The sequence below is a fragment of the Pseudomonas simiae genome (assembly GCF_900111895.1).
Classification (GTDB): Bacteria; Pseudomonadota; Gammaproteobacteria; order Pseudomonadales; family Pseudomonadaceae; genus Aquipseudomonas; species Aquipseudomonas simiae.
In genome coordinates, this window is sequence record NZ_FOKB01000001.1 from 1 (window position 1) to 113,978 (window position 113,978).

Annotated in this window: 104 protein-coding genes, 4 tRNA genes, 1 pseudogene and 1 riboswitch (1 of these 110 running past the window's edge); of the genes and pseudogenes, 86 read left to right on the forward strand and 23 right to left on the reverse strand. The window is 60.3% G+C overall.

The genetic code is table 11. The annotated features are described in order from the left end of the window. Positions 1–263 (reverse strand): annotated as a pseudogene (locus tag BMZ57_RS00005) (ribonucleotide-diphosphate reductase subunit beta); the annotation flags it as partial. Positions 264–747: 484 nt separating this feature from the next. Further along, positions 748–1,017 carry a DUF2790 domain-containing protein gene (locus BMZ57_RS00010; protein ID WP_021491461.1) on the reverse strand — a complete coding sequence of 90 codons (270 nt, stop codon included), beginning with the start codon at positions 1,015–1,017 and terminating at the stop codon, positions 748–750. Between the two features lie 396 nt (positions 1,018–1,413). On the opposite strand from BMZ57_RS00010, the gene acs reads away from it, so the two are divergent. From acs to BMZ57_RS00045, 7 genes are all read left to right on the forward strand, one after another. Next, positions 1,414–3,369, forward strand: a complete 1,956-nt coding sequence (gene acs, locus BMZ57_RS00015) for an acetate--CoA ligase (RefSeq protein WP_010208301.1) — start codon at positions 1,414–1,416, stop codon at positions 3,367–3,369. A gap of 695 nt (positions 3,370–4,064) precedes the next feature. Beyond that, positions 4,065–4,850 carry an ABC transporter substrate-binding protein gene (locus BMZ57_RS00020; RefSeq protein WP_010208303.1) on the forward strand — a complete coding sequence of 262 codons (786 nt, stop codon included), beginning with the start codon at positions 4,065–4,067 and terminating at the stop codon, positions 4,848–4,850. Positions 4,851–4,941: 91 nt separating this feature from the next. Next, entirely contained in the window at positions 4,942–5,631 is a 690-nt protein-coding gene (locus BMZ57_RS00025) for an ABC transporter permease (RefSeq protein ID WP_010208305.1), read from the forward strand. Next, positions 5,628–6,326: an ABC transporter permease gene (locus BMZ57_RS00030; RefSeq protein ID WP_010208307.1), complete on the forward strand. Its 699-nt coding sequence runs from the start codon at positions 5,628–5,630 to the stop codon at positions 6,324–6,326. The genes BMZ57_RS00025 and BMZ57_RS00030 overlap by 4 nt, the downstream gene beginning before the upstream one ends. A gap of 1 nt (position 6,327) precedes the next feature. After that, a complete protein-coding gene (locus BMZ57_RS00035) occupies positions 6,328–7,440 on the forward strand; it encodes a succinylglutamate desuccinylase/aspartoacylase family protein (protein ID WP_010208309.1) in 1,113 nt (370 codons plus the stop codon). A gap of 27 nt (positions 7,441–7,467) precedes the next feature. After that, positions 7,468–8,232 carry an ABC transporter ATP-binding protein gene (locus tag BMZ57_RS00040; RefSeq protein WP_069673260.1) on the forward strand — a complete coding sequence of 255 codons (765 nt, stop codon included), beginning with the start codon at positions 7,468–7,470 and terminating at the stop codon, positions 8,230–8,232. A gap of 245 nt (positions 8,233–8,477) precedes the next feature. Beyond that, the gene (locus BMZ57_RS00045) at positions 8,478–9,458 is read left to right on the forward strand and encodes a GlxA family transcriptional regulator (protein WP_010208312.1); all 981 of its coding nucleotides are present in this window, start codon (positions 8,478–8,480) and stop codon (positions 9,456–9,458) included. Between the two features lie 14 nt (positions 9,459–9,472). On the opposite strand, the gene BMZ57_RS00050 is transcribed toward BMZ57_RS00045, so the two are convergent. Beyond that, on the reverse strand, positions 9,473–15,391 hold the full coding sequence (locus BMZ57_RS00050) for a dermonecrotic toxin domain-containing protein (protein ID WP_069673259.1): 5,919 nt from the start codon (positions 15,389–15,391) through the stop codon (positions 9,473–9,475). A gap of 309 nt (positions 15,392–15,700) precedes the next feature. Between BMZ57_RS00050 and BMZ57_RS00055 the strand changes: the two genes are divergently transcribed. The 7 genes from BMZ57_RS00055 to astE all read left to right on the forward strand — a co-directional run bounded on the left by BMZ57_RS00055 (position 15,701) and on the right by astE (position 23,574). Further along, the gene (locus tag BMZ57_RS00055) at positions 15,701–16,921 is read left to right on the forward strand and encodes an aspartate aminotransferase family protein (protein ID WP_021491465.1); all 1,221 of its coding nucleotides are present in this window, start codon (positions 15,701–15,703) and stop codon (positions 16,919–16,921) included. Positions 16,922–17,166: 245 nt separating this feature from the next. Next, entirely contained in the window at positions 17,167–18,186 is a 1,020-nt protein-coding gene (gene aruF / locus BMZ57_RS00060; RefSeq protein ID WP_003175655.1) for an arginine/ornithine succinyltransferase subunit alpha, read from the forward strand. Positions 18,187–18,237: 51 nt separating this feature from the next. Then, positions 18,238–19,263, forward strand: a complete 1,026-nt coding sequence (gene astA, locus BMZ57_RS00065; protein ID WP_010208317.1) for an arginine N-succinyltransferase — start codon at positions 18,238–18,240, stop codon at positions 19,261–19,263. Beyond that, on the forward strand, positions 19,260–20,729 hold the full coding sequence (gene astD / locus BMZ57_RS00070; protein ID WP_162483030.1) for a succinylglutamate-semialdehyde dehydrogenase: 1,470 nt from the start codon (positions 19,260–19,262) through the stop codon (positions 20,727–20,729). The genes astA and astD overlap by 4 nt, the downstream gene beginning before the upstream one ends. Positions 20,730–20,881: 152 nt before the next feature. Then, positions 20,882–22,228: an N-succinylarginine dihydrolase gene (gene astB / locus BMZ57_RS00075; protein ID WP_010208320.1), complete on the forward strand. Its 1,347-nt coding sequence runs from the start codon at positions 20,882–20,884 to the stop codon at positions 22,226–22,228. 39 nt (positions 22,229–22,267) lie between these two features. Beyond that, positions 22,268–22,558, forward strand: a complete 291-nt coding sequence (locus tag BMZ57_RS00080; RefSeq protein ID WP_003214319.1) for a hypothetical protein — start codon at positions 22,268–22,270, stop codon at positions 22,556–22,558. Positions 22,559–22,569: 11 nt separating this feature from the next. Then, the gene (gene astE, locus BMZ57_RS00085; RefSeq protein WP_010208321.1) at positions 22,570–23,574 is read left to right on the forward strand and encodes a succinylglutamate desuccinylase; all 1,005 of its coding nucleotides are present in this window, start codon (positions 22,570–22,572) and stop codon (positions 23,572–23,574) included. Positions 23,575–23,603: 29 nt separating this feature from the next. On the opposite strand, the gene BMZ57_RS00090 is transcribed toward astE, so the two are convergent. Next, entirely contained in the window at positions 23,604–25,148 is a 1,545-nt protein-coding gene (locus tag BMZ57_RS00090) for a M91 family zinc metallopeptidase (protein ID WP_069673258.1), read from the reverse strand. Between the two features lie 171 nt (positions 25,149–25,319). Then, entirely contained in the window at positions 25,320–25,826 is a 507-nt protein-coding gene (locus tag BMZ57_RS00095; RefSeq protein ID WP_010208324.1) for a 6,7-dimethyl-8-ribityllumazine synthase, read from the reverse strand. Between the two features lie 96 nt (positions 25,827–25,922). Then, positions 25,923–26,092, reverse strand: a riboswitch (FMN riboswitch). 189 nt (positions 26,093–26,281) lie between these two features. Here BMZ57_RS00095 and ltaE point away from each other — a divergent pair. The 8 genes from ltaE to mgtE all read left to right on the forward strand — a co-directional run bounded on the left by ltaE (position 26,282) and on the right by mgtE (position 34,020). After that, complete coding sequence (ltaE, locus tag BMZ57_RS00100; protein WP_029529053.1) at positions 26,282–27,286, forward strand: low-specificity L-threonine aldolase; 1,005 nt, start codon at positions 26,282–26,284, stop codon at positions 27,284–27,286. Positions 27,287–27,432: 146 nt separating this feature from the next. Next, positions 27,433–30,051: an alanine--tRNA ligase gene (gene alaS, locus BMZ57_RS00105; protein ID WP_021491469.1), complete on the forward strand. Its 2,619-nt coding sequence runs from the start codon at positions 27,433–27,435 to the stop codon at positions 30,049–30,051. Between the two features lie 95 nt (positions 30,052–30,146). Continuing rightward, a complete protein-coding gene (locus tag BMZ57_RS00110) occupies positions 30,147–31,388 on the forward strand; it encodes an aspartate kinase (protein ID WP_010208327.1) in 1,242 nt (413 codons plus the stop codon). A gap of 174 nt (positions 31,389–31,562) precedes the next feature. Then, positions 31,563–31,751: a carbon storage regulator CsrA gene (csrA, locus tag BMZ57_RS00115; RefSeq protein ID WP_003175645.1), complete on the forward strand. Its 189-nt coding sequence runs from the start codon at positions 31,563–31,565 to the stop codon at positions 31,749–31,751. A gap of 62 nt (positions 31,752–31,813) precedes the next feature. After that, positions 31,814–31,904: transfer RNA gene (locus BMZ57_RS00120), tRNA-Ser, on the forward strand. 108 nt (positions 31,905–32,012) lie between these two features. Continuing rightward, positions 32,013–32,089 (forward strand) — tRNA-Arg (locus BMZ57_RS00125). Positions 32,090–32,160: 71 nt separating this feature from the next. Continuing rightward, a tRNA-Arg gene (locus BMZ57_RS00130) sits at positions 32,161–32,237 on the forward strand. A 340-nt stretch (positions 32,238–32,577) separates the two neighbouring features. After that, the gene (mgtE, locus tag BMZ57_RS00135; RefSeq protein WP_010208332.1) at positions 32,578–34,020 is read left to right on the forward strand and encodes a magnesium transporter; all 1,443 of its coding nucleotides are present in this window, start codon (positions 32,578–32,580) and stop codon (positions 34,018–34,020) included. Positions 34,021–34,122: 102 nt separating this feature from the next. On the opposite strand, the gene BMZ57_RS00140 is transcribed toward mgtE, so the two are convergent. The 3 genes from BMZ57_RS00140 to BMZ57_RS00150 all read right to left on the reverse strand — a co-directional run bounded on the left by BMZ57_RS00140 (position 34,123) and on the right by BMZ57_RS00150 (position 35,253). After that, the gene (locus BMZ57_RS00140) at positions 34,123–34,449 is read right to left on the reverse strand and encodes an Arc family DNA-binding protein (RefSeq protein ID WP_003175643.1); all 327 of its coding nucleotides are present in this window, start codon (positions 34,447–34,449) and stop codon (positions 34,123–34,125) included. 386 nt (positions 34,450–34,835) lie between these two features. Next, a complete protein-coding gene (locus tag BMZ57_RS00145) occupies positions 34,836–35,015 on the reverse strand; it encodes a PA3371 family protein (protein WP_021491470.1) in 180 nt (59 codons plus the stop codon). 10 nt (positions 35,016–35,025) lie between these two features. Continuing rightward, positions 35,026–35,253, reverse strand: a complete 228-nt coding sequence (locus BMZ57_RS00150; protein ID WP_010208335.1) for a hypothetical protein — start codon at positions 35,251–35,253, stop codon at positions 35,026–35,028. A gap of 325 nt (positions 35,254–35,578) precedes the next feature. On the opposite strand from BMZ57_RS00150, the gene BMZ57_RS00155 reads away from it, so the two are divergent. Both BMZ57_RS00155 and BMZ57_RS00160 read left to right on the forward strand, forming a co-directional pair. Further along, positions 35,579–35,655 (forward strand) — tRNA-Arg (locus tag BMZ57_RS00155). Positions 35,656–35,937: 282 nt separating this feature from the next. Then, complete coding sequence (locus BMZ57_RS00160; protein ID WP_069673257.1) at positions 35,938–37,323, forward strand: MFS transporter; 1,386 nt, start codon at positions 35,938–35,940, stop codon at positions 37,321–37,323. A 60-nt stretch (positions 37,324–37,383) separates the two neighbouring features. On the opposite strand, the gene BMZ57_RS00165 is transcribed toward BMZ57_RS00160, so the two are convergent. The 4 genes from BMZ57_RS00165 to flgA form a co-directional block, all read right to left on the reverse strand. Next, positions 37,384–38,133 carry a flagellar brake protein gene (locus tag BMZ57_RS00165; RefSeq protein WP_069673256.1) on the reverse strand — a complete coding sequence of 250 codons (750 nt, stop codon included), beginning with the start codon at positions 38,131–38,133 and terminating at the stop codon, positions 37,384–37,386. 96 nt (positions 38,134–38,229) lie between these two features. Beyond that, the gene (locus tag BMZ57_RS00170; RefSeq protein WP_010208339.1) at positions 38,230–38,700 is read right to left on the reverse strand and encodes a flagella synthesis protein FlgN; all 471 of its coding nucleotides are present in this window, start codon (positions 38,698–38,700) and stop codon (positions 38,230–38,232) included. Between the two features lie 48 nt (positions 38,701–38,748). Further along, entirely contained in the window at positions 38,749–39,072 is a 324-nt protein-coding gene (gene flgM / locus BMZ57_RS00175) for a flagellar biosynthesis anti-sigma factor FlgM (protein ID WP_010208340.1), read from the reverse strand. Between the two features lie 141 nt (positions 39,073–39,213). Continuing rightward, the gene (gene flgA, locus BMZ57_RS00180; RefSeq protein ID WP_069673255.1) at positions 39,214–39,978 is read right to left on the reverse strand and encodes a flagellar basal body P-ring formation chaperone FlgA; all 765 of its coding nucleotides are present in this window, start codon (positions 39,976–39,978) and stop codon (positions 39,214–39,216) included. A gap of 92 nt (positions 39,979–40,070) precedes the next feature. Here flgA and BMZ57_RS00185 point away from each other — a divergent pair, with 92 nt between their 5' ends. From BMZ57_RS00185 to BMZ57_RS00215, 7 genes are all read left to right on the forward strand, one after another. Further along, positions 40,071–41,003 carry a chemotaxis protein CheV gene (locus tag BMZ57_RS00185; protein ID WP_010208344.1) on the forward strand — a complete coding sequence of 311 codons (933 nt, stop codon included), beginning with the start codon at positions 40,071–40,073 and terminating at the stop codon, positions 41,001–41,003. Positions 41,004–41,047: 44 nt separating this feature from the next. Beyond that, the gene (gene cheR / locus BMZ57_RS00190; protein ID WP_010208345.1) at positions 41,048–41,875 is read left to right on the forward strand and encodes a protein-glutamate O-methyltransferase CheR; all 828 of its coding nucleotides are present in this window, start codon (positions 41,048–41,050) and stop codon (positions 41,873–41,875) included. 307 nt (positions 41,876–42,182) lie between these two features. Beyond that, positions 42,183–42,590, forward strand: coding sequence for a flagellar basal body rod protein FlgB (flgB, locus tag BMZ57_RS00195; RefSeq protein ID WP_010208346.1), 408 nt, complete (start codon positions 42,183–42,185; stop codon positions 42,588–42,590). A 3-nt stretch (positions 42,591–42,593) separates the two neighbouring features. Next, on the forward strand, positions 42,594–43,037 hold the full coding sequence (gene flgC / locus BMZ57_RS00200; protein ID WP_010208347.1) for a flagellar basal body rod protein FlgC: 444 nt from the start codon (positions 42,594–42,596) through the stop codon (positions 43,035–43,037). A gap of 16 nt (positions 43,038–43,053) precedes the next feature. Further along, positions 43,054–43,779: a flagellar hook assembly protein FlgD gene (flgD, locus tag BMZ57_RS00205; RefSeq protein WP_010208348.1), complete on the forward strand. Its 726-nt coding sequence runs from the start codon at positions 43,054–43,056 to the stop codon at positions 43,777–43,779. Between the two features lie 31 nt (positions 43,780–43,810). Continuing rightward, positions 43,811–45,121: a flagellar hook protein FlgE gene (flgE, locus tag BMZ57_RS00210; protein WP_010208349.1), complete on the forward strand. Its 1,311-nt coding sequence runs from the start codon at positions 43,811–43,813 to the stop codon at positions 45,119–45,121. 182 nt (positions 45,122–45,303) lie between these two features. Beyond that, on the forward strand, positions 45,304–46,374 hold the full coding sequence (locus BMZ57_RS00215; protein ID WP_069673254.1) for a hypothetical protein: 1,071 nt from the start codon (positions 45,304–45,306) through the stop codon (positions 46,372–46,374). A 110-nt stretch (positions 46,375–46,484) separates the two neighbouring features. Here the strand turns inward: BMZ57_RS00215 and BMZ57_RS00220 are convergent, their stop codons facing one another. Then, on the reverse strand, positions 46,485–49,382 hold the full coding sequence (locus tag BMZ57_RS00220; RefSeq protein ID WP_010208351.1) for a ribonucleoside-diphosphate reductase subunit alpha: 2,898 nt from the start codon (positions 49,380–49,382) through the stop codon (positions 46,485–46,487). A 553-nt stretch (positions 49,383–49,935) separates the two neighbouring features. On the opposite strand from BMZ57_RS00220, the gene BMZ57_RS00225 reads away from it, so the two are divergent. Together BMZ57_RS00225 and BMZ57_RS00230 are read left to right on the forward strand one after the other, a co-directional pair. Continuing rightward, the gene (locus BMZ57_RS00225; RefSeq protein WP_010208352.1) at positions 49,936–50,661 is read left to right on the forward strand and encodes a response regulator; all 726 of its coding nucleotides are present in this window, start codon (positions 49,936–49,938) and stop codon (positions 50,659–50,661) included. Continuing rightward, positions 50,658–52,268, forward strand: coding sequence for an ATP-binding protein (locus BMZ57_RS00230; RefSeq protein WP_069673253.1), 1,611 nt, complete (start codon positions 50,658–50,660; stop codon positions 52,266–52,268). Before BMZ57_RS00225 ends, BMZ57_RS00230 begins: the two co-directional genes overlap by 4 nt. On the opposite strand, the gene BMZ57_RS00235 is transcribed toward BMZ57_RS00230, so the two are convergent. Beyond that, entirely contained in the window at positions 52,265–52,981 is a 717-nt protein-coding gene (locus BMZ57_RS00235; protein WP_021491476.1) for a 4'-phosphopantetheinyl transferase family protein, read from the reverse strand. The genes BMZ57_RS00230 and BMZ57_RS00235 overlap by 4 nt on opposite strands. 146 nt (positions 52,982–53,127) lie before the next feature. On the opposite strand from BMZ57_RS00235, the gene BMZ57_RS00240 reads away from it, so the two are divergent. The 3 genes from BMZ57_RS00240 to BMZ57_RS00250 are packed head-to-tail and all read left to right on the forward strand — an operon-like array spanning position 53,128 to position 55,475. Then, positions 53,128–53,436 (forward strand): hypothetical protein, encoded by a 309-nt coding sequence (locus BMZ57_RS00240; protein WP_045791711.1) that lies wholly within the window; start codon positions 53,128–53,130, stop codon positions 53,434–53,436. 18 nt (positions 53,437–53,454) lie between these two features. Further along, positions 53,455–54,132, forward strand: coding sequence for a response regulator (locus BMZ57_RS00245; protein WP_010208358.1), 678 nt, complete (start codon positions 53,455–53,457; stop codon positions 54,130–54,132). Beyond that, positions 54,129–55,475 (forward strand): ATP-binding protein, encoded by a 1,347-nt coding sequence (locus BMZ57_RS00250; protein WP_010208360.1) that lies wholly within the window; start codon positions 54,129–54,131, stop codon positions 55,473–55,475. The genes BMZ57_RS00245 and BMZ57_RS00250 overlap by 4 nt, the downstream gene beginning before the upstream one ends. Before the next feature lie 136 nt (positions 55,476–55,611). On the opposite strand, the gene BMZ57_RS00255 is transcribed toward BMZ57_RS00250, so the two are convergent. Continuing rightward, a complete protein-coding gene (locus BMZ57_RS00255) occupies positions 55,612–56,610 on the reverse strand; it encodes an AraC family transcriptional regulator (protein WP_010208362.1) in 999 nt (332 codons plus the stop codon). A 339-nt stretch (positions 56,611–56,949) separates the two neighbouring features. Between BMZ57_RS00255 and BMZ57_RS00260 the strand changes: the two genes are divergently transcribed. The 3 genes from BMZ57_RS00260 (at position 56,950) to BMZ57_RS00270 (ending at position 59,995) form a co-directional block, all read left to right on the forward strand. Continuing rightward, the gene (locus tag BMZ57_RS00260; protein WP_010208364.1) at positions 56,950–58,281 is read left to right on the forward strand and encodes a dicarboxylate/amino acid:cation symporter; all 1,332 of its coding nucleotides are present in this window, start codon (positions 56,950–56,952) and stop codon (positions 58,279–58,281) included. Positions 58,282–58,421: 140 nt separating this feature from the next. Further along, a complete protein-coding gene (locus tag BMZ57_RS00265; protein WP_010208365.1) occupies positions 58,422–59,408 on the forward strand; it encodes an XdhC family protein in 987 nt (328 codons plus the stop codon). Beyond that, a complete protein-coding gene (locus BMZ57_RS00270; protein WP_010208366.1) occupies positions 59,405–59,995 on the forward strand; it encodes a nucleotidyltransferase family protein in 591 nt (196 codons plus the stop codon). The genes BMZ57_RS00265 and BMZ57_RS00270 overlap by 4 nt, the downstream gene beginning before the upstream one ends. Before the next feature lie 171 nt (positions 59,996–60,166). Here the strand turns inward: BMZ57_RS00270 and rne are convergent, their stop codons facing one another. Next, positions 60,167–63,322: a ribonuclease E gene (rne, locus tag BMZ57_RS00275; RefSeq protein ID WP_217628732.1), complete on the reverse strand. Its 3,156-nt coding sequence runs from the start codon at positions 63,320–63,322 to the stop codon at positions 60,167–60,169. A 759-nt stretch (positions 63,323–64,081) separates the two neighbouring features. Between rne and rluC the strand changes: the two genes are divergently transcribed. From rluC to BMZ57_RS00295, 3 genes are read left to right on the forward strand one after another with little or no spacing between them, the layout of a single operon-like run. Next, positions 64,082–65,041, forward strand: coding sequence for a 23S rRNA pseudouridine(955/2504/2580) synthase RluC (gene rluC / locus BMZ57_RS00285; protein ID WP_033901273.1), 960 nt, complete (start codon positions 64,082–64,084; stop codon positions 65,039–65,041). Next, positions 65,028–65,690: an HAD-IA family hydrolase gene (locus BMZ57_RS00290; protein WP_010208369.1), complete on the forward strand. Its 663-nt coding sequence runs from the start codon at positions 65,028–65,030 to the stop codon at positions 65,688–65,690. The genes rluC and BMZ57_RS00290 overlap by 14 nt, the downstream gene beginning before the upstream one ends. A 21-nt stretch (positions 65,691–65,711) precedes the next feature. After that, a complete protein-coding gene (locus BMZ57_RS00295) occupies positions 65,712–66,695 on the forward strand; it encodes a S49 family peptidase (RefSeq protein ID WP_069673251.1) in 984 nt (327 codons plus the stop codon). Positions 66,696–66,828: 133 nt separating this feature from the next. Here the strand turns inward: BMZ57_RS00295 and BMZ57_RS00300 are convergent, their stop codons facing one another. After that, positions 66,829–67,407 carry a Maf family protein gene (locus BMZ57_RS00300; RefSeq protein ID WP_010208372.1) on the reverse strand — a complete coding sequence of 193 codons (579 nt, stop codon included), beginning with the start codon at positions 67,405–67,407 and terminating at the stop codon, positions 66,829–66,831. Positions 67,408–67,512: 105 nt separating this feature from the next. On the opposite strand from BMZ57_RS00300, the gene BMZ57_RS00305 reads away from it, so the two are divergent. From BMZ57_RS00305 to BMZ57_RS00400, 20 genes are all read left to right on the forward strand, one after another. Then, the gene (locus BMZ57_RS00305; RefSeq protein WP_010208374.1) at positions 67,513–68,043 is read left to right on the forward strand and encodes a YceD family protein; all 531 of its coding nucleotides are present in this window, start codon (positions 67,513–67,515) and stop codon (positions 68,041–68,043) included. Between the two features lie 13 nt (positions 68,044–68,056). Beyond that, the gene (gene rpmF / locus BMZ57_RS00310; RefSeq protein ID WP_003179396.1) at positions 68,057–68,239 is read left to right on the forward strand and encodes a 50S ribosomal protein L32; all 183 of its coding nucleotides are present in this window, start codon (positions 68,057–68,059) and stop codon (positions 68,237–68,239) included. Positions 68,240–68,243: 4 nt separating this feature from the next. Further along, positions 68,244–69,254, forward strand: a complete 1,011-nt coding sequence (plsX, locus tag BMZ57_RS00315; protein WP_021491482.1) for a phosphate acyltransferase PlsX — start codon at positions 68,244–68,246, stop codon at positions 69,252–69,254. A 126-nt stretch (positions 69,255–69,380) separates the two neighbouring features. Continuing rightward, entirely contained in the window at positions 69,381–70,319 is a 939-nt protein-coding gene (gene fabD, locus BMZ57_RS00320; protein WP_021491483.1) for an ACP S-malonyltransferase, read from the forward strand. 24 nt (positions 70,320–70,343) lie between these two features. Further along, positions 70,344–71,087, forward strand: a complete 744-nt coding sequence (gene fabG / locus BMZ57_RS00325) for a 3-oxoacyl-ACP reductase FabG (protein ID WP_005790544.1) — start codon at positions 70,344–70,346, stop codon at positions 71,085–71,087. Between the two features lie 191 nt (positions 71,088–71,278). Next, the gene (acpP, locus tag BMZ57_RS00330) at positions 71,279–71,515 is read left to right on the forward strand and encodes an acyl carrier protein (RefSeq protein ID WP_003175607.1); all 237 of its coding nucleotides are present in this window, start codon (positions 71,279–71,281) and stop codon (positions 71,513–71,515) included. A gap of 128 nt (positions 71,516–71,643) precedes the next feature. Continuing rightward, positions 71,644–72,888, forward strand: coding sequence for a beta-ketoacyl-ACP synthase II (gene fabF / locus BMZ57_RS00335; RefSeq protein ID WP_010208386.1), 1,245 nt, complete (start codon positions 71,644–71,646; stop codon positions 72,886–72,888). After that, positions 72,888–73,703, forward strand: a complete 816-nt coding sequence (pabC, locus tag BMZ57_RS00340) for an aminodeoxychorismate lyase (protein WP_069673250.1) — start codon at positions 72,888–72,890, stop codon at positions 73,701–73,703. Before fabF ends, pabC begins: the two co-directional genes overlap by 1 nt. A gap of 1 nt (position 73,704) precedes the next feature. Continuing rightward, entirely contained in the window at positions 73,705–74,850 is a 1,146-nt protein-coding gene (gene mltG / locus BMZ57_RS00345) for an endolytic transglycosylase MltG (RefSeq protein ID WP_069673249.1), read from the forward strand. A 19-nt stretch (positions 74,851–74,869) separates the two neighbouring features. Beyond that, complete coding sequence (gene tmk / locus BMZ57_RS00350; protein ID WP_069673248.1) at positions 74,870–75,502, forward strand: dTMP kinase; 633 nt, start codon at positions 74,870–74,872, stop codon at positions 75,500–75,502. Further along, a complete protein-coding gene (locus BMZ57_RS00355; RefSeq protein WP_010208392.1) occupies positions 75,495–76,484 on the forward strand; it encodes a DNA polymerase III subunit delta' in 990 nt (329 codons plus the stop codon). Before tmk ends, BMZ57_RS00355 begins: the two co-directional genes overlap by 8 nt. A gap of 61 nt (positions 76,485–76,545) precedes the next feature. Then, positions 76,546–77,331 carry a TatD family hydrolase gene (locus BMZ57_RS00360; RefSeq protein WP_044287709.1) on the forward strand — a complete coding sequence of 262 codons (786 nt, stop codon included), beginning with the start codon at positions 76,546–76,548 and terminating at the stop codon, positions 77,329–77,331. A gap of 445 nt (positions 77,332–77,776) precedes the next feature. Continuing rightward, a complete protein-coding gene (locus tag BMZ57_RS00365; RefSeq protein WP_010208394.1) occupies positions 77,777–78,430 on the forward strand; it encodes a TetR/AcrR family transcriptional regulator in 654 nt (217 codons plus the stop codon). Positions 78,431–78,545: 115 nt separating this feature from the next. Next, entirely contained in the window at positions 78,546–79,514 is a 969-nt protein-coding gene (locus tag BMZ57_RS00370) for a GTP 3',8-cyclase MoaA (protein ID WP_010208395.1), read from the forward strand. A gap of 75 nt (positions 79,515–79,589) precedes the next feature. Next, the gene (locus tag BMZ57_RS00375; protein ID WP_010208396.1) at positions 79,590–80,195 is read left to right on the forward strand and encodes a DUF4823 domain-containing protein; all 606 of its coding nucleotides are present in this window, start codon (positions 79,590–79,592) and stop codon (positions 80,193–80,195) included. Positions 80,196–80,211: 16 nt separating this feature from the next. Next, on the forward strand, positions 80,212–80,772 hold the full coding sequence (locus BMZ57_RS00380) for a DUF1285 domain-containing protein (protein ID WP_010208397.1): 561 nt from the start codon (positions 80,212–80,214) through the stop codon (positions 80,770–80,772). Positions 80,773–80,842: 70 nt separating this feature from the next. Then, entirely contained in the window at positions 80,843–81,556 is a 714-nt protein-coding gene (locus BMZ57_RS00385) for a GntR family transcriptional regulator (RefSeq protein ID WP_021491488.1), read from the forward strand. Continuing rightward, positions 81,553–82,554 (forward strand): ADP-ribosylglycohydrolase family protein, encoded by a 1,002-nt coding sequence (locus BMZ57_RS00390; RefSeq protein ID WP_010208399.1) that lies wholly within the window; start codon positions 81,553–81,555, stop codon positions 82,552–82,554. Before BMZ57_RS00385 ends, BMZ57_RS00390 begins: the two co-directional genes overlap by 4 nt. A gap of 190 nt (positions 82,555–82,744) precedes the next feature. Then, the gene (locus BMZ57_RS00395) at positions 82,745–84,211 is read left to right on the forward strand and encodes a purine-cytosine permease family protein (RefSeq protein ID WP_069673247.1); all 1,467 of its coding nucleotides are present in this window, start codon (positions 82,745–82,747) and stop codon (positions 84,209–84,211) included. Continuing rightward, on the forward strand, positions 84,204–85,121 hold the full coding sequence (locus BMZ57_RS00400; RefSeq protein WP_069673246.1) for a PfkB family carbohydrate kinase: 918 nt from the start codon (positions 84,204–84,206) through the stop codon (positions 85,119–85,121). Before BMZ57_RS00395 ends, BMZ57_RS00400 begins: the two co-directional genes overlap by 8 nt. Before the next feature lie 51 nt (positions 85,122–85,172). On the opposite strand, the gene BMZ57_RS00405 is transcribed toward BMZ57_RS00400, so the two are convergent. From BMZ57_RS00405 to BMZ57_RS00415, 3 genes are read right to left on the reverse strand one after another with little or no spacing between them, the layout of a single operon-like run. Continuing rightward, complete coding sequence (locus tag BMZ57_RS00405) at positions 85,173–85,553, reverse strand: termination factor Rho (RefSeq protein ID WP_010208403.1); 381 nt, start codon at positions 85,551–85,553, stop codon at positions 85,173–85,175. 51 nt (positions 85,554–85,604) lie between these two features. Next, positions 85,605–85,871: a hypothetical protein gene (locus BMZ57_RS00410; RefSeq protein WP_010208405.1), complete on the reverse strand. Its 267-nt coding sequence runs from the start codon at positions 85,869–85,871 to the stop codon at positions 85,605–85,607. 51 nt (positions 85,872–85,922) lie between these two features. After that, on the reverse strand, positions 85,923–86,255 hold the full coding sequence (locus tag BMZ57_RS00415; RefSeq protein ID WP_010208406.1) for a hypothetical protein: 333 nt from the start codon (positions 86,253–86,255) through the stop codon (positions 85,923–85,925). Between the two features lie 190 nt (positions 86,256–86,445). Here BMZ57_RS00415 and BMZ57_RS00420 point away from each other — a divergent pair, with 190 nt between their 5' ends. From BMZ57_RS00420 to BMZ57_RS00445, 6 genes are all read left to right on the forward strand, one after another. Continuing rightward, complete coding sequence (locus BMZ57_RS00420) at positions 86,446–86,925, forward strand: GNAT family N-acetyltransferase (RefSeq protein WP_010208407.1); 480 nt, start codon at positions 86,446–86,448, stop codon at positions 86,923–86,925. A 269-nt stretch (positions 86,926–87,194) separates the two neighbouring features. Beyond that, positions 87,195–88,016: an SDR family oxidoreductase gene (locus tag BMZ57_RS00425; protein WP_010208408.1), complete on the forward strand. Its 822-nt coding sequence runs from the start codon at positions 87,195–87,197 to the stop codon at positions 88,014–88,016. 32 nt (positions 88,017–88,048) lie between these two features. Then, positions 88,049–89,029, forward strand: coding sequence for a substrate-binding domain-containing protein (locus BMZ57_RS00430; RefSeq protein WP_038453667.1), 981 nt, complete (start codon positions 88,049–88,051; stop codon positions 89,027–89,029). After that, the gene (araG, locus tag BMZ57_RS00435; protein WP_069673245.1) at positions 89,026–90,525 is read left to right on the forward strand and encodes an L-arabinose ABC transporter ATP-binding protein AraG; all 1,500 of its coding nucleotides are present in this window, start codon (positions 89,026–89,028) and stop codon (positions 90,523–90,525) included. Before BMZ57_RS00430 ends, araG begins: the two co-directional genes overlap by 4 nt. A gap of 17 nt (positions 90,526–90,542) precedes the next feature. Continuing rightward, positions 90,543–91,508, forward strand: coding sequence for an L-arabinose ABC transporter permease AraH (araH, locus tag BMZ57_RS00440; RefSeq protein ID WP_029529058.1), 966 nt, complete (start codon positions 90,543–90,545; stop codon positions 91,506–91,508). Positions 91,509–91,688: 180 nt separating this feature from the next. Beyond that, positions 91,689–92,492, forward strand: coding sequence for an IclR family transcriptional regulator (locus tag BMZ57_RS00445; protein ID WP_010208412.1), 804 nt, complete (start codon positions 91,689–91,691; stop codon positions 92,490–92,492). On the opposite strand, the gene BMZ57_RS00450 is transcribed toward BMZ57_RS00445, so the two are convergent. Next, complete coding sequence (locus BMZ57_RS00450) at positions 92,493–93,545, reverse strand: NAD(P)-dependent alcohol dehydrogenase (protein ID WP_021491492.1); 1,053 nt, start codon at positions 93,543–93,545, stop codon at positions 92,493–92,495. It lies immediately after the preceding gene. Positions 93,546–93,727: 182 nt separating this feature from the next. On the opposite strand from BMZ57_RS00450, the gene BMZ57_RS00455 reads away from it, so the two are divergent. Continuing rightward, a complete protein-coding gene (locus BMZ57_RS00455) occupies positions 93,728–94,621 on the forward strand; it encodes an AraC family transcriptional regulator (RefSeq protein ID WP_010208414.1) in 894 nt (297 codons plus the stop codon). Between the two features lie 177 nt (positions 94,622–94,798). Here the strand turns inward: BMZ57_RS00455 and BMZ57_RS00460 are convergent, their stop codons facing one another. Beyond that, positions 94,799–96,463, reverse strand: a complete 1,665-nt coding sequence (locus tag BMZ57_RS00460) for an electron transfer flavoprotein-ubiquinone oxidoreductase (RefSeq protein ID WP_010208416.1) — start codon at positions 96,461–96,463, stop codon at positions 94,799–94,801. A gap of 507 nt (positions 96,464–96,970) precedes the next feature. On the opposite strand from BMZ57_RS00460, the gene BMZ57_RS00465 reads away from it, so the two are divergent. The 14 genes from BMZ57_RS00465 (at position 96,971) to BMZ57_RS00530 (ending at position 108,559) form a co-directional block, all read left to right on the forward strand. Next, entirely contained in the window at positions 96,971–97,720 is a 750-nt protein-coding gene (locus BMZ57_RS00465) for an electron transfer flavoprotein subunit beta/FixA family protein (protein ID WP_010208417.1), read from the forward strand. 2 nt (positions 97,721–97,722) lie between these two features. Then, positions 97,723–98,652, forward strand: coding sequence for an electron transfer flavoprotein subunit alpha/FixB family protein (locus BMZ57_RS00470; RefSeq protein ID WP_010208418.1), 930 nt, complete (start codon positions 97,723–97,725; stop codon positions 98,650–98,652). 70 nt (positions 98,653–98,722) lie between these two features. Continuing rightward, the gene (locus BMZ57_RS00475; protein WP_010208420.1) at positions 98,723–99,538 is read left to right on the forward strand and encodes a substrate-binding periplasmic protein; all 816 of its coding nucleotides are present in this window, start codon (positions 98,723–98,725) and stop codon (positions 99,536–99,538) included. A gap of 9 nt (positions 99,539–99,547) precedes the next feature. Continuing rightward, positions 99,548–99,910 (forward strand): DUF4398 domain-containing protein, encoded by a 363-nt coding sequence (locus BMZ57_RS00480; protein WP_010208421.1) that lies wholly within the window; start codon positions 99,548–99,550, stop codon positions 99,908–99,910. Beyond that, on the forward strand, positions 99,907–100,722 hold the full coding sequence (locus BMZ57_RS00485; protein ID WP_069673244.1) for an OmpA family protein: 816 nt from the start codon (positions 99,907–99,909) through the stop codon (positions 100,720–100,722). The genes BMZ57_RS00480 and BMZ57_RS00485 overlap by 4 nt, the downstream gene beginning before the upstream one ends. A 270-nt stretch (positions 100,723–100,992) precedes the next feature. Continuing rightward, entirely contained in the window at positions 100,993–102,432 is a 1,440-nt protein-coding gene (locus BMZ57_RS00490) for an aminotransferase-like domain-containing protein (RefSeq protein ID WP_010208423.1), read from the forward strand. 104 nt (positions 102,433–102,536) lie between these two features. Then, positions 102,537–103,022, forward strand: a complete 486-nt coding sequence (locus BMZ57_RS00495) for a hypothetical protein (protein WP_045791723.1) — start codon at positions 102,537–102,539, stop codon at positions 103,020–103,022. Between the two features lie 162 nt (positions 103,023–103,184). Further along, positions 103,185–103,439 (forward strand): YkgJ family cysteine cluster protein, encoded by a 255-nt coding sequence (locus BMZ57_RS00500; protein WP_010208425.1) that lies wholly within the window; start codon positions 103,185–103,187, stop codon positions 103,437–103,439. Positions 103,440–103,480: 41 nt separating this feature from the next. After that, positions 103,481–104,086, forward strand: a complete 606-nt coding sequence (locus tag BMZ57_RS00505; protein WP_010208426.1) for an START domain-containing protein — start codon at positions 103,481–103,483, stop codon at positions 104,084–104,086. 103 nt (positions 104,087–104,189) lie between these two features. Further along, positions 104,190–104,426: a hypothetical protein gene (locus BMZ57_RS00510; RefSeq protein WP_010208428.1), complete on the forward strand. Its 237-nt coding sequence runs from the start codon at positions 104,190–104,192 to the stop codon at positions 104,424–104,426. A gap of 213 nt (positions 104,427–104,639) precedes the next feature. Beyond that, positions 104,640–104,981 carry a ribonuclease E inhibitor RraB gene (locus tag BMZ57_RS00515; protein ID WP_010208429.1) on the forward strand — a complete coding sequence of 114 codons (342 nt, stop codon included), beginning with the start codon at positions 104,640–104,642 and terminating at the stop codon, positions 104,979–104,981. A gap of 413 nt (positions 104,982–105,394) precedes the next feature. Then, positions 105,395–106,804 (forward strand): circularly permuted type 2 ATP-grasp protein, encoded by a 1,410-nt coding sequence (locus BMZ57_RS00520; RefSeq protein WP_021491497.1) that lies wholly within the window; start codon positions 105,395–105,397, stop codon positions 106,802–106,804. A 4-nt stretch (positions 106,805–106,808) separates the two neighbouring features. Continuing rightward, positions 106,809–107,759 (forward strand): alpha-E domain-containing protein, encoded by a 951-nt coding sequence (locus tag BMZ57_RS00525; protein ID WP_010208431.1) that lies wholly within the window; start codon positions 106,809–106,811, stop codon positions 107,757–107,759. Beyond that, the gene (locus tag BMZ57_RS00530) at positions 107,756–108,559 is read left to right on the forward strand and encodes a transglutaminase family protein (RefSeq protein ID WP_010208433.1); all 804 of its coding nucleotides are present in this window, start codon (positions 107,756–107,758) and stop codon (positions 108,557–108,559) included. Before BMZ57_RS00525 ends, BMZ57_RS00530 begins: the two co-directional genes overlap by 4 nt. Before the next feature lie 132 nt (positions 108,560–108,691). On the opposite strand, the gene BMZ57_RS00535 is transcribed toward BMZ57_RS00530, so the two are convergent. Further along, positions 108,692–109,495: a c-type cytochrome gene (locus tag BMZ57_RS00535; protein WP_042571970.1), complete on the reverse strand. Its 804-nt coding sequence runs from the start codon at positions 109,493–109,495 to the stop codon at positions 108,692–108,694. 646 nt (positions 109,496–110,141) lie between these two features. Here BMZ57_RS00535 and BMZ57_RS00540 point away from each other — a divergent pair. From BMZ57_RS00540 to BMZ57_RS00550, 3 genes are all read left to right on the forward strand, one after another. Further along, positions 110,142–111,347, forward strand: coding sequence for an acetyl-CoA C-acetyltransferase (locus tag BMZ57_RS00540; protein WP_010208436.1), 1,206 nt, complete (start codon positions 110,142–110,144; stop codon positions 111,345–111,347). A gap of 16 nt (positions 111,348–111,363) precedes the next feature. Continuing rightward, positions 111,364–113,511, forward strand: coding sequence for a 3-hydroxyacyl-CoA dehydrogenase NAD-binding domain-containing protein (locus BMZ57_RS00545; RefSeq protein WP_069673243.1), 2,148 nt, complete (start codon positions 111,364–111,366; stop codon positions 113,509–113,511). An 83-nt stretch (positions 113,512–113,594) separates the two neighbouring features. Further along, positions 113,595–113,978, forward strand: partial view of an amidotransferase gene (locus BMZ57_RS00550; RefSeq protein ID WP_010208438.1) — the 5' portion only. Its footprint extends 342 nt past the window's final position; the window shows 384 of its 726 coding nt (coding positions 1–384); the start codon lies at positions 113,595–113,597; the stop codon falls past the right edge of the window.

Genomic DNA, 113,978 nt, shown 5'->3' on the forward strand with positions numbered 1-113,978 from the left:
ATGCGCTTTTCGTCAACGGCGACGCGGGCGGCGGAGCCTTCCAGCTCGGCGAGGCCTTCGGCGACGTCGAGTTTGTCCAGGGCGGCCTTGGCGCGCACGATGGCGGCGGAGTCACTGGCGGTGACGGCGCGGGCTTCGAGGGCGGCTTTGGCGCCGTCACCGTCGAGGCGGTCCATGTTGGCTTCGGTGGCGTGGCCGGCGTTGGCGCCTTTGGTGGCTACTTCGCCTTCTTCTTCTTTGTCGAATTCGTCCCAGCTCAGCATGACGTGTCGTCTCCTGCGTGAGGGCTCAAAGGTGCCCGTGTGAAACCGGATGGTTGGGTGTTCACACGGCCCTGAGGCCGCGGTGGATCTTAAGGAATCGTTTGTTGCAGCTAGCGCACGCATTAAACGGAATAGGGTTACGGGTGCTCTGCGTGAGGCTTGAGGTGCGGAGCGGTAGGTGCTTGCTCCAGCGGGAGGCCTCAGGTCTGGCTCTTCATCCCAGTGTAAAGGGATATTGCAGGCCCGATTTACCCGCGCATTATAGGGAAAAAATCGGCTTTGTGTTGTGGCGGATGGTCACGGATCGCAGACAAAAAGCCTGCTTTTCAAGCCAAAGCGCGGGTTTGCTGGGGTTGGCCGGAGGGACGAGCGGCAGGATTTTTTTCGAGGGGGCGCAGTGAGGGGAGGAGGGGCCCGGTTCTTTGCCGCAAGAACGATTTCTTGCGGCGAATAAGATCGGATTCAGGTTAACCTAATCAGGTTATTACCCGTTAGAACAACCATTGCCCATCACATGGTAATTAAGAATGTGACGCTGACCTTGTGAGTCTTCATATTCCATCTTCACCGGTACAACTTCACACACTTCCGGAATACTGCTCATGGACACTACTTTGGCAACATCCAAGTGGGTGCTGTAAGTGTAATCCTCAACGATCGGGGTGTTGCGGCTAGCTACGTCAGTCGGGGCTTCGTCGGCTAGGGCGGCGGTGACGCACAAGCTGCTGAGGGCCATAACTACTAAAGCTTTCATTTCTCTATATACCTTATTCAGGGCGAGTGGGGTCACGGGGCCCTTGTGAGGCCACGTGTGTAACTTAGGGTTGGAAAGTTCGGATTAACGTTGCCTTCGTGGGGGCTGTTGCGTTGTTAATCACAGTGTCGTGTTGACGGAGTTGATTTTAGGCCTGCGGGTTATATTCATATACCCGTACTTTTGATAAACACTATTGGCGGTTTTTGTAACAATCCCGTGGTAAAGCTTTTTTCACACAGCTGCGAAGCGCCGCAGCCCGCGGGCTAGAGGTGTAGACGGCGATATCAGGGCAATTTGTAGGGGCTTGTTACTACCATCGTCGAATGGTTCTATAGGTCGGCCCCGGCTACAACAGGGCCATACAACAACAACTATGTCACCGAGGTAAGAAAGATGAGTGCGGCTTCCCTGTACCCCGTCCGCCCCGAAGTAGCAGCCAACACGCTGACCGACGAGGCGACCTACAAGGCCATGTACCAGCAGTCGGTGGTCAACCCCGATGGCTTCTGGCGCGAGCAAGCCAAGCGCCTTGACTGGATCAAGCCTTTCACCACGGTGAAGCAGACCTCGTTCGACGATCACCATGTCGACATCAAGTGGTTCGCCGATGGCACGCTGAACGTTTCCTACAACTGCCTGGACCGTCACCTCGCCGAGCGCGGCGATCAGGCGGCGATCATCTGGGAAGGCGATGACCCTTCCGAAAGCCGCACCATCACCTACCGCGAGCTGCATGAAGAAGTCTGCAAGTTCGCCAACGCCCTGCGCGGTCAGGATGTGCATCGCGGCGACGTGGTGACTATCTATATGCCGATGATCCCCGAAGCCGTGGTCGCCATGCTGGCCTGTACCCGCATCGGTGCGATCCATTCCGTGGTGTTTGGCGGTTTCTCGCCGGAGGCCCTGGCCGGTCGCATCATCGACTGTAAGTCGAAGGTAGTGATCACCGCCGACGAAGGCATCCGCGCGGGTAAGAAGATTCCGCTGAAGGCCAACGTCGACGACGCCCTGACCAACCCGGAAACCAGCAGCATCCAGAAAGTCATCGTGTGCAAGCGCACCAATGGCAACATCAAGTGGAACCAGCATCGCGACATCTGGTACGAAGACCTGATGAAAGTGGCCGGCACTGTGTGCGCGCCGAAAGAGATGGGGGCTGAAGAAGCGCTGTTCATTCTTTATACCTCTGGCTCAACCGGCAAGCCTAAAGGCGTGCAGCACACCACCGGCGGCTACCTGTTGTACGCAGCCCTGACCCATGAGCGCGTGTTCGACTACCGCCCAGGTGAAATCTACTGGTGCACCGCCGACGTCGGCTGGGTCACCGGCCACACCTATATCGTCTACGGCCCGCTGGCCAATGGCGCGACCACGCTGCTGTTCGAAGGCGTGCCGAACTACCCGGATATCACGCGGGTGGCGAAGATCGTCGACAAGCACAAGGTCAACATCCTCTACACCGCACCGACCGCGATCCGCGCGATGATGGCTTCGGGCACCGCTGCCTGTGAAGGCGCCGATGGCAGCAGCCTGCGTTTGCTGGGTTCGGTGGGCGAGCCGATCAACCCGGAAGCCTGGGACTGGTACTACAAGAACGTCGGCCAATCCCGTTGCCCGATTGTCGATACCTGGTGGCAGACCGAAACCGGCGGCAACATGATGAGCCCACTGCCGGGTGCCCATGCGCTTAAGCCGGGTTCGGCGGCGCGTCCGTTCTTCGGCGTGGTGCCGGCGTTGGTGGATAACCTGGGCAACCTGATCGAAGGGGCTGCCGAGGGCAACCTGGTGATCCTCGATTCGTGGCCAGGCCAGGCGCGGACGCTGTTCGGCGACCATGACCGTTTCGTCGACACCTACTTCAAGACCTTCCGTGGCATGTACTTCACCGGTGACGGTGCGCGTCGTGATGAGGATGGCTACTACTGGATCACCGGCCGCGTGGACGACGTGTTGAACGTGTCCGGCCACCGCATGGGTACCGCCGAGATCGAAAGCGCCATGGTTGCCCACCCGAAAGTCGCCGAAGCGGCGGTGGTGGGTGTCCCGCACGACATCAAGGGCCAGGGCATCTACGTGTATGTCACGCTCAAAAATGGCGAAGAGCCGAATGAAGCCCTGCGCCTGGAACTGAAAAACTGGGTGCGCAAGGAAATCGGTCCGATCGCTTCGCCGGACGTGATCCAGTGGGCACCGGGCTTGCCGAAGACGCGTTCGGGGAAAATCATGCGCCGTATCTTGCGCAAGATTGCCACGGGCGAGTACGACGGGTTGGGCGACATTTCCACCTTGGCGGACCCGGGTGTGGTCGCGCATTTGATTGAAACGCACAAGACCATGAACGTCGCGTAAGGCGGGTTGATGGGGCAGAGCCCCATTCGGTGTGAGCCGAGTGGGGCTTTTTTGTGGGATCTGGCAAACGCTTGAAATCCCTGTGGGAGCGGGCTTGCTCGCGAATGCGGTGTATCAGTCAAAGATGTATTGACTGACCCGCCGCATTCGCGAGCAAGCCCGCTCCCACATCGGGAGGGTACTGCGAGCAGGTATCGGTTAGTGATCTGAAAGACCGGTATAACCTGCAACCCAATAAATATCGGTTTCTCGCGTAGGAGGTTTCTGAATGTTACCGTCGAACGCAAATGTGTAACCCCACGCCCAAACCTGAGGCAAAGGGCTACGCCCATGCCCCGAAAAACCGCGTTTTAGACGCTCCAAGAAATAAGATTAAACGCCAGACTTGCCGTGCTAGAAGGGTTTGCGAATAATAGGCCCGCAACTTGCAGCATCTACAGGTTTAATGTCTTTTGTCTCTGCATAAAATTCAGAGGCTGTCAATGAGCTGGAACCGCTTTCTCGGTGCTTCTGTAAATTGTTGTCGCATTGAGGAAATATCGGCTTCCGGCCTGTCGTTAGAATGCCGATCACTCGCTCGTCGTCTCCAGTGTGTCGCTGGTGTGGGACGCAGCACCGCAATTCGGTTTCCCTTACGCCGCATCGTGGGCCATGGCTCATACTGCTGTTTTGCCCTATACCGATGGAGTCCCAAGATGAAGAAACTCGTGCTGTTGGGCGCCCTGGCGCTGTCCGTGCTGTCCATGCAGGCTTTCGCTGAAGGCAAGCCTCTGAAAATTGGTATCGAAGCGGCTTACCCTCCGTTTGCCTCCAAAGCGCCCGATGGCAGTATCGTCGGCTTTGACTACGACATCGGCAACGCCCTGTGCGAAGAGATGAAGGTCAAGTGCACCTGGGTCGAGCAAGAGTTCGACGGCCTGATCCCCGCGCTGAAAGTGCGCAAGATCGACGCGATCCTGTCGTCCATGTCCATCACTGACGACCGCAAGAAGTCCGTGGACTTCACCAACCGCTACTACCTGACCCCAGCGCGCCTGGTATTGAAGGAAGGCACCGCCGTCAGCGACAGCCTGGATGAACTGAAGGGCAAGAAGATCGGCGTACAGCGCGGTTCGATCCACGATCGTTTCGCCAAGGAAGTCCTGGCGCCTAAAGGCGCAACCATTGTGCCTTACAGCTCGCAGAACGAAATCTACCTGGACGTGGAAGCCGGTCGCCTCGACGGCACCGTGGCTGACGCGACCCTGCTGCAGGAAGGTTTCCTCGATACCCCGGCTGGCAAAGGCTACGCGTTCACCGGCCCAGCCTTCACCGACGCCAAATACTTCGGTGACGGCATAGGCATCGCGGTACGCAAGGGCGACAAGGAAAACCTGGACCGTATCAACGCTGCCATCGCCGCGATCCGTGCCAATGGCAAGTACAAAGAAATCGAGAAAAAGTACTTCAACTTCGACATTTACGGCCCTGAAGCCCAGTAAATCGTCGCAGCTGTCTGTCCGAAATGGCGCAAGCAACAGAATTCCTGAGGTTTGCGCCATTTTTTCATCCCCCTTTTCGAGGACCTGAATCATGTTGAAAGGCTACGGGGCCGTCATCCTCGATGGCGCATGGTTGACGCTTCAGCTCGCCTTGTCGTCCATGGCCTTGGCCATTGTTCTGGGTCTGATCGGGGTCGCGTTACGCCTGTCGCCGGTGCGCTGGTTGGCCTGGCTGGGTGACTTGTACTCCACGGTGATCCGCGGGATCCCCGACCTGGTGCTGATCCTGCTGATTTTCTATGGCGGCCAGGACTTGCTCAACCGCGTCGCGCCGATGCTCGGCTACGACGACTATATCGACTTGAACCCCTTGGCCGCCGGTATCGGCACCCTGGGTTTCATCTTTGGCGCCTACCTCTCGGAAACCTTCCGTGGCGCCTTCATGGCCATTCCCAAGGGTCAGGCCGAAGCCGGCCTGGCGTATGGCATGAGCAGTTTCCAGGTGTTTTTCCGGGTGATGGTGCCGCAGATGATCCGTCTGGCGATCCCTGGCTTCACCAACAACTGGCTGGTACTGACCAAGGCCACTGCGCTGATTTCGGTGGTGGGCCTGCAAGACATGATGTTCAAGGCCAAGCAGGCGGCAGACGCCACCCGCGAGCCTTTTACCTTCTTCCTCGCAGTGGCGGCGATGTACCTGGTGATCACCAGCGTGTCGTTGCTGGCCTTGCGTCATCTTGAGAAGCGCTACTCGGTAGGCGTAAGGGCGGCTGATCTATGATCTTCGACTACAACGTCATCTGGGAGGCCATGCCGCTGTACCTTGGCGGCCTGCTGACCACCCTGAAACTGCTCGCCATCTCGCTGTTCTTCGGCTTGCTCGCTGCCTTGCCTTTGGGCTTGATGCGCGTGTCCAAGCAGCCGATTGTCAACGGCGCGGCCTGGCTCTACACCTATGTGATCCGTGGCACGCCGATGCTGGTGCAGTTGTTCCTGATCTATTACGGCCTGGCCCAGTTCGAAGCGGTGCGCGAAAGTTTCCTGTGGCCGCTGTTGTCCAGTGCCACGTTCTGCGCGTGCCTGGCGTTTGCGATCAACACCAGCGCCTACACCGCCGAGATCATTGCCGGCAGCCTCAAGGCCACCCCCAACGGCGAGATCGAAGCGGCCAAGGCGATGGGGATGTCGCGCTATAAGCTGTACCGCCGCATCCTGTTGCCATCGGCCTTGCGTCGGGCGCTGCCGCAGTACAGTAACGAAGTGATCATGATGCTGCAGACCACCAGCCTGGCCTCCATCGTCACCCTGATCGACATCACCGGTGCCGCGCGCACGGTGAACGCCCAGTTCTACCTGCCGTTCGAAGCCTATATCACCGCCGGTGTGTTCTACCTGTGCCTGACCTTCATCCTGGTGCGCCTGTTCAAGTTGGCCGAGCGCCGCTGGCTGAGCTACCTGGCTCCACGGAAGCACTGATATGGAACGTGTCGATCACCTGTTGCCCTGGGGCCACCTGGGGTGCGAGCGCCAACTGAGCGTGTTCCGTTTCGGCCAGGGCGAACGCAAGGCCTATATTCAGGCCAGCTTGCACGCCGATGAGTTGCCGGGGATGCGCGCCGCGTGGGAGCTGAAGAAGCGCCTCACCGAACTGGAACAGCAAGGTGCGCTCAATGGCGTGATCGAGCTGGTGCCGGTCGCCAACCCGATGGGCCTGGGCCAGTTGCTGCAAGGCAGCCACCAGGGCCGTTTCGAAGTGGGCAGCGGCAAGAATTTCAACCGCGATTTCGTTGAGCTGAGCGAGCCGGTGGCCAAGTTGCTCACGGGCAAGCTGGGGGATGATCCTCACGCCAACGTGCGCATGATTCGCCAGGCGATGACCGATGCGCTCAACGCATTGCCCGAGCCGAACAGCCAGTTGCAAGGCATGCAGCGCATCCTGCTCAGCCACGCCTGCACCGCCGATGTCGTGCTCGACCTGCACTGCGACGCCGAAGCCGCGCTGCACATGTACGCATTGCCCCAGCACTGGCCGCAGTGGCGTTCGCTGTCGGCGCACCTGAATGTGAAAGTCGGCCTGCTGGCGGAAGACTCCGGCGGCAGCTCGTTCGATGAAGCCTGTTCGCTGCCGTGGCTGCGTCTGTCCCAGGCATTCCCCGAGGCGCAGATCCCGCTGGCCTGCCTGGCGACTACGCTGGAATTGGGCGGTCAGGCGGATACGGGACGTGACGAGGCGATCTTCCACGCCGAAGGCATTCTCGCGTTCCTCGCCGAGCAGGGGTTGATCAAGGGCGAATGGCCCGCGCCACAATTCGAACCCTGTGAAGGCCTGCCCTTCGAAGGCACCGAATTACTGTTTGCGCCCCACGCCGGTGTGATCAGCTACCTGCGTAAAACGGGTGAGTGGGTCGAAAAAGGCGAACCGATTTTTGAAGTGATTGACCCCTTGGAGGACCGCGTCAGCACCCTTTGCGCGGGCACCTCGGGGGTGTTGTTTGCCGTTGAACGGCTACGTTATGCCCAAGCGGGTTTCTGGCTGGCCAAGGTGGCGGGGCGCGATGCGCTGCGTCACGGGCGCTTGCTCAACGACTGACCACCTGTTTCTGTGAGAACCGACCGCATGTACAAACTTGAAGTCCAAGACCTGCATAAACGCTATGGCAGTCATGAAGTGCTCAAAGGCGTGTCCCTGGCTGCTGCAGCCGGTGATGTGATCAGCATCATCGGTTCCAGCGGTTCAGGCAAAAGTACCTTTTTGCGCTGCATCAACCTGCTGGAGCAACCCCACGCCGGCAAGATTCTGCTCAACAACGAAGAGCTGAAGCTGGTGGCCAACAAGGACGGCGCCATGAAGTCCGCCGACCCCAAGCAACTGCAACGCATGCGTTCGCGCTTGTCCATGGTGTTCCAGCATTTCAACCTGTGGTCGCACATGACCGCGATTGAAAACGTGATGGAAGCGCCCGTGCACGTGCTCGGCGTGTCGAAGAAAGAAGCCCGTGAAAAGGCCGAGCACTACCTGGCCAAGGTCGGCGTGGGCCATCGTAAGGATGCGTTCCCTGGCCACATGTCCGGCGGTGAGCAGCAGCGCGTAGCCATCGCCCGGGCCCTGGCGATGGAACCTGAGGTGATGCTGTTCGACGAACCCACCTCGGCCCTCGACCCGGAACTGGTCGGTGAAGTGCTCAAGGTGATGCAGGACCTGGCCCAGGAAGGCCGCACCATGGTGGTGGTGACCCACGAAATGGGCTTTGCCCGTGAAGTCTCGAACCAACTGGTGTTCCTGCACAAAGGTATCGTCGAAGAGCGCGGCAACCCGCGTGAAGTGCTGGTGAACCCACAATCGGAGCGCTTGCAGCAGTTCCTCTCGGGCAGCCTGAAATAATCAAGACTGCTTTGTGCACTGAAGTAGTGCATGCTCGGCAGTCTTCAGGTTGGCCCAGGCCCCCTGTGGGAGCCGGCTTGCTCGCGAAGCGGAGTGTCAGTCGATACATGTGTAGCTGAAGTACCGCCTTCGCGAGCAAGCCCGCTCCGACATTTGGATATTCATCAGCTTTAAAGATTTGTGTTGGTTTACGGGCTAGCATTAGCCCTTGTCTTCATTACGTTACTCGCTTCGGATAGCACTCCATGACCGCCCATAAAATTGGTTTCCTGATTTGGCCCAGCACAAAAGCCCTGACGCTTGCGCTGGCTGAGGAGGCCTTGCGCGTTGCCCAGCGGGTGCATCCGGACGTGGTCTACGAGCTGTCGTTCCTGCAAGCCGAGCCGTCCACCGAGGGCGCCTGGCAACTGCCGGGCGAGCCGTGGGGCGGTAAGCTGGAGGGCTTCCAGAAGCTGTTCCTGCTGGCGGACGAACCCCCCGCGGTCATCGCCTCCCCATTGAGCACCGCCCTCAAGCAACTGGTTCGCGCCGGGTGCGTGATCGGTGGCTTGTCGGCTGGTGTGTACCCGCTGGCCCAGCTCGGCCTGCTCGACGGCTATCGTGCCGCCGTGCACTGGCGCTGGCAGGACGATTTTGCCGAGCGTTTCCCCAAGGTCATCGCCACCAGCCATTTGTTCGACTGGGACCGCGATCGACTCACCGCCTGCGGTGGCATGTCGGTGCTCGACCTGCTCCTGGCAGTGTTGGCCCGTGATCATGGCGCCGAACTGGCCGGTGCGGTCTCCGAAGAGTTGGTGGTGGAACGCATCCGTGAAGGTGGCGAACGCCAGCGCATTCCGCTGCAAAACCGCCTGGGATCCAGCCATCCCAAGCTGACCCAGGCCGTGCTGCTGATGGAAGCCAACATTGAAGAGCCGCTGACGACCGACGAAATCGCCCAGCATGTGTGCGTGTCGCGACGACAACTCGAACGGATCTTCAAGCAGTACCTCAATCGCGTCCCCAGCCAGTACTACCTGGAGCTGCGCCTGAACAAGGCCCGCCAGATGTTGATGCAAACCAGCAAGTCGATCATCCAGATCGGCCTGTCGTGCGGTTTTTCCTCAGGGCCGCACTTCTCCAGCGCCTACCGTAATTTTTTCGGCGCCACCCCTCGTGAAGACCGCAACCAGCGCCGTAGCAGCAGCCCGTTTGAGTTGTCGTCGGTACCGTCCGAGCGCGGTTGATCGACAGCGGGGTCTTATTCCTCCATCGGCTCTGGTGAACGGGGCCTGACCAAAGGACTGCCGTTCTCATCCAGCCCGGCTGCGGCCACCGCTAAGTCGTCACCGGTCAGCAGGTAGTAGTGCCTGAGCGTATCCAGGCTCGATGCCGACAAGGGGTTGCCGCTGATGTCTGAGTCGGTGTCGAGCTGCGTGGCCAGCTGCAGAAAGTCTGCAGGAATCTCTTCGATCAAATTGTCGCTCAAGTCCAGGCTGCGCAACTCGTGCAAGGCGAACAGCCCTTGTGGGAGGTGGGTAATGTCGGTGTCTGGCAGGTACAGCGTTTCCAGTTCGGTCAGTTGACTGACGTCAGGCGTGAGGCCCAGCCGGTTGCCACCCAGGTCCAGGTACTCCAGTCTGCTCATCCATGACAGGGCGTGGACACTGGTGGGTGTCAAGCGGATAGCTGACTCGGTCAGGCTCAGGGCGTTGAGCGCTGGCAGGCTGAGTGCGGTGAGGGGAATTTCGCCCAGACTGAATCGTGTGATGACCAGGCTCCTGAGTTTTGGGAAGCATTTGAGCAGTCCGTCGATGCGGGTGGTGGTGCCATTGCCTTCTAGGTCGAGTGTCGTCACATGGTCGAACCGGGCGCTCAGTTCGGGCAGCTCGCCCAGTATCGGCATTTCAAAAGTCAGCTTATGGGTCGGCCGAACGTCGTCGTTGTTGTCGTCCAGTTCGCTTTCGCGGCGCCAGGCTGCTTCAAGCAGCGTTTTGAATGCACGGCGATTAAGCTGATCCTGTGCCCGCGTTTGTTCATCCAATGGTGTGTCCACGACGGGGTGCCGTTCTGGGACATTCACCACCCACTCTTCTAGGTCAGTGCGCAGTTGTGCGTATTCGGTTTCAAGTTGTTCGATGGCAGGCTCTGCCGCGTCCAGGTCACCGGGCAGCTCAAAAAAGAAGCGGCTGGCTTCGTGTTCGGTGAAGGTGGGGTACAGCGCTTTGATCCTTTCTCGCGACGTCGTTGGGGCATCGACGCGCCAATGCTCGCCAGTGCGTTGGCAATGGCGTTTGATCTGCATCAGTCCCGAGCGGTTCAGCGGGTTGCGGGAGAGGTCGAAGACGGCGGTTACTGAGTCGGGGAGCCTGAACGCGCTGTCGGGAATCTGGGTGATCAGGTTGTTGCTCAGGTTGACGCGTTGGCGCTCCACGGCCTTCAGCAGGCCGTCGGGGATCGCCGTCAAGCCGGTGTCTTCAAGTTCGATGCTGGTAAGTCTGGGGAGCGCGCTGAAATCCGGCAGTTGCCCCAGAGCGGTGTTATGGCTCAAGTCCAGTGTTGCCAGCTCGCTCAGCGTGGTGAGTGAGGCGGTACTCTCGGTTGATAAGGTGAGCGCGCAACGGGGCAGGCGCAAGGATGACAGTTGCGGCAGGTCCCATACCGAAGCAGGGATATCGCCCATCACATACCCCTCGATGAATAAGTGGTTAAGGGTCGGGAATCCTCTGAAAAAAAGCGGCGACTGCAACGGGAATGGACCCTGCGCGCCCTTCAGGTGCAATGAAGACACGTGCCTGAATACGCCGCTGTCGAGTGACGGGAAGGTGCCAGTCACAGGCTGCGGGCTTTCCACGGTGAACGTGGAAATGGCCTGTGGGCCGCTCGTATCCAATGCACCTTCTCGGCGCCAGCACGCTTGGAGTTCCTCTTTGAAATCCACTCGCCGGGCTTGCTCCTCCGGTGCGGGGACCTGTCGTGCCCATGTATCAAGCCCGTCGGACAGGTTGGCATATTCGACTTCCAGCCGTGCCAGTTCGATCTGACCTATTTCAATCGTGCCGGGCAGGCCAAAGAGAAAGCGGTTGACTTCGTTCACGCTAAAGTCGGGGAAGAGCGTGTTGACGCGCTGAATATCGATTGCCAGGGCATCGACTTCCCAATAGCGGCCTGTTCGTTGGTAATAACTTTTTACCTGCTCCAAGGTCGCTCGCGACAGGGGATTGCCCGAGAGGTCGAAGGTGGCCGAGGTGTCGGCGGGCAGGTCGAACAGCGCGGAAGGCAACTGTGTGATCCGGTTTCTGGACAGCACCGCCAGCTCCAGCGATGCTCGACTGAGCAGCCCGGCAGGGAGGTTGGAAATACCGGTCTCGGACAGGTCCAGAGCGCGCAGATCAATCATGCGTTCAACGCTCGGGGACAATCCCAGCGGGTTGCTGTACAGGTCCAGGGTCCGAAGTCTATTCATGGCTGTCAGCGTATTCAGGCTATCGGGTGTCAGGGTGATACCGCAGTTGCTGAGGATCAATGTGTTGAGGCGCGGCATTGCGCTGAGAGTGGCTGGCAGCTGACCCAGTTGGGCATGGGTGATACTGAGGTGGCGAATGTTCGGAAAGCTGCGCAAAAAAACATCGATATTAGTCAGTGCAGACTGGTTGCCACTGAGTTCAAGGTAGGAAATATGCTCGAAATTGGCCGGCAGCGCCGGTAGCTCTCCATACAAAATGGCGTGCGATTTGAGTGTTTGACCGTTTTGGCTGGGATGCTCGAAGTAGGTGTCTGTCTCGGTTTCCCGGCGCCAGGCGCGTAAGAGTTCACGCCAGAAAAGGATGCGGTTTTGCCGCATGTCACTGTATTCCTGACGGCCCATGCTCACCTCGGTGCCCGGATAGCTGTGCGGGGGGCGGGCGGCCCAGTCGGCCAGGGCACGATTCAGATGCTGAAACTCCTGGCGCAGGGCCGTTAATGTCGCAAAGGCTCCGCCCGGACGGCGCTCCAACGTTTGGATCATCTCGCCGATCTGTTCATCGGTGTGGGCTGGATACAGTTCCCGTGCCAGCGCCTGCAGGTCGGGCTGTTCGGCCGGTGCCGGCGGGTAGTTGTCCATGCCCAGCAGGCGCAGGTGGGTGCGGGTGTCGGTGGGCGCGCGTGCGGGTTCGGCGGTGATCAGCGTACGCAACGGCGCGCGTTTCAGGGCATGGGTGCGCAGGGCCAGCCTTAAAGCGGGGCCTTGGCCGATGTGCAAGCCCAGGGCGTTGCGCTCGGCATCGGGGAGGGCCTGCAGCACCGCGTTGTACAGGTCGGTCGCGCCGGACAGTTCGCCGCTGTCGTCTTGCGGGGTGTAACGCCCGTCGGGCGAACGGACCAGGGTTCGTTTGATGCGTGCCTTCGGTTTGCCGATGGCATCCAGGAGGGCGGCCTCGGGCGTGGGGCTTCTGATCTCAATGCGCAGCTTTTTTCCTGCCCAGCCAGGCAATTTCTCCAGGGAGTGCAAGGCCAGTCGGTGGGTGTCGAGGGTCTCCGTCGAGTCGAGGTACAAACCGTCGTAGGCATGGTTCACCCTGGCTTCGTCCCGCAGCGATTGGGCCAACTCGCTCAAGCGCGCGGGGATCTTGCCTTCGTCAACGGCCTTGAGTTCCTGGCTGTTGGCGGTGTCCAGCAGGGCGTCGGCTGCGGTGAGCGGCAATCCGGGTGTGTTGTCTATCATGGCCTGTTGGCGAGGGGTGATAGGGCGCTCCAGCTGTTGGTAGCGGGTGTTGAACAATTCAGCTCGATGCAATTGGGCCCGCCCGGCCAGTTTTTTTCTGAGTTTAAGCGCGCGATTTTTCAGGGAGGTGACCGGGTCGCCGAATGCTTCCCCCAGCAAGGTTTTGCGTTGGGGCTCATCCAGGGCCTCCAGCAGCGTTTCCAGCACGACATCTTGTTTCAGCTGGGCTTCGTGTATCTGCACCACACTGGCGTTTTTTTCGCCGGGCAGCTCCCAGGCGGTTCTGCCGTTTGAGTCAAGGAAACGCAGGGTCTTGGCTTTTGGCCAAAGCTCCAGGTTGGCCAGCAGGTGCAGTTGGGACTGCGCATCGGCCCGTCGGTAAATCGCCGGATCATCGCTGTTCATTTGATCGATGAAGTCCTGCAACGCCTGGTCGATCCGGAAGCGATCAACGGTGTCGGTCAGCAAGGGGGGCGGCTGATGCTGGTTGACGTACATCTTGCGCAGCGCACCTTCGCGGGTGCCGCTGATACGACGAGCAGCGACCAACTGCTCATCACTGAGCCCGGCGGTTCTAGGGCCTTGGCGTTTCATGAGGGTGGTGCTGTCCCAGCTCAGCGGCGTATCCAGCTCGTTTAGCCAGGCGCCCTTGTCGTTGCTCAGCAGGGGTGGGCGGTAGGCATTGCTCCGGGTGGGATGTTGCAGGTAGCGCTGCTGGGTGATGGGATCGGTCTCGACCATGAAAGGTTTGTCCGCGAGCAGCAGGATGTTTTTACCGTTGTAGGCATGCAGCCCTTGGGCGTTTGGGTAGGAGTGGCTCGCCAGTCGGAGGTCGTGGGCGTAGGGCGCGAGGTCGGGTTTCCAGAGCCGCGTCTTGCCATCGGGTAGAGCGACAGGCTTGAAACTGTCGAAAAACTTTATGGCATCCGCGGGCAACAGCGTGCGCAGGGCGCTCGCGGCAATGGGCGCACCCGCGATGAACAGGCCCAGTTGTATCCCTTGCTCTACGAATGACAGCAAATGTGCGAACGCCTCGGTCACGTCGCCCACCGCCCAGTCGATGACCCATTCGAAGGCCTCGTCCAGCATTTGGTAGGCGCTGTAGCCAAGCATCAGCAAACCCACGGGCGGCACAAACGGGGCGACGATGAGCGCCGCGATTTGCAGGATCGCCGAGGCGACTTTCTGCACGATGGCCCAGCGCTCCCAGCGTACTCGCTGGTCGACGCTGGCGGTGGACACCGCGATGGCGCGGGCATCGCTGAACACCTTGCTGAGTTTTGTCTGAAACAAGTGGGTGAACAGATCCCCACTGATCGCAGTGGCGCGGAATGCCAGGTGTGGCTGGTCGATGGGTGTCTCGCGCCAGGACGGCAGTGGATCGCCGCGGGTGTGCGGGTGCCAGGTGACCTTGGACAGCCTGCGGTTGAGGTCGGCGAAGAAGAGGCCGCGTTCTTCGTGGCTGATGAAACGGCTGAAGAATTGTTGATACTCGGCGCTGCGCAGGTTGTTGCCCAGGGCGGTCATGAAGTCGACAAGAGTGGGGTACTGCTTGAGCGGTGCGTAAGGGTCGTCGGGGATATAGGCGATAACGCCTACGGGATGCCGGCTGCCGATGTTCTCGGCAAACAGCACGATGCCGGTGAGCGCCGTCGACATGATGCTCAGGTTGTAGCACTGCAGTGGGTAGCAGGTGCTTGGGTTGTCGTCGGTGTTGAGCAGGCGCTGCAACCGTGTGACGGACTGATCATCGTGCAGATCGCCTTTCATCCAGGCCATTTTCAGCGCGACGTTCAAGTCTGCTGCCTGGCTGTGCTTGAGCTTCAGTTGCAGGCTGGCCATGGCCAGCGGGTTGTTGAAGTCAAAGAACTGCTCAAGGTAGCGTTGGTACTTGGCGCCGATGTCCAGCTCGCGGCACAAAGCGGTGAACTGCGCCACCGTGATGCGTGTGTCGAGCGCAGGCAGCGTGTCGAATTGGCCGGTGCTGGTGGGCTTGGTGATGAAGCCGGATGACGCTTCAAATACCTCGCCGGCTTCGAAGTTGTGCAGGGCCGCGTCCAGCAATGACACGGTCCAGGTTCTTGCCGCGCCTGAGCGCACCGAGAACCATGGGATCGTCAGGGGAATATAAAGGCGCAAATACGTGGTCTCGACGTCACGTTCGATGCCAAAGCGCCGTTTGAGTAACTGCGCGAGCAGGGGCGCCCCGAATGCCTGCGGCGATTTCAGGGTGCCCATGGCCTGATCCACCTTGGATTGTGCCTCCCAGGCACGACTCACTCGGTTTTTCAGGGTGTCATGAGCGTCGGGGGACGCGGTTTTGTACCACTGCGGAATGCTTGGCTTAACGTTGTTCAGCGCTGTGCGCTTGGCCGGGGAAAGGGTGGGCAGCCACGCGGGCACGGCTTGCATGAGGATATCCTGGTGCAGGTCGCGATATGCCGACACGTCCGGGAGCTGAATGGGTGAGGTCACTGGAATACGCCTTTGCGTGATGAACAGGCGCAGTAGCAGAACAATTTCGGCCAGTCGGCCGGAGGTAGATAGATAGCCGGCTGCCGATTACATTGCCGCTATCCTGCCCGACCACCTGCCGCTGGGACACGCGAGCGTTTAAACTGCGCCATTGCGACGCTATTTGTCGCATTGGCGTAAACCCGCCAAAATCGCGGGTTGGCGCTATAAGAAGTTGTCGCTTGGCGGCAAGGCCGCGCTGAAAACTGTCCTTACAATCCCTGCATCGCCCGCCAGTTCCAGGCAGGCGTTCCTCTTCAGGAGACTCCGATGTCCGTTGAGCAAGCCCCGGTGCAACGTGCCGATTTCGACCAGGTCATGGTGCCTAACTACGCACCGGCTGCATTCATCCCTGTGCGTGGCGAAGGTTCGCGCGTATGGGACCAGGCGGGTCGCGAGCTGATCGACTTTGCCGGCGGCATCGCGGTCAACGTATTGGGCCATGCCCATCCGGCGCTGGTCGGTGCGCTGACCGAACAGGCCCACAAGCTGTGGCACGTCTCCAACGTCTTCACCAATGAGCCGGCCCTGCGCCTGGCCCACAAGCTGATCGACGCCACCTTCGCCGAGCGTGTGTTCTTCTGCAACTCCGGCGCCGAGGCCAACGAGGCCGCGTTCAAGCTGGCCCGTCGCGTGGCGTTCGACCGTTTCGGCAGCGAGAAATACGAGATCATCGCGGCGCTCAACAGCTTCCATGGCCGTACCCTGTTCACCGTCAACGTCGGTGGGCAGTCCAAGTACTCCGATGGTTTCGGTCCTAAAATCACCGGTATCACCCACGTTCCTTATAACGACCTGGACGCGCTGAAAGCCGCCGTGTCGGATAAGACCTGCGCCGTTGTATTGGAACCGATCCAGGGCGAAGGCGGCGTGCTGCCGGCCGAACTGGCTTACCTGCAAGGCGCCCGCGACTTGTGCGACGCGAACAACGCGCTGCTGGTGTTCGACGAAGTGCAGACCGGCATGGGCCGCAGTGGCCACCTGTTCGCTTACCAGCACTACGGCGTGACCCCGGACATCCTCACCAGCGCCAAGAGCCTGGGCGGTGGTTTCCCGATCGCGGCAATGCTCACCACCGAAGCGTTGGCCAAGCACCTGGTGGTCGGCACCCACGGCACCACCTACGGCGGCAACCCGCTGGCGTGTGCGGTGGCCGAGGCGGTGATCGACGTGATCAACACCCCTGAAGTGCTGGCCGGCGTGAATGCCAAGCACGACCTGTTCAAGGCGCGCCTGGAGCAGATCGGCAAGCAGTACGGTATCTTCACCGAAGTGCGCGGCATGGGCCTGCTGCTCGGTTGCGTGCTGAGCGACGCGTTCAAGGGCAAGGCCAAGGACGTGTTCAACGCGGCCGAGAAAGAAAACCTGATGATCCTGCAAGCCGGCCCCGACGTGGTGCGTTTCGCGCCGAGCCTGGTGGTGGAAGACGCGGACATCAAGGAAGGCCTGGACCGTTTTGAACGTGCTGTGAAGACGTTGACGCAAGCCTGATGGACCGATCGGCGCCTGGTAATCCCGGTGCCGAACACAAATTTTGTATGCCGGATCCCTTGGTTGGAACGGTGGAGATCAAATGTGGGAGCGGGCTTGCTCGCGAATGCAGTGGTTCAGTCACCTCAAATGTTGAATGACACAGCGCTTTCGCGAGCAAGCCCGCTCCCACACTTGACCTCACCGTTTTCAAGATCGTGTCCGGCATTTTTTCCTGTGAGTTTTTCGAGTTAAGGAGTGACACCATGCTGGTGATGCGCCCCGCGCAAATGGCTGATCTGGGCGAGGTACAGCGTCTGGCTGCGGACAGCCCGATTGGTGTCACCTCCTTGCCGGACGATGTGGAACGACTGAGCGACAAGATCGCCGCCAGCGAAGCATCCTTCGCCGCAGAGGTCAGTTTCAACGGCGAAGAGAGTTATTTCTTCGTGCTCGAAGACACCGAGACCGGCAAGCTCGCCGGCTGCTCGGCCATCGTCGCCTCGGCTGGCTACTCGGAACCCTTCTACAGCTTCCGTAACGAGACCTTCGTGCACGCCTCCCGCGAGCTGAAGATCCACAACAAGATCCACGTGCTTTCCCAGTGCCACGACCTTACCGGCAACAGCCTGCTCACCAGTTTCTACGTGGTGCCGGAGCTGGTGGGGTCGCCGTGGTCGGAACTCAATTCCCGTGGCCGCCTGCTGTTCGTCGCCAGCCATCCCGAGCGCTTTGCCGACTCTGTGGTGACCGAGATCGTCGGCTACAGCGACGAGAACGGTGACTCGCCGTTCTGGGACGCCATCGGCCGCAACTTCTTCGACCTCAATTACGCCGCCGCCGAGCGCCTGTGCGGGCTGAAAAGCCGCACCTTCCTCGCCGAATTGATGCCGCATTACCCGATCTATGTGCCGCTGCTGCCGGACGAAGCCCAGGAAGCCATGGGCCAGGTACACCCGCGTGCGCAGATCACCTTCGACATCCTCATGCGTGAAGGCTTCGAGACCGATCACTACATCGACATCTTCGACGGTGGCCCGACGCTGCATGCACGGGTCTCGGGCATTCGCTCGATTGCCCAGAGCCGCGTGGTGCCGGTGAAGATCGGTGAGATGGTCAAGGGTGTCGGCCGCCAGTATCTGGTGAGCAACGCACAGTTGCAGGATTACCGCGCGGTGATGCTGGAGCTGGACTATGCGCCCGGCAAGCCGGTGACGTTGGACCTCGCAGCGGCCGAAGCCCTGGGTGTTGGCGAAGGCGCGAGCGTGCGCCTGGTAGCGGTTTAAAAAGAGAGTTTCGCGGGTGGCTGACAACAGCGGCCCGTCTGAGGAGATAGCATGATCGTTCGTCCCGTACGCAGCAGCGATTTACCGGCCCTGATTGATCTGGCGCGCAGCACCGGCACTGGCCTCACCACCTTGCCGGCCAACGAGGAGCGCCTGACCCATCGGGTAGGCTGGGCCGAGAAAACCTTTCGCGGCGACGCCGGGCGTGGTGATGCCGACTACCTGTTCGTGCTGGAAAACGACGAAGGTCGCGTGGTGGGGATTTCCGCCATCGCCGGCGCCGTTGGCCTGCGTGAACCCTGGTACAACTTCCGGGTCGGCCTGACGGTCAGCGCCTCCCAGGAGCTGAATATCTACCGCGAGATCCCGACGCTGTTCCTGGCCAACGACCTCACCGGCAATTCCGAGCTGTGTTCGTTGTTCCTGCACGCAGATTACCGCACCGGCCTCAACGGCCGCATGCTGGCCAAGGCACGTCTGCTGTTTATCGCCGAATTCCCGCACCTGTTTGGCAACAAGATCATCGCCGAGATGCGCGGTGTGTCTAACGACGCCGGGCGTTCGCCGTTCTGGGAAAGCCTGGGTCGGCACTTCTTCAAGATGGAATTCAGCCAGGCCGATTACCTCACCGGTGTGGGCAACAAGGCGTTTATCGCCGAGCTGATGCCAAAGTTTCCCCTGTACAGCTGCTTCCTGTCTGAAGACGCGCGCAATGTGATCGGCAAGGTCCACCCGGACACTGAGCCCGCCTTGAGCATGCTCAAGAGCGAAGGCTTCAGCTACCAGGGCTATGTCGACATCTTCGACGCGGGACCTGCGGTGGAGTGTGAAACCACCAAGATCCGCGCCGTGCGTGACAGCCAGTCGCTGGTGTTGGCCATCGGTACGCCGGGGGACGATGCCACGCCGTTCCTGATCCATAACCGCAAGCGTGAAGAGTGCCGCATTACCGCCGCACCGGCCCGTCTGGCGGCAGGCACGCTGGTGGTCGATCCACAGACCGCCAAGCGCCTGCAACTGGTGGTGGGTGATCAAGTGCGTGCCGTTCCGTTGTCCGCTGCTCGGGAGTCGAAATAATGAATTCGTTGTATATCGCAGGGAGCTGGCTGGCCGGCCAGGGTGAACTGTTTGAATCGCGCAACCCGGTGACCCAGCAGGTGCTGTGGGCCGGCAATGGCGCCACCGCCGAGCAGGTCGAATCCGCTGTGCAGGCGGCACGCCAGGCGTTCCCTGCGTGGGCCAAGCGTCCGCTGGAAGAGCGCATCAGTGTGCTGGAGGCCTTCGCTGCCACCCTGAAAAGCCGTGCCGACGATATCGCCCGTTGCATCGGGGAAGAAACCGGCAAGCCGCTGTGGGAGTCGGCCACCGAAGTCACCAGCATGGCGAACAAGATCGCGATCTCGGTGCAAAGCTACCGTGAGCGTACCGGCGAGAAGAGCGGCCCCCTGGGCGACGCCACTGCGGTGTTGCGCCACAAGCCGCACGGTGTGGTGGCAGTGTTTGGCCCGTACAACTTCCCTGGCCACTTGCCGAACGGGCATATCGTCCCGGCCTTGCTGGCGGGCAATACCGTGCTGTTCAAGCCGAGCGAGCTGACCCCCAAGGTTGCCGAGCTGACCGTGCAGTGCTGGATCGAAGCCGGATTGCCGGCAGGCGTATTGAACCTGCTGCAAGGCGCGCGGGAAACCGGCATCGCGTTGGCGGCCAACCCAGGTATCGACGGGTTGTTCTTCACCGGTTCCAGCCGTACCGGCAATCATCTGCATCAGCAATTCTCCGGGCGTCCGGACAAGATCCTGGCCCTGGAAATGGGCGGCAACAACCCGCTCGTGGTCGACGAAGTGGCCGACGTGGATGCAGCGGTCTACACCATCATCCAGTCGGCGTTTATCTCTGCCGGCCAGCGCTGCACCTGTGCGCGCCGCTTGCTGGTGCCGGAAGGCGCCTGGGGCGACGCATTGCTGGCGCGCCTGGTGGCGGTCAGCTCGACCATCGAGGTGGGCGCATTTGATCAGCAACCCGCGCCGTTCATGGGCTCGGTGATCTCCCTCGCAGCGGCCAAGGCCTTGATGGACGCTCAGGAACTGATGTTGGCCAATGGCGCCGTGGCGCTGCTGGAGATGACCCAGCCCCAGGACCAGGCCGCGTTGCTGACCCCTGGCATCATCGACGTGACCGGCGTCACCGAGCGCGAAGACGAGGAGCTGTTCGGCCCGTTGTTGCAGGTGATCCGCTACGCTGATTTTGAAGCGGCGATTGCCGAGGCCAACAACACCCAGTACGGCCTGGCCGCTGGTTTGTTGTCGGACTCCGAAGCGCGCTACCAGCAGTTCTGGCTGGAAAGCCGCGCCGGTATCGTCAACTGGAACAAACAGCTGACCGGCGCCGCCAGTACCGCGCCGTTCGGTGGGGTGGGGGCGTCGGGCAACCATCGCGCCAGTGCGTATTACGCCGCGGATTACTGCGCGTACCCGGTGGCCTCGCTTGAGACCCCGAGCCTGGTATTGCCAGCCACGCTGACCCCGGGCATAACACTGGTCTAAAAATGTGGGAGCGGGCTTGCTCGCGAATGCGGTCTGTCAGTTGATGTATGAGGTGACTGGTGCACCGCTTTCGCGAGCAAGCCCGCTCCCGCATTGGATCTGTGGTGTGCTGAAGATTGCCTATAAAAACAGATGTTCGTGGAGCCTCGCCGATGAAATCCTATGAAGTCAATTTTGACGGTCTAGTGGGGCCGACCCATAACTACGGCGGCTTGTCCTTCGGCAACGTCGCGTCCCAGAGCAACAGCCAACAGCATTCCAACCCCAAGGAAGCGGCGTTGCAGGGCCTGCAAAAGATGAAAGCCCTGATGGACATGGGCTTTGTCCAAGGTGTGTTGGCGCCTCAGGAACGTCCTGATGTGGCTGCCTTGCGCAACCTGGGTTTCAGCGGCAGCGACGCCCAAGTGATCCAGCAGGCGGCCAAGGATGCGATGCCGTTGCTGGTCGCGAGCTGCTCGGCGTCGAGCATGTGGGTGGCCAACGCCGCCACCGTCAGCCCAAGTGCCGACACCTTTGACGGACGCGTGCATTTCACCGCCGCCAACCTCAACTGCAAGTACCACCGCAGCATCGAACACCCGACCACCAGTCGCGTGCTGGGGGCGATGTTTGCCGATGATAAACACTTCGCCCACCACGCCGCGTTGCCGGCCGTGGCGCAATTCGGTGATGAAGGCGCGGCCAACCACACACGCTTCTGCCGTGAATATGGCGAGGCGGGCGTCGAATTCTTCGTGTTTGGTCGCAGCGCGTTCGATCCCCGTTACCCGGCGCCGCAGAAATACCCTGCTCGCCAGACGCTTGAGGCGTCTCAAGCCGTCGCACGTTTGCATGGCCTGAAAGATGACGGCGTGGTGTACGCCCAGCAGAACCCGGCGGTGATCGATGCCGGTGTGTTCCATAACGACGTGATCGCAGTGGGTAACGGTGAAGTGCTGTTCTATCATGAGGATGCCTTTCTCAATACCGAACAGATGCTCGCCGAACTGCAAGGCAAACTGGGCAAGTTGGGCGGTAACTTCCAGTCCGTCTGCGTACCCCGCGCTCAGGTCAGTGTCGAAGACGCGGTACGTTCCTACCTGTTCAACAGCCAGTTGCTGAGCCGCGCCGACGGCTCGATGCTGCTGATCGTGCCGGAAGAATGCCGCGCCAACGAGCGCGTCTGGCAGTACTTGCAAAGCCTGACCGCGACCGGTGGCCTGATCCGTGAAGTGAAGGTGTTCGACCTCAAGCAAAGCATGCAGAACGGCGGTGGCCCGGCGTGCCTGCGTTTACGTGTGGCGTTGAATGAAACGGAACTGGCGGCGGTGAATCCAGGCGTTATCATGACCGCGCCGTTGTACGACACGCTCACCCAGTGGGTCGACAAGCACTACCGCGACAGCCTGCGCGAAACCGACCTGGCAGACCCGCAATTGCTGTTGGAGTGCCGGACGGCATTGGATGAACTGACGCAAATCCTTAAACTGGGCTCGGTTTATCCTTTCCAGATCAATTAACGCCACCTTCTTTTACGACCTATGGCTGAGAGCTAATTTATGACCACCGACACCCTGAAACTGATTCTTGAAGACACCGACGGCACCCAGCTGGAAACCTCCTGCACCCGCGTCGCCGTGGTCTGGCAGGGCAAGGAAATCTGGATCCAGCACGATGGCCGTGGCCAACTGCTGATCGGCGTGGACGTGGAAGAAGGCGATGCCGAGTACGCCAACCTGCTGATGCGTCCACTGGCCACCAACCTGATGAGCCTGCAACTGGAAATGGAACCGGCCGACGTTGAAGGTGATGACGACGATCACGTCCACGGCCCAGGCTGCAACCACTAAGGAAGCTGCGTATGCTCGCCCTTGGCAAACTGCTTGAACTGACCCTCGCCGGTCGCGAACCGGCGCAAAAAATTCAACTGACTGTCGACGGCGTGCAGATGCGCTGGCTCAGCGAGGGCGCGCTTGAAGTGCGCCCGCCTGAGGCGAAGGACAACGGCAGCGACCTGCTGCTGTCGTCCGGCATCCATGGCAACGAAACCGCGCCGATCGAGCTGCTCGACCGCCTGTTGCATGGCATTGCCCGAGGGGAGATCAAGCCCCGCACCCGTATTCTGTTCCTGTTCGGCAACCCTGAGGCCATGCGCCGCGGCGAGCGTTACCTCGAACTGGACGTCAACCGGCTGTTCAACGGCCGTCATGAAAAAAACATCGGTCCCGAAGCCATGCGCGCCGCCGAGCTGGAGCAATTGGCCCGCAGCTTCTTCAGCCTGCCTGGCCGTTCGCGCCTGCATTACGACCTGCACACCGCCATCCGTGGCTCGAAGATCGAACAGTTCGCCCTGTACCCCTGGAAGGACGGTCGCCAGCATTCTCGCCACCAGTTGGCACGCCTGAACGCTGCCGGCATGCAAGCGGTGCTGCTGCAGAACAAGACCTCGATCACCTTCACTGCGTTTACCTATGAGCAACTCGACGCTGAGGCCTTTACCCTGGAACTGGGCAAGGCGCGGCCGTTCGGGCAGAACCAGGGCGTGGACGTCTCTCGCCTGGAAACCCGCCTGAAGCAGCTCATCGAAGGCACCGAGCCCGAAACCGAGAGTCTGGATGGCCTGCAACTGTTTGCCGTCTCCCGTGAAGTCATCAAGCACAGCGATGCCTTCCTGATGCACCTGCCCGCCGATGTCGAAAACTTCTCGCCGTTGGCCCAGGGCTACCTGTTGGCCGAAGACGTGGCCAAGACCCGCTGGGTGATCGAGGAGGAGGGTGCGCGCATTATCTTCCCCAACCCGAAGGTGAAGAATGGCTTGCGCGCGGGCATCCTGATTGTGCCGACCACCGAGGCAGGCCTGGCTTAAAGCGCATGCCTGGACGATGAGCGCAGGTTTCAGAGGGTGTAGTGCTCACTCAGCAAGCGCGGCGGCAAGCCCAACTCCCTGCGCAAGCCGTTCTCGCTGAACGGTTCGGGGTTGGTCGTGGTTGGGGCGGTGGCCGGGTCGTTATCGAAGTCGAACGGTTCGGCGGACGTTGGCAGGCCCAGGGCTTGAAGTTCTTCGTTGGAAACCTGAATACGTGCTAGGTTGCCGTCCGCGGCCGCCTCACTGAACCCGTGCAGTCGCGTGCCGGTAATGTGGTTATACGCGTGGCATAGCTGGTGGAACAGTGCGATGATGCTGGGTTGATGGGAGCGGGTGTCAGTGGTGTTCAACCCTATTTGCCCTCCATAAGAGGGCGTGCCTGGATGGCCATTCTCTATAAACGCACCGTCGCGGGTCGCGGGGTCAGCGCTGAACCTGGTGGATGGCGTGTCACTGAGCTCATTGATCGCAACCGGGATACCACTCTCGAGCGCCGCCCTCTGCGGCACGGCCAGCAGTTGTCGGCCGGTCGGGGAAGTGTTCAGCAGCCGCAGGTCATCGTTGATGCGCTCAACGAACTGCGGGCTACCTACGACCGTCACTCCGCTCTCCTGGATATTCCCGGGCTCGACCTGAAGGTTGCCCGTCGCCGGTTCGCCAGGGGCAAACGCGTTCAGTCTGTCCCACTCCTCTGATGAGGTCGGGAACTTGATGGACAGCTCGGTCAGGAGGCTGTGGTACGTCATGTCATCAGGCTTGAGCAAGGTGACTTCATTCCTTCCTTCACCGGCAAAAATGACGTTGGTAGCGTCGCCGGCTTCGATGTGGTCGTCGCCTGGGCCGCCACTGAGAATGCTGTGGCCGTGGCCGCCGATGATGAAGTCATTGCCGTCGCCACCATCGATGAAGGAGGCGCCGGCGGCGACTATTTCATCGTCCCCTGGACCACCATACGCAGTGATGTTGGCATCAAACTTCGCCAGGATCATATCGTCGCCGGGCCCGGTTTCGATATGGCTCGACCCTTGGAAGACCGTCACGCTGTCATGACCCGGTCCGGTAGAAATGTTGGCAAGGGGAGCAGTGCTGATCACAAAGTCGTTGCCTTCGCCGGTGTCAACGATGACGGGGTTTTCGATCCTGTCATCGATCTGCACAACGTCTGAGCCGCCCTGAGTGATGACCACCAACGCCTGATCCCGGCTGGCGGGGATGATGCAGTACTTTGCGTCGTTGACCTCAAGCGTGACGGTCGTGGACGGCAGCGCGGCGTGTGACCGGTTGACGGCAATCGTGTGAATCGCCCCCGATTCGGGCACATACTTTCGCAGAACAATGACGTCATCGTGGTCCTGCGTGGTGACTATCAGTTGATCCGCATCTGCGCTCACCCTGCGTTCGATCGTCAGTTGGTTGCTCGAATGCAGCAGCACCTCAATGCTCCCCTGTGCGTCAGGATGCTCGTTATTGCTGGGGGGGACAGGTCTCTGCCCCCAGGCTGCCCCATGAATGATCTGGAATCCCTGGGCGGTTATCTGGTTTATTTCCAGTTCGTATTGGCCTGCAATGGTCATGCGAAGATCTCCCTATCTAACAAGTAATGTCGCCGGTACGGCGCGTCAGCGTTACTAAATAGAAAGGCGCAGGGGGCAGGGGGGTAATTAATTAGTGCGAAGCCAGACCCCAATAAAAAAACGCCCCGGCAAGAGCACTTGCCGGGGCGTTTCTTTGACGGGCTGAGGGGGTCAGACGGCCAGTTTTTGCTCACTGCGACGGATCGCGCGCACCTTGTGCAGCGTGTCGGCGCAGGTACGTGCAGCTTCCTGGCCTTTGTGCACAAAGTGCTCGTAGAAGAAGGTCTGGTGTTCGCTGCCGGCGTGGAAGTGATGCGGGGTCAGGGACACCGAGAACACCGGCACTTCGGTTTCCAGCTGAACCTGCATCAGGCCGCTCACCACCGATTGGGCAACGAATTCGTGGCGGTAGATGCCACCGTCGACCACCAGTGCGGCAGCAACGATGCCGGCGTAGCGACCGGTCTTGGCAAGCAGCTTGGCGTGCAGGGGCATTTCAAAGGCGCCGCCGACTTCGAAGAAATCGATGTCCGATTCCTGGTAGCCCTGGGCGATCATTTCGGCGAGGAAGCCTTTGCGCGATTGGTCGACAATATCCTTGTGCCAGCAGGCCTGGATAAACGCGACGCGCTCGCCGTGGTGGTTTTTGCTTTTGCTATCGATTGCGGTAGGTTGCATGTTCTGACTCCTGTTTAAGAAAAAAACAGGGCGTTATGAATCGAATGGGATTTAAGGGTACGCGAACACAATAGGTGCGCGGCCCTTAGGTGCCAATCCCGTTCTCTCTTCATCCGGACTATGACCGTCGGCCCCGGGATCACACCGGGTCTGCTGACCTTGCCGCCGTCCTGCAAGAGCAGTTCGAGGCGCCAAGCGCTCGCGGGCTATACACATTGCGTGTAATTACCGCCGGTGGGGAATTGCACCCCGCCCTGAGAACGTTGCCGCCAGAACCCTGGCGGCGGAGAGTTTTTAACATGGTTTTTCAAAAACTGCACGATCGCTGTATCGATAAGCTATATCGGTTTGTTTGGTTGGTATTCGATTGAGCAACGATGGGGCTTGATATTCCGAGGCTTTGCCCGCAGTAATCATCGATACAAGAAATTTAATACTTCTCAGAGGCTTGTTTCATGTCTGTGATCGACCTGCGCAGCGACACCGTGACCCAACCCACCCCCGGCATGCGGGACGCGATGGCCACCGCCGTCAGCGGCGATGACGTGTATGGCGAGGACCCCAGCGTCAATCGCCTCGAAGCCGAACTGGCCAAGCGCCTGGGCTTTGCCGCCGCCTTGTTCGTGCCGACGGGCACCATGAGCAACCTGTTGGCGTTGATGGCCCACTGTGAGCGCGGCGAGGAGTACATCGTCGGTCAGCAGGCCCATACCTACAAATACGAAGGCGGTGGCGCGGCGGTGCTCGGTTCGATCCAGCCGCAACCACTGGAAGTGCAGGCCGATGGTTCGCTGGACCTGGACCAGGTGCTCGCGGCGATCAAGCCCGACGACTTCCATTTCGCCCGCACCCGTTTGCTGGCGCTGGAAAACACCATGCAAGGCAAGGTATTGCCGCTGGATTACCTGGCAAAGGCGCGGGCGTTCACCCGTGAGCATGACCTGGCCCTGCATCTGGATGGCGCGCGGCTCTACAACGCGGCGGTCAAGCTGGGGGTGGATGCGCGCGAGATCGCCCAACATTTCGATTCGGTGTCGGTGTGCCTGTCCAAAGGCCTGGGCGCACCGATTGGCTCGGTGTTGTGCGGTTCCACGGCGTTGATCGCCAAGGCCCGGCGCCTGCGCAAGATGGTGGGCGGTGGCATGCGCCAGGCCGGTTCACTGGCGGCGGCCGGGTTGTACGCCTTGGATCATCAGGTTCAGCGTCTTGCGGAGGATCACGCCAATGCCCACTGGCTGGGCGACGCCTTGCGCCAGGCCGGTTATGAGGTGGAGCCCGTGCAGACCAACATGGTCTATGTGCAGATCGGTGACCAGGCCCAGGCCTTGAAGGCGTTTGCCGCCGAACGCGGTATCACGTTGAGCGCCGCCCCGCGCCTGCGCATGGTCACGCATTTGGATGTCAGTCGGGCGCAGATCGAGCGCGTCGCGCAGACATTCGTCGAATTTTCGCGGAAATGACAGTGCAGACCGTCTAATTGAACGTTTCAATCGTATAAACACGCTGTACCACCGGCAAAGGGCCGATATAATGCGGCCCTTTGCCGTCGCTCCGTCTGATGATGTTGCGCACTGGCCTTTGGCCGCAGCCTCCGTGGAAGAACCTAATGAAAAGCGCAGAAATCCGTGAAGCCTTCCTTCGCTTCTTCGAAGAGCAAGGTCACACCCGTGTCGCCTCCAGCTCCTTGATCCCAGGCAATGACCCAACCCTGCTGTTCACCAACGCGGGGATGAACCAGTTCAAGGACTGCTTCCTGGGCCAGGAAAAGCGCGCGTACACCCGCGCCGTCAGCAGCCAGAAATGCGTCCGCGCCGGTGGCAAGCACAACGACCTGGAAAACGTCGGCTACACCGCCCGTCACCACACTTTTTTCGAAATGCTCGGCAACTTCAGCTTTGGCGATTATTTCAAGCAAGACGCGATCAACTTCGCCTGGACCTTCCTCACCGGCGTGCTGAAGCTGCCCAAGGAAAAACTCTGGGTTACCGTCTACGCCAGCGATGACGAGGCCTACGACATTTGGACCAAAGAAGTCGGCGTGCCGGCTGAGCGCATGGTGCGCATCGGTGACAACAAAGGCGCTCCATACGCCTCCGACAACTTCTGGACCATGGGCGATACCGGCCCGTGCGGCCCTTGCACCGAGATCTTCTACGACCACGGCGCCGACATCTGGGGCGGCCCACCGGGCTCGCCAGAGGAGGACGGCGACCGTTACATCGAGATCTGGAACAACGTGTTCATGCAGTTCAACCGCACCGCCGACGGCGTGTTGCATCCGTTGCCAGCGCCGTCGGTGGATACCGGTATGGGCCTGGAGCGGATCAGTGCGGTGATGCAGCACGTGCATTCCAACTACGAGATCGACCTGTTCCAAAGCCTGCTGGCCGCGGCGGCCAAGGCCATTGGTTGCACCAATGAAGACCAGGCCTCGCTGAAAGTCGTGGCTGACCATATCCGGTCCTGCGGCTTCCTGATTGCCGACGGCGTGCTGCCGTCCAACGAAGGCCGTGGCTATGTGCTGCGTCGCATCATCCGTCGTGCTTGCCGTCACGGTAACAAGCTGGGTGCCAACGGCAGCTTCTTCTATCAGATCGTCGCGGCCCTGGTGGCCGAGATGGGCGAAGCCTTCCCGGAACTCAAGCAGAACCAGGCGCATATCGAGCGCGTGCTCAAAGCTGAAGAAGAGCAGTTCGCCAAGACCCTGGAACAGGGCCTGAAGATCCTTGAGCAGGACCTTGCCAACCTGCAAGGCTCCGTCGTGCCGGGCGACGTAGTGTTCAAGCTCTACGACACCTACGGTTTCCCGATGGACTTGACCGGCGACATCGCCCGTGAGCGCAACCTGACCCTCGACGAGGAAGGTTTCGAACGCGAGATGGAAGCCCAGCGTGTGCGCGCACGTTCGGCCAGCTCGTTCGGCATGGACTACAACAGCCTGGTCAAGGTTGACGTGGCCACCGAATTCACCGGCTACAAGGCCACCCGTGGTGCGGCCAAAGTGGTTGCTCTCTATAAGGAAGGCCAGTCGGTCGACGTATTGAACGAAGGGGATGACGGCGTGGTGGTTCTGGACCAGACGCCGTTCTACGCCGAGTCCGGTGGCCAGATCGGCGACTGCGGTTTCCTTGAAGCCTCGTCCGGACGTTTTGACGTACGCGACACCACCAAGACGGGCGGCGCGTTCCTGCACCACGGTGTGTTGGCGTCGGGCAGCCTGACCGTCGGTTCGCCGGTCGAGGCGCAAGTGGACGCCGATGTGCGCCACGCCACCTCGCTGAACCATTCGGCCACGCACTTGCTGCACGCCGCGCTGCGCCAGGTACTGGGCGAGCACGTCCAGCAGAAAGGGTCGTTGGTCGACAGCCAGCGCCTGCGCTTCGACTTCAGCCACTTTGAAGCGATCAAGCCGGAGCAGATCAAGGCCCTGGAAGACATCGTCAACGCCGAGATTCGCAAGAACACTGCAGTCGAAACCGAAGAAACCGATATCGAGACCGCCAAGGCCAAGGGCGCCATGGCGCTGTTCGGCGAGAAGTACGGCGACAGCGTGCGCGTATTGAGCATGGGCGGCGATTTCTCGGTAGAACTGTGTGGCGGTATCCACGCCAACCGTACCGGCGACATCGCCCTGCTGAAGATCATCAGCGAAGGTGGCGTGGCGTCCGGTGTGCGTCGTATCGAGGCAGTCACCGGCGCTGCGGCCCTGGCCTACCTCAATGCGGCTGAAGAACAACTCAAGGAAGCGGCCAGCCTGGTCAAGGGCAGCCGCGACAACCTGATCGACAAACTGTCCGCTGTGCTGGAGCGCAACCGCGCGCTGGAGAAACAGCTGGAGCAGTTGCAAGCCAAGGCGGCCAGCGCGGCAGGCGACGATCTGTCGGCTTCTGCGGTGGACGTCAAGGATGTGAAAGTCCTGGCTGCACGCCTGGACGGTCAGGACGGCAAGGCGCTGTTGGCTTTGGTCGATCAGTTGAAGAACAAGCTCGGCCGCGCAGTGATCCTGCTCGGCGGTGTCCATGAGGATAAGGTCGTTCTGGTTGCCGGCGTAACCAAGGACCTGACTGGCCAACTCAAGGCCGGTGATTTGATGAAGCAAGCCGCCGCGGCAGTGGGCGGGAAGGGCGGTGGTCGTCCGGACATGGCGCAAGGCGGTGGTGTCGACGCCGGTGCCCTGGACGCAGCCCTGGCCCTGACCGTGCCATTTGTCGAGGCAGGTATTTAAGGCATTGTTAACCGGCCCGTGATCTAGTCACGGGCCTGTTCGGTGCTGGTTGATTGAATATTAGGCGCCCCTTTACGGGCTGAGGCGGCTTAGAAATGGCTTTGATCGTACAGAAATTTGGAGGCACCTCGGTCGGCTCTGTCGAAAGAATCGAGCAGGTGGCCGACAAGGTTAAGAAATTCCGCGATGCCGGCGACGACCTGGTGGTGGTGCTGTCGGCGATGAGCGGCGAGACCAATCGCCTGATCGATCTGGCCAAGGCAATCAGTGGTGATCAACAGCCGCTCCCGCGTGAGCTGGACGTGATCGTGTCCACCGGCGAGCAGGTGACCATCGCCTTGCTGGCCATGGCGCTGAACAAGCGCGGTGTGCCGGCGGTGTCCTACACTGGCAGCCAGGTACGCATCCTTACCGACAGCGCGCATACCAAGGCGCGCATTCTGCAGATCGACGATCAGAAAATCCGTACGGATCTGAAAGCCGGTCGCGTGGTAGTGGTAGCGGGCTTCCAGGGTGTGGACGAGCAGGGCAACATCACCACCCTCGGCCGTGGCGGTTCGGACACCACCGGCGTGGCGCTGGCAGCGGCGCTCAAGGCCGATGAATGCCAGATCTACACCGATGTGGACGGTGTCTACACCACTGACCCGCGTGTGGTGTCCGTGGCTCAGCGCCTGGACAAGATCACCTTTGAAGAGATGCTGGAAATGGCCAGCCTCGGTTCCAAGGTTTTGCAGATCCGTGCGGTGGAATTCGCCGGCAAGTACAACGTTCCGCTGCGCGTATTGCACAGCTTCAAAGAGGGTCCGGGCACCCTCATTACTATTGATGAAGAGGAATCCATGGAACAGCCGATCATTTCCGGTATCGCTTTCAACCGTGATGAAGCCAAGCTGACTATCCGTGGCGTGCCGGACACCCCGGGCGTGGCGTTCAAGATCCTGGGCCCGATCAGCGGCGCGAACATTGAAGTCGACATGATCGTGCAGAACGTTTCGCACGATAACACCACCGATTTCACCTTCACCGTGCACCGCAACGAGTACGATGCGGCGGAGCGGATCCTGCAGAACACGGCGAAGGAAATCGGCGCCCGTGAAGTGGTCGGCGATACCAAGATTGCCAAGGTGTCGATCGTGGGTGTGGGCATGCGTTCCCATGCCGGCGTTGCCAGCCGTATGTTCGAAGCCCTGGCCAAGGAAAGCATCAACATCCAGATGATCTCCACTTCGGAAATCAAGGTCTCGGTGGTGATTGAAGAGAAGTACCTGGAACTGGCTGTACGCGCGCTGCATACCGCTTTTGAGCTGGACGCTCCGGCCCGACAGGGCGAGTGACGAAGTGCCAGAAAGGCGCGGTTTACCGCGCCTTTCCTTTTTTTGTAGGGCGCATGTTCTTTTGCGTGCGCTCGACAATACTTAGGCGGTAGGACTATGGCCTTTGGGTTGTAGGTCGAAGGCCTTTTTTTTGCAGACTGTTGTTCCTGAACTGAAATGCGTGAGGAGAAAGGTATGCTGATTCTGACTCGTCGTTGCGCAGAAAGCCTGATTATCGGTGATGGCGAAATCACCGTGACCGTGCTCGGCGTCAAAGGCAATCAAGTGCGTATCGGGGTTAACGCTCCGAAAGAGGTGGCGGTACACCGCGAGGAAATCTACCTGCGGATCAAGAAAGAGAAGGACGAAGAACCAAGCCTTTAATTTTTATCGTTTTTTATGTTTGCAAACGGGGATGAACGTGGTTAATATACGCCCCGTGTTGCGGAGAGCTGGCCGAGTGGCCGAAGGCGCTCCCCTGCTAAGGGAGTACACCTCAAAAGGGTGTCGGGGGTTCGAATCCCCCGTTCTCCGCCATTATTTGCTTAGTACGTTGCAATCTGGTTTTTTCGGTAAGTTGTTGAAACTAAACGAAAAAATAGCTTTACATAGAGATTGAACGGCCTATAATGCGCGGCAACAAATGCACTCGTAGCTCAGCTGGATAGAGTACTCGGCTACGAACCGAGCGGTCACAGGTTCGAATCCTGTCGAGTGCACCATTTAAGAGTCAGTTGCAGCATGCAGGTGATTCGGTTACAACCAGTTGTGATCTGGTCTAAAAACACAATCTGCACTCGTAGCTCAGCTGGATAGAGTACTCGGCTACGAACCGAGCGGTCACAGGTTCGAATCCTGTCGAGTGCACCATACAAACAAAAAGCCCGCCTAGTGCGGGCTTTTTGCCGTCTGGGGTTTGTGTAGGATTTTTCGTTTTTCTCTCGCCTCCATGTGTTTTCCTTCCGCACTGCGTCGTCGCAGTTCATAGATGCAGCCAATGCTCAGCTTTGGCTCGCAAGCGCTTGTTCTTTCCAGTTTTTTGACGTTTAAAGTGGCCGGGCGGTGTATCATTGCGCCCGTCAGCCCCGCCGGGGCTTGTGGAATGCCTCCATGGACTTACCCAGTAGTTACTCAGTACCCCGTTTTACCAATCATGAATTGACTGATTGATCCTTCCGGCGTGCCCCGCTGCTGGGAGTGGAGTTCGCCTATGACCGAAGTAGAAGTAAAGAAAACACAAGAAAGCCTGCAGGATCGCCTGGCTCAAGTCATCGAGCTGCTGCAGCGCCAGCGTGTGGTCGAAGACCTTACGCATCGCCAGGATGGCCCGAACAACAACCTGGTCGAAAACCTGGTTCACCGGCAAAACCTCGTTGAGCTGCAACGCAAGCTCGACGACCTGCACTCCGCCGACGTCGCCTACATTCTCGAAGCCTTGCCGCTGGACGATCGACTGACCCTCTGGCAGTTGGTCAAGGCCGACCGCGACGGCGACATCCTGCTCGAAGTATCCGACTCGGTCCGTGAAACCCTGATCGCCGACATGGACGATCACGAGCTCTTGGCGGCGGCCAGGGAGATGGACGCCGACGAACTGGCTGACCTGGCCCCCGAACTGCCCCGTGATGTTGTCCATGAGCTGATGGAAGCCCTCGATGGCCAGCAGCGTGAGCGTGTGCGCTCCGCGTTGTCCTACGACGAGGACCAGGTCGGCGCCCTGATGGACTTCGAGATGGTCACCATCCGCGAAGACGTCAGTTTGGAAGTGGTCTTGCGTTACCTGCGTCGTCTCAAAGAGTTGCCGGGTCATACCGACAAGCTGTTCGTGGTCGATTACGAAGGCATTCTCAAAGGCGTGTTGCCGATCAAGCGCCTGCTGGTCAACGACCCTGAGAAGAAAGTGGCCGACGTCATGGCCAGCGACCCGGTGAGTTTCCATCCGGATGAAGACGCGTACGAGGCTGCTCAGGCGTTTGAGCGTTATGACTTGATCTCGGCGCCGGTGGTGGACAAGAACGGCAAGCTGATCGGTCGTTTGACCATCGATGAAATGGTCGACCTGATTCGTGAAGAGAGTGAGACCGAAGTCCTCAACATGGCAGGTTTGCGTGAAGAGGAAGATATTTTTGCCTCGGTTTGGCGTTCCCTGCATAACCGTTGGGCGTGGCTGGCCATTAACCTGATCACTGCCTTCATCGCGTCGCGGGTTATTGGACTGTTCGAAGGTTCGATCGAGAAGCTGGTGGCGCTCGCAGCGCTCATGCCGATTGTGGCCGGGATCGGCGGCAACTCGGGTAACCAGACGATTACCATGATTGTGCGTGCCATGGCGCTGGACCAAGTGAGTACGGCGAACTCGTCGCGCCTGCTGCGCAAAGAGTTGGCGGTCGGCCTGATCAACGGCCTGGTGTGGGGTGGCGTGATCGGTGTGGTGGCCTACTTGCTGTATGGCAGTTGGTCGCTCGGCGTGGTGATGACCGCCGCCATGACCCTCAACCTGCTGTTGGCCGCGCTGATGGGGGTGTTAATCCCGATGACCCTGGCCCGCCTTGGACGCGACCCGGCAATGGGCGCCAGTGTGATGATCACGGCCATGACCGACAGTGGTGGCTTCTTCATCTTCCTCGGCTTGGCAACGATCTTCCTGCTCTGATTCCATCCAGCGGGGGCAAATCTGCCCCCGCTTCACACCCTTTTCCCGAATGGCATGCAAAAAAAAGCCAGCACATGGCTGGCTTCGGCTTTCAGTTGCAAATCAATTGGCTTCTGCGGCCGCCTCAACGTCGTGCGCGATAAGCGAGACGAGAGCATTTTGCTGGCGGTGGGAGAGCTGACGAAAACGCTGCAGCAGTTCGCGTTCGTGCAGCGACAGCTCGGGGCTGTCCAGGCGCATGCTCAACTCGTCGCCCAGCGCACCTTCCTGAATGAGGCTTTGTTCCAGGCGCGCGATGATTTCGGAGTTCATGCTGCGGTGATGATTGCGAGCCACCTCGGCAATGCGTTCCCGCATTCCGTCTGGCAGACGTACGACGAACTTGTCAGCCGTACGGCTGGAATAAATTGCCTGTTTCAATGGGCGCATATATTTAACCGGTTAGTTCAGGGGAGCGGTTTTTGGAATTGGCCGCAAGATGAGTGTTAAGACAAGGCTCACGACCAAAGTTCAACCTGAATTGCAAAGAGGCCGCATCATGCCTCAGATTTGACATTTCCTTGGCGTCAATTCTGTGACAAATATTGAACTGCCTAAAGGCTTTATGCCAGCACTCATTTGCATTTTTGCGGACTGGTTGGAAAACTTTGCCACCCGTGAAGCTTCACGGGAACTTCCCGTAAGTCCATGCCACCACAGGGTTTGAGGCCGCACATCCTATAGCAAAGTGGCCTTTTGCCCTTAACTTTAAGACTAGTGGCAATTTGCCGATTAGCGAGGCTGAGGCGACATAAGGTAGGGGGAGGGGCAGGGCGTTAGCGCAGGACTGGATCGAATTTGATGCGTCGACCCATGATCAAGGTGAGCAGCGATAGGCTGGCGAACACGCCGCTGGCAATGAAGGCCGTCGTTTGGCTGTCTGAGGGTTCGGCGTTCAAGCCCAGAATGCCTGTTACGGCGGTCAGGCACAAAAACAGCCAGGCAAATTTGTTCATCAGAGGTTCCTCAGAAAACCCAGTGTTCAGAAGCGGGTGCGGACTGAGTGTCTTGGGTCAGGCGTACAGGCGATTGCGCAGTCGGTGTCATCACCGCCAGTTGCGGGCGTTGTTGCAAGTGATGGGGCACTGCCTGGCTGATCTGTGCGGGATCGTTGCTGCCTGTCGATTGAAAATGAAACATCAGCAATGCAGCCAAGGCTACGGTGTTGAGGGCTAACAGAAGGGCACTGTTCATGGTCATGTTCTCCGCTTAACGCCGTGGCTTATTGGGTTTGTAGGAGAACTGTTGCAGGTGTCGTGCCAATCTAATAACTCAATAAAATCAGATAGTTGAGTCTACTTTAAAGCCCTGAAAGGTTGCAATTTGCAATGGTGGCGTTTTGGTGGAGTGCATTTTGCACGATAGGTTCAAGGGCCCGTGTTTCCGGGGCCGATTCACGATTAATCAGGCAGTTATCGGCCTACACTCAAAAAGCCCACGGACGACATGACAAAACCCACCTCGGCCGTTAACATGCACGCCGTCCGTCGCCACACTCACAGCACGACGGCTGTCATTTGTCCCAGTAGCTCAATTGGATAGAGCATCCCCCTCCTAAGGGGAAGGTTGGCCGTTCGAACCGGCCCTGGGACACCACATTGGGACACCAGATACAAGGCCCCGCACAGTTCCTTCTGGCGGGGCTTTTTTGTGGGCGCTTTCCGAAGATGAGTCGAACCTTGCCTGGGTTCTGGGTTCACACCACTGGCATCGTGTATTTATAGCAATCTGTGTATCCCGCGAGCAGCCGGACAGCGTCTGAGTCTTTAAGCAAAATAATCCCCGGAAACAGCGCCTACCGCCTGTCCGGACCCAGTCACCCCGGACTATCATGCCGATAGCCCTGTCTCTCACCGCAAGGAGCCGCTCGGAACGCCGATGCGCCAGATCTGGAAATCTTTTCGAGCCCTTTATTTCGCCTCCTTGATGATGCTGATCGGCTCCGGCCTGCTCAGTACTTATCTGGCATTGCGCCTGGCGGCCGACCACGTCGACAGCCTGTGGGTCGGTGCGCTGATGGCGGCCAACTATTTTGGCCTGGTCCTGGGCGGCAAGATCGGGCACCGCCTGATTGCCCGGGTCGGGCATATTCGTGCTTACGCCACCTGTGCCGGGATCGTCGGCGCGGCGGTGTTGGGCCACGGCCTGGTCGACTGGCTGCCGGCCTGGATCGTGCTGCGGATAATCGTGGGCCTGGGCATGATGTGCCAGTACATGGTCATCGAGAGCTGGCTCAATGAGCAGGCCGACGCCAAGCAGCGTGGTGTGGTGTTCAGCGGCTATATGATCGCGTCCTACTTGGGCCTGGTGCTCGGCCAACTGATCCTGGTCATGCACCCTCAGCTCGGTCTTGAATTGCTGATGCTGGTCGCGCTGTGCTTTGCCCTGTGCCTGGTGCCGGTGGCCATGACGCGACGGATTCACCCGGCGCCTCTGCATCCTGCGCCGATGGAGCCGCGCTTCTTTATCAAGCGCGTGCCGCAGTCGCTGAGTACTGTGCTTGGGGCGGGGTTGATCGTCGGTTCGTTCTACGGTCTGGCGCCGCTGTACGCTTCTCAACAGGGCTTGACCACCGAGCAAGTGGGCCTGTTCATGGGTAGCTGCATTTTTGCCGGGCTGGTGGTGCAGTGGCCATTGGGCTGGCTGTCGGACCGCTATGATCGCGCGCTGCTGATCCGCTGCTTTGCCCTGTGCCTTGCAGTGGCGGCGTTGCCGCTGGCGATATTGACCCAGGTGCCGCTGGAAGTGCTGTTTGTCGCGGGCTTCGTCTGCTCCCTGGTGCAGTTCTGTCTTTATCCGCTGGCGGTAGCGTTCTCCAACGACCATGTGGAAGGTGATCGCCGTGTATCGCTCACGGCCATGCTGCTGGTGACCTACGGCGTCGGCGCCAGTATCGGGCCGTTGCTCGCCGGTGTGGTGATGAAGCTGTTCGGCAGCCAGATGCTGTATGCGTTTTTCAGCCTGTGTGCGTTGATCCTGGTGTGGCGTATTCGGCCCAAAGCGGTGACCAACCTGCATCAGGTGGACGATGCACCGTTGCACCACGTGGCGATGCCCGACAGCATGTCCAGCTCGCCGTTGGTAGCGGCACTTGATCCGCGGGTGGATGAGGCGGTGGTGCAGGAGCAAATGCAAACTCCGGTCCCGGAACCTGAGCCGGAAGCCGAGCCGGCCCCAGAAGTGGAGGAGCCACCCTTTGTCGGGCCGCCTGAGCCTGTGGGGCCAGACGAGCATCCTCACGACTTGAGCAGGGCGCGCCCCTGAATGCAAAACGGGCAGATCCCATCAGGATCTGCCCGTTTTTTTTGCCGCGATCGTTAAGTGTTAAAAATCGTCGTCTTTGTCGAAGCGACGTGCTTCGCGTTGCAGTTGGTACACGAACCGCTCGACTTGGCGCTGCACCAAGCCGCTCATGTTGTGGAAGCGCACGCCGGCGAAGGTCGTGTTGATCTTCTCTTCGAAATGCAGGTAACGCAGTTCGACAGCGGTGGTCATGCTGCCAAAGGGCAGGGCGGCGATAAAACGGTCATAGACCTGGCCCAGTTGCAGTCGCTCGGAGATATCCCCTTCAAAGCGCAATTTGCAGCCAGTGGCGGAAATATCCAGCAGCTTGCCGCTGATAGGCGCCTTGAGCTTCTCGCCACCCAGCTCGATGTTGACCAGTTGTGCCAGCTTCAAGGCGGCGCGGAAGGCATTGCGGCGCTGATGGTAGACCACTTCGTCGGGCAGGCTGCCGGTGTAGATGCGGTGGCCGTCCTTTTCGCTGATGCTCAGGCTGCCGTTGCTTTCCCAGGCAACGCGTACACCCTCGTGGAAGCCTTCGATGCGGAAGGGTTCACCGTTTTCCAGGTAGCGTTCGCCGTCACGGGGGATCATTTCATCCAAGGCCAGGGTGCCGCTGTCCCGATTGACGTCCACCAGGTAGCTCTGGAAGCGCTGGCTGCGTTCATGGAAGGTGATGATCAGCGGGTCATGGCTGTCTTGCAGCATCCGCAAAGTGCTGGCGATTTCCAGAGGGGTGGTGAGGACCTTGGGTGGCTGCGGAGCATCTTCCGCATTAAGGGCGTTGAACACGGTTCTTCCATCTCCAGACAAAATACGACTACACGCAAGAGCGGGCATTTTGCCAGTATGTGGCGCGCCTTGGATAGGTCGCGCTGTAATCCGGCGTCAGGCTTGGCTGCGGGTGCTTGGCTTGACCAGACGCGAGGTGGAGCCTTGAGCGTTGTAAAGCGCCGGGGGCTCGCCGCCGTGAAGTATGCGCAACTGGTTGGCGGTCGTGGCTTGCTGAAGCTGGATCGACTGACCGTTGAGCAGGTTGGCTTCCTGGCACTGGGTGAGCAATTGATTGAGTTCTTTGCTCTGGGCCAGCAATTGATCGCCAACCGTGGAGTGGCTGGCCAACTGTGCCAGGCCGTCATGGTCTGCCGGCAGGCCCAGGCTGGTCAGGATCTGGCTGCGTTTCTTGCCGTGCTGTTCCAGCAGGACAATCAGCGATTGCTTGCGCGCCAGGATTTCTTCCAACAGGGGCATGTCTCGGCCGTAGAGGGCCAGGGATTCCTCCCTGAGCAGCTCGAGCAGCTGTTGTGTCGGCGCTAGATCATCAATGATCAGTTGAAGCAGATTTTCGTCGTGATGCATGGCTGGCCTTGGGGTTTAAGCGTCCAAAAGCCCGGCGCAGGCCTTTGCCTAGCGCTCGGCTTCGAAATTAAGCAGCTTGCTGGCTACACGGTTGCTGTCGACTTGATAGCTGCCATCGGCGATTGCCTGTTTCAATTCGGCCACACGGGCTTTATTGACCACCGGTTGATCGCGCAGCGAGTCAGTGACCTTCTGCAACTGTTGAGCCTCATTGCTCAGGTGTACGGATTCCCCGCTCTGGCTGGCGCTGGCCTGTTCCGCCTTGGCAGGCAGTGGCTGGGCCTTGGCTTCTACGCTGTCCTTGGTGCCAGTAGCTCGCGTAGGAGCCGACGTGGTCGGGGTGTTATTTAAACGACTGAAATCGATGACCATGATCAAAAAACCTCTGGGTATTTGGACGCTTGCCATGTTTTCGGCCATACCCGGACAAACTTTAGGCGCGAATGACAATAAATCTCCGCACGGCACTTCTCATGCACAGTGTAGGAAAACCCAGCGTCCTGTACCAGTAATCTATAACGCGACCTCGACTTGCCCTGGGGCTGTCACCCGCGCTTTGATCACGCGGTTGGAGTTGAGGTTCTTGACGCGAATCTGTTCGCTCATGCCGCCGTTGGACAGCGCTTCCCCCGGCATCTTCACTTGAAGCGTACCGCTGCTGGCGGAAATCACCACTTGGTCGCCCTTGCGAATCACCTCGGCTTGCTCAAGATGCACCAGAGTGATGACTTGGTCAGTGACCACTGGTCGGGTCAATTTTTGCCCGATGGCCTGGTCGAGGGACGTCAGGTAGCCCTGGCTGATCATGCTGATGTCGCGTTCGCGTAGTACAACGTCCTCAAGATCGATGATCCCGGTGCGCTTGAGTGGGCGAGCCACCACCACTACATCACGGAACAGCTTCACCTGGGCCGGCACGAACACCGTCCAGGGCGAGGCGCCGTCGCAGCGCACCTTGACCGTCACCCGGCCAATCGGCTGAGCGGGGCTTTCCAGGGTGGCTGTCAATTCCTTGTCGCACTTTGGCATGCGCAAGCGCGGGTCCAGTTGGTTGACCTGGATTTCATAACGCCCCGGTGTCTGGGTGGTCGCCAGATAATCTTCTACAGTGAACTCAAGAAAGCCTTGGGTGACGCCGATAAGTAGATCAGGCAAGGTGACGTTGTCCGCACGGGCCGTAGTGCCCAGGCCTAGGGCAAGCAACACCAGCGGTGCGCAGAGCAATCTGCGAAACCGTGTCAGGATGGGGCGTCGGGAAACTGTCGTTTTAATATCCATGACCAATAAATAGCAAAGGCCGTGCCGTTTAGCGTTGGTGCGCGTCACTGCCCTTATAGGTATGGCCAAAGGTTCAGCGTGGGAGTCAAGGCATGGCAGGAGTAATGGATTCAGTAAACCAGCGCACACAGCTGGTAGGGCAGAATCGCCTGGAGTTGTTGCTTTTTCGCCTGGATGGCAAGCAGCTGTATGGCATCAACGTGTTCAAGGTGCGGGAAGTGCTGCAATGCCCCAAGTTGACGATCATGCCCAAGTCCAGCCCGGTGGTGTGTGGCGTTGCCAACATCCGTGGTGCGACGATCCCGATTCTTGACCTGGCCCTGGCCACGGGTTCGGCAGGATTGCAGGACCGTGAGAGCCCGTTCGTTATCATTACCGAGTACAACACCAAGACCCAGGGTTTTCTGGTGCGCTCGGTGGAGCGCATCGTCAACATGAACTGGGAAGAGATCCATCCGCCGCCCAAGGGCACCGGTCGCGATCACTACCTCACGGCGGTGACACGGGTGGATAACCAGTTGGTGGAAATCATCGACGTGGAGAAGATCCTCGCCGAAGTGGCGCCGACCTCGGAAACGATTTCCGTGGGGGTGGTGGACGCCGAAACCGCGCACAAGGCCGTTTCCCTGCGGGTGCTGACGGTGGACGACTCCTCGGTGGCGCGTAAACAGGTGACCCGTTGCCTGCAGACCGTCGGCGTGGAGGTAGTGGCCCTCAACGACGGTCGCCAAGCGTTGGATTACCTGCGCAAGCTGGTGGACGACGGCAAGAAGCCGGAAGAAGAATTCTTGATGATGATCTCCGACATCGAGATGCCGGAAATGGACGGCTACACCCTCACGGCCGAGATACGCAACGATCCACGCATGCAAAAATTGCACATCATCCTGCATACTTCGTTGTCGGGGGTATTCAACCAGGCGATGGTCAAGAAGGTCGGTGCCGATGACTTCCTGGCCAAATTCCGTCCTGATGACCTGGCATCCCGGGTAGTCGACCGGATCAAGGCAGCAGATCACGGCTAGGGGGCATTTCCCCTGGCGGTCACACGATTTAAGAGGCGGTATCATTGTCTACGGGTAATTTGGATTTCGAGCAGTTCCGGGTCTTCCTGGAAAAAGCCTGTGGCATATTGCTCGGTGAAAACAAGCAGTACCTGGTATCCAGCCGTCTCAACAAACTGATGGAGCAGCAGGGCATCAAGTCGTTGGGTGAGCTGGTTCAGCGCATCCAGGGGCAGCCGCGCAGCGGGCTCAAGGAGATGGTGGTCGATGCCATGACCACCAACGAAACCCTGTGGTTTCGTGACACCTACCCCTTTGAAGTGCTCAAGAACAAAGTGCTGCCGGAGGCTATCAAGGCCAGCCCGGGCCAGCGCCTGCGGATCTGGTCGGCCGCCTGCTCTTCGGGGCAGGAGCCCTACTCGATTTCGATGTCCATCGATGAGTTCGAGCGGACTAACATGGGCCAGTTGAAGGCCGGAGCGCAAATCGTCGCCACCGACCTCTCCGGCACCATGCTCACCAATTGCAAGACCGGCGAGTACGACAGCCTGGCCCTGGGCCGTGGTTTGTCCCAGGAACGCCTGCAACGTTACTTCGACCCGAAAGGGGCTGGGCGTTGGGCGGTCAAGGCGCCGATCAAGAACCGTGTGGAGTTTCGCTCGTTCAACCTGCTCGACAGCTACGCCAGCCTGGGCAAGTTCGACATGGTGTTCTGCCGCAACGTGCTGATCTACTTCTCGGCCGAAGTGAAGAAAGACATCCTGCTGCGCATCCATGGCACGCTCAAGCGCGGCGGCTATCTGTTCCTCGGCGCTTCGGAAGCGCTAAATGGTCTGCCGGACCATTATCAGATGGTGCAGTGCAGCCCTGGGATCATTTACCAGGCCAAATAGTACGCAAACCTAAATGTGGGAGCGGGCTTGCTCGCGAATAAGGTCTGTCAGTCATAGATAAGTTGACTGCTCCACCGCATTCGCGAGCAAGCCCGCTCCCACATTTGTTTTGCGGCAACCCTCCCAATAGCGGCAACCCCCCATTGCCGCTTTACTGGCGCCACGCGGAAAGCGTTTGCCGCTTTTCTGGCATTGCCACCCGGCAATCTCCCCTCAAGCCCTTGATTTACTGGCCTTCAGTAGATTGGCATGCACCTTGCTATAACCCAGTTAACGAACAGCAGGTCAGCCCTTAAAGGTTTCCACCATGAGCATCAGCTTCGATAAAGCGCTCGGTATCCACGAACAAGCCCTGGGCTTCCGCGCCCAGCGTGCCGAAGTCCTGGCCAACAACATTGCCAACGCCGACACCCCGAACTACAAGGCTCGGGATTTGGACTTCTCCGCCGTGCTCGCTGCACAGCAGGACAAGACCAAGAACGGCACCTTCGCCTTGAACATGACCAACAGCCGTCATATCGAAGCGCAAGGCCTGAGCAATGGTGACGAGTCGCTGCTGTATCGCACGCCGATGCAGCCGTCGATCGACCAGAACACCGTCGACGCGCAGCTGGAGCAATCGGCCTACGCCGAGAACTCGGTGAACTTCCAGGCCAGCTTCACCCTGCTTAACAGCAAATTCAAAGGGCTGATGTCAGCCCTGCGTGGAGAGTAAGCCATGTCCCTGTCCAGTGTTTTCAATATTGCCGGCAGTGGCATGAGCGCGCAGACCACGCGCTTGAACACCGTCGCCAGTAACATCGCCAACGCCGAGACCGTGTCTTCGAGCATTGACCAGACTTACCGCGCCCGTCACCCGGTGTTCGCCACCATGTTCCAGGGCGGCCAGGCAGGTGGCAGTGATTCGTTGTTCCAGGACCAGGGGGCCGCAGGCTCCGGCGTGCAAGTGCTGGGTGTGGTCGAAGACCAGAGCAACCTTGAAGCCCGCTACGAACCCAACCATCCCGCCGCGAACGAAAAGGGTTATGTCTATTACCCGAACGTCAACGTGGTCGAGGAAATGGCCGACATGATTTCCGCCAGCCGCTCGTTCCAGACCAATGCGGAAATGATGAACACTGCCAAAACCATGATGCAGAAGGTCCTGACCCTGGGTCAGTGATAAGGGGCGCCAAATAATGGCCATCGTTGATACGAGTAACAACACGCCAGTCCAGGACCTTTTCAATTCCAAGGTCAAAACTGCCCAGGACAACAGCAGCGTCACTGATGCTGCCAATAAGGCCACGGGCAAACAATCGCTGGGCAAGGATGCATTCTTGCAGCTGTTGGTCACCCAACTGAAAAACCAGAACCCGCTGTCGCCGCAAGACAACGGCGCGTTCGTGGCCCAGCTGGCGCAGTTCAGCAGCCTGGAAGGCATCAACACCCTGAATGATTCGGTGAATGCGATCTCCAGCAACTTCAGCTCGTCGCAAGCGCTGCAGGCGTCGTCGCTGGTCGGGCGCTCGATCATCATCCAGACCGACAAGGCCATGGTTGATACCAGCAAGAGCATGACCGGATCGGTGGATGTCACAGCGGCGACCGGCAATGTCTCCGTCAAGATCACTGACAAAGACGGCAATGTGGTGCGCACCATCGAAATGGGGGCCCAGAGCGCCGGTACCCAGAGCTTTATCTGGGATGGCAAAAACGACAAGGGTGAGGTCGCTCCTGCGGGCACCTACACCTTCAATGCCACCACCAAGAACGACAAGGGTGATGCCGTCGCCCTGAGCACTTCGCTGCCGGCAACGGTAACGAGCGTGACCTTGAGCAAGACCGGCGGCGAAATGCTGCTGAACCTGGCAGGCGGCATGGGCAGCGTCAAGCTGTCGCAAATTCAGACTATCGGTACATAGAGCCGGCTAAATACGGCAGAGGGAGAGAAACATGTCTTTTAATATCGGCCTTAGCGGGCTCTATGCGGCCAACAAACAACTGGACGTGACCGGCAACAACATCGCCAACGTGGCGACCACGGGCTTCAAGTCGTCCCGTGCGGAGTTCGCGGACATTTACGCCGCCTCCAAACTGGGCACCGGCCAGAACAGCATCGGCAACGGTGTGAACCTGGCGGCCGTGTCCCAGCAGTTCACCCAGGGCGACGTCAATGGTAGCGGCGGTATCCTGGACATGGCGATCCAGGGCGGCGGCTTCTTCGTGCAGAAGGGCAGCGACGGTTCGCTGGAATACACCCGTAGCGGTGCCTTCCGTGCCGACAAAGACGGCTACATCACCAACAACACCGGGACTTCGCGCCTGCAAGGTTATGCGGCGGATGCGGACGGCAAGATCATCAAAGGCGGCCTGACCGACCTGCAACTGAACCTGTCGAACCTGCCGCCCAAGGCGTCCACCAAGGTAGATTCCACCAGTAACCTGAACTCCTCGGAGCCGGTGATCGACCAGACGGCCAAGCCGTTCAACCCGAACGACACCAGCACCTTTACCACCCAGTACAGCACCACGTTGTACGACTCCCAGGGTAACGCGCACCCGATGGTGCAGTACCTGGTGAAAACCGACGGTAACAAGTGGAACGCCTACACCCTGATCGATGGCCGCAACCCTAACGGTTCGGCGCCAACCGGCACTCCGTCGACCCCGCCAGTACCGTCGGCACTGACCTTTGATGGCAATGGCAAGCTGACCAGTGTCGTGACCGGCGGTGTGTCCGACAAGACCCTGACCATCACCGGTTGGGTCCCTGGAACTGTGACTGATGGTGTGTGGAAGGCCAACGGCGCCAATGCCAACCCGACCGGTATCGCGGTCAACATGGCCAACATCACCCAGTACAACTCGGCCACCTACCGCAACCCACCGGTCACCGATGGCTATGCCACCGGCCAGATCACCGGCCTGAAAATCGACGGCAACGGCGTACTGTTCGCAACGTTCAGCAACCAGCAGAGCAAGGCCATCGGCCAGATCTCCCTGGCCAGCTTCAACAACGAACAAGGCCTGCAGCCTGCCGGCGGTACCTCCTGGAGAGAGACCTTCGCTTCGGGCCAGCCAGGTTACGACACCCCGCAAGCGGGCACCCTGGGTTCGATCGTGGCCAACTCCCTGGAGAACTCCAACGTCAACCTGACCAACGAGCTGGTAGACCTGATCAAGGCCCAGAGCAACTATCAGGCGAACGCCAAGACCATCTCCACCCAGAGCACCATCATGCAGACCATCATTCAGATGACGTGATGCGGTAGCGCTCTATAGAAAGCCCCTCGAAAGAGGGGCTTTTTTTTGCGTGTCATTTGGCCTTAGGACCTTTCCCACCGTTGCTGTAGTCAGGGGATGACGCGCGACTACCGGAACGTATCACATCGCTCCTTCCACTCATTCAGGCGTAGGTCGTTTGGATCATATGGGGAGGGTTTGGTATGTGGAGTTCGTCAGCATCCGCCCAAGAGGCTGGAGGTGCACGTCGCAACGTTGCCTGGGGTGGGAGTTACCCGCTAGATGCACGTCGTTCGGACACTACAACGCAGGACGTAGGGTCCAATAAACAAGCTATCAGTCAGTTGCTCAAAGAAATTGAAGATGCCGAGAAAACGTCAAAGAGCCAGGTCGTACGGGATCTGCGTGACAAGCTGAATAAAGTACGAGGGGAACTGGGTGACGAGAAATTCAAGGAGGTCCTTGAGGAGCTGAAGAAAGATAAGGCTGATGCCTGGTGGGCGTGGCTGAAGGCCCTGTTTCCGGATCTATTTCCAGATGATTCGCCTTTGGAGCCCCCCTCTCCAGCACCCTCTCCACGTGGAGGCGGAGGGGGGGGAGGAGGCGGCAATAGAGTCAACCCGCAAGGCTTTGGGCCCGCCGACGTCATGAGCAACAAGCCCATTACCGAGGGTGCTAAATATTTCAACTACAAACCTGACAACAGTAACCCAGGTAAAAAGCCAGACAATATCTGGAGCGGATTCAGCCAGGGGCCTGATGGAAACTGCGTGACTGTTTCGTCAATCAAGGCCGCGATGATGCAGTTCGGGCAGAAACCCACCGACGTGTTCAAAGAGGTGAGGGAGACGGGCAGTGGCTATGACGTGACCATGCGAGATGGGGTCAAGGTTTCTTTTACTAAAGATGAATTGAGGCAGGCTGCCACTCAAGCTCGTTTCAAGGGAGATGATCCGCAGATGATCACGGACGCCAACTTCATGTATGCAGCGAGCGCGAAGCGGGCACAGATGGAAAACAACGATGGCACGGCGGGGCGAAGCTTCCAGGCTGCAATGAACAGCCTCAACGATGGTGAGGGCTCGCGCGAGGGGCTAAACCGCTTGGGTCTCAAGGGGCACTACAGGCCGGCGACGGACTCTGATTTGAGAAGCAGCAAGGTGGGGACGGTGGAGTACGGAGGCCATTCGATGGCGGTGATCGATGGTCGAATTGAGTTGTGGGGTCGACGCGGTGGGGTGCCCCAGTCGGGTATGGCGACCGTGTTGTTCTGAGGTTCCGGTCTTTCGTCCTGGCCAATAAAAACCCCCGATAAACCCCAGTGAATCCGGGGTATATCGGGGGTTTTTCAGTTCCGGGTGATTAAACCCGGAACTGCCTCAGCTTATTGGCAAGCTTCGCAATCCGGCTCGTCAATCGCGCAGGCCTTTGGCACTGGCGCCGGGCCGGCTGGCGCTGCAAGCACCGAATCATCACCGTGGTTGCCACCGCTGGAAACAGCGTTCAGCTTACCGGTGTTGATGGTCGACTTCTCGGTGCTGGTCGCGGCCAGGGCGCGGAGGTAGTAAGTGGTTTTCAGGCCACGGTACCACGCCATGCGGTAGGTCACGTCCAGCTTCTTGCCCGAAGCGCCGGCGATGTAGAGGTTCAGGGACTGGGCCTGGTCGATCCACTTCTGGCGACGGCTGGCGGCGTCAACGATCCACTTGGTGTCCACTTCGAAGGCCGTCGCGTAGAGCTCTTTGAGTTCTTGCGGGATGCGCTCGATCTGCTGCACGGAACCGTCGTAGTACTTCAGGTCGTTGATCATGACCGAGTCCCACAGGCCGCGGGCTTTCAGGTCGCGAACCAGGTACGGGTTGATCACGGTGAATTCGCCCGACAGGTTCGATTTCACATACAGGTTCTGGTAGGTCGGTTCGATCGACTGCGATACGCCGGTGATGTTGGCGATGGTGGCGGTCGGTGCGATGGCCATGATGTTGGAGTTGCGAATACCTTTCTGCACGCGGGCACGTACCGGCGCCCAGTCCAGGGTTTCGTTCAGATCAACGTCGATGTACTTCTGGCCACGGGCTTCGATCAGGATCTGTTGCGAATCCAGCGGCAGGATGCCCTTGGACCACAGCGAACCCTGGAACGTCTCGTAGGCGCCGCGCTCGTCGGCCAGGTCGCAGGAAGCCTGGATCGCGTAGTAGCTGACCGCTTCCATGGACTTGTCGGCGAACTCGACCGCAGCATCCGAACCGTAAGGAATGTGCTGCAGGTACAGCGCGTCCTGGAAGCCCATGATGCCCAGGCCCACTGGACGGTGCTTGAAGTTGGAGTTCTGCGCCTGTGGCACCGAGTAGTAGTTGATGTCGATCACGTTATCGAGCATGCGTACTGCGGTGTTGACGGTGCGCTCCAGCTTGGCGGTGTCCAGCTTGCCGTTGACGATGTGGTTCGGCAGGTTGATCGAGCCCAGGTTGCAAACGGCGATCTCGTCCTTGTTGGTGTTCAAGGTGATCTCGGTGCACAGATTCGAACTGTGGACCACGCCCACGTGCTGCTGCGGGCTGCGCAGGTTGCACGGGTCTTTGAAGGTCAGCCATGGGTGGCCGGTTTCAAACAGCATGGACAGCATTTTGCGCCACAGGTCTTTGGCCTGGATGGTCTTGAACAGCTTGACCTTGCCTGGGTATTCGGTGAGGGCTTCGTAGTACTCGTAGCGCTCTTCGAAGGCTTTACCGGTCAGGTCGTGCAGGTCCGGGACTTCGGATGGCGAGAACAGGGTCCATTTGCCGTCATCGAAGACACGCTTCATGAACAGGTCAGGGATCCAGTTGGCGGTGTTCATGTCGTGGGTGCGACGACGATCATCACCGGTGTTCTTGCGCAGCTCGATGAACTCTTCGATGTCCATGTGCCAGGTTTCCAGGTAGGCACATACAGCGCCTTTGCGCTTGCCGCCCTGGTTGACCGCAACGGCGGTGTCGTTCACGACTTTCAGGAAGGGCACAACGCCCTGGGACTTGCCGTTGGTGCCCTTGATGTACGAACCCAGTGCACGCACCGGGGTCCAGTCGTTGCCCAGGCCGCCGGCGAATTTGGACAACATGGCGTTGTCGTGGATCGCGTGGTAGATGCCCGACAGGTCATCCGGCACGGTGGTCAGGTAGCAGCTGGACAGCTGTGGACGCAGGGTGCCGGCGTTGAACAGGGTTGGGGTCGACGACATGTAGTCGAAGGACGACAACAAGTTGTAGAACTCGATGGCACGGTCTTCTTTCTGCTTCTCTTCAATCGCCAGGCCCATGGCCACGCGCATGAAGAACACTTGCGGCAGTTCGAAGCGGATACCGTCCTTGTGGATGAAGTAACGGTCGTACAGGGTCTGCAGGCCCAGGTAGGTGAACTGCTGGTCACGCTCGTGGTTGATCGCCTTGCCGAGTTTTTCCAGGTCGAAGGTGGCCAGGATCGGGTTCAGCAATTCGAATTCGATACCCTTGGCGATGTAGGCAGGCAGGGCCTTGGCGTACAGGTCGGCCATTTCGTGGTGGGTGGCGCTGTCGGCGACTTTCAGGAAGCCCAGGCCTTCGGCACGCAGGGTGTCCATCAGCAGGCGCGCGGTCACGAACGAGTAGTTCGGCTCGCGTTCAACCAGGGTACGGGCGGTCATCACCAGGGCGGTGTTGACGTCGGTCAGGGCCACGCCGTCGTACAGGTTCTTCAGGGTTTCGCGCTGGATCAGGTCACCGTCGACTTCTTCCAGGCCTTCGCAGGCCTCGGTGATGATGGTGTTCAGGCGACCCAGGTCCAGCGGCGCAAAAGTGCCGTCGGCCAGGGTGATGCGGATCGATGGGTGAGCCTGTACGGCGGCTTCTTCAGCCGGGGCACGTACAGCGCGCTCCTTGGAGCGGGCATCACGGTAGATCACGTAGTCGCGGGCAACTTTCTGCTCGCCGGCACGCATCAGGGCCAGTTCGACCTGGTCCTGGATTTCTTCGATGTGGATGGTGCCGCCCGAAGGCATGCGACGCTTGAAGGTCGCGGTGACTTGTTCGGTCAGGCGGGCAACGGTGTCGTGGATGCGCGACGAGGCAGCAGCGGTGCCGCCCTCAACTGCAAGAAACGCTTTGGTGATGGCGACGGTGATTTTGTCATCGGTGTAAGGGACGACAGTGCCGTTACGCTTGATCACACGCAATTGGCCGGGTGCGGTGGCTGACAGATCCAGGTTCGAATCGGCGGCCTGCTGCACGGAGCCTTGCGGGTTCTCGCGAGTTGTGTCGGTTTGCATGGGGGGTTGTCTCCACGTTCTATATTTGATTGCGAGTGCCAGGCTCTTCCTGCAACACCCGTACCGTTTTCCATATCGGGGATGGGAAACAGCTGCCATCCGCGTGAGCGGTTTGGTCTACTGAAAATCGGTTGGTTCCATGCTGCGGTAGCAATAAAACGCTTGAATTTCTTGCCACTTGTGTGGTTGGGCGCTTTCTTGAAAAACCCCACATGTAGGGTCTTATTCAGTGCCGAGGTACAAGATAATGCGTTTTTGAGGGGTTAGCAACGCAGTAACCTGTGGATAACGCTGTGGGTAAAATGTGTAAGAAAGGTTGAATGGGCGTGTAGGCCGCATTGCTGCTGGATTACGCCGTTTGTCATTAATTGTTTCGGGCTTAAAACAACCTGCCCATTTTCGAAGGGCGCGAACCCTATCACAAAAAAACGCGATCACCGAATGGATTTCCCGGCTTGTGTTTGAGGGCTGGCCCGTGGCTACAATCGACCGTATCGGGCTACGCAGTTACCCAGATCATGCCCGCCTTTTATGACAGACATTGAGGTCACCCGTGGAGCAAGAAGCCTGGCAGGTATTGATAGTCGAAGACGACCAGCGACTGGCCGAATTGACCCGTGAGTATCTGGAGAGCAATGGCCTGCAGGTGTCCGTGGAAGGCGATGGCGCCCTGGCAGCGGCGCGCATCATCGCCGAACAGCCGGACCTGGTGATCCTCGACCTGATGCTGCCCGGCGAAGACGGCTTGAGCATCTGCCGCAAGGTGCGCCAGCGCTATGACGGGGTGATCCTGATGCTCACCGCGCGTACCGATGACATGGACCAGGTGCTGGGCCTGGACATGGGAGCCGACGATTACGTGTGCAAACCCGTGCGCCCGCGCCTGTTGCTGGCACGCATCCAGGCCCTGCTGCGGCGCAGCGAACCGACCGAACCGGTTGCCGTGGAGAACCAGCGCCGCCTGCAATTCGGCCCCTTGGTGGTGGACAACGCCCTGCGTGAAGCCTGGCTGAACAATGACGGCATCGAGCTGACCAGCGCCGAGTTCGACCTGTTGTGGCTGCTGGTGGCCAATGCCGGGCGCATTTTGTCCCGCGAAGAACTCTTCATCGCCCTGCGCGGCATCGGCTATGACGGTCAGGACCGCTCCATTGACGTGCGTATCTCGCGCATACGCCCCAAGATAGGTGACGACCCGATCCACCCGCGCCTGATCAAGACCATCCGCAGCAAAGGCTATCTGTTCGTCCCCGAAGCCGCCGCCGACATGCCGCTGTGAACTCGATCTTCCTGCGCATCTACGGTGGCATGTGCGCGGCGCTGATCCTGGTGGCCCTGCTCGGCGTGCTGGCCCTGCACCTGCTCAACGAGGTGCGCAGCGGCCAATACCGCGAGCGCCTGGCCCACGGCACCTTCGCCTTGATGGGCGATAACCTGCAACCCATGAGCCCCATCGAGCGGCAACGGGCCCTGGCGGTGTGGGAGCGTTTGCTCGGTATCCCGCTGGAACTGCGCCCCCTGGCCGATGCGCAACTGGATTTGAGCCAACGCAATCGCCTGCAACGCGGCCAGGTGCTGGTGGAGCAGACCGGGCCCCACGCCGCGCGAGTGCTGCGTTTGGTCAATGATCAGGCGCAGCTTGTGCTCATGGGGGAAGTGCAGCAGATCAGCGAACAGCTGGCGCGTGCGACGATCTACCTGCTCGCCGACGAGCTGGTGCGCTTCCCCGTGGCTGAACAGCCGCAGCGCCTGGCGGATATAAAAGAAGCCAAGGGGTTTGGCTTCGATATGCATTTGATGACCCTCGACCAGGCCGACATGGACGAAGACCAGCGCCGCCGCGTCTCGGAAGGCGACACGGTGATGGCCCTGGGCAAGGGCGGCGACTCGATCCGCGTGTTTGCCGGCATGGTCGGTACGCCGTGGGTGCTGGAACTCGGGCCGCTGTATCAAATGAACCCTTACCCGGCGCAATGGTTGATCCTGATTACGTTGATCGGCCTGACCCTGATCGGTTTGATCGTCTATCTGTTGGTGCGCCAGCTTGAACGGCGGCTGCGCGGCCTGGAAGCCGCCGCCACCCGCATCGCCAAGGGCAACCTGGAAGTCCGCGTACCGGCCCGTGGTGCTGACTCGGTGGGGCGCCTGGCCGCCGCCTTCAATGGCATGGCCGAGCACTTACAGCAGTTGCTGGCGATCCAGCGTGAACTGGTGCGCGCGGTGTCCCACGAATTGCGCACGCCGGTGGCGCGCTTGCGTTTCGGCCTGGAGATGGTTGGTGATGCCACCACGGCCGAGGCGCGGCGCAAATACCTGGAAGGCATGGACAGCGATATCCAGGTCCTCGATGGCCTAGTCGATGAAATGCTCACTTACGCGCGGCTGGAACAAGGCTCGCCAGAGTTGAATTTCCAGCGGGTCGACCTCGATGCGCTGCTCGATCAGGTCATAGGCGAATTATCGCCACTGCGTCCGCAGGTCAGTGTAAGCCGGGGCATTTGCCTGTCTTCGGCCCATTGGGATGATGCCTGGGTGGATGCTGAGCCACGTTACCTGCACCGTGCGTTGCAGAACCTGGTGAGCAATGCCATGCGTCATGCCCAGGGCCACGTGTTGATCAGTTATCAGGTGGGCCAGGTGCGCTGCCGCATCGATGTCGAAGATGATGGGCCCGGTGTGCCTGAGAGTGCCTGGGAGCGCATCTTCACGCCATTCCTGCGCCTGGACGACAGCCGCACCCGTGCCTCCGGCGGGCATGGGTTAGGGCTGTCGATCGTGCGACGGATTATCTATTGGCACGGCGGGCGGGCGTTGATCAGCAAGAGCAACAATTTGGGTGGGGCGTGCTTCAGTCTGAGTTGGCCGAGGGATCAGGAGAAAACCTAAGCCTGGATGGCGACCAGGCTCAGCAACTGCCCATCATTCACCGAAAACTGCGCGTGCAGCTCTTTGCCGTGGCACCACTCGCTGGACAGGTCTGTCAGCAACCGCAGCCGTAACTGGCCCGCGTCGGACCACTCCAGCATTTCGGCATGCTCAAAATAGAAGCGCTTTTGCACGATCGGGTACAGCGCCTTGAACAGGCTCTCTTTGGCCGAAAACGTCAATGTCACCAGCTGTGCGATCTGTTCTCGCGGCAGCGTCGCCATCCGTTGCAGTTCATCGGCCGTGAGGATCTCCCCAGCCAAGCGCTCCGCCCGCTCCAGTGTCAGCACATTCTCCAGGTCCATCCCCAGCCCGCGCCATTGCGCCGTGTGCGCGACAATCGCGGCGGCATGCCCGGTGCTGTGGGTGATGGAGCCACAGATATGCGCAGGCCACACCGGCGCACGGTCTTCACCGATGGCGGGGATATAGTTGAGGTGATCGAGCTGTTTCAGCGCGGCGCGGGCGCACAGTCGGCCGGCCAGGAACTCGGCCTGACGCTTGGCCACCGAGCGCTGGATGCTGGCCGGAGGCGGCACGGCGCTGCGCTGGAAATCGCCGGCCGTCAATAAAGCCGGATCAAAGCGGGTGCTGAGAAACACCGTACCCGGCAAGGGGACGGGCAGCGGCCAATGGGCGTCGAGTGGGGTGCAGCAAGCGGGTAGGGAATTCATGGGCGGTATTTTGCCGAGTTGATGGGCAACAGGATAGCCCGCTGCGGTTCAGGTGAGGTTCAGAGCCTGTTCAGGGGGAGTTCAGGGGCGCCTGCGTAGTCTGGGACTCACACAAAGGCAACAGCCAAACGCATAGAGGTATCACCATGACTGCGATCAAACAGCTGATGTTGGCGTTAACCATGCTCAGTGCCACCGCCGGGGTCCAGGCCGCCGACGGTGCCTTCGCCGCGTTCGGCGGTGAGAAAACCAAGAAATCCAGCACCTTGCTCCAGCGTGTCAGCTTCGAAGAAGTGGGCAGCCAACCCGCGCCCTGGGGCCAGTCCCTGGGCCTTGCAATCCCTCAGCCGGGCTACCGCGCCGGTTATGAACACCTGACGGGTCAGTTCAATGGCACTAAACTGCGCCCGCAAGACCTGCAGGGCCGCTATGATATCCCTCTGTCGGACAGTTGATTTGCCTTGGAGAGCTTTATGAAATTGCTGGTGGTGGAAGATGAGGCGCTGCTGCGTCATCACCTGTTTACCCGCCTGACCGACAGCGGGCATGTGGTCGAGGCTGTGGCCAATGCCGAAGAGGCCCTGTACCAGACCGGGCAGTTCAACCATGACCTGGCGATCATCGACCTGGGCCTGCCCGGCATGGGGGGGCTGGACCTGATCCGCCAACTGCGTACCCAGGCCAAGACCTTCCCGATCCTGATCCTCACCGCGCGTGGCAACTGGCAGGACAAGGTCGAAGGCCTGGCAGCCGGTGCTGATGACTATGTGGTCAAGCCGTTCCAGTTCGAAGAACTGGAGGCGCGGATGAACGCCTTGCTGCGCCGCTCCAGCGGGTTTACCCAGTCGACGATTGTTGCGGGCCCGTTGCTGCTGGACCTCAATCGCAAGCAGGCGTCCCTTGACGAACAGCCCCTGGCGCTGACGGCCTACGAATATCGGATCCTTGAGTACCTGATGCGCCATCACCAGCAGGTGGTCGCCAAGGACCGCTTGATGGAACAGCTCTACCCGGATGACGACGAGCGTGATCCGAATGTCATCGAAGTGTTGGTCGGCCGCCTGCGTCGCAAGCTGGAAGGCCCGGCCGGGTTCAAGCCGATCGACACCGTGCGTGGCCTCGGCTACCTGTTCAACGAGCGCTGCCGTTGATTCGCTCGCTTCGCGTGCGCTTGATGCTGGCGGCCGCCACCCTGGCCGTGCTGTTCATGCTGGGCTTGTTGCCCGCCATGCAAGGGGCGTTCAGCCTGGCGTTGCAGGATTCCATCGAGCAGCGCCTGGCGTCGGACGTCACGACGCTGATCTCTGCCGCACGGGTTGAAAACAACCGCCTGCTGATGCCGGCGCAATTGCCGGACGAGCGCTTCAACCTCACCGACAGCCGCCTGCTCGGCTATATCTACGATCGCGAAGGCCATCTGGTGTGGCGTTCGCGGGCGACCAAGGAAGAAAACATCAACTACAAGCCGCGCTACGACGGGCGCGGTAACGAATTCGCGCGGATCCGTGAGGCCAACGGCCAGGAATTCTTCGTCTATGACGTCGAGGTCCGGCTGCTGGGCGGCAAGAGCGCGGCGTTCAGTATTGTCGCCCTGCAACCGGTGCGCGAATACCAGTTGACCCTCGAAGGCCTGCGCGAAAACCTCTACCTGGGCTTCGGCGCAGCGTTGCTGGTGCTGTTGACCTTGCTGTGGCTGGGCCTGACTTGGGGCCTGCAGGCCCTGCGGCGCCTGAGCCAGGAACTTGACCAGATCGAAGGTGGCACCCGCGAAAGCCTATCCGAACAACACCCCCGTGAATTGTTGCGCCTTACCGGTTCCCTCAACCGCTTGCTGCACAGCGAACGTGAGCAACGGGCGCGTTACCGCGACTCCCTCGACGACCTGGCCCACAGCCTGAAAACCCCGCTCGCGGTACTTCAAGGTGTGAGCGAAGACATGGCCCAGCGCCCGGAAGACCGCGACCAGGCCTGGGTGCTGCAATCGCAGATCGAGCGCATGAGCCAGCAGATCAGCTACCAACTGCAACGCGCCAGCCTGCGCAAGAGCGGCCTGGTGCGTCACCAGGTGCGCCTGGAGCCGGTGTTGCAAAGCCTGTGCGATACGCTGGACAAGGTCTACCGCGACAAACGTGTCACGGTGTCCTTTGAGCTGCCGGAAGAGTGCGACGTGCCGATTGAGAAGGGCGCTTTGCTGGAGTTGCTCGGCAACCTGCTGGAAAACGCCTACCGCTTATGTTTGAGCGAGGTGCGCATCAGCTTCGCGGAAAACCTCGAAGGCAGCGAGTTGTGCATCGAGGATGATGGGCCAGGTGTGCCGCCGGATCAGCGCGCCCGGATTCTGCAGCGGGGCGAGCGGCTGGACCGCCAGCATCCGGGGCAGGGGATCGGCTTGGCGGTGGTCAAGGACATCATTGAAAGCTACGGTGCACGGCTGACCTTGGGCGATTCGCCTTTGGGCGGGGCGGCGTTCAAGATTCATTTTCCGGCCTTGTGATCGTTACTGGCCGTGCGGGCCTCCTCGCAGGCAAGCCAGCTCCCACAGTGGATGGGGTTCGAATCACAATGTGTAAACCCTATCCACTGTGGGAACCGGGCTTGCCCGCGATGGGGGTCTTCCAGGCCATACAGCTCTAACTCTCTTGGGCCCGGTAAGCCCCCGGTGTCAGCCCCGTCCACTTCTTGAACGCCCGATGAAACGCCGACGGTTCGGAAAAGCCCAGCTGCTCGGCAATCTCCTGCAGCGACAAGTCTGCGCGGCCCAAATGATAGATGGCGATGTCCCGCCGCAGCTCATCCTTGAGTGCCTGAAAGCTGGTGCCTTCTTCACGCAAATGCCTGCGCAGGGTCTGGGGGCTGATGTGCAAGTGCTGGGCGACGGCTTCCAGGTCCGGCCAGGGACTGCGGTCGCGGCTGAGCAAGCGGCGTAGCTGGCTGCTCAAGCTGTCGCCTTCGTCCGGCCGCGACAGCAGATCGGCGGGGGAGCGTTCCAGGAAGTGCTTGAGCGTGCGTTCATCCTGCAACAGCGGCAGGTTCAGGTAACGCGCGGGAAACACCAGGCTGCTGTTCGGTGCACCGAATACCTGGGCACAGGGAAACAGCAGGTCATATTCGCTGGCGTGAGCCGGCTGCGGGTAGCTGAAGGTGGCCTGGTGCAGCCGGATGCGTTGGCCGATCAGCCAACTGCCCAGGCGATGCCAAATCACCAGCAGGCACTCACTCAAGAAATGCTCCGGGTCCCATAGCTGCGAGTCGTCCAGGCTCAAGCGGGCCATTTCGCCTTCGCGTGTCAGCTGCCAGCGCGGGCCTTGTGGGAATAGGCTATAAAATAATAAGCCGCGTTCCAGAGCCTTCTCCAGCGTGCGGCAATGGATCAGCGCGTGGCACATCATGGCGAAAGTGCCGCGTTTACTCGGACCGTCGGCGAACCCCAGGTATTCGTCGTCCAGCGCCAGCCAGAGCATTTGCAGCAAACGAGTGAACTGCTCCGGCGCGATGCGGGCGCGGGGTTCGGTCAGCAGTTCCGGGGTGATGCCCACTTGTTGCAGCAGGCCCGAGTAGTCATAGCCGGCCCGACGCGCCCCGCCGAGGGCCGCACGGGCGTAATGGCTGGCGATGGTACGTTCACGCATGCGGAGGCCTCGTCCATGGAGGGGCCGATGGTAGCCAGCCCCGGCTGCGGTCACAAGGCGGATATCCGCCAAATTGTAGGACGGGATGGGTCGAGTGGGCGGAAATCCGCCACTTGTTTCGCTGCCTGGGAGGGCGTCTCAAAACGCCAGGCCCTGATGTCTAAGGGCCTTCAGAGCTTTTCAGCAAAGTGGCACGGCGTTTGCGATAGGGATTACAGCGCAGCCTTGTTCCTACAGGGCTCGCAAACAACAAATCCCTCCAGTGCAGGAGGGTTCGCAATTCAAGTGTCGTGGGCAATGGCGGATATTTGCCACACGGGACGATTGAGGAACTTTGCAATGACGACTCGTCAGCCAATCTACAAATCCCTGTACTTCCAGGTGATCGTTGCAATCGTTATCGGTATTTTGCTCGGTCACTTCTACCCGCAGACCGGTGTGGCCCTCAAGCCGCTGGGTGACGGGTTCATCAAACTGATCAAAATGGTCATCGCCCCGATCATCTTCTGCACCGTTGTCAGTGGCATCGCTGGCATGCAAAGCATGAAATCGGTGGGCAAGACCGGCGGCTACGCGCTGCTGTACTTCGAGATCGTGTCTACCGTTGCGCTGCTGATTGGCCTGATCGTGGTAAACGTCGTGCAACCGGGTAACGGCATGCACATCGACGTAGCGACCCTGGACGCCTCCAAAGTGGCGGCCTACGTCACCGCCGGTAAAGACCAGAGCATCGTCGGCTTTATCCTCAATGTGATCCCTAACACCATCGTCGGCGCCTTCGCCAACGGCGACATCCTGCAAGTGCTGATGTTCTCGGTGATCTTCGGTTTCGCCCTGCACCGCCTGGGTGCCTACGGCAAGCCGGTGCTGGACTTCATCGATCGCTTCGCCCACGTGATGTTCAACATCATCAACATGATCATGAAGCTCGCGCCAATCGGTGCCCTGGGCGCCATGGCGTTCACCATCGGTGCCTACGGCGTAGGTTCCCTGGTGCAGCTGGGCCAGCTGATGATCTGCTTCTACATCACCTGCCTGCTGTTCGTGCTGGTGGTACTGGGTGGTATCTGCCGCGCCCACGGTTTCAGCGTGATCAAACTGATCCGCTACATCCGTGAAGAGCTGTTGATCGTTCTGGGTACTTCGTCTTCCGAGTCCGCACTGCCGCGCATGCTGATCAAGATGGAGCGTCTGGGCGCGAAGAAATCCGTAGTAGGCCTGGTGATTCCAACCGGCTACTCCTTCAACCTCGACGGTACTTCGATCTACCTGACCATGGCTGCCGTGTTCATCGCCCAGGCGACTGACACCCACATGGACATTACCCACCAGATCACGCTGCTGCTGGTGCTGCTGCTGTCCTCCAAAGGCGCTGCAGGCGTGACCGGTTCGGGCTTCATCGTACTGGCTGCCACCCTGTCGGCCGTAGGCCACCTGCCGGTTGCCGGCCTGGCGCTGATCCTGGGTATCGACCGCTTCATGTCCGAAGCCCGCGCACTGACCAACCTTGTCGGTAACGCCGTTGCCACCATCGTTGTGGCCAAGTGGGTCAAGGAACTGGACACCGACAAGCTGCAAAGCGAGCTGGCGTCCGGCGGTACCGGTATCTCGGAAACCCGCGAACTGGATGACCTGGGCGTGGCCGAAGGCCCTGCACCTGTCGTCAAGTAAGCCGCTGCTGGCGTGAACTAACGCCGACAGCAACGTACAAACGCCCCGACTGGTTCGGGGCGTTTGCGTTTCTGGCGCATTACTTTGGCAGCTTTTGTTTTACAGTAAGTGAATAGGTTGTAACGCTTGCAGGAGGTTATGTGGACAGTGTGGATTTGAACGTCCTGCGCAGCGTGCTCGAATGGCGCCGTGCCGGGCAGCGAGTGGTGTTGTACAGCGTTGTCCAGACCTGGGGCAGTGCCCCGCGTCCACCGGGCGCCATGCTGGCGCTGAGGGGGGACGGGGTGGTGATCGGCTCGGTGTCGGGCGGCTGCATCGAGGACGACTTGATTGCACGCCTGCAGGATGGCCGGTTGCCTGCAGACGGGCCGCCGGTCCAGTTGGTGACCTACGGCGTTACCCGCGATGAGGCCGCGCGTTTTGGCCTGCCCTGTGGGGGCACCTTGCGCCTGACCGAAGAGCGTGTGCGCGACTGGGCGTGGGTGTCGGAACTGCTGGCGCGCTGTGAAGATCATCAGATCGTCGCACGTGAGCTGGACCTGGCCAGTGGTGACGTCACCTTGAGCAGTGCAAGCAAGACCGATGTGGTCACCTTCGACGGCGAACGCCTGCGTGCCATCTACGGCCCGCGCTGGCGCCTGCTGTTGATCGGTGCCGGGCAACTGTCACGCTACGTGGCGGAGATGGCGCGCTTGCTGGATTTCGAGGTGTTGATCTGCGACCCGCGTGATGAGTTCGTCTACGGTTGGGAAGAACAGCACGGCCGCTTTGTGCCGGGCATGCCCGACGAGGCTGTGCTCAACATCCAGACCGATGAGCGCACGGCCATTGTGTGCCTTACCCATGATCCGCGCCTGGATGATATGGCTTTGCTGACGGCGCTGAACTCCTCGGCGTTCTACATCGGCGCCCTGGGGTCGCGGGTCAACAGTCAGAAGCGTCGGGAAAACCTCGCCGCGCTGGGGTTATCGGCGGAAGCGATCACCCGCCTGCATGGGCCGATCGGCTTGCATATCGGCAGCCACACCCCGTCGGAGATCGCGTTGTCACTGATGGCGGAAATTGTCGCGATCAAGAACGGTGTGGCCCCGATGCAGAAGAAGCCATTGCCGGTGGTGGCTGAGTGACAGTCACTGCGATTGTGCTCGCGGCGGGGCAGGGCAGTCGCTTCCGCGCCGTGGCGGGTGCTGGCCAGGATAAGTTGCTGGCTGATTGTGTAGGCCTGGATGGCATGACGCGGCCGGTGATCGAGCAGGTGCTGGTGAATCTGCCGGCTACTGTGGTTGAGCGTTGGGTGGTGACGTCGCCGGACCGTCATGAAGTGATTCGTTTGGCCGAGGCCTGCGGTTGCAAGGTCCTGCTGCTGCGCTCAGCCGGCATGGGCGACAGTATTGCGGCGGCGGTTGCAGCCAGTGCTGCGGCGGACGGCTGGCTGGTGGTGTTGGGGGATATGCCGTTTATTCGGTCGTCGAGCATTGAGCAGGTGATCGATGGGCTGGAGGAGGGCGGCATCAGTGTGCCGATGCAGGATGGGCAATATGGGCATCCTGTGGCATTTAGCCAGGCATTTGGGCCGGGGCTGATGGCGTTGACCGGTGATCGTGGGGCCAAGCCGTTGTTTGCGCACGCTGCAGTGAGGCAGGTGCAGGTAAATGACCCCGGCGTGTTATGGGATGTCGACCTGCCGCACTCCCTGAGTTTCACCTCGGGCTAAATGTGGGAGCGGGCTTGCTCGCGAATGCGCTGGGTCAGTCACTGCAGCTCTGCCTGACCCGGCGCATTCTTGAGCAAGCCCGCTCCCACCGTGAATCTACGATAGCTTTCAGATTGTTATAAAAAAGCCCCGCCTGATCACTCAGGCGGGGCTTTTTAGTCGCTGCTGGAATCAGGCGAGAGGTTTGCTCTCGTGCTCTGCTTCCTGTGCCGCGGCAGCTGCTGCGGCTTCAGCTTCCTTGCGACGACGACGCACTTCACGTGGGTCGTTCGGGGCACGGCCGTTTTCGGTCAGTGCACTGACCGGGGCTGCTTCAACCACCGGTGCTGCCACTTCGGCAACTACCGGAGCTTCAACCACGGGCGCAGGTTCTACGACCGGAGCAGGCTCAACCACTGGGGTTGGCTCGGCGACCACGACTTCGGCAACCGGCGCTGGCGCTTCTTCTACCACAGGGGCAGGTTCTGGCGCTTCAACCGGTGCGGCAGGCTCGGCAGTCCATTGGAAGGCGGTCTGTTCTTCACGAACTTCGCGTACTTCTGGGGCTGCTTCGACAACCGCTGCTTCGACCACTGGCTGAGGCTCAACCACTGGCGCTTGTTCAACCGCTGCCACTTCAATTTCTGGCTGGGCTTCTTGAACCGGGGCAACTTCCACTTCCGGAACAGCCGGCGCTTCGATTGGGGTGGTGGCTTCGACAACCGGTGCTTCGACAGCCGACGCTTCTACGACTGGCGTTTCAGCAACCGGCGCTTCAACAGCAGGTGCTTCAACGGCTGGCGTCTCGGCAACCGGTGCTTCCACGGTGACGGTGTCTTCGACCGCTGCGGTAGCGCGTTCAGCCTGCTCGTGAGCCTGGGCTTCAGCCGGTGCGCTGATGACCGAGCTGGCAACGGCAGCGGTAACGGCCAAGCCGGCAGCCAGTTCGGCGCCAGTCGGTTCGCTGGTAGCGGCTTCTGTGTTTTCGCCGGTCTCTTCCGAGCCTTCGATCACGTTGCCGTTGGCATCACGTTGACGCTCACGACGGTTGCTGCGACGACGCTGACCACGGGAGCGGCGGCGTGGACGATCGCCTTCGGCGCCTTCCTGACCGTCTTCCTGCAGTTGCTCTTCGCCGGTCAGTACCTCTTCATCGCTGGCAGCAGCCGCTTGTTCGGCACGTGGTTGACGCTCTTCACGCGGGGCGCGAGGTTGGCGTTCTTCGCGTGGCGCACGCTCTTCACGCGGCTGGCGGGCCGGGCGTTCTTCAGCAGCAACGGCAACACCGGCAGCGGCTGGCGCGGTGTCAAGCGGCTCGCGCAGTTCACGCACGCGTTCTTCGCGCTCGCCACGTGGCTTGCGATCTTCGCGTGGGGCACGTGGAGTGCGCGGTGTGCGTTCTTCACGCGGTGCACGTTCTACGGTCGGGGTTTCTTCACGGGGTTCGCGAGGTGCACGCTCTTCGCGTGGGGCGCGTTCTTCACGCGGCGCACGTTCTTCGCGCGGCTTGCGCTCTTCGTCACGGCGGCCGTTGCGGTTACGGCTCTGCTGACGACCGTTGCGACGCTCTTCGTTGCGCGCAGGACGCTCGGTAGCCGGTTTTTCGACCACAACCGGAGCAACAGGCTCTTCCTTGGTGGCGAACAGGCTGACCAGCGACTTCACCAGGCCTTTGAACAGGCTTGGTTCAGGCAGGGCGGCCGGTGCGGCAACCGGAGCGGCGACTTCGGTCGGCACCGGAGCGTTGGCGCGAGCCGGCGCGGTCTTGACCGCGGCTTCCTGGCGAACCAGGGTGCGGGTCGCGGCGGCTGGCTGGACTTCTTCCACTTCGGCTGCGGCAGCGGCGATTTCGTAGCTGGACTGGCCGCTGTGGGCTTCCGGGCTGTCGTCACGCAGACGCTGCACTTCGAAGTGCGGGGTTTCGAGGTGATCGTTCGGCAGGATGACGATACGGGCACGGGTGCGCAGTTCGATCTTGGTGATCGAGTTGCGTTTTTCGTTGAGCAGGAAGGCGGCAACCGGGATCGGCACTTGCGCGCGGACTTCAGCGGTGCGGTCTTTCAGGGCTTCTTCTTCGATCAGGCGCAGGATCGCCAGGGACAGCGATTCAACGTCACGGATGATGCCGGTGCCGTTGCAACGCGGGCAGACGATGCCGCTGCTCTCGCCCAGGGAAGGACGCAGGCGCTGACGGGACATTTCCAGCAGGCCAAAGCGCGAAATGCGGCCGACCTGTACGCGGGCACGGTCAGCTTCCAGGCATTCGCGGACTTTCTCTTCCACGGCGCGCTGGTTCTTGGCAGGGGTCATGTCGATGAAGTCGATCACGATCAGGCCGCCGATGTCACGCAGGCGCAGCTGGCGGGCGATTTCTTCAGCCGCTTCCAGGTTGGTCTGCAGGGCGGTTTCTTCGATGTCGCTGCCTTTGGTCGCACGCGCCGAGTTGATGTCGATGGACACCAGGGCTTCGGTCGGGTCGATCACAATGGAGCCACCGGAAGGCAGTTCGACCACGCGCTGGAAGGCGGTCTCGATCTGGCTTTCGATCTGGAAACGGTTGAACAGCGGGACGCTGTCTTCGTACAGCTTGATCTTGCTGGCGTACTGCGGCATGACCTGGCGGATGAAGGTCAGGGCTTCGTCCTGGGCTTCGACGCTGTCGATCAGCACTTCGCCGATGTCCTGGCGCAGGTAATCGCGGATGGCGCGGATGATCACGTTGCTTTCCTGGTAGATCAGGAACGGCGCGGAACGATCCAGGGACGCTTCTTTGATGGCGGTCCACAGTTGCAGCAGGTAGTCGAGGTCCCACTGCATTTCTTCGCTGCTGCGGCCCAGGCCGGCAGTGCGAACGATCAGGCCCATGTCGGCTGGTGCAATCAGGCCGTTCAGCGCTTCACGCAGTTCGTTGCGCTCTTCGCCTTCGATGCGGCGGGAAATGCCGCCGGCACGTGGGTTGTTCGGCATCAGGACCAGGTAACGGCCGGCCAGGCTGATGAAAGTGGTCAGGGCAGCGCCCTTGTTGCCACGTTCTTCTTTTTCTACCTGGACAATGACTTCCTGGCCTTCGCTCAGGACGTCCTTGATATTCACGCGGCCTTCAGGGGCTTTCTTGAAGTATTCGCGGGAGATTTCTTTGAGGGGCAGGAAGCCGTGGCGCTCGGAGCCGAAATCGACAAAGGCAGCCTCAAGGCTTGGTTCGATGCGAGTAATACGGCCTTTATAGATGTTGGCCTTCTTTTGCTCGCGTGCACCGGATTCGATGTCCAGGTCGTAGAGGCGTTGGCCATCTACCAGTGCAACACGCAACTCTTCGGGTTGAGTTGCGTTAATCAGCATTCTTTTCATGTTGTACCGTCGGTTTCCGGGCTGCCGGAAACGGCGTTCGGCACACACGACTTCTCACGGTCGGTGTCAGGTGCGTCAAGAGTGGTTGGCCACTCCAGTGTCCAGCAAAAACCAGCCAATTGGGCCGGTATCGCGACGGACGCGTCCTGCTTGTTAGCGGTGGTGACAAAGGCACCACTTCAACAAAAGCTAAGGTCAGGAGGAGGAATCAACCGGCGACTGTGGACGAGATGAAGCGTCTAAATATAAGCCTAGTGCTACACGGTCCGACGGTTGTGCATCTCCACCCTACACGTATCCCTGATAATTCGGGTGCTGCCGCGCGCAGAATCCGCAGCGGGTTGGCATTTACCGTGTTCTCCAATGGGGAGTCCACGCTCATGGCTAAACAAGACTAGGTGTGGGCGGTTGCGCTCTCACTCAGCTCTTAACAGGCGTTGTTTCCGAAGTATTCGCCGTGGTCTGGTTCAAGACTGACTGCACTTTGTGAACTGGCCGTAAATATCGGCGCGGAACGCGAGTATTCACTCTGCTTTCTGCACTCGCTTCAGGCCTCATGTCACCTGCGCTTGTTACAATCTTGAGCCTTCCAGGGTGGCGAAAGCCCCGTAGGACGGCCTCGCGTCCTGATGAATTGCGATGGTCAGGGCCGGCAGTTTGCCGCATGTCCTCTGTCCAGGCCGCTTTTGGCGGCGTTCGCGACTATAGCAGCAATGATTAAGTGCTTCAATTCCATAAAAAATTGTTATCATCGCCGCCATGACGACTACCGCCCCCCAGACCCCCAGCGTCCAGCTGCTCGAGGTCTCGCCGGAATATGCCGGCCAACGCATCGACAATTTTCTCCTGGCCAGGCTCAAAGGCGTGCCCAAGACCTTGATTTACCGCATCTTGCGTAAAGGTGAAGTGCGGGTGAACAAAGGCCGGATCAAGCCCGAGTACAAGTTGCAGGCGGGCGATATCGTCCGTGTGCCGCCGGTTCGCGTGCCTGAGCGTGATGAGCCCGTGCCATTGGCCCAAGGCTTGTTGCAGCGCCTTGAAGCGTCGATCGTCTTTGAAGACAACAAGCTGATCGTGATCAACAAGCCCTGTGGCATTGCGGTTCACGGCGGCAGCGGCCTGAATTTCGGCGTGATCGAAGCCTTTCGTCAGTTGCGTCCGGACGCCAAGGAGCTGGAGCTGGTCCACCGCCTGGACCGTGACACTTCGGGCCTGCTGATGATTGCCAAGAAGCGCAGCATGTTGCGCCACCTGCACACCGCCCTGCGTGGCGATGGCGTGGACAAGCGCTACATGGCGCTGGTGCGCGGCAACTGGGCCAGCTCCATCAAGAGCGTCCGCGCGCCGTTGCAGAAGAGCAACCTGCGTTCCGGCGAGCGCATGGTGGAAGTGGACGAAGAGGGCAAAGAAGCCCTGACCCTGTTCAAGGTGCTGCGCCGCTTCGGTGACTTCGCCACCATGGTCGAGGCCAAGCCGGTAACCGGCCGTACTCACCAGATTCGCGTGCACACCCTGCATGCGGGCCATTGCATCGCTGGCGATACCAAATACGGTGACGAGGATTTCTCCAAGGAAATCCGTGACCTGGGCGGCAAGCGCCTGTTCCTGCATGCCTACATGCTCACTGTGCCGCTGCCCGATGGTGGCGAGTTGAAGCTGCAGGCGCCGGTCGATGAGATGTGGGCCAAGACCGTGGAGCGTTTGAGTGTCGCACCTTGATTACAAACTGCTGATATTCGACTGGGATGGCACCCTGGCCAACTCCATTGGCCGGATAGTCGAATCGATGCACGCAGCGTCGATTCGCTCGGGCTATGCGCCGTGCACGGATCACGCGGTCAAGGGCATCATTGGTCTGGGCCTGCCTGAGGCGATTCGCACTTTGTATCCCGAGATCAGCGACGCTGAACTGGTCACCTTTCGCGATCACTACGCCGATCACTACATCGCCCTGGAGGCCACGCCTTCTCCATTGTTCGACGGTGTGGTGCAGTCCCTGGAGGCGTTCCGCGCCGAGGGTTATCACCTGGCGGTCGCCACCGGCAAGGCGCGTCGCGGGCTGGACCGGGTGCTCAAGGCTCACGGCTGGGAAGATTATTTCGATATCACCCGCGCCGCCGATGAAACTGCCAGCAAGCCCCACCCTCTGATGTTGGAGCAGATCCTGGCCCATTGCGGCGTCTCGCCACGCCAGGCGCTGATGGTGGGGGATGCTTCCTTCGACCTGATGATGGCGCGCAATGCGGGCATGGACAGTGTGGCGGTCAGCTATGGCGCCCAGGCTGCCGAGGCGTTGCAGCAATACGAGCCGCGCCTGACGATTGATCATTTTTCCGAATTGCAGGCCTGGCTCAGCCGGGCCCAATAAGTCTTTGTTGGGGTTGATGGCATGAGTGACGAGTGGAAAGCGCCCGAAAAGGCTGAAAATAGCGATGATAAAAGCTGGAAGCTACTGGAGAAGACCCTCCTGGCCAGCGTCCAGGAACAGCGTCGTGCACGGCGTTGGGGGATTTTCTTCAAGCTGCTGACGTTTATCTGGCTCATCGCCATGCTGGCGCTGTTCAGCCCGTTGATGGACATGGAAAAAAGCGCTACCAGGGGTGCCAACTACACCGCCCTTATCGAAGTGCGCGGGGTGATTGCCGACAAGGAGCCCGCCAGTGCCGACAATATCGTCAGCAGCCTGCGTGCCGCGTTTGAAGACCCCAAGGTCAAGGGCGTGATCCTGCGCATCAACAGCCCTGGCGGGAGTCCGGTGCAGTCCGGTTATGTGTATGACGAGATTCGTCGCCTGCGTGCTCTGCACCCTGATATCAAGCTGTACGCCGTGATTTCGGACTTGGGTGCTTCGGGGGCCTATTACATCGCCAGTGCCGCTGACCAGATCTACGCCGACAAGGCCAGCCTGGTGGGTTCCATTGGTGTAACGGCGGCCGGTTATGGCTTTGTCGGCACCATGGAGAAGCTGGGGGTGGAGCGTCGTACCTACACCTCGGGTGAGCACAAGGCATTTCTCGACCCGTTCCAACCACAAAAGGCAGATGAAACCCAGTTCTGGCAGGGCGTGCTCGACACCACCCATCGCCAGTTCATCGCCAGCGTGAAGCAGGGGCGCGGCGACCGCCTGAAGGATAAGGACCACCCCGAGCTGTTCTCCGGTCTGGTGTGGTCGGGCGAGCAGGCGTTGCCGCTTGGCTTGATCGACGGGCTGGGCAGTGCCAGTTCGGTGGCGCGGGATGTGATTGGCGAGAAGGATTTGGTGGATTTCACGGTTGAGGAATCGCCGTTTGATCGGTTCTCCAAGAAGCTCGGAGCGAGTGTGGCGGAGAAGCTGGCGCTGTATATGGGCTTCCAGGGTCCGACTCTGCGCTGAAATCCTGAGGCTGGCATCGCTCAAAATGTGGGAGCGGGCTTGCTCGCGAATGCGGTGGTTCAATCAGCACATCAGTGACTGATACACCGCATTCGCGAGCAAGCCCGCTCCCACAATTGGTTTTGTGGTGGGCTTAAGGGATCTGCACGCCTTCGACCAGTAGCATGTCTACTAGGCGGATCAGCGGTAGGCCGATAAGGCTGGTTGCATCCGGCCCTTCGGTACTCTGGAACAGGCTCACACCCAGCCCCTCAGCCTTGAAGCTGCCCGCGCAGTCGTACGGCTGCTCAATCCGCAGGTAGCGCTCAACGCGCTCAGCGTCCAGCTCACGCATGTGCACAGTAAAAGGTACGCAGTCCACCTGGCAGTGCCCTGTCTTGCTGTTGAGCAGCGCCAAGCCGGTGAGGAAGCTGACACGCTTGCCGCTGGCGGCCAACAGTTGTTCGCGCGCGTTCTCGAACGTGTGCGGCTTGCCGATGATCCGGCCGTCGAGCGCAGCCACCTGGTCGGAGCCGATAATCAAATGCCCGGGATGGCTGGCCGCAAGCGCGCGTGCCTTCTCTTCGGCCAGGCGCTTGACCAGCTCAATGGCGGATTCATTCGCACGGTGGCTTTCGTCGATATCCGGCGAGCTGCAGATGAACGGCAGGTGCAGGCGGCTCAGCAATTCCCGGCGATAAACCGAGCTGGATGCGAGTAATAAAGGCAGCATGGGCGTCTCCTCAGGGCAGCCGGGGATTCTAGCGGGGTGACCGGCTGACGCACAGGGCTGAATTTCCTTTGACATGGCTGGTTGCATCCCTATAATGCTGCGCCTATGTTGAATGACCCGATTCCACCTCACGTTGACCCGCGCAAATTGGCTGATCGTGGCACTTCCCTTCAAGGTGAGTTGCTGCTGGCCGATTTGGAGAGACTCTGCGACCCGCTTTCCGACACTGTCGGTAGGGTGCAGGCCAAATTCGTTTTTGAACGAGATGAACGTAAGTCTGTGGTAATCCACAGCTTTATCGACACCGAAGTCAAAATGGTTTGCCAGCGTTGTCTTGAGCTGGTCACCCTGCCGATCCACAGCGAGTGCAGTTATGCTGTGGTGAAGGAGGGTGCGAATACCCAGTCGTTGCCGAAAGGTTATGACGTGCTGGAACTGGGCGAAGATCCTTTGGATCTGCATGCACTGATCGAGGAGGAGCTTCTGCTCGCCTTGCCCATTGTGCCTGCTCATCATCCGGAAGAATGCCAGCAGCCGGCGGGCCTCGATGACGAGCCCGAACCGAGCGAGGACGAGGTAACGCGGTCCAACCCGTTCAGTGTATTGGCGCAGTTAAAGCGTGACCCAAACGTTTAGGAGTTAATCAATTATGGCTGTTCAGCAGAACAAAAAATCCCGCTCCGCCCGTGACATGCGCCGTTCGCACGACGCTCTCGAGGCAAGCACCCTGTCCGTAGAAAAGACCACCGGTGAAGTTCACCTGCGTCACCACGTATCGCCAGAAGGCGTATACCGTGGCCGTAAAGTGATCGACAAGGGCGCTGACGAGTAATCACTTGTCTGCTCTAGTCATCGCGATAGACGCAATGGGCGGGGACTTCGGTCCCCGCAGCATTGTTCAGGCCTGCATTGCCAGCCTGTCCGCTACACCCTCGCTGCACCTGACCCTCGTCGGTCAACCCTCCCTCCTTGAAGAACTGATTGCCAGCCATCCGGCGGTGGATCGCGCGCGCCTGACGATTACGCCGGCCAGCGAAACCATCACCATGGATGACAAGCCGGCGGCGGCCCTGCGTGGCAAACCCGACTCTTCGATGCGGGTGGCGCTTGAGCTGCTGCGTGATGGCAAGGTGCAAGCCTGTGTCAGTGCCGGCAATACCGGGGCTCTGATGGCGCTGTCGCGCTTTGTGCTGAAAACGTTGCCCGGCATTGATCGGCCGGCCATGGTGGCGGCGATTCCGACGCAGAAGGGCTATTGTCAACTGCTGGACCTGGGCGCGAATGTCGATTGCAGTGCCGAGCACCTGTTCCAGTTCGCCGTGATGGGCTCGGTGGCCGCCGAAGCGCTTGGCGTGGCCCGCCCACGGGTGGCCTTGCTGAATATCGGTACCGAAGACATCAAGGGCAATCAGCAGGTCAAGCTCGCCGCTACGTTGTTGCAGGGTGCGCGCGGCTTGAACTACATCGGCTTTGTCGAGGGTGACGGCTTGTATCGCGGTGAGGCGGATGTGGTGGTGTGCGACGGTTTTGTCGGCAATATCCTGCTCAAATCCAGCGAAGGCCTGGCGACCATGATCGCCACGCGCATCGAGGCGTTGTTCAAGCAGAACCTCGCGTCGCGCCTGGTCGGCGCCCTGGCGCTGCCGTTGATGCGCCGCCTGCAGGCCGACCTGGCGCCAGCGCGGCATAATGGTGCGAGTTTTCTGGGCTTGCAGGGCATTGTGGTGAAGAGCCATGGTTCTGCGGGCGTTGAAGGCTTTCAAAGCGCGATTGCGCGGGCCCTGATCGAGATCCAGGAAAACCTGCCGCAACGCTTGCACGGCCGTCTTGAGGACCTGTTGCCTTAGGCGAATCGGCTCGGGAGTGCTTAAATGTGACCGGCCAGTTCAATTGACCATCCAATCTGTCAGTTTCGTGCACTCCCACCGTAGGCGTGCGCATTTTTGACGACCAGATCATTAGGGGCTTGTTACATGTCTACATCCCTCGCATTCGTCTTTCCAGGGCAGGGTTCGCAGTCCCTCGGCATGTTGGCCGAGCTGGGCGCGCAATACCCGCTGATCCTGGACACCTTTAAAGAAGCGTCCGACGCCCTGGGGTACGACCTGTGGGCACTGACCCAGCAAGGGCCGGAAGAGCAGCTCAATCAAACCGATAAAACCCAGCCGGCCATCCTGACCGCTTCGATCGCCCTGTGGCGTTTGTGGCTGGCGGAAGGCGGCGCGCGTCCGGCATTTGTCGCGGGTCACAGCCTGGGCGAATACAGCGCCTTGGTGGCAGCGGGCAGCCTGACCCTCGGTGAGGCGGTCAAGCTGGTCGAGCGCCGTGGCCAACTGATGCAAGAAGCCGTTCCGGCCGGGCAGGGCGGTATGGCCGCTATCCTGGGCCTGGACGATGCCGTGGTGATCGAAGCCTGTGCCGAAGCGGCCCAGGGCGAAGTGGTCAGCGCCGTGAACTTCAACTCCCCTGGCCAGGTGGTCATCGCCGGTGCCAAGGCGGCGGTCGAGCGTGCCATCGAAGGCTGCAAGGCCCGTGGCGCCAAGCGTGCCCTGCCGTTGCCGGTGAGCGTGCCGTCGCACTGTGAGCTGATGCGCCCGGCAGCCGAGCGTTTTGCCGAGTCCATCGCCGCCATCAACTGGCAGGCACCGCAGATCCCGTTGGTGCAGAACGTCAGTGCAGCCGTGGCTGCCGACCTCGACACTCTCAAGCGCGACCTGCTGGAGCAACTCTACAAGCCCGTACGTTGGGTTGAATCGGTCCAGACCCTGGCGGCCAATGGCGCCACCGAGCTGGTCGAGTGCGGTCCGGGCAAAGTCCTGGCCGGCCTGAACAAGCGGTGCGCCGACGGCGTGTCGACTGCCAACCTCAATACCCCGGATGCCTTCGCTGCCGCTCGCGCGGCACTGGCCTAATCCCCGAACTAAGGAGAAGCCTGCATGAGTCTGCAAGGTAAAGTTGCACTGGTTACCGGCGCAAGCCGTGGCATTGGCCAGGCGATCGCCCTGGAACTGGGCCGTCAGGGCGCCGTTGTGATCGGCACCGCTACGTCCGCTTCGGGTGCCGAGCGTATCGCCGCGACCCTGAAGGAAAACGGCGTGCAAGGTACCGGCCTTGAGCTGAACGTGACCAGTGATGAGTCCGTGGCTGCCGTACTGGCCGAGATCACCGCACAGTTCGGTGCGCCGGCGATTCTGGTGAACAACGCCGGTATCACCCGCGACAACCTGATGATGCGCATGAAAGACGACGAGTGGTACGACGTGGTCGACACCAACTTGAACAGTCTGTTTCGCCTGTCCAAGGGCGTTTTGCGCGGCATGACCAAGGCGCGTTGGGGTCGAATTATCAATATTGGCTCCGTAGTGGGTGCCATGGGCAACGCAGGCCAAGTAAACTACGCCTCTGCCAAAGCCGGTCTGGAAGGTTTCAGCCGTGCATTGGCACGTGAAGTCGGCTCGCGGTCGATTACGGTCAACTCGGTGGCCCCAGGGTTCATCGACACCGATATGACCCGCGAACTGCCGGAAGCACAGCGTGAAGCCTTGCTGACGCAGATTCCGCTGGGCCGTTTGGGCCAGGCTCAAGAGATCGCGAATGTGGTCACTTTCCTGGCATCCGACGGTGCGGCATACGTGACTGGGGCTACAATCCCGGTGAACGGCGGGATGTACATGAGTTAAATTGTGACGGATCGCTTCAAAAAAATGTCATACGAGCTGTCTAAAATCCGTTATAAAGCTGCAACTTAATTTATAGGCAGGTGGCCGACCGGGTACAGGGTGAAGCTTTCAGTTGAAAAGCTGAAATGGCTTTCTATACACTTACCCACTGGCCAGCTGCCTGAATTTGTCCATTAGGAGTTAAACAAGGTATGAGCACCATCGAAGAGCGCGTCAAGAAAATCGTCGCCGAGCAACTGGGCGTTAAAGAAGAAGAAGTGGTCAACACTGCTTCCTTCGTAGAAGACCTGGGTGCCGATTCCCTTGACACCGTTGAGCTGGTGATGGCTCTGGAAGAGGAATTCGAGACCGAAATCCCGGACGAAGAAGCTGAAAAAATCACTACTGTTCAAGCTGCTATCGACTACGTTACTAGCCACCAGGCGTAATAGTTTGTAGTCGTCGTTTGCTTTCAGGGAAAAACCGCACTGCTGTAACGGCGTGCGGTTTTTTCTTTAGCCCTGATCAAAAGTAAACGTTGAAGCAAAAGTGTCGTCATTAGAAAAAGGAGAGTGCTGTGTCGCGTAGACGCGTCGTAGTCACCGGTATGGGTATGTTGTCGCCACTGGGCACGGATGTGCCGAGCAGTTGGCAGGGCATTCTGGCTGGCCACAGTGGTATTGGTCTGATCGAACACACGGACCTTTCTGCCTATTCCACCCGTTTTGGCGGCTCGGTAAAGGGTTTCAATGTCGAGGAATACCTCTCGGTCAAAGAATCCCGCAAACTCGACCTGTTCATTCAATACGGCCTGGCAGCCGGTTTTCAGGCAGTGCGTAATGCCGGCCTGGAAGTCACCGACGCCAACCGTGATCGCATCGGCGTGGCGATGGGTTCGGGTATTGGCGGTTTGACCAATATCGAAGAAACCAGCCGCACGTTGCATGATTCCGGCCCTCGTCGAATTTCACCGTTCTTCGTCCCGGGATCGATCATCAATATGATTTCCGGTTTCCTGTCGATCCACCTGGGCGCACAGGGGCCTAACTACGCCATCGCCACGGCGTGTACCACCGGCACGCACTGCATCGGCATGGCGGCGCGCAACATCGCCTATGACGAAGCCGACGTGATGATTGCCGGCGGCGCCGAAATGGCAGCCTGCGGCCTGGGCATGGGCGGCTTCGGCGCCTCCCGGGCGCTGTCGACCCGTAACGACGAGCCGAGCCGTGCCAGCCGTCCATGGGACAAAGGCCGTGACGGTTTCGTACTGTCCGACGGTGCCGGTGCGCTGGTACTGGAAGAGTTGGAGCACGCCAAGGCGCGTGGTGCCACGATTTACGCCGAGCTGATCGGCTTCGGCATGAGCGGCGACGCTTACCACATGACCTCGCCACCGTCCGACGGTGCCGGTGCTGCGCGTTGCATCACCAACGCCCTGCGCGACGCGAAGGTCAATGCGGACCAAGTGCAGTACATCAACGCCCATGGCACGTCGACCCCGACCGGCGACCTGGCTGAAGCCGAAGCCATCAAGTCGGTGTTCGGCGAGCACGCCTACAACCTGGCGGTCAGCTCCACCAAGTCGATGACCGGCCACTTGCTGGGCGCGGCGGGCGCGGTCGAGGCGATCTTCAGCGTCATGGCCATCAAGGATCAGGTCGCTCCGCCGACCATCAACCTGGATGAGCCGGATGAAGGCTGTGACCTGAACTTCGTGCCTCACGAAGCACAGCCGATGCCGATCGACGTGGTGATCTCCAACTCGTTCGGTTTTGGTGGCACCAACGGTTCCCTGGTGTTCCGCCGGTTCGCCGAGTGATGCACAGCTGGGTCGACGGTCAGCCAGCGGACAGCGTGCCCCTGAAAGATCGCGGCCTGGCGTATGGTGATGGGCTGTTCGAGACCATCGCCGTCAGGGCCGGGCAGCCTGTGCTGCTCGACCGCCACCTGCAACGCCTCGATGAGGGGTGCAGGCGCCTCGCCTTGGTTGCGGATCGTGAATTGATCCGCAGCGAAGTGCTGGCCTATGCCGCCGCCCTCGGCGACGGTGTTCTCAAATTGATCATGACCCGCGGCGACAGCCTGCGCGGTTATGGCATCAACCCCGGCGCTCCGGTGCGCCGTATCTTGCAGGGCAGTCCGCCTGCTACCTATCCCAACGCCCATGCAGCCGACGGCATCCGTCTGTTCGCCTGTGCGACCCGCTTGGCCGAACAGCCGTTGCTGGCCGGTCTCAAGCACCTCAATCGCCTCGAACAGGTGATCGCCCGCGCCGAGTGGCAAGACACTGAGCACGCTGAAGGCTTGATGCTGGATGTGTCCGGCCGCGTCATCGAAGGCGTATTCAGCAACCTGTTCCTAGTGCGCAACGGCTTGTTACTAACCGCTGATCTGACCCGTTGCGGCGTTGCCGGTGTGATGCGCGCCGAGATTCTGGTCCAGGCACAAAGCCTGGGCATCCCGGTGGCCGTGGCCGACATCGATCTTGAGCAGGTGCAGCAGGCCGACGAAGTCTTTGTGTGCAACAGCGTTTATGGCATTTGGCCGGTGCGCGGGTACGCTGCGATGAGCTGGCCGGTTGGGCCGCTCACCCGTAAACTGCAGGCCATTGTTCGCGCGCTATTGGAAATTTGAGTTGATACGAAAACTGGTTGTACTGCTGCTGGTCGGTCTGTTCTCGGCGGCTTTGCTGTTGGGCTATGGCGTCTGGAAATTCGACGCTGCCTTGAAGCAGCCCTTGAAACTGACCCAGGAGCAATTGCTCGACGTGCCGGCGGGGGCCACCCCCACCGGCACCTTCAATCGCCTGGAAGCCGACGGCGTGCTGGATGGCGCCTTCTGGTTGCGCCTGTACTGGCGCTTTAACCTCGATGGCCAGCCACTGCACAGCGGCGAATACCGCATGACCCCCGTCATGACGGCGCAGGGCTTGATCGGCCTATGGCAGCGTGGCGAAGTGGTGCAATACAGCCTGACCCTGGTCGAAGGCTGGAACTTCCGCCAGGTGCGCTCGGCCCTGGCCAAGCATGAAAAGATCGTGCAGACCCTCGCAGGCCTGAGCGACACCGAGGTCATGGACAAGCTCGGTCACCCCGGCGTGTTCCCGGAAGGTCGGTTCTTCCCCGATACCTACCGTTTCGTGCGTGGCATGACCGACGTCGAGTTCCTGAAAAAAGCCTACAACCGCCTCGACGATGTACTTGCTCAGGAGTGGAGCAAGCGTGCCGCCGATGCGCCGTACACCGACCCTTATCAAGCGCTGATCATGGCCTCCCTGGTGGAGAAAGAGACTGGCGTGCCTGAAGAGCGTGGGCAGATTGCCGGTGTCTTTGTGCGTCGCCTGAAGGTCGGCATGTTATTGCAGACCGACCCGACGGTGATCTATGGCCTGGGCGAGCGCTACAACGGCAAGTTGACCCGCGCTCACCTCAAGGAAGCCAATCCCTATAACACCTACATGGTGGCCGGCCTGCCGCCGACGCCCATTGCCATGGTCGGGCGCGAGGCGATCCATGCCGCGCTTAACCCGGTGCCGGGCAGCAGCCTGTATTTTGTCGCGCGGGGTGACGGCAGCCATATTTTCTCCGATGACCTGGATGCGCATAATGCCGCCGTGCGGGAGTTCCAGCTCAAGCGCCGGGCCGATTACCGCTCCAGCCCTGCGCCTGCCGTGAAGCCTGAGGAAGACGCAACGCCTGCGGTGGATGTGCCCGCGCAAGCGCCGGTTGAAAAGCCGATCGAGCCTGCGCCGGACACCGCCGCCCCGCAAAGCCCGCAATAATTCTGACTAAGGACTGCCTGTGACTGGCTTGTTTATTACCCTGGAAGGCCCCGAAGGCGCCGGCAAAAGCACCAACCGCGATTACCTGGCCGAGCGTTTGCGCCACGAAGGTATCGAAGTGGTGCTGACCCGCGAGCCCGGCGGCACGCCGCTGGCCGAGCGTATACGCGAGGTGCTGCTGGCGCCGGGTGAAGAGCAGATGAACCCGGATACCGAACTCCTGCTGGTGTTCGCCGCCCGTGCCCAGCACTTGGCCGAAGTGATTCGCCCGGCCCTGGCGCGCGGTGCCGTGGTGATCTGCGACCGATTCACCGATTCCACTTATGCCTACCAGGGCGGTGGCCGAGGCCTGTCCCTGGAGCGCATCGCGACGCTCGAAACCTTCGTCCAAGGCGACCTGCGCCCTGACCTGACCCTGGTCTTCGACCTGCCGGTGGAAGTCGGCCTGGCCCGTGCCAGCGCCCGTGGTCGCCTTGACCGTTTCGAGCTCGAAGGCCAGGCCTTCTTTGATGCGGTACGCACGGCGTTCCTCAAACGGGCTGCGGCCGAACCTGCGCGTTACTACCTGCTGGACGCCGCCCAACCGCTGGCCCAGGTGCAGCACGCCATCGACGGCCTGTTGCCCACACTGCTGGAGCGCGCCCGTGGCTGAAGCCTACCCGTGGCAGGACAGCCTGTGGCAACAACTGGCCGGCCGTGCCCAGCACGCCCACGCCTACCTGTTGCATGGGCCGGTGGGTATCGGTAAACGTGACCTGGCCGAGCGCCTCATGGCTAGCCTGCTGTGCCAGCGCCCGGTCAACCTGGAAGCCTGCGGCGAGTGCAAATCCTGCCTGCTGCTCAAGGCCGGCAGCCACCCGGATAACTACCTGTTGGAACCCGAGGAAGCCGACAAGGCGATCAAGGTCGACCAAGTGCGCGACCTCGTCAGCTTTGTGGTGCAGACCGCGCAGATGGGCGGGCGCAAAGTCGTGTTGATCGAGCCGGTGGAGGCGATGAACATCAACGCCGCCAACGCCTTGCTCAAGAGCCTGGAGGAACCGTCCGGCGACACCGTATTGTTGCTGGTCAGCCACCAGTCCAGCCGCTTGTTGCCGACCATTCGTAGCCGCTGCGTGCAGCAGGCGTGCCCGCTGCCGAGCGAGGCGATGAGCCTCGAATGGCTCGCGCAGGCGTTGCCGGCGTGCAGCCAGGATGAACGGGTCGAGCTGCTTACCCTGGCGGCCGGCTCGCCTCTGGCGGCGGTGAAGCTGCAAGCCCAGGGCGTGCGTGAGCAACGCGCGCTGGTGGTGGATGGCGTGAAGAAACTGATCAAGCAGGAAGTGTCTGCCACTCAACTGGCCGAAAGTGCCTGGAAGGACATTCCCCTGTTGTTGCTGTTCGACTGGTTCTGCGATTGGTCGAGCCTGATCCTGCGCTACCAGCTGACTCAGGATGAAAGTGGCCTGGGCTTGCCGGATATGCGTAAGGTGGTGCAGTACCTGGCGCAGAAAAGTGCCCAGGACAAGGTGCTGACGATCCAGGACTGGATCCTCGCCCAGCGCCAGAAGGTGCTCGGCAAGGCCAACCTCAACCGCGTGCTGTTGCTCGAAGCGCTGCTGGTGCAGTGGGTCGGCTTGCTTGGCCGCCGTTAAATTCCGTGGCCGACAGGTGTATCGTCGGTCAGACTTTTCGTGACTGAAGTTGTAGAGCCTTATGCTAGTAGATTCCCATTGCCACCTCGATCGCCTCGACCTGGCCCAACACGGCGGTTCCCTTGATGCGGCCCTCGACGCTGCGCGCCAGCGTGGGGTAGGGCATTTCCTGTGCATCGGCGTCAGCGCGCAAAACGCGGCTGACGTCAAAGCCCTGGCTGATCGCTATGCCGATGTGGATTGTTCGGTGGGTATACACCCGCTGGACCTCAAGCCCGGTGAAGCGCCTGCGCTGGACTGGCTACTGGCTGAGCTCAATCACCCGCGCGTGGTTGCCATCGGCGAAACCGGCCTGGATTATCACTACGAGCCCGAAGCCGCCGAGTTGCAGCAGGCCTCCTTCCGTTTGCACCTGCAAGCCGCCCAGCAAACCGGCAAACCGGTGATCGTCCACACCCGTGGCGCCCGTGCTGACACCCTGTCCTTGCTGCGCGAAGCCGCGCTGCCCCAGGCCGGCGTGTTGCACTGCTTCACCGAAGACTGGGACATGGCCAAGGCGGCCCTGGACCTGGGGTTCTACATTTCCCTCTCGGGCATCGTCACCTTCCGCAATGCCGACGCCCTGCGTGATGTCGCGCGCCAAGTGCCGGCCGACCGCCTGCTGGTGGAAACCGACTCGCCGTACCTGGCGCCCATTCCTCATCGCGGCAAGCCGAACCTGCCTGAATACGTGCGCGATGTAGCGGATTACCTGGCGATGTTGCGCGGCGAGTCCTACGAGCGCTTTGCCGAACAGACTACCGAGAACTTCAAACGCCTGTTCCCGCTGGCTCATGTAACCGTTTGACGCGGCCACATCGCAGGCAAAAAAAACCCGGCTTCTGGGGGGGGAATCCGGGCTAAGACCATTAGGAGTAAAACAAGGGTACGCGGTCCGTTGGTACCCAGGTCGGCGCTTCACTTGGGGGAGATGTCGCGCCGACAGTTGAAGTATTGATCAGTATCCGATTCAGTCCAGTCGCGGCTGATCGTTTTTTAAACAGATTTGGAATACGCGCGCTTCGCTTGAGTTCTCATCGGACAGGAGCACGGTGGCAGTTTTTGCGTGTTATTTCTGACTGGGATCCATGAAATCGTTGGCGCACTGAAAGTAAAGTGCGTTTCGGGTTCACATAGGCATTGCCCAGCGACCGTTCAGTCGGGATAATCCCTCGTACCGGGTAAATCGTATCGCCGCGTATCCGTGGCCCTGCGTTACCCTCCCTATTTTGACCTTTGCAGACCTCTTCCTCATGCACAAAGAACCCCGTAAGGTCCGTGAGTTTCGCCGCCGTGAGCAGGAAATTCTCGACACCGCACTCAAGCTGTTCCTCGAACAGGGTGAAGACAGCGTCACCGTCGAGATGATCGCGGATGCCGTGGGTATCGGCAAAGGCACGATCTACAAGCACTTTAAATCGAAGGCCGAAATCTACCTTCGCCTGATGCTCGACTACGAGCGCGATTTGAACGAACTGCTGCATTCGGCCGATGTGGACAAGGACAAGGAAGCCTTGTCCCGCGCCTACTTCGAGTTCCGTATGCGTGACCCGCAGCGCTACCGCCTGTTCGACCGCTTGGAAGAGAAGGTGGTCAAGGGCCATCAGGTACCGGAGATGGTCGAGGAACTGCACAAGATCCGTGCTTCGAACTTCGAGCGCCTGACCCTGTTGATCAAGGGCCGCATCAGCGAAGGCAAGCTGGAAGACGTGCCGCCGTATTTCCACTACTGCGCCGCCTGGGCCTTGGTGCACGGTGCCGTGGCGCTGTACCACTCGCCGTTCTGGAGCAATGTGCTGGAAGATCAGGAAGGTTTCTTCCAATTCCTGATGGACATCGGCGTGCGCATGGGCAATAAGCGCAAGCACAGCGCTGAGCAGCCACCGGCTGAAACGCCCGCCACGTAATGATTTGCTGCCACGCGTAGTACCCCAGGAATATACTCAGGCATGGACTCTTGCTAAAAGCTGATTTATCAGTCAGCTTTTAGCGCGCCCGAATCATCCTCTGCCGGAGTGATCCATGATCGTTGATCGTCAAGGCAGGCGTTTTCGCAATTTGCGGATCAGCCTGACCTCAGCCTGCAATTACGCGTGTACCTACTGCGTGCCTAACGGCAAGCGGCTGGTGGCTGCCCAGGACGAACTCTCGGCCGAGGCCATGGCCCGTGGCGTGGCTTACCTGATCGAGGCGGCGGGCATTGAGCGCCTGCGCATCACCGGCGGTGAACCGCTGGTCAGCCCCAAGCTGGAAGCCTTCATGGGCGCCGTCGGGCAGATGGGGCTCAGTGACATCAGCCTGACCACCAACGGCCAACTGCTGGCGCGCAAACTGCCGCTGCTGGTCGAGGCCGGGATCAAGCGCATCAACGTCTCCCTCGATACCCTGGATGCGGACGCCTTCCGCAGCATCGCCCGTGGCGGCGACCTGGCCACCGTACTCGACGGCATGGACCAGGCCCGTGCTGCCGGGATCAAGATCAAGGTCAACATGGTGCCGTTGCGCGGCCAGAACCTCGACCAGGTAATGCCGCTGCTCGAATACTGCCTGGCGCGCGGTTATGAACTGCGCTTTATCGAGCTGATGCGCATGGGCCACCTGGCCAAGGACTCCAACGCGTTCCTGCAGCAATTTGTCAGCTTGCAACAGCTGTTGGGCCTGATCGGCGAACAGCATGAATACTTGCAAGCCAGCGCGCCCATTGACGCGACGGCGGTACGTTATGAAATACCTGGCAAGGGCTACTTCGGGGTGATTGCCAACGAAAGCGTGCCGTTCTGCCGTACCTGTTCGCGGTTGCGGTTGTCGTCCACCGGTTGGCTGCATGGCTGCCTGTCGTCGAGCAATCGTCACTATGTCGGCGACTTGCTGGACAAACCGCGCCACCAAGCGCTGCCAGCGTTGCAGGGCCTGTTGATGAAGGCGTTGGGCGACAAGCAGGAAGTTGCCTTCTCCGGGGGCGCGACCATCATGAAGATCATCGGCGGCTAGTCTTCCAAGCTGGCGCAGAACCTGCATCTCACGCCCATTCGCCGGTTTTCCGTCACCGGCTTCTGGAGGATTAGGATGCGTAGTCTGGTTTTGTTGCTGGCGTCGTTGACGCTGAGTGGTTGCATGACCGTCAGCGATATGGCCGAAGGCACCCGCTATCAGATGAGCGATGCCGGTTTGCTGGATCACAGCGATACCCGTCGCACCGCCTCGGTTCGCATACAGCCGGATTCTTTCGTGTTTATTGCCCAAGGCGCCTTCGTACCGCCGGGTAGCGCTTATCCGCGTCCGAACGTGGTGGCTGAGGAAGCCTTCAACGGTTTCATCGAGTATTTCCCCATGGTGCGTCGTGCCCGTCAGCCAGAAGGTCTTGAGCAGGCAATGTCCGAAGCCCGTGCGGCCGGCGCTCACTATCTGCTGTACTGCCGCTTCGCCAAGGCGGATGACCGTATCGGCAATGCCGATGAGTGGTCCGATCAGGAAGCTCTCGACCGTGTCGGGCTGGACAGCGGCGTCATTCAGATCATGTTGATCGAGACCAGCACCCAGTATTTGATTGATACTGCACGTATTCGCAGTCGTGGCGGTTTACTGACGTTCCACGACAACAAGCCAGAAGATCTGATTGCCCGCCCGCTGAGGCAGTACGCCCGCAGTCTGCTGGGTATGAGTGATCAATAAGCACCAGGAGAACGCTATGACCGATTCCGCCAAGGCCAACGATCTGTTGGCCCAGCTGCCCAAGGGCAAGGGACCGGCGCCGGTACATCTGTGGAACCCGGACTTCTGCGGCAACATCGACATGCGCATCGCCCGCGACGGCACTTGGTTCTACCAGGGCACGCCGATCGGGCGTAAGCCGATGGTCAAGCTGTTCTCCAACATCATTCGCCGCGATGGCGATGACTACTTCCTGGTCACTCCCGTGGAAAAGGTCGGCATCAGCGTCGATGATGCGCCGTTTGTCGCGGTTACGCTGGAGGTCGAAGGGCAGGGCGAAGGCCAGGTACTGCGCTTCACCACCAACGTGGACGATCAGATCGAAGCGGGCCTTGAACATCCCTTGCGGGTGGTGATCGACCCGGTTACCCAGGAACCTGCGCCCTATCTGCGGGTGCGCACCAACCTCGAAGCCCTGGTGCATCGCAATGCCTTTTACCAATTGGTGGAGCTGGCGGTGAGCCGTCCGATCAATGGTCAGAACTGGCTGGGTGTCTGGAGCGGCGGGGAGTTTTTCCGTATCGGCCTGGAACCTTGAGGCCGGTTTTTTTATTTCCCTGAAATAATTCGCTTGCTGGAATCGGGCACTTTCGGTTATCAATTTGTACATGATTAGACATGTCCGATTTGATAAGAAAAAACGCGTCGTCGACGAGCTCATCCGCCGTATCGAAGGTGGAATGATGGCCGACGGTTTCCTGTTGCCGGGCGAGCACCAACTGGCCGAAGAATTTGCGGTCAGCCGTGGCACCCTGCGCGAAGCCCTCGCCGAGCTGAAGCGGCGCAACTACATCGCCACGCAGAGCGGCGTCGGTTCCATCGTCACCTTTGACGGCATGGTGCTCGACCAACGCAGCGGTTGGGCCCAGGCCCTGGCCGACACCGGAGCGCGGGTGAACACTGACATCCTGCGCCTGGAAGCGGTGACCCGCCCCGACCTGTTCAGCCGCTTCGGCAGCGACCAGTTCATCGCCCTTGATCGCCGCCGCCGTACCACCGATGGCACGTCGGTATCCCTGGAACGCTCATTGATGCCCGCGTCCGGCGGCCTGGAAAGCCTGCCGACAGTCGGCCTGATCGATGACTCCCTGACCATCACCCTGGCCGCCTACGGTTTTATCGGTGCCGAAGGTGACCAGTGGATCGGTGCCGAACCCCTCAGTGACGAAGATGCCGAGTTGCTCGGCCGTCCCGCAGGCACAGTGTTTCTCAAGGCGTCACGAACCACCTATGACCGTCGCGAGCGTTTCATGGAGTATGTGGAAAGCTTGCTCGATCCTCTGCACTTTCGCCTGCACCTCCAGTTTGGACGTTCGACATGACCTCGCTCAACCACGCCATCGGCGCTTTCTACGGCCTGGCCTTGGGTGATGCCCTGGGCATGCCGACCCAGTCCTTGAGCCGCGAGCAAGTCCGCGCGCGTTTCGGCGGCATCACCGGCCTGGAAGATGCCGACGCCGACCAGCCTATCGCACCGAACATGCCCGCCGGTTCCATCACGGATGACACCGAGCAGGCGATCCTGGTGGGTGAGTTGCTGGTCGAAGGGCAGGGCGTCATCGAACCGACGGTGCTTGCCCAGCGTTTGATCGAATGGGAAGCGGTGATGCGTGCCAAGGGCTCGCAGGATTTGCTCGGCCCCTCGACCCAGCGTGCGATCAGCATGATCCTCGCCGGCCACACCCCGGAAGAGTCCGGCCGTTACGGCACCACCAACGGCGCTGCGATGCGCATCACGCCGGTAGGCATTGCCGCCGATGTCAGCGACCCGGCGACATTTATCCAGGCGGTGATCCAGGCCTGTCAGGTGACCCACAACACCACGCTGGGAATCTCCAGCGCGGCGGCGGTGGCGGCGGTGGTATCGGCCGGTATCAACGGCGTGGACCTGGGTGGAGCGCTGAACATCGGCACCCAGATTGCCCAGCAGGCGGAAGGTCACGGTCACTGGGTTGCCGGCGGGCGTATCTCCACCCGCATCAGTTGGGCGCGCACGTTGAGTGTCGGCAGCGGCGACAAAGCCCTGTTCGCCGACCTGCTGTACGAATTGATCGGTACGTCCGTCGCGTCCCAGGAGTCGGTGGTGGTGTCGTTCGCCCTTGCCCAACAAGTGGCGGTGGGTGAGATGAGTGCGTTGGAGGCGTTGTGCCTGGCCGCCAGCCTTGGCGGTGACACTGACACGATTGCCGCCATTCTCGGCGCCATGCTGGGTGCGTGCCTGGGCATGCAGTGCTGGCCTGACGCGATGATCGAGCAGGTCAAACAGGTCAATGGCCTGGATTTGCAGCCGCTGGTTCTGGGGCTGCTCAAATTGCGCTGAACACCACAGAGCAAAAATCTGGGCGCTGGCTTGCCTGCGATATCAGTGTGTCATTCATTGATGCACTAACGGGTTGACCGCTATCGCAGGCAAGCCAGCTCCCACACTGATTGCGTCGAGTCAGGATGACCGGTTAACGCTTTGATTCTCTGCCACAACCACAACAATACAGGCACTTGGAGCACCCCTCATGAGCACGACTTCTTCCGGCCAGAGTGCCGGGCAATTGGAAACACGCGGCATCGAACCGGTCCCAGAAGGCGAGTGCAACGGGCACCCGCTGCAACTGTTCTGGGTGTGGTTCGCCGCCAATATCAGCATCCTTGGCTTACCGCTCGGCGCCACGTTGGTTGCGTTTCGCGGCCTGGCGATCTGGCAGGCCATTATCGTGGCGATCCTCGGCGCTGCCGGGTCGTTCGCGGTGGTGGGCATCATCTCCATCGCCGGTCGTCGTGGACGCGCGCCGAGCCTCACCCTTTCCCGCGCCATCTTCGGCGTGCGTGGCAATATCGGGCCGACGCTGGTGTCGCTGATGTCGCGCCTGGGTTGGGAAACCGTCAACACCACCACGGCCGCCTTTGTGCTGCTGTCGTTGTGTTCGATCCTGTTTGGTTCGCCGGTCGAGGCGAAAAGCGCGCCAGTGCTTACCCTGATCTTTATCGCGATCTTCGTGCTGCTGACCCTGTCGGTGTCCGGGCTGGGCCACGCCACCTTGCTGGTGATCCAGAAGTGGGCCTCCTATGTGTTCGGTGCCTTGAACATTCTGGTCGGCGGCTTCCTCTGCGCGACCATTGATTGGAGCGCGGTGTTCAACGCGACCCCGGCGCCGCTGAGCGCGATGATCATCGGCGTCGGCACCATGGCCGCCGGCACCGGCATTGGGTGGGCGAATGCCGGTGCCGACATGTCGCGCTACCAGCACCGCAGTGTCACCGCCGTGCGCCTGGTGGCATCGGCCGCGTTTGGTGCAGGCATTCCGCTGGTGTTGCTCATCACCCTCGGCGGTCTGCTGTCGGTGGGCAACAACGACCTGGCCTCGGCCACCGACCCGATCGTCGCGATCCGCGACATGCTGCCGACCTGGATGGCGGTGCCGTACCTGATCACCGCGTTTGGTGGGCTGCTGCTGTCCAACAACCTGTCGGTGTACTCGGCAGGCCTCACGACCTTGACCCTGGGCTTGAAGGTCAAGCGCGTGCATGCGGTGATCGTCGACATCGTGGCGATCTTCGCCGGTTCGATCTACTTCATGCTGATCGCCGACAGCTTCTACGGCCCGTTCATCACCTTCATCTCGTTGCTGGCCGTACCGATCACGGCGTGGGTCGGCATCTTCGTGGTTGACCTGATCCACCGTCACTACTACAGCCCCAAGGACCTGCTGGACGTGAGCCCAAGCAGCGCCTACTGGTATCGCGGCGGTGTGGAATGGCGTGCGTTCGGTGCCTGGGCTGTGGCGATCGTGCTGGGCTTCAGCTTCACCACCATTGGCACCACCGCCGAAAACATCTGGTTCGCCGGGCCTTTGTCCGACTCCTGGCTGGGCCACAACGGTCTGGGCTGGATCGTCACCTTTCTGGTGGCCGGCGGAATTTATGCGGTACTGGGTGGCGCAGCTGACCGTCGCCCGGCTTTGGTAGAGCGTCCTAATGTCTAGATTGCTGCATACCGGCCAGGTCATCGTCGACTTGGTCATGGCCCTCGATACCTTACCCGCCACTGGCGGCGACGTGCTGGCGCAATCGGCCAGCTTTGAGGCCGGCGGTGGCTTCAACGTGATGGCCGCTGCTCGGCGTAACGGGCTGCCAGTGGTCTATCTGGGGCGTCACGGTAACGGGCGCTTTGGCGACCTGGCCCGTGCAGCGATGCAGGCCGAGGGCATTGAAATGGCCCTGGCCGCCAGTGCTGGCAAGGACACCGGCTTGTGTGTGTCCCTGACCGAAGCCACCACCGAGCGCACCTTCATCTCCTACATCGGCGCCGAGGGTGAGCTGAATGCCGAGGACCTGGCCAGGGTTGTGCCGCAGCTTGACGACTATGTATACGTCAGCGGCTATAGCTTGCTGCTGGAGGGCAAGGCGCAGCCGCTGATCGACTGGTTACTGGCGTTGCCACGGGAGATCGTGGTGGTGTTCGATCCAGGCCCGCTGGTGAAGGCACCGGACTCGGCCTTGATGCGCGTGTTATTACCGCGTATCGACATCTGGACCAGCAATGGCCCGGAAGCCCTGGCCTTTACCGGTGCATTGGATATCGCCGCCGCGCTGCCCGAGCTGAGCCAGCACCTGCCCGCCGAAACGCTGCTGGTGGTTCGTGATGGGCCCAATGGCTGCTGGGTAGGGCGAACGGGCTCGGTTGAGCATGTGCCCGGCTTCAAGGTGCAGGCAGTGGACAGCAATGGTGCCGGGGATGCGCATGCGGGGGTATTTATTGCTGGCCTGGCGAAGGGGCTGAAGCCTGCTGAAGCGGCACGTCGAGCGAATGCAGCCGCAGCCTTGGCGGTAACACGCTGGGGACCTGCAACGTCTCCAGGCACCGCCGAAGTCGACGCACTTCTTACCGAATAAACACACCAAAACCTGTAGGCACCGGCTTGCCCGCGCCTACAGGTTTTTTGTTCAACCGGCTTTGCGCAGTGCTTCGATCAATTGATCCTTGCGCATGCTGGATCGGCCCGGTATGTCCTTGGCCCGCGCTTCTTTCAGCAGGCTTTCCTTGGTCTGGGTCGCCAGCGAAGCGCGGCTGCTGCGTGGGTGGCCCTCACGGGTGGCCGCGGCACGCTTGGCTGATGCTTGCCGGTCCGCGGCTTTCCTGGCCGGCGCTTTGCGCTGACCCGAACCGCCGGCCTTTTCACCCCCGCCGGACTGCTTGTTCACGGTGGCCCAGGCACGGGCTTCAGCTTCATCCTTGGGGACGCCTTTGTGCTCATAACTTTCTTCGATACGAGCAGCTTTGCGCTTCTGTGCGGCGGTGTATTTGGCTTTGCTTCCAAGAGGCATTGCGATACTCCTACTGGCCCCAGCAGCGGGGCCAGACCAGACAAAAATGAATTACTGCGGGCCTGCACCGTCGAGCTTGCGCGCCTCATCCACACCGGACGCGGTCAGCTTGATCGGCAAGTTCAACGAATATTCACCGGCGTCGTCGGTGGTCACATGCCCATCCTTGATCAACCCACGGTCCTGCAGAAACGCCAAGACACTGGCGACCTCTTTTTCGCCGCGGTAGTTATCCAGCACCTCCTTGCCCAGGCCTTGCGGGTGAGCGTGAAGCAGGCGGGTGAGGACTTCTTTTTCAAGGTTTCTATCGACGTTCATGCGTACCTCTTCATTGGGAGATGATCGGGTGTTCGTCTAGCGTTCGATGGATCAAGGCGCAGGTTGCTTTGGTGCACCTGGGACGTTGGAGTCATCGCCCTTGTTGATGTTGGGCTGATTGATCGCCGGGCCCATTTTGCCGTTACCGACGGCAGCAGGCGCTTGGCGTTGGGTGTCATTGCCTTTGGTGCGCGGGTCAGCGCCGTTATCGATGACCGCACCACCGTTGGTGTCCATGCCGGTGCCCATGGACTTCTGCGACTCGGTGGTGGCGTCAGGCGTTGGATCCGTCGGTCCGGTGGTCGAGCTGGCGGCGAAGGCGCTCAGCGACGCAGCAGACAACAGGCCAGTGAGGGCGAGGGCGGCAAACTTGGAATTTTTCATGAGGGTGTCTCCATATGATTAATGTCCTTACCTACTATTGGTCAGCCCTCGTTTCGTGTTCGTGCCTTGATGGCGACGAACGGTCTTGTGTCACCTGTAAGATTTTGTGTGCCGGTAACCGCGAAAATGCGCTGCAACTCGTCATGAAAGCGCCTTAGTATGTGTGCTTTGAAATTGCCAAGGCTCGCCCATGACCATCGAGATTCGCCCCGCCGTGCCCAGCGATGCTGCGCAGATCCTGACTTTCATCACCGAGCTTGCCGAGTATGAGAAAGCCCGGCATGAAGTGATCGCCAGCGTGGTGGATATCGAGCGCAGCCTGTTCAGCGAGGGCGCCACGGCCCATGGCCTGATCTGCTTGCGCGACGGCTTGCCGATTGGTTTTGCGGTGTTTTTCTTCAGCTATTCGACTTGGCTGGGCAGCAACTGCCTGTACCTGGAAGACCTTTATATCAACCCGGAACAACGCGGCGGCGGGGCGGGCAAGAAGCTGTTGCGCCACTTGGCGAAGATTGCTTTCGATAACGGCTGCGGGCGCTTCGAGTGGAGTGTGCTGGACTGGAACGAACCGGCGATTGCCTTCTACAAATCCATCGGTGCCCAGCCGCAGGAAGAGTGGGTGCGCTATCGCATGGAAGGCGATGCGCTGCGGGACTTCGCCCTGGGCTAGCACCGTTCTGTAAACACTGAAGATCAAAAATGTGGGAGCGGGGCTTGTGTGGGAGCTGGCTTGCCTGCGATAGCATCACCTCGATGCAACTGAAGAACCGAGGTGCCTGTATCGCAGGCAAGCCAGCTCCCACACGGGCCCGCTCCCATATTATTTTTGTGACTGTGCTCAATATATGGGATGAGAATTTATATATTGAGATATTTCAAATGATGGGTTTATAGTCGCCTGCATCAGCACTCACTACCAAAAATAAAACAGGTGAAGCGATGCAGGCACAACCCTTGTCACTCCCCGCCGTGCCCGAGCCAACCTATGGCGAGCGGCTCAACGGCAAAGTGGTGATCATCACCGGCGCCGCCCAGGGCATTGGCGAGGCCATCGTCGCGTGCTTCCAGGCCCAGCAGGCGCGGTTGATCATTGCGGATATCCAGGGCGAAAAGGTCGAGAAGGTTGCCGCCCACTGGCGTGAACGCGGCGCGGACATCTACGCGCAAGCCGTCGACATCACCTCAAAAGATCAATGGCAGGCGCTGGTCAATCTGGCCATCGAACGCTTTGGTCGCGTGGATGTATTGGTCAATTGCGCCGGGGTCAACGTGTTCCGCGACCCGCTGGAAATGACCGACGAAGATTGGCGCCGCTGCTTTGCCATCGACCTCGACGGTGCCTGGTTCGGCTGCCGCGCGGTGTTGCCGCACATGATCGAGCAAGGCATCGGCAACATCATCAACATTGCCTCCACCCATTCCAGCCATATCATCCCCGGCTGCTTTCCCTACCCCGTGGCCAAGCACGGCTTGCTCGGCCTGACTCGCGCCCTCGGCATCGAATACGCGCCCAAAGGCATCCGCGTGAATGCCATCGCGCCGGGCTATATCGAAACCCAGCTCAACGTCGACTACTGGAACGGGTTCCCCGACCCTCACGCCGAGCGCCAGCGCGCCTTCGACCTGCACCCGCCCAAGCGCATCGGCCAGCCGATCGAGGTGGCGATGACGGCACTGTTCCTGGCGACCGACGAGGCGCCCTTTATCAATGCAACCTGCCTGATGATCGATGGCGGGCGTTCTGTGATGTACCACGACTAAAGCGTTTTCCAATAACAAGAAGGAGGTGGTCCATGTTCAAGAAGACTCTAGGCACCCTGGCGCTGGCCATGGCGTTCAGCAGCGTGGCGCTCGCCGAGGAAGTGAAGATCGGCTTCCTGGTCAAACAGGCTGAAGAACCCTGGTTCCAGACCGAATGGGCCTTCGCCGAAAAAGCCGGTAAGGACCAGGGCTTCACCGTGATCAAGATCGCCGTGCCTGACGGTGAGAAGACCTTGTCTGCCATCGATACGCTTGCCGCCAACGGCGCCAAGGGCTTTGTGATCTGCCCGCCGGACGTGTCCCTCGGCCCGGCGATCATGGCCAAGGCCAAACTCAATAACCTCAAAGTGCTGGCGGTGGACGACCGGTTTGTCGACGCCAAGGGCAAGCCCATGGAAGACGTGCCCTACGTCGGCCTCGATGCCTACAAGATCGGCCAGAAACAAGGCGAAGCCATGGCCACCGAAGCCAAGCATCGCAACTGGGACTGGAAGGACACCTACGCCGTCATCAACACCTTTGACGAGCTGGAAACCGGCAAGAAACGCACCGACGGTTCGGTAGAAGGCCTCAAGGCCGCCGGTCTGCCCGCTGACCACATTCTGTTCAGCGCGCAGAAAACCCTCGACGTGCCCGGCAGCATGGACGCCACCAACTCGGCCCTGGTGAAACTGCCCAGCGGTGCGAAAAACCTGATCATCGGCGGCATGAACGACAGCACCGTGCTGGGCGGCGTGCGGGCCACCGAAAGCGCCGGGTTCAAGGCGGCCAACGTGATAGGCGTCGGCATCAACGGCACTGATGCGATTGAGGAACTGAAAAAATCCGACACCGGCTTCTACGGCTCGATGTTGCTGAGCCCTGACGCCTCCGGCTACAAGACTGCCAGCGCGATGTTCGAGTGGGTCACCCAAGGCACCGAGCCGGCCAAGTTCACCGCCCTGGACAACGTGACCCTGATCACCCGCGCCAACTTCAAGGAAGAGTTGAGCAAAATCGGGCTGTGGAAATGATCGGCGCGGCCTTGCGTTTCAACGGCATCGGCAAAGAATTTCCCGGTGTGAAAGCCCTGTCGCAGATCAGCTTTGAAGCGCGGCCGCGCGAGGTGCATGCGTTGATGGGCGAGAACGGCGCGGGCAAGTCGACGCTGCTGAAGATCCTCGGCGGTGCCTACCTGCCCAGCAGCGGCACGTTGCAGATCGGCGAGCAGACCATGGACTTCAAGTCCGCCGCCGATAGCATTGCCTGCGGCGTGGCGGTGATCCACCAGGAGTTGCATCTGGTGCCGGAAATGACCGTCGCTGAGAATCTGTTTCTTGGGCATTTGCCGACGCGCTTCGGGGTGGTCAATCGCAGCCAGTTGCGCAAGCAAGCGTTGGCCTGCCTCAAAGGCCTGGCGGATGAAATCGATCCGGATGAAAAGCTCGGTCGGTTGTCCCTTGGCCAACGCCAACTGGTGGAAATCGCCAAGGCACTGTCCCGTGGTGCCCATGTGATCGCCTTCGACGAACCCACCAGCAGCCTGTCGGCGCGGGAGATCGACCGTTTGATGGCGATCATCACGCGCCTGCGCGATGAGGGCAAAGTGGTGCTCTATGTGTCGCACCGCATGGAAGAAGTATTCCGCATCTGCAACGCGGTGACAGTCTTCAAGGACGGCCGTTATGTGCGCACCTTCGACGACATGAATGCGCTGAGCCACGACCAGTTAGTGACCTGCATGGTCGGTCGCGATATTCAGGACATCTACGATTATCGACAACGGGAACAAGGCGAAGTGGCGCTGAAGGTCGAGGGTTTACTCGGGCCAGGCCTGCGTGAACCGGTGAGCCTGAACGTGCACAAGGGCGAGATTCTCGGCCTGTTCGGATTGGTCGGGGCGGGGCGCACGGAGCTGTTTCGGCTGCTGAGCGGTTTGACCCGTAGCACCGCTGGAAGCCTGGCACTCTGCGGGCAAACGCTGCAATTGCGGTCACCCCGCGATGCCATCGCCGCCGGCGTGCTGCTGTGCCCGGAAGACCGCAAGAAGGAGGGCATCATTCCGCTGTCCAGCGTGGCCGAGAACATCAACATCAGCGCACGCGGTGCCCATTCCACCTTTGGCTGGCTGCTGCGTGACGGCTGGGAAACGACCAACGCTGATCGGCAGATCAAGGCGATGAAGGTCAAGACCCCTAACCCCGAACAGAAAATCATGTACCTCTCCGGCGGCAACCAGCAGAAGGCCATTCTCGGCCGCTGGCTGTCGATGCCGATGAAGGTGCTGTTGTTGGACGAGCCGACCCGAGGCATCGATATCGGCGCCAAGTCGGAGATCTACCAGATCATCCACAACCTCGCCGCCAGCGGTATTGCGGTGATCGTGGTGTCCAGCGACCTGATGGAAGTGATGGGTATCAGCGACCGCATCCTGGTGATGAGCGAGGGCGCCTTGACCGGCGAACTGACCCGCGATCAGGCGGACGAAGCTCGGCTGTTGCAACTGGCTCTCCCGCGTTCGCGGGCTTGAAGAACTCGAGGTGAATGATGTCTGAGGTAAAAACTGCAAAGGGCTTCTGGCCGGGTTTCAACCAGCGCAAGTTTCTCGATGACTGGGTGATGTTGCTCGCTGCATTGAGCATCTTTGTGCTGAGTGCGTTGTTTATCGATAACTTCCTGTCGCCCCTGAACATGCGCGGGTTGGGCCTGGCGATTTCCACGGTGGGCATCGCTGCGTGCACCATGTTGTTCTGTCTGGCGTCGGGGCATTTCGACTTGTCGGTGGGCTCGGTGATTGCCTGTGCCGGGGTGGTCGCGGGCATCGTGATCCGCGACACCGACAGTGTGGTGCTCGGCGTGTCCGCCGCGTTGGCCATGGGGCTGGTGGTGGGGCTGATCAACGGTATTGTCATCGCCAAGCTGCGCATCAACGCCTTGATCGCAACGTTGGCGACCATGCAGATCGTGCGCGGCCTGGCTTACATCTTCTCCAACGGCAAGGCCGTCGGCGTGATGGACGAAGGTTTCTTTGTGTTCGGCAACGGCCAGCTGCTGGGCGTGCCGGTGCCGATCATCATCACCGTGCTGTGTTTTGTGTTCTTTGGCTGGCTGCTCAACTACACCACCTACGGGCGCAACACCATGGCCATCGGGGGCAACCAGGAAGCGGCGTTGCTGGCCGGGGTGAACGTTGATCGCACCAAGATCATCATCTTTGCCGTGCACGGCCTGATCGGCGCTTTGGCCGGAGTGATCCTCGCCTCACGCATGACCTCGGGCCAGCCAATGATCGGCCAGGGTTTTGAGCTGACGGTGATTTCTGCCTGTGTGCTGGGCGGGGTGTCGTTGAGCGGCGGCATCGGCATGATCCGGCATGTGATTGCCGGGGTGCTGATTCTGGCGATCATCGAGAATGCGATGAACCTGAAGAACATCGACACCTTCTACCAGTATGTGATCCGGGGTTCGATCCTGTTGCTGGCGGTGATCATCGACCGCATGAAGCAACGCTGACGTCCTGCCATGTGACGATCAACATGCGGGAACTGGCTTGCCAGGCTGTGCCAGCCTATAAATTTACTGACTGACACTCCCTCATCGCAGGCAAGCCAGCTCCCACAATGGATCTCCTCTGTTCTGGAGGATGGTATTTGCCATAATGGCGCCGTTTTCGTACTTCCCAATAGGCCCGATATGCAGGAAAACGCCCACACCCCCGTCAAAGACGCTGCCCCCACCGGCACCCAGACCCTGTTGCGTGGCCTGGGCGTGGTGCAAGCGGTGGCGGCCGGTGCGCGGGATCTGAAAGAGATCGCCAAGCGCATCGGCACCACTCGTAGCACCACCCACCGCCTGGCCAGTTGCCTGGTGGAGGAGCGTTACCTGCGCGTGGTGCCGCAGGTCGGTTACCTGCTGGGGCCGAAGTTGATCGAGCTGGGTTTCCAGGCGCGGGAAGAACTGCCGCTGGTGACCTTGGCCATCCCCTATCTGGACGAGTTGTCGGCGCTGACCGGCGATACCATCCACCTGGCGATCCGCGAATACGACGATGTGCTGTACCTGCACAAGAACCCCGGTCGCAATGGTCCGGAAATGCGTTCGCGGGTCGGCCATCGCATGCCGCTGGCGCGCACCGGGATCGGCAAGGCATTGCTGCTCGATGACAGCGTCGCAGAGTGGCAGCGCCTGTACGAAGTCAGCTTGCCGGCGGGTGGTAAAAGTCAGCAATGGCCGCAGCACCCGGAGCAATCCTGGGCGCAGTTCGAGCAGCGCATGCATGAATACGTGGTGGGCGGTTATGCGTTCGACCTGGAAGACAACGAACCGTCGATCCGTTGCGTGGCGGCTCCGGTGCGCGATGCCAGCCGGCGAATTATCGCCGGCATCAGCATCGCCAGTACCGTGCCCTACATGCCGCTGGAGAAAATGGCCGAGCTGATCCCTGTGGTCAAACAGGTCGCAGCCCGGCTGTCGGCGGAGTTGGGGGCAAAGGCCTGATCAGGCCTTCAGGGTCGCCATGTCGATGACAAAGCGGTACTTCACATCGCCGGCGATCATGCGGCTGTAGGCTTCGTTGATGTGGCGGATGTCGAGCATTTCGATGTCACAGGTGATGCCGTGCTCGGCGCAGAAATCCAGGACTTCCTGGGTTTCGGCAATGCCACCGATCAAGGAACCGGCCAGGACTTTGCGGCCCAACACCAGCTTGGCCGCGTTCACGGGCGGGTCCACCGGTTCGATCAGGCCGACCAGGATGTGCACGCCGTCAAAGCGCAGCACGTCGAGGTAGGGGTTCAGGTCGTGTTGCACCGGGATGGTGTCCAGCAGGAAATCGAAGCTGCCGGCGGCGGCTTTCATCTGGGCTTCGTCGGTGGACACGATCACATGATCGGCGCCCTGGCGGCGGCCTTCCTCGGCCTTGCTTGCCGAGCGGGTGAACAACGTCACTTGCGCGCCCATGGCCTTGGCAAACTTGATGCCCATATGGCCCAGGCCGCCCATGCCGAGTACACCGACTTTATCGCCGGCCTTCACGCCGTAGTGCTTGAGCGGCGAGTAGGTGGTGATGCCTGCGCACAGGATCGGCGCGGCGCTGGCCAGGTCGAGCTTGGCCGGGATCTTCACCACGAAGTGCTCGCTGACCACGATGCTGTCCGAGTAGCCGCCCATGGTGTTGCTGCCGTCGACGCGGTCCGGGGTGGCGTAGGTCATGGTCGGGCCTTCGAGGCAGTATTGCTCCAGGTCCGCTTGGCAGGCGTCGCAATGACGGCACGAATCGACCATGCAGCCTACGCCAACCAGGTCGCCGACTTTGTGTGCGGTGACGTTGGCGCCGACGGCGGTGACCTTGCCGACGATCTCATGGCCGGGCATCAGCGGGTACACCGCGATGCCCCACTCGTTGCGCGCCTGGTGGATGTCGGAGTGGCACACGCCGCAGTACAAGATCTCGATCGCCACGTCATCGGCGCGTGGGCTGCGGCGCTGGAAGGACATGGGGGCGAGGGGCGTGGTGGCCGACTGGGCGGCATAACCGATGGCGGTGTACATGGGGGAAACCTCGCTAAAGCAATGACAGGTGAGGCGGCGCATTCTCCGCGCCAGCCCTGGCTACGGCCATGGTGATTGCTCCGAGTCTCATGCCTATTCGTCCGGGAGTGCCCCGTGTTTGGGCCTATGTGACGCCAGACCTGCGATGATGTTCTCATCCCTTTTTCGCGAAGTTTTTTGCCATGTTGCTCACCCGCCATCTCGACGCCAACGCCACACTGGTTGCCTTGATTGAGGGGCTCACGCCCTGCGACGGTTTTTCCCCCACTAACCTGCCCGGCGTTCAAGTGCTGCGCGCCAGTTGCGACGTGGCGCGCGGGCCGCAGATCTATGAGCCGAGCCTGATGTTCGTGGCCCAGGGCAGCAAAGTCGCCTACCTGGGGCCTCGTACACTGGAGTATGGCGCCGGGCACTACCTGATCCAGGCAATGCCGGTGCCGTTTGAGTGCGAGACGTTTGCCATGGCGCCGGATGCACCGCTTTTGGGTGTGACGGTGGGCATTGATCGCGTGGTGTTGGGCGAACTGGTGATGGCCATGGGCATTCAGGCCGGGCCGCCGCCGACGGCGCAGACGCTGGAGTCGATGAGTTCGGTGGTGCTCGATGATGCCATGCGCGGGTGTGTCGAACGGCTGCTGCAGTGCCTGCACGATCCGCTGGAAAGCCGGATCATGGGCCCGGCGCGGGTACGCGAATTGTTGTTCACCGCGTTGCGCGGGCCGCAGGCCGATGTGCTGCGTGCGCTGGTCGAACAGCAAGGGCAGTTTTCGCGGATTGCCACGTCGTTGAATCACCTGCACGCCCATTACGCCGAGCCGCTGAATATCGAGACGCTGGCGGGCTATGCACACATGAGCGCGTCGACTTTTCATGAGCACTTCAAGCGCTGTACGTTGTTGTCGCCGGTGCAGTATCTGAAGCGTTTGCGCTTGCTCAAGGCCCAACAGTTGCTGCTGGTGGAAGGGATGGGGGTGGCGCAGGCGGCGCATAGCGTGGGGTATCAGAGCACGTCGCAGTTCAGCCGGGAATATAAGCGCTACTTCGAGCGCAATCCCGGGGAGGAGCGGGCGGCCTGATGACTTCAGGCACAACACACTCAATGTGGGAGCGGGCTTGCTCGCGAAAGCGGTGTATCAGTCAGCAAACTTGTATCTGACCCACCGCCTTCGCGCGCAAGCCCGCTCCCGCAGTTGATGTGTGTTGGCCATAAAAAAGGCTCCCGTTCGGGGAGCCTTTTTGTTCAAGCAACGGACTTACATGTTCGGGTAAGTCGGCCCACCGGCGCCTTCCGGCGTGACCCAGGTGATGTTCTGCGAAGGGTCCTTGATGTCACAGGTCTTGCAGTGCACGCAGTTCTGGGCGTTGATCTGGAAACGCTTCTCGCCGTCTTCCTTGGTGATCACTTCATACACGCCCGCCGGGCAGTAGCGCTGCGCCGGTTCATCGTAGAGTGGCAGGTTGGTGCCGATCGGGATGCTCGGGTCTTTCAACTTCAAGTGGCACGGCTGTTCTTCTTCATGGTTGGTGCCGGAGATGAACACCGAACTCAGCTTGTCGAAGCTCAGCTTGCCGTCGGGTTTCGGGTAATCGATCTTCTTGCTGTCTTTCGCCAGCTTGAGGCAGGCGTAATCCGGCTTGGTGTCGTGCAGCGTGAACGGCATCTTGCCGCCCAGGATGTTCTGGTCGAACCAGTTGAAGCCGGCGCCGATGATCGGGCCGAACTTGTGCATCGCCGGGCCGAAGTTGCGGCTGGCGAACAGTTCTTCGTAGAGCCAGCTCGATTTGAAACTATCGACGTAAGCGGTCAGCTCATCACCGCCTTCGGATTCGGCGAACAGGCGGTCGGCCACGGCGTCGGCGGCGAGCATGCCGGACTTCATTGCGGTATGGCTGCCTTTGATCTTGGCGAAGTTCAGGGTGCCGAGGTCGCAACCGATCAGCGCGCCGCCCTTGAAGACCATCTTCGGCAGCGAGTTCAGGCCGCCTTTGCAGATGGCACGGGCGCCGTAGCTGATGCGCTTGCCGCCTTCCAGGTACTGGGCCAGCACCGGGTGATGCTTGAGGCGCTGGAACTCATCGAAGGGCGACAGGAAGGTGTTGCTGTAAGACAGGTCGACGATCAGGCCGACCACCACCTGGTTGTTTTCCAGGTGATAGAGGAACGAGCCGCCTGTGTTTTCGGCGCTCATGATGTCCAGCGGCCAACCGGCGGTGTGCACCACCAGGCCAGGCTGGTGCTTGGCTGGGTCGATTTCCCAGATTTCCTTGAGGCCGATGCCGTAATGCTGGGCGTCGGCGTCGCTGTCCAGGTTGAAGCGCTGGATCAGTTGCTTGCCGATATGGCCACGGCAACCTTCCGCGAACAGCGTGTACTTGCCACGTAGTTCCATGCCTGGGGTATAGACGCCTTCTTTCGGATTGCCTTCGCGGTCGACGCCGAGGTCGCCGGTGATGATGCCGCGGACCACGCCGTTTTCGTCGAACAGCGCTTCCTGGGCGGCGAAGCCTGGATAGACTTCCACACCGAGGTTCTCGGCTTGCTGGGCGAGCCAGCGGCACAGGTTGCCCAGGGAAATGATGTAGTTGCCTTCGTTGTGCATGGTCTTGGGCACAAAGAAGTCAGGCACCTTGGTGGAGGCTTCGGGGCTGCGCAGTACATAGATGTCATCGCGCACCACCGGGGTGTTGAGCGGGGCGCCGAGTTCTTTCCAGTCCGGGAACAGTTCGTTCAGGGCGCGTGGTTCGAACACGGCACCGGAGAGGATATGCGCGCCGACTTCGGAGCCTTTCTCGACCACGCAAACGCTGATTTCCTTACCGGCTTCGGCGGCCTTTTGCTTCAGTCGGCAGGCGGCAGACAGTCCCGCCGGGCCAGCGCCGACGATGACCACGTCGAATTCCATGTATTCGCGTTCCACAGGCTATCTCCTACTCAAGGCTCAACAGGCTTTTTTTTCTAATGGGTGGAGGTTCGGTGTCGTCTTGCAGCAACGGCAGGACCCACCTTTCTCTCTAGGTGGCGCATTATATCTACACCACTGTCAGCGTCCAATACAAACGTTTGTTTGAATTGCCCGCAGGCTAGGTAAATCAAAGTGGTGCGGCTTATGACTGGCTATTTTGCCGTATTGACCAGAATAGGTGTTCCGGTCAATATACGGTCGGTTTTGCGCTAACCGTAGGCAGACTGCAGGTTTCAAGAGCACGTCCAAAAGCAAGACAGGTGGCGCGCGTCCAGACAATGGCGCGCAGTTTACACGCTGCGATAAAGAATGACCTCTCAGTCACTGCTGACGAACGGTCACCATTTCCCGTGAGCAAGGTCATCCGCCGACGTTTTTGGAGGTGCCCTTGTGTGCCGATGAGCATCAACCGCCAGGTTCGCCTAGGCGACTTTCTTTTCACCGGAGAGTAACGAGGAATCCATGAAGGTTCTTGTAGCTGTCAAACGCGTTGTCGATTACAACGTGAAAGTTCGCGTTAAAGCGGACAATTCCGGCGTCGACCTTGCTAACGTCAAGATGTCGATGAACCCTTTCTGCGAAATCGCTGTGGAAGAAGCCGTCCGCCTGAAAGAGAAAGGCGTGGCGACCGAAATCGTCGTGGTTTCCATCGGTCCTACCACCGCTCAAGAGCAGTTGCGTACCGCCCTGGCACTGGGCGCCGACCGCGCCATCCTGGTCGAGTCCGCTGAAGAGCTGACCTCCCTGGCCGTTGCCAAGCTGCTCAAAGCCGTTGTCGACAAGGAACAGCCTCAGCTGGTGATCCTTGGCAAACAGGCCATCGACAGCGACAACAACCAGACTGGCCAGATGCTGGCTGCGCTGACCGGTTACGGTCAGGGCACCTTCGCTTCCAAAGTCGAAGTGAACGGCGACAGCGTAGCTGTGACCCGTGAAATCGACGGCGGCGCGCAGACGGTTTCCCTGAAACTGCCAGCCATCGTCACCACCGACCTGCGTTTGAACGAGCCGCGCTACGCGTCCCTGCCAAACATCATGAAAGCCAAGAAGAAGCCGCTTGAGTCCCTGACTCCGGATGCCTTGGGCGTTTCCACCGCCTCTACCAACAAGACCGTCAAGGTTGAAGCACCGGCTGCTCGCAGCGCGGGTATCAAGGTCAAGTCTGTTGCTGAGTTGGTCGAGAAACTGAAAAACGAAGCGAAGGTGATCTGATCATGACTATCCTCGTAATCGCCGAACACGATAACAAGGTGCTGGCCCCGGCCACCCTGAACACCGTGGCCGCTGCCGCTAAAATCGGTGGCGACATTCACGTGCTGGTTGCCGGCCAAGGCGCTGGCGCCGTGGCTGAAGCCGCTGCCAAAATTGCTGGCGTGAGCAAAGTCCTGAACGCTGACAATGCCGCCTACGCGCATCAGCTGCCGGAAAACGTTGCGCCACTCGTTGCCGAGTTGGGCAAGAGCTACAGCCACATCCTGGCTGCCGCTACGTCCAACGGCAAAAACATCCTGCCACGCGTTGCTGCGCAGCTGGACGTTGACCAGATCTCCGAGATCATCTCGGTCGAAAGCGCTGACACCTTCAAGCGCCCGATCTATGCCGGTAACGCCATCGCGACCGTACAGTCCAACGCTTCGGTCAAAGTCATCACCGTGCGTGCCACCGGTTTCGACCCGGTTGCCGCCGAAGGTGGTTCGGCGACCGTTGAAGCCGTTGCCGCTGCTCACGACGCTGGCACGTCCAGCTTTGTTGGCGAAGAGCTGGCCAAGTCGGACCGTCCAGAGCTGACCGCTGCCAAGATCGTCGTTTCCGGCGGCCGTGGCATGCAGAACGGTGACAACTTCAAGCACCTGTACGCCCTGGCCGACAAGCTGGGCGCTGCGGTCGGCGCTTCCCGCGCGGCCGTCGACGCAGGTTTCGTACCCAACGACATGCAGGTCGGCCAGACCGGCAAGATCGTTGCGCCACAGCTGTACATCGCCGTTGGTATCTCCGGCGCGATCCAGCACTTGGCGGGTATGAAAGACTCCAAAGTGATCGTCGCGATCAACAAGGACGAAGAAGCGCCAATCTTCCAGGTGGCCGATTACGGCCTGGTGGCGGACTTGTTCGAAGCCGTCCCTGAGTTGGAGAAGCTGGTCTAATCTAGTCGCTTCACTTATAAAGAGCCCGGTCCTTGTGACCGGGCTTTTTTTTGACTTGGAGACACCCGCCATGGAATTGCGCCCCTGGGCTGTACTGATGGGCCTCACATTACTGCCTGCGCTGTCGTTGGCCGCCGGCAAATGCGATCGCCTGGTGATCACCGGCAGCCCGGATGCACCGCCGCTGCTCTGGCGCGACCCGCAAGACCCTACGCACCTGATCGGCGCCACCGCCGATGTATTGCAACAAGTGGGCAAGGACCTCGGGTTGAAAATCGACCTGCTCTACGGTGGCAAACGCTCCCTGGCCCTGGAGGAAGTGCGCAGCGGGCGCATGGACATCCTCGCCGACGCGCCGCTGAACCTGGGTGAGCTGGAAACGCTCGACTACATCCACCCGGCGCTGGTGCAACTCGACTACCTGGTGTGGACGCGCAAGGATTCGGCGCTGGACTATGCCACCGCCGCCGACCTGCACGGGCACACAGGCGCGGTGTCAGAGCGCGCGCGGTTGAGCGCGGCCTTCGAAACCTTCGCCAGTGAGCAACTGAGCCTGGAACGCCTGCCGTCGCTGACGCCGGCATTCCAGAAACTGCTGCTGGGTGAGGTGGACTACGTGCTGGCCGGACGTTATTCCGGTATGGCCATCGCGCAGACCTTGGGCATGAGCAACGACCTGGTTGCCCGGGATATACCCATCGACCAGCCGGGCCTGTACCTGGCGATTTCCCATAACTCGGCCTGCAATGATCCGTGGCTGCGCGGACAGCTGGCCAAAAAGATGACAGAATTGCCCGCGTCCGGTGTGGCGCAAGCTGCGTTGCAGAGCAATCTGGAACGCTGGAAAGCGCAATTGCAGCAACCCGTCGGCACCCCAACAAAGTAGGGATTTTCAGTGACTTTTCGACCTCTTTTCGCGGCCCTCGCCGTTGTCGCTCTGGCGGGATGTGCAGCCGATCCTGCGCCGAATGAACAAATGCGCCTCACCCAGCAAGCCTTGGAGCAAGCCAGTGCCGTGGGTGCCAACGCGGATGAATCGCCTGAATTGAAACTGGCCGAAGCCAAGTTCGCCCGGGCCAAGTCGAGCATGGCCGACCAATCCTACAAAAACGCGCGCATGCGTCTCGAACAAGCTGAGCTGGATGCTCGCCTGGCCGAGGCCCAAGTGCTGACCCGCAAGAGCCAGGAACAATTGGACGTACTCAACACCCGTATCACCCGCCTGCGCAAACAACTGCAGTTGGGAGAAGCCCAATGAGCCGGATGATCCGCGGGTTGACCTGTGCGGTGCTCCTGGGCACCGCCGTGTTGGGCGGTTGCGCCAGCCACCCCGACAGCGAGCAGGCCTTGCAACAGGCGGGTAACGACTTCCAGCAGGTCAAGGAAGACGCCAACGTGCTGCGCTTTGCGCCCAAGGACGTGATCCGCGCCGGTGAGTCCCTGGCCCGCGCCGACCGCTTGTCCAGCTACTGGGGCAGCGGCGCCGACGTGGTGCATTACGCCTACCTGAGCCAGCGCTACAGCGCCATCGCCCGCGAGCACACCGAACAGGCGCTCAACCAGGAGCGTGGCGCCAAGCTCGAACTGGAGCGCCAGCGCCTGCAATTGGCCCTGCGGGAAAACAAGCTGATCAGTGTGCAGCAACAGGGCAAATGGCTTGAAGAGCAGATCGCCAGTTTGGCCACTACCCAGACTGATCGCGGCCTGGTGATGACGCTGGGCGATGTGCTGTTCGATACCGGTGAAGCAGAGCTGAAAAACTCGGCCAACCGCACGGTGTTGAAAATCGTACAGTTCCTGCAACTCAACCCCAAGCGCGTGGTGCGCATCGAGGGTTACGCCGACAATACCGGCGGTGAGCGGGAAAACCTCAAACTGTCCCGCGACCGCGCGCAGTCAGTGGCGGATGTGCTGGTAGACCTGGGGATCGACGAAAAACGCATCCAGGTCGAAGGCTATGGCGACCAGTATCCCGTCGAAGCCAACGCCTCCGAGCGGGGCAGGGCGCAGAACCGTCGGGTGGAGATCGTGTTCTCTGACGAGAAAGGCCAGCTCGGCGCCGCGCGTTAGGCGCTTGGCATAGATCACCATGTGGGGGCGGGCTTGCTCGCGAAAGCGGTATATCAGTCGATATTTCAGTGGCTGACAAACGGTTTTCGCGAGCAAGCCCGCTCCCACGTTCTTTCGAAGTAGCCCCACAACTCTGTACGCCACCCTTACAGTTTTTACTGTCACTCCTGCCCGCGCTCGACTATTGTGGCAACTGTCCCCGTACACTTCTAAACTGTGCCGGTATGTTTCACACAAAAATAAAATACCCGTGAAATCGAGTGCTGCGTCATGACCAATCTGTTGCTTTACCAACGTATCGCCCAGCAGCTGGCTGAGGATATCCGGCGCGGTGTCTATCAACCGGGCGAGCGCGTGCCTTCGGTGCGCAAGATGAGCTCGCAGTTGAACGTGAGTCACGCCACGGTGTTGCAGGCCTACGCCAACCTGGAAGACCAGGGGCTGATCCGCGCTCGGCCGCAGTCCGGCTATTACGTGCACCAGACACCCGCACTCACCGCGCCGACGCCGGACATCGCGCGTGTCGAACGCCCGGGTCTGGTCACCCGCAGCAGCATCATCCAGCAGGTATTGGGTGAGTCGCGCCGCGAAGGTGTGTTCCCGTTGGGCGCCGCCGTGCCGAGTGTGGATTACCTACCGGTACGCGCGCTGCACCAACAGTTGGCCAAGGTCACGCGCTTCCAGAGCCCACGGGCATTCAGTTACATGTTCAGCCCCGGTTTCGAGCCGCTGCGCCGCCAGGTGGCGATCCGCATGCGCGATGCCGGTGTGGTGGTGGACCCTTCCGAAGTGGTGATCACCCACGGTTGCGTTGATGCCCTGCAGATGTCGCTGCGGGTGTTGACGCGGCCTGGCGACCTGATTGCCGCAGAGTCACCGACCTATTACGGCTTGCTGCAACTGGCCGACCTGCTCGGCCTCAAAGTCATCGAGATCCCCAGCGATCCGTCCACCGGCATGAGCTTGGAGGCGCTGCAATTGGCGGCCAACCAATGGTCGATCAAGGCGCTGGTGTTGACCGCGCGGCTGAGCAACCCGTTGGGCGGCACCATGCCCGAAGAACGGCAGAAACAGTTGCTGCGCCTGGCGTCGGACTTCGATATCCAGATTGTCGAGGACGATATCTACGGCGAGCTGATGTTCGAATTGGGCCGCACCAAGGCCCTGAAGGCCTATGACCGCCTGGATCGAGTGATCTATTGCTCCAGCTTTTCCAAGACGCTGTCCCCCGGCGTGCGCATCGGTTGGATGATCGCCGGCAAGTACCAGCAGGAAATCCAGCGCTTGCAGATGTTCAGCACCCACTCCGCCTGCAGCGTGACCCAGATGGGCGTCGCCGCGTACCTGGAAAACGGCGGCTACGATCGCCACCTGCGTTACATCCGCCAGGAGTACCGCAAGAACCTCAGCGCCTTCCAACTGGCGGTGCAGCAATATTTCCCGGAAGGCACACAGATGACACGTCCGACCGGCGGTTTCATCCTGTGGGTCAGTTTGCCCGGACGGGTCAACACCCAGGAACTGCACGTACGCGCACTGCAACAGGGCATCAGCATTGCACCGGGGCTGATCTTCAGTAACACCGAGCAGTTCAACCACTGCATTCGCCTCAACTGCGGTACGCCGTGGAACCGCGAGGCAGAGCGGGCGCTGATGACCTTGGGGATGCTGGCAAGCCAGTTATGCCAGGAAACAGCAGCCGGACTGTGACGCACGGAAAGGGGACAAATCCTATAGCAAGCTAATCACCGCGCTTGTCATGCCGCGCACAACAAGCGAGCATATGGCCCTCTGCCGTTAATGCTGTAGGCAATATGACTTCGATTTTTCGTGCGGTTTTCGTGATTGGCCTGATAAGCCTGTGCAACGTCGGCACTGCGCTGGCGGCGGCCCCTGTGAGCGAAACCAAGCCCGCCGCCAGTACCGAGCAGAAGCCCCCGGCGAAAAAAACGGCCCCCGTAAAAAAAGCGCCAGTGGTGAAGAAACCCACCGCCGCCGCCAAAAGGCGGGCGGCCACCAAGGCCAAGGCGTCCCGCGAAGTGGCGCAGACACAATTGCCACCGGCACAGTTGGACCTGTCGCTGCCTTCTGACATGGTCAGGCACTTGCAACCCATTGGCACCATGCCCAAGCCGAAAAGCGTGCCCCTGCTGCCGCCGATGTTTGGCGAGAAACCTACGGACAACAGTGCATTCCAGATCAACGGCCGCCTGCTCAGCAATGAGATGAGGCTGCAATTGCGCAACGAAGAGCGGCGCGATGTGGAAGGTGCAGCGCTGGATTTCGAGTTCAAGCAGTAAACTTTTCCCACAAAGGTGACGTCGACCGCCGACCATGTGTCGGAGACTGATCAGTCACTTTTGTTTTCTGCGAAAAACCACTGTTAGGCCATTTTAAAACGGCTGTTTTAGGGCGTACCCTAGCCCGGCCATCCACATTGAGTCGTCGAGGACCTGCTGGTCATGAATTGCCGTGAAGGCTGTGGCGCGTGCTGCATCGCCCCCTCCATCAGTTCGCCATTACCCGGAATGCCACAGGGCAAACCGGCAGGCGAACGCTGCCTGCACCTGTCGGTCGAACAACTGTGCCTGCTGTTCGGCCAGCCGGAGCGACCGGCGGTATGCAGTGATTTCAAGGCGAATATCGAGGTCTGCGGCACCGACCAGGCCGATGCGATCCGTTTGATCGGCTGGTGGGAGCAAATGACGGCGGCTTGATGGGCTTTACTATCGGAACTTCAACAATAAGGAATACAACAATGGGTTCGCTGAAACGAATGGCTGTGTTGTGCGGTTTTACGGTGTTGTTTGCTGCCACTGCCCAGGCTGAGGATTGGCAAGTCGCCAAGGACGAAGACGGTATCAAGGTGTCCTTGAGCGAAATTGCCGGCTCCAAATACAAGGCGTATCGCGGTGTAACGGTGATCAAGGCGCCTGTGGCAAAAGTCGTCGCCCTCCAGGAAGACGTAGCCGGTGCCTGTGCCTGGATCCACGAGTGCAAGTCCCAGAAGCTGGTCGATAAGAAAGGCGACGAGAGTTGGACCTACACCCAATTCAAAGCCCCGTTTCCCGTGACGGACCGTGATTCCTACCTGCATATCACCACGACCAAGGCGGCCGACGGCACGCTGACGCGTAAGCTGGAAGGTGTGCCGACCTACAAGCCTGAAGAAAAAGGCTACGTACGTGTCGCCCAGGTCGACGGCTTCTGGAAGCTGGTGCCCAAAGGCGACAACCAAACCGAAGTCACCTACCAGGTGCACACCGAGCCAGGCGGCAGCGTGCCATCGTGGCTGGCCAACAAGTTCGTGGTGGACGCACCGTACAACACCTTGAAAGCCTTGAAAGAACGCGCTGAAAAGTAAGCGCAGTTGATCAGGTGTCTCCTACCTTGGGTGGAACGTTTGCCGAGCCCCCAAGGTCCAGATAGAAGTAAGCCCATACACGGGTTTTATCGAGGAGGCACCGATGCAAAAGTGGCAGATTACCTTCGTTGATGATCACGGCGTGAAGTCCGTCGAGCAGTTCACCTGCGACCAGAAGCCCAGCCTCGAAGATGCGGCACACATGATTCGCAACAAGTTGGTGCCCGTTGCCGCCGAACTCGATCTCAACGACTTCGAAGGCCGCCAGCCCGAACCTACGCTCAAGATCCTCAAAGACCAGAACGGTATCCAGATCCTCGACATCTCTCCCGCCGCCTGAACATTCCCTGTACACCCTTAAAACCCCTCTGGTGGAGGCGAAAGCTTCGCGCTACTCTGCAAGGGAGATCAGCGAATGAATCGCTAGGTTCTGGTCTTGTCAGCTACATGCTTGTTTTCCAGCGGTGAAGTTATTGCCGTAGTTCCCACGCCAGTAAGGCGTGGGCTTCGGGAAGCACGGAAAGTCTATCCATCAATTCGAGGAGCACTTTTCATGAGCACAGCCTATCAAGAAGACATCAGCACCAACGTCCTGCGCCGCATGAAAGAAGGCGGCTTCGACTTCTCGCGTTTTCACCCCATCGAGTTCTACGCCATTTTCCCGGATGAGGAACGTGCGCGCAGGGCTGCGGGTGAGTTTCGTGGGGAATCCCTGAATGCCCAGGTCAGCGCGCGCGACGACGGCGCCTGGTACCTGGAGCTAAGTAAAATCATGTCGGCCACCTACGATGGCATAGGAGACTTCGAGCAGGACTTCGGGGCGGTGGTCGAGCCGCTGGGCGGGATCATCGAGGGATGGGGCGTGAAGCAGGAGGTGCGTGGGTTACCCATGTAGCAGCAGTTTATGAGCAGCACAGCGTGTCGGCTGACCTTTTGGGTCGGCCGATTTTGTTTGTGCAGCATGCTCAACATCGCCCTCGCTGCTACATGTTTCAGGGCGCAAAAAAAAACCACCCAAGAGGGTGGCTTAAAGGGAAGAGCGGTTCGCTGAAGCGCTAGGACGTGTCCTGTTCAGCAGATGGGCCGATTATCCGCAGACTTGGCCAGGCAGTGAAATCAACTCTGACTATGCTGTTGATAGTCAAAGCCCGCATTGCGATGAAGCGTCGGGCGGTGCACCGGGCATTCTGCGCACCAGGACGGTGCGACTGGATTCTGGTTGTAATTCAACTCACTGATTTTTAAGTGTTTATGCCGCTGGCACGGGCCTTGCGATGGTTCTTTCGCCCGGGTGACAAGGAGTTCGGCATGATCCGCACTTATTACGATGAAATGTACGATGGGGCAGGCCAGGTCCGGCCTCATTACCGCGAGTTCGCGCGCTGGTTGGCCGACACCCCTGATGATCTGTTGGCCCAGCGCCGACGCGAGGCCGATTTGCTGTTTCACCGCGCCGGGATCACCTTCACGCTTTATGGCGACGAGCAGGGCACCGAGCGGTTGATTCCTTTCGATACCATCCCGCGCAGTATTCCGGCCAGCGAATGGCGGATTGTCGAGCGCGGCTGTATCCAGCGGGTCAAGGCGCTGAACATGTTTCTCGCCGATCTGTACCACGAACAGCGCATCATCAAGGCCGGAATCATTCCCGCCGAACAGGTGCTGGCCAACGAGCAATACCAGTTGGCGATGCAGGGCTTGGACCTGCATCGTGACCTTTATTCCCACATCTCCGGCGTCGACCTCGTACGCGATGGTGACGGCACCTATTACGTGCTCGAGGACAACCTGCGCACACCGAGCGGCGTGAGCTACATGCTCGAAGACCGTAAGATGATGATGCGCCTGTTCCCCGAACTGTTCGCCGCCCAGCGCATCGCGCCCATCGACCACTACCCCAACCTGTTGCTGGACACCTTGAAAAGCTCCAGCCCTCTGGATAATCCCAGCGTGGTCGTGCTGACGCCGGGCCGTTTCAACAGCGCGTTCTTCGAACATGCCTTTCTCGCGCGAGAAATGGGCGTGGAACTGGTGGAGGGCGCCGATCTGTTCGTGCGCGATGACCGTGTCTTCATGCGCACTACCGACGGGCCCAAGGCCGTGGACGTGATCTACCGCCGTCTCGATGACGCGTTCCTCGACCCATTGGCTTTCAACCCGGCGTCCATGCTTGGTGTGCCGGGCCTGCTTGCGGCCTATCGCTCGGGTAATGTGGTGCTGGCCAATGCGATTGGCACCGGCGTGGCGGATGACAAGTCGGTATACCCTTTCGTCACCGAGATGATCCGTTTTTACCTGGATGAAGAACCCATCCTGAAGAACGTTCCGACGTTCCAGTGCCGTAAGCCCGACGAACTGTCCCACGTGCTGGCCAACCTGCCAGACCTGGTGGTAAAGGAAACCCAAGGCTCAGGCGGCTACGGCATGCTGGTGGGCCCAGCGTCCACCGTTGCGGAAATCGAAGCCTTCCGCGCCCGTATCAAGGCCAAGCCCCACGCCTATATCGCCCAGCCGACCCTGTGTTTATCCACGTGCCCGACCTTTGTCGAAAACGGCATCGCGCCGCGTCATATCGACCTGCGCCCGTTTGTGTTGTCCGGCAAGGAAACCCGTGTCGTGCCTGGCGGCTTGACCCGAGTGGCACTGCGCGAAGGCTCGTTGGTGGTCAACTCGTCCCAGGGCGGCGGCACCAAAGACACCTGGGTGGTCGAGGACTGATGCCATGTTGAGTAGAACTGCCTCGGATCTGTACTGGATGTCGCGCTACCTGGAGCGTGCGGAAAACCTCGCACGCATGCTCGATGTCAGCTATTCGCTGTCGCTGATGCCCCAGGACGGGCGTGGCGATGGCCTGCACGAACTGGCCATGCCGCTGTTGATCACCGGCACCCTGGAGGATTACCACGAACGTCACGGTGAGCTGCACGCCGAACGCCTGTTGCACTTCTTTGCGCTGGATGCTGCCAACCCGGCCAGCATCTACAGTTGCCTTGGCGCCGCGCGGGCCAGCGCCCATGCAGTGCGTGGGCGAATTACCGCCGATATGTGGGAAAACATCAACGCCACCTGGCTGGATATTCGCGATATCGCCCAGCAGGGCTTGAGCCGCTATGGCATGAGCCGGTTCTGTGAGTGGGTAAAAGAGCGTTCTCATCTGTTCCGCGGCGCCACCTACGGCACCATCATGCGTAACGATGCATTTCGCTTCATTCGCCTGGGCACTTTCATCGAGCGTGCCGACAACACGCTGCGCCTGCTGGACGCCCGCTATGAAATGGCCGGCGACCGTGCCGACGCCGTCACCGATGGCACAGCGCACGCCTACTATCAGTGGAGCGCCTTGTTGCGCGCGTTGTCGTCGTTCGAGGCCTACACCGAGATCTACCGCGATGCGCCCGGCGCGCGGCAAGTCGCCGAGTTGTTGCTGTTGCGCGCCGATGTGCCGCGCTCGCTACGCGCCTGCAGTGAAGAGATCGACCAGATCCTGGCCAGCCTGCCCGGCCTCAACGGCCGGCCTGCCCAGCGCCTGGCCGCCGAAATGGACGCGCGCCTGCGCTTCACCGCCATCGATGAAATCCTCGAGGAAGGCCTGCACGCCTGGCTGACCGACTTTATTCCCCTGGTCCGCCAATTGGGCGACGCCATCTACAGTTCCTACCTGGAGGCGGCATGAGACTCTCCATCAGCCACGAAACCACCTACCACTACGAAGACCAGGTGCGTGCCAGCATCCAGTACTTGCGCCTTACGCCCCACGACAGCGAGCGCCAGCGCGTACTCAGCTGGCAGCTCGACCTGCCGCGCCCGGTGCGTGCCCAGGTGGATCCGTTCGGCAACATCCTGCATGTGCTGACCTTGGATGAGCCCCACGACGCCATCATCATCGGTGCCCGTGGCCAGGTGGACATCGACGAATTGCGCGAGGCCGAACATGAGAGCCAATCGGCGTTCCCGTTTCTGCGTTGCACCCGCCTGACTGAACCTGACGAAGCCTTGCGCGGTTTTGCCGACCAGCAGTGCCATCAACGTCGTGACCGCACCGCGTTGATCGACCTGATGCATGCGCTCAACCAGGCGATGGTCTACACACCCGGCGCCACCGAAGTCGACACCTGTGCCGCCCAGGCCTTCGCGGGTCGTGCGGGGGTGTGCCAGGATCACACCCATGCATTCCTGGCGTGCGCGCGCAGCCTGGGGATCCCTGCGCGGTATGTGTCGGGGTATTTGTACAGTGAGGACAGCACGCACCTGGCCAGTCACGCCTGGGCCGAAGCCTGGCTGGATGACGCCTGGTACAGCTTTGATGTGACCAACCAGCTGTCACGGCCGGAGCGGCATTTGAAACTGGCGGTGGGGTTGGATTACCTCGATGCCTGCCCGGTACGCGGCATGCGCCGTGGCGGTGGGCATGAGCAGATGCATGCCAAGGTGTTTGTGGCGCCGACCCCGGTGATCGCCGTCCAACAGCAATGATCTCCAGAGCGGAGCGTTCCCCCCCCTGTGGGAGCGGGCTTGCTCGCGAATACGGTGGGTCAGCCACACATTTATTGACTGACACACCGCTTTCGCAAGCAAGCCCGCTCCCACAGAGGGAATGCGCCAAGCTTATGGCTGCTTACGCCCTGCCATGTGTTTCAAATACCCCACCAACAAATCCAGCTCACTGTCCGGCAACACACTGGCCGCAAACGCCGGCATCTTCGCCTGCGGCCAGTGCCGCAAACTCTGCGGGTCACGGATGTAGCGCTTGAGGAAATCGGCGCCGAAATACTCGGTGGGGTTATACGGAATATTCAAATCCGGCCCCACCTGCGCATCACCGGCACCATTGAGCCGATGACAGGCCAGGCAGTTCTTTTGGAACACTGCAAAACCCTGATTGATCGGGTCGTTGGCCGCCAGTTTCGGGTCAGGCAATAACGCCGGAAAGCGCTCCGCCACGGTCTTCAATTGTTTGATCCTGGAGATCTGGAACGGCCACTGCTCAGGACTGATGTGTCCGGCTTGCGGATCGGTCCACACCAGGTAGAACGGTCCCGCACTCGGTTTGCCTTCCGCCAATGCCGGCCAGGGTTGCGTAGGATCTTCCACCGCCAGCCAGGCGCGTGCGCCGCGGGTTTCCAGCAGTGGCGCGGCCGTGAGTTCGGCGGCGAAACCATCCAAGGCAATGGCTTGCAGATGGCTCTCAGGTTTCAACCCCGGCAGCAGCGACGCCAAAGGCACTGCGCGATAGCTCATAGTGCGCTTGTAGGAAACGTCATCGACGATTTGCACCGTTTGCACCTGGGGATGCGTGAGCAGGTCATCGGTCTGCCACGTCTTGCTGGTGTGGTCGAGTTCGAGAGTCAATTGTGCTGCCGAAGCGGGAAGAGCGATCAGCAAGGCGAGGAGGGCGAAGATCGATTTCAAGAGGGAGGCCCGGTGTGAAGTGGCGATGACGCTCACGATACCGGAAATCGGCGCGCAAAAAGGCAGCCCCTGCAGGACCGCTATGCGCAATGTCCCGGCAGGTGCTGCCAAAAGCTGCAAACCCGGTGCTGTGAAGGCACTGAACGTAGGCGTTGAGGGGTCACCCAATGACCTTGGTCAGGTTGGGCAAAATCAGAATCAGTGTGGTGGCGAACAGAATAAGTCCCGCCTGACGTACTTTCGAATGTTTAAACATGGCTGACTGCCTTTTGTTGTTATTCCTGAGCGTCAAATGCATGCCGGTGTCTTTCAGTATGGCGAGATGACGTGTCGCTTTTCTTACAGCCGCTCCAGCAAAACCCGGCAGCAGCCTCCTACTGATTCAACCTTAGAGCCCTCGTTCTTCGTGGCTTAGACTCATTTCATATCAGCTAATAAGCATTTCTGCTTAAAAAGGCATGAGGCATATCGCCATCTTGGCGCCAATGCCTTGGCTAGACAGCTAAAACGATTAACCTGGCAATTAGCTTAGGAGACTACCGTTCGTCCGAGCGAGGGGGTCAAAAGCAATGAGCGCATCCGTCATTGAAACCGTGTCAATCGGGCCTAAGGTAGAGGCACACATGCACAGCGGTTCGAGGACGTCATGACCCAAGCTTTGATCTTTGATGCGATACGCACGCCCCGTGGCAAAGGCAAGGCCGACGGTGCCTTGCACAGTGTCAAACCGGTGAACCTGGTGGCCGGCCTGCTTACGGCATTGGCCCGGCGCAGTGACCTCGACACCCACCAAGTGGACGACATCGTGCTCGGCTGCGTGACCCCGATCGGCGACCAGGGCGCCGACATCGCCAAGACCGCCGCCCTGGTGGCGGACTGGGACATCAGCGTCGCTGGCGTGCAGATCAACCGCTTCTGCGCCTCGGGCCTGGAAGCCGTCAACGTGGGCGCGATGAAGGTGCGCTCCGGCTTCGAAGACCTGGTGGTGGTCGGTGGGGTCGAGTCCATGTCCCGCGTGCCCATGGGCAGCGACGGTGGCGCTTGGGTACTCGACCCGCAGACCAATATGCACAGCCATTTCACCCCACAGGGCATCGGCGCGGACCTGATCGCCACCCTGGAGGGGTTCACCCGCGACGACGTCGACGCCTTTGCCCTGCATTCGCAGCAGAAAGCGGCCAGGGCCCGTGCGGACGGTTCCTTCAACAAGTCGCTGATCGCGGTGCAGGACCAGAACGGTATTGTGCTGCTGGACCATGACGAATTCATCCGCGGCGACTCCACCCTGGAAGGCCTGGGCAAGCTCAAGCCCAGCTTCGAAATGATGGGGCAGATGGGCTTCGATGCAACCGCGTTGAGGGTCTACAGCCATGTGGAGCGCATCCACCATGTGCACACACCGGGCAACAGCTCCGGTATCGTCGATGGTGCCGCGTTGATGTTGATCGGCTCCGAGGCCAAGGGGCGCGAGCTGGGCCTGCAACCCCGCGCGCGTATCGTCGCCACGGCGGTCACCAGTACCGACCCGACCATCATGCTCACCGGCCCTGCGCCCGCCACGCGCAAGGCCCTGGCCAAGGCTGGCTTGCGAATCGAAGACATCGACTTGTTTGAGGTCAATGAAGCCTTTGCCTCGGTGGTGCTCAAGTTCATCAAGGACATGGGCATCGACGCGGCGCGGGTCAACGTGAATGGCGGCTCCATCGCCATGGGCCACCCACTGGGCGCCACCGGTTGCGCGATTCTCGGCACCTTGCTCGACGAACTGGAAGTGCGCCAGCAGCGCTACGGCCTGGCCACCTTGTGTGTCGGCGGTGGCATGGGCATCGCCACCATTATCGAACGCCTCTGAGCCCAAGGAATTTGTCATGACCCAAGCTATTCGTTACGAAAAAGGCCAGGACGGCATCGTGGTGCTGACCCTCGACATGCCCGGCCAAAGCGCCAACACCATGAACGGCGCGTACCGCGAGGCCATGGCGGCGATGGTCGAGCGTCTGGAAGCGCAAAAAGATGACCTTGCCGGCGTGGTAATCACCTCGGCCAAGAAGACATTTTTTGCCGGTGGCGACCTGAATGAACTGATCAAGGTCGACAAGGCCCACGCCAAGGATTTCTACGACAGCGTACGGGAACTGAAAGCGCAACTGCGCCGCCTGGAAACCCTCGGTAAACCCGTGGTGGCCGCCATCAATGGCGCGGCGCTGGGGGGCGGCTGGGAGATTTGCCTGGCGTGTCATTACCGCGTGGCGCTGGACGACAAATCGGTGCAGCTTGGCCTGCCGGAAGTCACCCTGGGCTTGCTGCCGGGCGGCGGCGGGGTGGTGCGCATGGTGCGCATGCTCGGGTTGGAAAAGGCTTTGCCGTATTTGCTCGAAGGCAAGAAAGTGCGGCCGCAGCAGGCGCTGCAAGCCGGCCTGGTAAATGAGCTGGCGGCGGATCGCGACGAGCTGTTGGCCAAGTCCCGCGCCTGGATCCTGGCCAATCCGGACGCCAAGCAACCGTGGGACAATAAGGGCTACCAGATCCCAGGCGGTACACCGTCGAGCCCCAAAGTGGCGCAGATGCTGGCGATTGCGCCGTCGATTCTGCGCAGTAAGACCCAGGGCTGTTTCCCCGCGCCCGAGAAGATCCTCTGTGCCGCCGTCGAAGGTGCCCAAGTGGATTTTGATACTGCGCACCTGATTGAAACCCGCTATTTCACCGAACTGGTGACGGGGCAGGTGGCGAAGAACATGATCGGCACGTTCTGGTTCCAGCTCAATGAGATCAACGCGGGTAGCTCCCGGCCGCAAGGTTTTGCGCCGTACGTCACGCGCAAAGTCGGCGTGCTCGGTGCAGGGATGATGGGCGCAGGCATCGCCTACGTCAGCGCCAGCGCAGGCATCGAGGTGGTGCTCAAGGACATCAACCTGGCGGCCGCCGAGAAGGGCAAGGCGCGTTCGGCGGCACTGCTGGACAAGAAAGTCAGCCGTGGGCAACTGACCGCCGAACAGCGGGAAACCTTCTTGGCGCGGATTCATCCTACGGCCACCGATGAAGACCTGGCCGGTTGCGACCTGATTATCGAAGCGGTGTTCGAAGACCGCGAACTCAAGGCCAAGGTCTCAGCCGCCGCGCAAAGTGTGGTCGGTGCCGACGCCGTGATCGCCTCCAACACCTCCACCTTGCCCATCAGCGGCCTGGCCACGGCAGTGCCGGATCAAACCCGGTTCATCGGTCTGCACTTCTTCAGCCCGGTGGACAAGATGCCCCTGGTGGAAATCATCAAGGGTGCGCGCACCAGCGACGAAACCCTGGCCCGTGGTTTCGATTTCGTACTGCAAATCAAGAAAACCCCGATCGTGGTCAACGACAGCCGTGGCTTCTTCACCTCGCGGGTGTTCGGCACCTTCACCAACGAAGGTATCGCCATGCTCGGCGAAGGCGTAGCGGCGCCGATGATCGAGACTGAAGCGCGCAAAGCCGGCATGCCGGTAGGGCCGTTAGCGGTGTCGGATGAAGTTTCCCTCAGCCTGATGAACCATATCCGGCAGCAGACGGCCAAGGATCTGCAGGCGGAAGGCAAGGCCGTGCCGACACATCCGGCGACAGCGGTGATCGATCTGCTGGTCAACGAATACCAGCGCATGGGCAAGGCGGCGGGCGGCGGCTTCTATGACTATCCCAGCGGCGGGCACAAGTACCTGTGGCCGGAGCTGAAAAGCCGCTTTGAACGGCCCGACCAACGTATCTCGCCACAGGATGTGCGCGACCGCCTGCTGTTTATCCAAGCCATCGAGACCGTACGGTGTGTGGAGGAGGGGGTGTTGATGTCCACGGCGGACGCCAACGTGGGGTCGATCTTCGGCATTGGCTTCGCGGCCTGGAGCGGTGGCGCGTTGCAGTTTATCAACCAATATGGGCTGAACGACTTCATAGCCCGCGCCCGCTACCTGGCCGAGCAATATGGCGAACGCTTCATGCCGCCCGCGTTGTTGCTGGAGAAAGCCGCGCAAGGTGACGTGTTCCGGTGACTAAGAGGGGCTTGCCTTGAAGGGGCATTTCAAGGCAGGCTCTGGGGTGTGCAATATTCCCATCACCGTGTCAGGTATTTTTTATGTCGCTACGCGTCTGTATCCTGGAAACCGATATCCTGCGTCCAGGCTTGATCGATCAATACCAAGGGTACGGGCAGATGTTCAAGCGCCTGTTCTCCAAGCAGCCCATACCCGCTGAGTTTGTCGTGTACAACGTGGTGAACGGCGAATACCCGTCGGACGATGAAGTGTTCGATGCCTACCTGGTGACCGGCAGCAAGGCCGATTCCTTTGGCACCGACCCATGGATCCAGACCCTCAAGACCTACCTGCTCGAACGTTACGAGCGCGGCGACAAGCTGCTCGGGATCTGCTTCGGCCACCAACTGCTGGCACTGTTGCTCGGCGGCAAGACTGAACGCGCCGGCCAGGGCTGGGGCATGGGCATTCACGACTACAAGCTG

Excerpts from the sequence above, each read along its gene's own strand:
- BMZ57_RS00010 (WP_021491461.1), bottom strand. The coding sequence starts at position 1,017 with ATGAAAGCTTTAGTAGTTATGGCCCTCAGCAGCTTGTGCGTCACCGCC.
- acs (WP_010208301.1), top strand. The coding sequence starts at position 1,414 with ATGAGTGCGGCTTCCCTGTACCCCGTCCGCCCCGAAGTAGCAGCCAAC.
- BMZ57_RS00020 (WP_010208303.1), top strand. The coding sequence starts at position 4,065 with ATGAAGAAACTCGTGCTGTTGGGCGCCCTGGCGCTGTCCGTGCTGTCC.
- BMZ57_RS00025 (WP_010208305.1), top strand. The coding sequence starts at position 4,942 with ATGTTGAAAGGCTACGGGGCCGTCATCCTCGATGGCGCATGGTTGACG.
- BMZ57_RS00030 (WP_010208307.1), top strand. The coding sequence starts at position 5,628 with ATGATCTTCGACTACAACGTCATCTGGGAGGCCATGCCGCTGTACCTT.
- BMZ57_RS00035 (WP_010208309.1), top strand. The coding sequence starts at position 6,328 with ATGGAACGTGTCGATCACCTGTTGCCCTGGGGCCACCTGGGGTGCGAG.
- BMZ57_RS00040 (WP_069673260.1), top strand. The coding sequence starts at position 7,468 with ATGTACAAACTTGAAGTCCAAGACCTGCATAAACGCTATGGCAGTCAT.
- BMZ57_RS00045 (WP_010208312.1), top strand. The coding sequence starts at position 8,478 with ATGACCGCCCATAAAATTGGTTTCCTGATTTGGCCCAGCACAAAAGCC.
- BMZ57_RS00055 (WP_021491465.1), top strand. The coding sequence starts at position 15,701 with ATGTCCGTTGAGCAAGCCCCGGTGCAACGTGCCGATTTCGACCAGGTC.
- aruF (WP_003175655.1), top strand. The coding sequence starts at position 17,167 with ATGCTGGTGATGCGCCCCGCGCAAATGGCTGATCTGGGCGAGGTACAG.
- astA (WP_010208317.1), top strand. The coding sequence starts at position 18,238 with ATGATCGTTCGTCCCGTACGCAGCAGCGATTTACCGGCCCTGATTGAT.
- astB (WP_010208320.1), top strand. The coding sequence starts at position 20,882 with ATGAAATCCTATGAAGTCAATTTTGACGGTCTAGTGGGGCCGACCCAT.
- BMZ57_RS00080 (WP_003214319.1), top strand. The coding sequence starts at position 22,268 with ATGACCACCGACACCCTGAAACTGATTCTTGAAGACACCGACGGCACC.
- astE (WP_010208321.1), top strand. The coding sequence starts at position 22,570 with ATGCTCGCCCTTGGCAAACTGCTTGAACTGACCCTCGCCGGTCGCGAA.
- BMZ57_RS00090 (WP_069673258.1), bottom strand. The coding sequence starts at position 25,148 with ATGACCATTGCAGGCCAATACGAACTGGAAATAAACCAGATAACCGCC.
- BMZ57_RS00095 (WP_010208324.1), bottom strand. The coding sequence starts at position 25,826 with ATGCAACCTACCGCAATCGATAGCAAAAGCAAAAACCACCACGGCGAG.
- ltaE (WP_029529053.1), top strand. The coding sequence starts at position 26,282 with ATGTCTGTGATCGACCTGCGCAGCGACACCGTGACCCAACCCACCCCC.
- alaS (WP_021491469.1), top strand. The coding sequence starts at position 27,433 with ATGAAAAGCGCAGAAATCCGTGAAGCCTTCCTTCGCTTCTTCGAAGAG.
- BMZ57_RS00110 (WP_010208327.1), top strand. The coding sequence starts at position 30,147 with ATGGCTTTGATCGTACAGAAATTTGGAGGCACCTCGGTCGGCTCTGTC.
- csrA (WP_003175645.1), top strand. The coding sequence starts at position 31,563 with ATGCTGATTCTGACTCGTCGTTGCGCAGAAAGCCTGATTATCGGTGAT.
- mgtE (WP_010208332.1), top strand. The coding sequence starts at position 32,578 with ATGACCGAAGTAGAAGTAAAGAAAACACAAGAAAGCCTGCAGGATCGC.
- BMZ57_RS00140 (WP_003175643.1), bottom strand. The coding sequence starts at position 34,449 with ATGCGCCCATTGAAACAGGCAATTTATTCCAGCCGTACGGCTGACAAG.
- BMZ57_RS00145 (WP_021491470.1), bottom strand. The coding sequence starts at position 35,015 with ATGAACAAATTTGCCTGGCTGTTTTTGTGCCTGACCGCCGTAACAGGC.
- BMZ57_RS00150 (WP_010208335.1), bottom strand. The coding sequence starts at position 35,253 with ATGAACAGTGCCCTTCTGTTAGCCCTCAACACCGTAGCCTTGGCTGCA.
- BMZ57_RS00160 (WP_069673257.1), top strand. The coding sequence starts at position 35,938 with ATGCGCCAGATCTGGAAATCTTTTCGAGCCCTTTATTTCGCCTCCTTG.
- BMZ57_RS00170 (WP_010208339.1), bottom strand. The coding sequence starts at position 38,700 with ATGCATCACGACGAAAATCTGCTTCAACTGATCATTGATGATCTAGCG.
- flgM (WP_010208340.1), bottom strand. The coding sequence starts at position 39,072 with ATGGTCATCGATTTCAGTCGTTTAAATAACACCCCGACCACGTCGGCT.
- flgA (WP_069673255.1), bottom strand. The coding sequence starts at position 39,978 with ATGGATATTAAAACGACAGTTTCCCGACGCCCCATCCTGACACGGTTT.
- BMZ57_RS00185 (WP_010208344.1), top strand. The coding sequence starts at position 40,071 with ATGGCAGGAGTAATGGATTCAGTAAACCAGCGCACACAGCTGGTAGGG.
- flgB (WP_010208346.1), top strand. The coding sequence starts at position 42,183 with ATGAGCATCAGCTTCGATAAAGCGCTCGGTATCCACGAACAAGCCCTG.
- flgC (WP_010208347.1), top strand. The coding sequence starts at position 42,594 with ATGTCCCTGTCCAGTGTTTTCAATATTGCCGGCAGTGGCATGAGCGCG.
- flgD (WP_010208348.1), top strand. The coding sequence starts at position 43,054 with ATGGCCATCGTTGATACGAGTAACAACACGCCAGTCCAGGACCTTTTC.
- flgE (WP_010208349.1), top strand. The coding sequence starts at position 43,811 with ATGTCTTTTAATATCGGCCTTAGCGGGCTCTATGCGGCCAACAAACAA.
- BMZ57_RS00215 (WP_069673254.1), top strand. The coding sequence starts at position 45,304 with ATGTGGAGTTCGTCAGCATCCGCCCAAGAGGCTGGAGGTGCACGTCGC.
- BMZ57_RS00220 (WP_010208351.1), bottom strand. The coding sequence starts at position 49,382 with ATGCAAACCGACACAACTCGCGAGAACCCGCAAGGCTCCGTGCAGCAG.
- BMZ57_RS00235 (WP_021491476.1), bottom strand. The coding sequence starts at position 52,981 with ATGAATTCCCTACCCGCTTGCTGCACCCCACTCGACGCCCATTGGCCG.
- BMZ57_RS00240 (WP_045791711.1), top strand. The coding sequence starts at position 53,128 with ATGACTGCGATCAAACAGCTGATGTTGGCGTTAACCATGCTCAGTGCC.
- BMZ57_RS00245 (WP_010208358.1), top strand. The coding sequence starts at position 53,455 with ATGAAATTGCTGGTGGTGGAAGATGAGGCGCTGCTGCGTCATCACCTG.
- BMZ57_RS00255 (WP_010208362.1), bottom strand. The coding sequence starts at position 56,610 with ATGCGTGAACGTACCATCGCCAGCCATTACGCCCGTGCGGCCCTCGGC.
- BMZ57_RS00260 (WP_010208364.1), top strand. The coding sequence starts at position 56,950 with ATGACGACTCGTCAGCCAATCTACAAATCCCTGTACTTCCAGGTGATC.
- rne (WP_217628732.1), bottom strand. The coding sequence starts at position 63,322 with ATGAAAAGAATGCTGATTAACGCAACTCAACCCGAAGAGTTGCGTGTT.
- rluC (WP_033901273.1), top strand. The coding sequence starts at position 64,082 with ATGACGACTACCGCCCCCCAGACCCCCAGCGTCCAGCTGCTCGAGGTC.
- BMZ57_RS00295 (WP_069673251.1), top strand. The coding sequence starts at position 65,712 with ATGAGTGACGAGTGGAAAGCGCCCGAAAAGGCTGAAAATAGCGATGAT.
- BMZ57_RS00300 (WP_010208372.1), bottom strand. The coding sequence starts at position 67,407 with ATGCTGCCTTTATTACTCGCATCCAGCTCGGTTTATCGCCGGGAATTG.
- BMZ57_RS00305 (WP_010208374.1), top strand. The coding sequence starts at position 67,513 with ATGTTGAATGACCCGATTCCACCTCACGTTGACCCGCGCAAATTGGCT.
- rpmF (WP_003179396.1), top strand. The coding sequence starts at position 68,057 with ATGGCTGTTCAGCAGAACAAAAAATCCCGCTCCGCCCGTGACATGCGC.
- fabD (WP_021491483.1), top strand. The coding sequence starts at position 69,381 with ATGTCTACATCCCTCGCATTCGTCTTTCCAGGGCAGGGTTCGCAGTCC.
- fabG (WP_005790544.1), top strand. The coding sequence starts at position 70,344 with ATGAGTCTGCAAGGTAAAGTTGCACTGGTTACCGGCGCAAGCCGTGGC.
- acpP (WP_003175607.1), top strand. The coding sequence starts at position 71,279 with ATGAGCACCATCGAAGAGCGCGTCAAGAAAATCGTCGCCGAGCAACTG.
- pabC (WP_069673250.1), top strand. The coding sequence starts at position 72,888 with ATGCACAGCTGGGTCGACGGTCAGCCAGCGGACAGCGTGCCCCTGAAA.
- BMZ57_RS00360 (WP_044287709.1), top strand. The coding sequence starts at position 76,546 with ATGCTAGTAGATTCCCATTGCCACCTCGATCGCCTCGACCTGGCCCAA.
- BMZ57_RS00365 (WP_010208394.1), top strand. The coding sequence starts at position 77,777 with ATGCACAAAGAACCCCGTAAGGTCCGTGAGTTTCGCCGCCGTGAGCAG.
- BMZ57_RS00370 (WP_010208395.1), top strand. The coding sequence starts at position 78,546 with ATGATCGTTGATCGTCAAGGCAGGCGTTTTCGCAATTTGCGGATCAGC.
- BMZ57_RS00375 (WP_010208396.1), top strand. The coding sequence starts at position 79,590 with ATGCGTAGTCTGGTTTTGTTGCTGGCGTCGTTGACGCTGAGTGGTTGC.
- BMZ57_RS00380 (WP_010208397.1), top strand. The coding sequence starts at position 80,212 with ATGACCGATTCCGCCAAGGCCAACGATCTGTTGGCCCAGCTGCCCAAG.
- BMZ57_RS00385 (WP_021491488.1), top strand. The coding sequence starts at position 80,843 with ATGATTAGACATGTCCGATTTGATAAGAAAAAACGCGTCGTCGACGAG.
- BMZ57_RS00390 (WP_010208399.1), top strand. The coding sequence starts at position 81,553 with ATGACCTCGCTCAACCACGCCATCGGCGCTTTCTACGGCCTGGCCTTG.
- BMZ57_RS00395 (WP_069673247.1), top strand. The coding sequence starts at position 82,745 with ATGAGCACGACTTCTTCCGGCCAGAGTGCCGGGCAATTGGAAACACGC.
- BMZ57_RS00400 (WP_069673246.1), top strand. The coding sequence starts at position 84,204 with ATGTCTAGATTGCTGCATACCGGCCAGGTCATCGTCGACTTGGTCATG.
- BMZ57_RS00405 (WP_010208403.1), bottom strand. The coding sequence starts at position 85,553 with ATGCCTCTTGGAAGCAAAGCCAAATACACCGCCGCACAGAAGCGCAAA.
- BMZ57_RS00410 (WP_010208405.1), bottom strand. The coding sequence starts at position 85,871 with ATGAACGTCGATAGAAACCTTGAAAAAGAAGTCCTCACCCGCCTGCTT.
- BMZ57_RS00415 (WP_010208406.1), bottom strand. The coding sequence starts at position 86,255 with ATGAAAAATTCCAAGTTTGCCGCCCTCGCCCTCACTGGCCTGTTGTCT.
- BMZ57_RS00420 (WP_010208407.1), top strand. The coding sequence starts at position 86,446 with ATGACCATCGAGATTCGCCCCGCCGTGCCCAGCGATGCTGCGCAGATC.
- BMZ57_RS00425 (WP_010208408.1), top strand. The coding sequence starts at position 87,195 with ATGCAGGCACAACCCTTGTCACTCCCCGCCGTGCCCGAGCCAACCTAT.
- BMZ57_RS00430 (WP_038453667.1), top strand. The coding sequence starts at position 88,049 with ATGTTCAAGAAGACTCTAGGCACCCTGGCGCTGGCCATGGCGTTCAGC.
- araG (WP_069673245.1), top strand. The coding sequence starts at position 89,026 with ATGATCGGCGCGGCCTTGCGTTTCAACGGCATCGGCAAAGAATTTCCC.
- araH (WP_029529058.1), top strand. The coding sequence starts at position 90,543 with ATGTCTGAGGTAAAAACTGCAAAGGGCTTCTGGCCGGGTTTCAACCAG.
- BMZ57_RS00445 (WP_010208412.1), top strand. The coding sequence starts at position 91,689 with ATGCAGGAAAACGCCCACACCCCCGTCAAAGACGCTGCCCCCACCGGC.
- BMZ57_RS00450 (WP_021491492.1), bottom strand. The coding sequence starts at position 93,545 with ATGTACACCGCCATCGGTTATGCCGCCCAGTCGGCCACCACGCCCCTC.
- BMZ57_RS00455 (WP_010208414.1), top strand. The coding sequence starts at position 93,728 with ATGTTGCTCACCCGCCATCTCGACGCCAACGCCACACTGGTTGCCTTG.
- BMZ57_RS00465 (WP_010208417.1), top strand. The coding sequence starts at position 96,971 with ATGAAGGTTCTTGTAGCTGTCAAACGCGTTGTCGATTACAACGTGAAA.
- BMZ57_RS00470 (WP_010208418.1), top strand. The coding sequence starts at position 97,723 with ATGACTATCCTCGTAATCGCCGAACACGATAACAAGGTGCTGGCCCCG.
- BMZ57_RS00475 (WP_010208420.1), top strand. The coding sequence starts at position 98,723 with ATGGAATTGCGCCCCTGGGCTGTACTGATGGGCCTCACATTACTGCCT.
- BMZ57_RS00485 (WP_069673244.1), top strand. The coding sequence starts at position 99,907 with ATGAGCCGGATGATCCGCGGGTTGACCTGTGCGGTGCTCCTGGGCACC.
- BMZ57_RS00490 (WP_010208423.1), top strand. The coding sequence starts at position 100,993 with ATGACCAATCTGTTGCTTTACCAACGTATCGCCCAGCAGCTGGCTGAG.
- BMZ57_RS00495 (WP_045791723.1), top strand. The coding sequence starts at position 102,537 with ATGACTTCGATTTTTCGTGCGGTTTTCGTGATTGGCCTGATAAGCCTG.
- BMZ57_RS00500 (WP_010208425.1), top strand. The coding sequence starts at position 103,185 with ATGAATTGCCGTGAAGGCTGTGGCGCGTGCTGCATCGCCCCCTCCATC.
- BMZ57_RS00505 (WP_010208426.1), top strand. The coding sequence starts at position 103,481 with ATGGGTTCGCTGAAACGAATGGCTGTGTTGTGCGGTTTTACGGTGTTG.
- BMZ57_RS00510 (WP_010208428.1), top strand. The coding sequence starts at position 104,190 with ATGCAAAAGTGGCAGATTACCTTCGTTGATGATCACGGCGTGAAGTCC.
- BMZ57_RS00515 (WP_010208429.1), top strand. The coding sequence starts at position 104,640 with ATGAGCACAGCCTATCAAGAAGACATCAGCACCAACGTCCTGCGCCGC.
- BMZ57_RS00520 (WP_021491497.1), top strand. The coding sequence starts at position 105,395 with ATGATCCGCACTTATTACGATGAAATGTACGATGGGGCAGGCCAGGTC.
- BMZ57_RS00525 (WP_010208431.1), top strand. The coding sequence starts at position 106,809 with ATGTTGAGTAGAACTGCCTCGGATCTGTACTGGATGTCGCGCTACCTG.
- BMZ57_RS00530 (WP_010208433.1), top strand. The coding sequence starts at position 107,756 with ATGAGACTCTCCATCAGCCACGAAACCACCTACCACTACGAAGACCAG.
- BMZ57_RS00540 (WP_010208436.1), top strand. The coding sequence starts at position 110,142 with ATGACCCAAGCTTTGATCTTTGATGCGATACGCACGCCCCGTGGCAAA.
- BMZ57_RS00545 (WP_069673243.1), top strand. The coding sequence starts at position 111,364 with ATGACCCAAGCTATTCGTTACGAAAAAGGCCAGGACGGCATCGTGGTG.